Source organism: Flavobacterium cyanobacteriorum (assembly GCF_002251835.1).
GTDB lineage: Bacteria > Bacteroidota > Bacteroidia > Flavobacteriales > Flavobacteriaceae > Flavobacterium > Flavobacterium cyanobacteriorum.
Window position 1 is genome coordinate 1 of sequence record NZ_NOXV01000301.1, and the last position, 114,094, is coordinate 114,094.

At 43.2% G+C, this 114,094-nt stretch carries 103 protein-coding genes; 61 read left to right on the forward strand and 42 right to left on the reverse strand.

The features are described 5' to 3' along the window. The first annotated feature begins 123 nt into the window (after positions 1-123). The 4 genes from CHU92_RS13200 to CHU92_RS13215 are packed head-to-tail and all read left to right on the forward strand — an operon-like array spanning position 124 to position 3,151. Complete coding sequence (locus CHU92_RS13200) at positions 124-519, forward strand: four helix bundle protein (protein ID WP_165764664.1); 396 nt, start codon at positions 124-126, stop codon at positions 517-519. Between the two features lie 31 nt (positions 520-550). Next, the gene (locus CHU92_RS13205; protein ID WP_094416341.1) at positions 551-1,312 is read left to right on the forward strand and encodes a C40 family peptidase; all 762 of its coding nucleotides are present in this window, start codon (positions 551-553) and stop codon (positions 1,310-1,312) included. Between the two features lie 19 nt (positions 1,313-1,331). Further along, positions 1,332-2,573 (forward strand): peptidase T, encoded by a 1,242-nt coding sequence (gene pepT, locus CHU92_RS13210; RefSeq protein ID WP_094416343.1) that lies wholly within the window; start codon positions 1,332-1,334, stop codon positions 2,571-2,573. Between the two features lie 2 nt (positions 2,574-2,575). Next, positions 2,576-3,151, forward strand: a complete 576-nt coding sequence (locus CHU92_RS13215; protein WP_094416345.1) for a YdeI/OmpD-associated family protein — start codon at positions 2,576-2,578, stop codon at positions 3,149-3,151. Between the two features lie 44 nt (positions 3,152-3,195). Here CHU92_RS13215 and CHU92_RS13220 read toward each other — a convergent pair whose 3' ends face one another. Further along, positions 3,196-3,900, reverse strand: coding sequence for a 16S rRNA (uracil(1498)-N(3))-methyltransferase (locus CHU92_RS13220; protein ID WP_094416347.1), 705 nt, complete (start codon positions 3,898-3,900; stop codon positions 3,196-3,198). A gap of 1 nt (position 3,901) precedes the next feature. Further along, complete coding sequence (gene tsaD, locus CHU92_RS13225) at positions 3,902-4,924, reverse strand: tRNA (adenosine(37)-N6)-threonylcarbamoyltransferase complex transferase subunit TsaD (RefSeq protein ID WP_094416349.1); 1,023 nt, start codon at positions 4,922-4,924, stop codon at positions 3,902-3,904. Between the two features lie 214 nt (positions 4,925-5,138). Here tsaD and CHU92_RS13230 point away from each other — a divergent pair, with 214 nt between their 5' ends. The 5 genes from CHU92_RS13230 (at position 5,139) to CHU92_RS13250 (ending at position 13,292) form a co-directional block, all read left to right on the forward strand. Beyond that, on the forward strand, positions 5,139-9,545 hold the full coding sequence (locus tag CHU92_RS13230; protein WP_243389604.1) for a translocation/assembly module TamB domain-containing protein: 4,407 nt from the start codon (positions 5,139-5,141) through the stop codon (positions 9,543-9,545). A 384-nt stretch (positions 9,546-9,929) separates the two neighbouring features. After that, the gene (gene pfkA / locus CHU92_RS13235; RefSeq protein WP_094416351.1) at positions 9,930-10,916 is read left to right on the forward strand and encodes a 6-phosphofructokinase; all 987 of its coding nucleotides are present in this window, start codon (positions 9,930-9,932) and stop codon (positions 10,914-10,916) included. A 27-nt stretch (positions 10,917-10,943) separates the two neighbouring features. Continuing rightward, a complete protein-coding gene (gene gap, locus CHU92_RS13240; protein WP_094416353.1) occupies positions 10,944-11,945 on the forward strand; it encodes a type I glyceraldehyde-3-phosphate dehydrogenase in 1,002 nt (333 codons plus the stop codon). A gap of 122 nt (positions 11,946-12,067) precedes the next feature. Then, positions 12,068-12,916: an N-acetylglucosamine kinase gene (locus tag CHU92_RS13245; RefSeq protein WP_094416355.1), complete on the forward strand. Its 849-nt coding sequence runs from the start codon at positions 12,068-12,070 to the stop codon at positions 12,914-12,916. A gap of 1 nt (position 12,917) precedes the next feature. After that, complete coding sequence (locus tag CHU92_RS13250; protein WP_094416357.1) at positions 12,918-13,292, forward strand: methylglyoxal synthase; 375 nt, start codon at positions 12,918-12,920, stop codon at positions 13,290-13,292. Here CHU92_RS13250 and CHU92_RS13255 read toward each other — a convergent pair. Together CHU92_RS13255 and CHU92_RS13260 are read right to left on the reverse strand one after the other, a co-directional pair. Beyond that, complete coding sequence (locus CHU92_RS13255) at positions 13,273-13,653, reverse strand: RidA family protein (protein ID WP_094416359.1); 381 nt, start codon at positions 13,651-13,653, stop codon at positions 13,273-13,275. The two genes, CHU92_RS13250 and CHU92_RS13255, sit on opposite strands and share 20 nt — an antisense overlap. A gap of 9 nt (positions 13,654-13,662) precedes the next feature. Next, a complete protein-coding gene (locus CHU92_RS13260) occupies positions 13,663-16,386 on the reverse strand; it encodes a putative LPS assembly protein LptD (RefSeq protein WP_207759853.1) in 2,724 nt (907 codons plus the stop codon). A 49-nt stretch (positions 16,387-16,435) separates the two neighbouring features. Between CHU92_RS13260 and CHU92_RS13265 the strand changes: the two genes are divergently transcribed. From CHU92_RS13265 to CHU92_RS13310, 10 genes are all read left to right on the forward strand, one after another. After that, a complete protein-coding gene (locus CHU92_RS13265; RefSeq protein ID WP_243389605.1) occupies positions 16,436-17,605 on the forward strand; it encodes an N-acetylmuramoyl-L-alanine amidase family protein in 1,170 nt (389 codons plus the stop codon). 56 nt (positions 17,606-17,661) lie between these two features. Further along, positions 17,662-18,615 carry an MlaD family protein gene (locus tag CHU92_RS13270; RefSeq protein WP_094416361.1) on the forward strand — a complete coding sequence of 318 codons (954 nt, stop codon included), beginning with the start codon at positions 17,662-17,664 and terminating at the stop codon, positions 18,613-18,615. A gap of 30 nt (positions 18,616-18,645) precedes the next feature. Further along, on the forward strand, positions 18,646-19,971 hold the full coding sequence (locus tag CHU92_RS13275) for a (Fe-S)-binding protein (RefSeq protein WP_094416363.1): 1,326 nt from the start codon (positions 18,646-18,648) through the stop codon (positions 19,969-19,971). 1 nt (position 19,972) lies between these two features. Beyond that, positions 19,973-20,422: an LNS2 domain-containing protein gene (locus CHU92_RS13280; RefSeq protein WP_094416365.1), complete on the forward strand. Its 450-nt coding sequence runs from the start codon at positions 19,973-19,975 to the stop codon at positions 20,420-20,422. A 2-nt stretch (positions 20,423-20,424) separates the two neighbouring features. Beyond that, entirely contained in the window at positions 20,425-21,213 is a 789-nt protein-coding gene (locus CHU92_RS13285; RefSeq protein ID WP_094416367.1) for a (Fe-S)-binding protein, read from the forward strand. 2 nt (positions 21,214-21,215) lie between these two features. Continuing rightward, positions 21,216-21,698 (forward strand): ABC transporter ATPase, encoded by a 483-nt coding sequence (locus CHU92_RS13290; RefSeq protein WP_094416369.1) that lies wholly within the window; start codon positions 21,216-21,218, stop codon positions 21,696-21,698. 80 nt (positions 21,699-21,778) lie between these two features. Continuing rightward, on the forward strand, positions 21,779-24,682 hold the full coding sequence (locus tag CHU92_RS13295) for a glycoside hydrolase family 3 N-terminal domain-containing protein (RefSeq protein ID WP_094416371.1): 2,904 nt from the start codon (positions 21,779-21,781) through the stop codon (positions 24,680-24,682). A 79-nt stretch (positions 24,683-24,761) separates the two neighbouring features. Further along, the gene (locus tag CHU92_RS13300; RefSeq protein ID WP_243389606.1) at positions 24,762-25,220 is read left to right on the forward strand and encodes a DUF1801 domain-containing protein; all 459 of its coding nucleotides are present in this window, start codon (positions 24,762-24,764) and stop codon (positions 25,218-25,220) included. An 81-nt stretch (positions 25,221-25,301) separates the two neighbouring features. Next, complete coding sequence (bshA, locus tag CHU92_RS13305; protein ID WP_094416373.1) at positions 25,302-26,438, forward strand: N-acetyl-alpha-D-glucosaminyl L-malate synthase BshA; 1,137 nt, start codon at positions 25,302-25,304, stop codon at positions 26,436-26,438. Next, entirely contained in the window at positions 26,435-26,899 is a 465-nt protein-coding gene (locus CHU92_RS13310) for a protease complex subunit PrcB family protein (RefSeq protein WP_094416375.1), read from the forward strand. The genes bshA and CHU92_RS13310 overlap by 4 nt, the downstream gene beginning before the upstream one ends. Before the next feature lie 268 nt (positions 26,900-27,167). On the opposite strand, the gene CHU92_RS13315 is transcribed toward CHU92_RS13310, so the two are convergent. From CHU92_RS13315 to CHU92_RS13350, 8 genes are all read right to left on the reverse strand, one after another. Continuing rightward, a complete protein-coding gene (locus CHU92_RS13315) occupies positions 27,168-27,509 on the reverse strand; it encodes a hypothetical protein (protein ID WP_243389607.1) in 342 nt (113 codons plus the stop codon). A gap of 107 nt (positions 27,510-27,616) precedes the next feature. Continuing rightward, positions 27,617-28,840: a GAF domain-containing sensor histidine kinase gene (locus tag CHU92_RS13320; RefSeq protein WP_094416379.1), complete on the reverse strand. Its 1,224-nt coding sequence runs from the start codon at positions 28,838-28,840 to the stop codon at positions 27,617-27,619. A gap of 250 nt (positions 28,841-29,090) precedes the next feature. Beyond that, positions 29,091-33,029, reverse strand: a complete 3,939-nt coding sequence (locus CHU92_RS13325) for a choice-of-anchor I family protein (protein ID WP_165764665.1) — start codon at positions 33,027-33,029, stop codon at positions 29,091-29,093. Positions 33,030-33,612: 583 nt separating this feature from the next. Continuing rightward, on the reverse strand, positions 33,613-34,374 hold the full coding sequence (gene tpiA / locus CHU92_RS13330) for a triose-phosphate isomerase (RefSeq protein ID WP_094416383.1): 762 nt from the start codon (positions 34,372-34,374) through the stop codon (positions 33,613-33,615). Beyond that, on the reverse strand, positions 34,374-34,874 hold the full coding sequence (locus tag CHU92_RS13335) for a TlpA family protein disulfide reductase (protein ID WP_094416385.1): 501 nt from the start codon (positions 34,872-34,874) through the stop codon (positions 34,374-34,376). The genes tpiA and CHU92_RS13335 overlap by 1 nt, the downstream gene beginning before the upstream one ends. 116 nt (positions 34,875-34,990) lie before the next feature. Then, positions 34,991-36,067: an ABC transporter permease gene (locus CHU92_RS13340; protein WP_094416387.1), complete on the reverse strand. Its 1,077-nt coding sequence runs from the start codon at positions 36,065-36,067 to the stop codon at positions 34,991-34,993. Positions 36,068-36,121: 54 nt separating this feature from the next. Next, the gene (locus tag CHU92_RS13345) at positions 36,122-37,222 is read right to left on the reverse strand and encodes a BT_3928 family protein (protein ID WP_094416389.1); all 1,101 of its coding nucleotides are present in this window, start codon (positions 37,220-37,222) and stop codon (positions 36,122-36,124) included. An 18-nt stretch (positions 37,223-37,240) separates the two neighbouring features. Beyond that, the gene (locus CHU92_RS13350) at positions 37,241-37,780 is read right to left on the reverse strand and encodes a DUF1599 domain-containing protein (protein ID WP_094416391.1); all 540 of its coding nucleotides are present in this window, start codon (positions 37,778-37,780) and stop codon (positions 37,241-37,243) included. 84 nt (positions 37,781-37,864) lie between these two features. Here CHU92_RS13350 and folP point away from each other — a divergent pair, with 84 nt between their 5' ends. After that, a complete protein-coding gene (gene folP / locus CHU92_RS13355) occupies positions 37,865-38,689 on the forward strand; it encodes a dihydropteroate synthase (protein WP_094416392.1) in 825 nt (274 codons plus the stop codon). 58 nt (positions 38,690-38,747) lie between these two features. On the opposite strand, the gene rlmH is transcribed toward folP, so the two are convergent. Further along, a complete protein-coding gene (gene rlmH / locus CHU92_RS13360) occupies positions 38,748-39,221 on the reverse strand; it encodes a 23S rRNA (pseudouridine(1915)-N(3))-methyltransferase RlmH (protein WP_094416394.1) in 474 nt (157 codons plus the stop codon). A 343-nt stretch (positions 39,222-39,564) separates the two neighbouring features. Here rlmH and nadC point away from each other — a divergent pair, with 343 nt between their 5' ends. The 3 genes from nadC to CHU92_RS13375 are packed head-to-tail and all read left to right on the forward strand — an operon-like array spanning position 39,565 to position 41,798. Beyond that, positions 39,565-40,422, forward strand: coding sequence for a carboxylating nicotinate-nucleotide diphosphorylase (gene nadC / locus CHU92_RS13365; RefSeq protein WP_094416396.1), 858 nt, complete (start codon positions 39,565-39,567; stop codon positions 40,420-40,422). After that, complete coding sequence (locus CHU92_RS13370) at positions 40,422-41,348, forward strand: YihY/virulence factor BrkB family protein (protein WP_094416398.1); 927 nt, start codon at positions 40,422-40,424, stop codon at positions 41,346-41,348. Before nadC ends, CHU92_RS13370 begins: the two co-directional genes overlap by 1 nt. Before the next feature lie 21 nt (positions 41,349-41,369). Next, positions 41,370-41,798, forward strand: coding sequence for a DUF2147 domain-containing protein (locus tag CHU92_RS13375; protein WP_094416400.1), 429 nt, complete (start codon positions 41,370-41,372; stop codon positions 41,796-41,798). Between the two features lie 342 nt (positions 41,799-42,140). Here CHU92_RS13375 and CHU92_RS13380 read toward each other — a convergent pair whose 3' ends face one another. The 5 genes from CHU92_RS13380 to CHU92_RS13405 all read right to left on the reverse strand — a co-directional run bounded on the left by CHU92_RS13380 (position 42,141) and on the right by CHU92_RS13405 (position 45,281). Next, positions 42,141-42,899: a hypothetical protein gene (locus tag CHU92_RS13380; protein ID WP_094416402.1), complete on the reverse strand. Its 759-nt coding sequence runs from the start codon at positions 42,897-42,899 to the stop codon at positions 42,141-42,143. Further along, positions 42,896-43,507, reverse strand: a complete 612-nt coding sequence (locus CHU92_RS13385; RefSeq protein WP_094416404.1) for a hypothetical protein — start codon at positions 43,505-43,507, stop codon at positions 42,896-42,898. Before CHU92_RS13385 ends, CHU92_RS13380 begins: the two co-directional genes overlap by 4 nt. Beyond that, positions 43,504-44,286 (reverse strand): SDR family NAD(P)-dependent oxidoreductase, encoded by a 783-nt coding sequence (locus tag CHU92_RS13390; protein WP_165764666.1) that lies wholly within the window; start codon positions 44,284-44,286, stop codon positions 43,504-43,506. Before CHU92_RS13390 ends, CHU92_RS13385 begins: the two co-directional genes overlap by 4 nt. Before the next feature lie 5 nt (positions 44,287-44,291). After that, on the reverse strand, positions 44,292-44,708 hold the full coding sequence (locus tag CHU92_RS13395; protein WP_094416408.1) for a DUF2147 domain-containing protein: 417 nt from the start codon (positions 44,706-44,708) through the stop codon (positions 44,292-44,294). A gap of 267 nt (positions 44,709-44,975) precedes the next feature. Then, the gene (locus CHU92_RS13405) at positions 44,976-45,281 is read right to left on the reverse strand and encodes a type IX secretion system plug protein (protein WP_243389608.1); all 306 of its coding nucleotides are present in this window, start codon (positions 45,279-45,281) and stop codon (positions 44,976-44,978) included. 211 nt (positions 45,282-45,492) lie between these two features. Here CHU92_RS13405 and CHU92_RS13410 point away from each other — a divergent pair, with 211 nt between their 5' ends. Beyond that, on the forward strand, positions 45,493-48,303 hold the full coding sequence (locus CHU92_RS13410) for a M16 family metallopeptidase (protein WP_094416412.1): 2,811 nt from the start codon (positions 45,493-45,495) through the stop codon (positions 48,301-48,303). Between the two features lie 51 nt (positions 48,304-48,354). Here CHU92_RS13410 and CHU92_RS13415 read toward each other — a convergent pair whose 3' ends face one another. Genes CHU92_RS13415 through CHU92_RS13445 form a run of 7 tightly spaced genes read right to left on the reverse strand, consistent with a single transcriptional unit; the run spans position 48,355 to position 55,527 of the window. Continuing rightward, positions 48,355-49,122 (reverse strand): class I SAM-dependent methyltransferase, encoded by a 768-nt coding sequence (locus CHU92_RS13415; protein ID WP_094416528.1) that lies wholly within the window; start codon positions 49,120-49,122, stop codon positions 48,355-48,357. A 51-nt stretch (positions 49,123-49,173) separates the two neighbouring features. Continuing rightward, positions 49,174-49,551: a GxxExxY protein gene (locus CHU92_RS13420; RefSeq protein WP_094416414.1), complete on the reverse strand. Its 378-nt coding sequence runs from the start codon at positions 49,549-49,551 to the stop codon at positions 49,174-49,176. A gap of 45 nt (positions 49,552-49,596) precedes the next feature. Continuing rightward, a complete protein-coding gene (gene map / locus CHU92_RS13425; RefSeq protein WP_094416416.1) occupies positions 49,597-50,406 on the reverse strand; it encodes a type I methionyl aminopeptidase in 810 nt (269 codons plus the stop codon). A 41-nt stretch (positions 50,407-50,447) separates the two neighbouring features. Continuing rightward, the gene (locus CHU92_RS13430) at positions 50,448-51,839 is read right to left on the reverse strand and encodes a TolC family protein (protein ID WP_094416418.1); all 1,392 of its coding nucleotides are present in this window, start codon (positions 51,837-51,839) and stop codon (positions 50,448-50,450) included. A gap of 3 nt (positions 51,840-51,842) precedes the next feature. Next, on the reverse strand, positions 51,843-53,201 hold the full coding sequence (locus CHU92_RS13435) for an HlyD family secretion protein (protein WP_094416420.1): 1,359 nt from the start codon (positions 53,199-53,201) through the stop codon (positions 51,843-51,845). Between the two features lie 4 nt (positions 53,202-53,205). Then, entirely contained in the window at positions 53,206-54,861 is a 1,656-nt protein-coding gene (locus CHU92_RS13440; protein ID WP_094416422.1) for a peptidase domain-containing ABC transporter, read from the reverse strand. A 3-nt stretch (positions 54,862-54,864) separates the two neighbouring features. Further along, on the reverse strand, positions 54,865-55,527 hold the full coding sequence (locus CHU92_RS13445) for a TetR/AcrR family transcriptional regulator (protein WP_094416424.1): 663 nt from the start codon (positions 55,525-55,527) through the stop codon (positions 54,865-54,867). Positions 55,528-55,675: 148 nt separating this feature from the next. On the opposite strand from CHU92_RS13445, the gene CHU92_RS13450 reads away from it, so the two are divergent. Beyond that, a complete protein-coding gene (locus CHU92_RS13450) occupies positions 55,676-56,953 on the forward strand; it encodes an acetyl-CoA hydrolase/transferase family protein (protein WP_094416426.1) in 1,278 nt (425 codons plus the stop codon). 11 nt (positions 56,954-56,964) lie between these two features. Here CHU92_RS13450 and gpmI read toward each other — a convergent pair whose 3' ends face one another. Beyond that, a complete protein-coding gene (gpmI, locus tag CHU92_RS13455) occupies positions 56,965-58,482 on the reverse strand; it encodes a 2,3-bisphosphoglycerate-independent phosphoglycerate mutase (RefSeq protein ID WP_094416428.1) in 1,518 nt (505 codons plus the stop codon). Positions 58,483-58,493: 11 nt separating this feature from the next. Beyond that, positions 58,494-60,884, reverse strand: a complete 2,391-nt coding sequence (locus CHU92_RS13460) for a DUF5916 domain-containing protein (protein WP_094416430.1) — start codon at positions 60,882-60,884, stop codon at positions 58,494-58,496. Positions 60,885-61,117: 233 nt separating this feature from the next. On the opposite strand from CHU92_RS13460, the gene CHU92_RS13465 reads away from it, so the two are divergent. After that, positions 61,118-61,825, forward strand: a complete 708-nt coding sequence (locus tag CHU92_RS13465) for a murein L,D-transpeptidase catalytic domain family protein (protein WP_094416432.1) — start codon at positions 61,118-61,120, stop codon at positions 61,823-61,825. On the opposite strand, the gene CHU92_RS13470 is transcribed toward CHU92_RS13465, so the two are convergent. Then, positions 61,820-62,257 (reverse strand): GNAT family N-acetyltransferase, encoded by a 438-nt coding sequence (locus tag CHU92_RS13470; RefSeq protein WP_094416434.1) that lies wholly within the window; start codon positions 62,255-62,257, stop codon positions 61,820-61,822. The genes CHU92_RS13465 and CHU92_RS13470 overlap by 6 nt on opposite strands. Before the next feature lie 360 nt (positions 62,258-62,617). Between CHU92_RS13470 and rpsF the strand changes: the two genes are divergently transcribed. The 7 genes from rpsF (at position 62,618) to CHU92_RS13505 (ending at position 67,199) form a co-directional block, all read left to right on the forward strand. After that, positions 62,618-62,959, forward strand: coding sequence for a 30S ribosomal protein S6 (gene rpsF, locus CHU92_RS13475; protein WP_094416436.1), 342 nt, complete (start codon positions 62,618-62,620; stop codon positions 62,957-62,959). 2 nt (positions 62,960-62,961) lie between these two features. Continuing rightward, positions 62,962-63,258, forward strand: a complete 297-nt coding sequence (rpsR, locus tag CHU92_RS13480) for a 30S ribosomal protein S18 (RefSeq protein WP_094416438.1) — start codon at positions 62,962-62,964, stop codon at positions 63,256-63,258. Between the two features lie 15 nt (positions 63,259-63,273). After that, positions 63,274-63,744 carry a 50S ribosomal protein L9 gene (rplI, locus tag CHU92_RS13485; protein WP_094416440.1) on the forward strand — a complete coding sequence of 157 codons (471 nt, stop codon included), beginning with the start codon at positions 63,274-63,276 and terminating at the stop codon, positions 63,742-63,744. Positions 63,745-63,895: 151 nt separating this feature from the next. Further along, positions 63,896-64,363, forward strand: coding sequence for a DUF6495 family protein (locus CHU92_RS13490; RefSeq protein ID WP_094416442.1), 468 nt, complete (start codon positions 63,896-63,898; stop codon positions 64,361-64,363). A gap of 120 nt (positions 64,364-64,483) precedes the next feature. After that, a complete protein-coding gene (ligA, locus tag CHU92_RS13495) occupies positions 64,484-66,481 on the forward strand; it encodes an NAD-dependent DNA ligase LigA (protein WP_094416443.1) in 1,998 nt (665 codons plus the stop codon). A gap of 71 nt (positions 66,482-66,552) precedes the next feature. Then, positions 66,553-66,792 carry a DUF6364 family protein gene (locus CHU92_RS13500; RefSeq protein ID WP_094416530.1) on the forward strand — a complete coding sequence of 80 codons (240 nt, stop codon included), beginning with the start codon at positions 66,553-66,555 and terminating at the stop codon, positions 66,790-66,792. Beyond that, on the forward strand, positions 66,792-67,199 hold the full coding sequence (locus tag CHU92_RS13505) for a type II toxin-antitoxin system VapC family toxin (RefSeq protein ID WP_094416445.1): 408 nt from the start codon (positions 66,792-66,794) through the stop codon (positions 67,197-67,199). The genes CHU92_RS13500 and CHU92_RS13505 overlap by 1 nt, the downstream gene beginning before the upstream one ends. A gap of 8 nt (positions 67,200-67,207) precedes the next feature. Here CHU92_RS13505 and CHU92_RS13510 read toward each other — a convergent pair whose 3' ends face one another. From CHU92_RS13510 to CHU92_RS13520, 3 genes are read right to left on the reverse strand one after another with little or no spacing between them, the layout of a single operon-like run. Further along, entirely contained in the window at positions 67,208-67,654 is a 447-nt protein-coding gene (locus tag CHU92_RS13510; RefSeq protein WP_129583093.1) for a hypothetical protein, read from the reverse strand. Beyond that, on the reverse strand, positions 67,621-68,532 hold the full coding sequence (locus CHU92_RS13515; protein ID WP_094416449.1) for a bifunctional metallophosphatase/5'-nucleotidase: 912 nt from the start codon (positions 68,530-68,532) through the stop codon (positions 67,621-67,623). The genes CHU92_RS13510 and CHU92_RS13515 overlap by 34 nt, the downstream gene beginning before the upstream one ends. A 1-nt stretch (position 68,533) precedes the next feature. After that, positions 68,534-69,328, reverse strand: coding sequence for a 5'-nucleotidase C-terminal domain-containing protein (locus CHU92_RS13520; RefSeq protein WP_243389609.1), 795 nt, complete (start codon positions 69,326-69,328; stop codon positions 68,534-68,536). Between the two features lie 39 nt (positions 69,329-69,367). Here CHU92_RS13520 and CHU92_RS13525 point away from each other — a divergent pair, with 39 nt between their 5' ends. From CHU92_RS13525 to CHU92_RS15915, 11 genes are all read left to right on the forward strand, one after another. Then, complete coding sequence (locus CHU92_RS13525; RefSeq protein WP_094416451.1) at positions 69,368-69,886, forward strand: DUF6913 domain-containing protein; 519 nt, start codon at positions 69,368-69,370, stop codon at positions 69,884-69,886. A 1-nt stretch (position 69,887) separates the two neighbouring features. Continuing rightward, on the forward strand, positions 69,888-70,772 hold the full coding sequence (gene dapA, locus CHU92_RS13530; RefSeq protein ID WP_094416453.1) for a 4-hydroxy-tetrahydrodipicolinate synthase: 885 nt from the start codon (positions 69,888-69,890) through the stop codon (positions 70,770-70,772). 27 nt (positions 70,773-70,799) lie between these two features. Beyond that, the gene (locus CHU92_RS13535; protein ID WP_094416455.1) at positions 70,800-71,312 is read left to right on the forward strand and encodes a ferritin; all 513 of its coding nucleotides are present in this window, start codon (positions 70,800-70,802) and stop codon (positions 71,310-71,312) included. Between the two features lie 155 nt (positions 71,313-71,467). Continuing rightward, positions 71,468-72,262, forward strand: a complete 795-nt coding sequence (locus tag CHU92_RS13540) for an outer membrane protein assembly factor BamD (protein WP_094416533.1) — start codon at positions 71,468-71,470, stop codon at positions 72,260-72,262. A 6-nt stretch (positions 72,263-72,268) separates the two neighbouring features. Beyond that, positions 72,269-72,586: a DNA-directed RNA polymerase subunit omega gene (locus CHU92_RS13545; RefSeq protein ID WP_094416457.1), complete on the forward strand. Its 318-nt coding sequence runs from the start codon at positions 72,269-72,271 to the stop codon at positions 72,584-72,586. Between the two features lie 9 nt (positions 72,587-72,595). After that, positions 72,596-73,807, forward strand: a complete 1,212-nt coding sequence (coaBC, locus tag CHU92_RS13550; RefSeq protein ID WP_094416459.1) for a bifunctional phosphopantothenoylcysteine decarboxylase/phosphopantothenate--cysteine ligase CoaBC — start codon at positions 72,596-72,598, stop codon at positions 73,805-73,807. Beyond that, positions 73,800-74,690 carry a type IX secretion system protein PorD gene (gene porD, locus CHU92_RS13555; protein ID WP_094416461.1) on the forward strand — a complete coding sequence of 297 codons (891 nt, stop codon included), beginning with the start codon at positions 73,800-73,802 and terminating at the stop codon, positions 74,688-74,690. Before coaBC ends, porD begins: the two co-directional genes overlap by 8 nt. A 26-nt stretch (positions 74,691-74,716) precedes the next feature. Next, on the forward strand, positions 74,717-76,369 hold the full coding sequence (gene recN / locus CHU92_RS13560) for a DNA repair protein RecN (protein WP_094416463.1): 1,653 nt from the start codon (positions 74,717-74,719) through the stop codon (positions 76,367-76,369). Positions 76,370-76,431: 62 nt separating this feature from the next. After that, positions 76,432-77,244, forward strand: a complete 813-nt coding sequence (locus CHU92_RS13565) for an enoyl-ACP reductase FabI (RefSeq protein ID WP_094416465.1) — start codon at positions 76,432-76,434, stop codon at positions 77,242-77,244. 249 nt (positions 77,245-77,493) lie between these two features. Next, positions 77,494-84,690, forward strand: coding sequence for an Ig-like domain-containing protein (locus CHU92_RS13570; RefSeq protein ID WP_094416467.1), 7,197 nt, complete (start codon positions 77,494-77,496; stop codon positions 84,688-84,690). Positions 84,691-84,762: 72 nt separating this feature from the next. Next, positions 84,763-84,912, forward strand: coding sequence for a hypothetical protein (locus CHU92_RS15915; RefSeq protein ID WP_165764667.1), 150 nt, complete (start codon positions 84,763-84,765; stop codon positions 84,910-84,912). A 94-nt stretch (positions 84,913-85,006) separates the two neighbouring features. Here the strand turns inward: CHU92_RS15915 and CHU92_RS13575 are convergent, their stop codons facing one another. Beyond that, positions 85,007-85,441: a response regulator gene (locus CHU92_RS13575; protein ID WP_094416469.1), complete on the reverse strand. Its 435-nt coding sequence runs from the start codon at positions 85,439-85,441 to the stop codon at positions 85,007-85,009. Between the two features lie 183 nt (positions 85,442-85,624). Between CHU92_RS13575 and CHU92_RS13580 the strand changes: the two genes are divergently transcribed. The 16 genes from CHU92_RS13580 (at position 85,625) to CHU92_RS13655 (ending at position 102,965) form a co-directional block, all read left to right on the forward strand. Then, positions 85,625-86,149, forward strand: coding sequence for a thioredoxin family protein (locus tag CHU92_RS13580; protein WP_094416471.1), 525 nt, complete (start codon positions 85,625-85,627; stop codon positions 86,147-86,149). Continuing rightward, complete coding sequence (locus tag CHU92_RS13585; protein WP_094416473.1) at positions 86,149-86,979, forward strand: GNAT family N-acetyltransferase; 831 nt, start codon at positions 86,149-86,151, stop codon at positions 86,977-86,979. The genes CHU92_RS13580 and CHU92_RS13585 overlap by 1 nt, the downstream gene beginning before the upstream one ends. A gap of 33 nt (positions 86,980-87,012) precedes the next feature. After that, the gene (locus CHU92_RS13590; RefSeq protein WP_094416475.1) at positions 87,013-87,387 is read left to right on the forward strand and encodes a rhodanese-like domain-containing protein; all 375 of its coding nucleotides are present in this window, start codon (positions 87,013-87,015) and stop codon (positions 87,385-87,387) included. Between the two features lie 4 nt (positions 87,388-87,391). Next, positions 87,392-88,138, forward strand: coding sequence for a histidine kinase (locus CHU92_RS13595; RefSeq protein WP_094416535.1), 747 nt, complete (start codon positions 87,392-87,394; stop codon positions 88,136-88,138). Continuing rightward, on the forward strand, positions 88,107-88,823 hold the full coding sequence (locus tag CHU92_RS13600; RefSeq protein ID WP_094416477.1) for a LytR/AlgR family response regulator transcription factor: 717 nt from the start codon (positions 88,107-88,109) through the stop codon (positions 88,821-88,823). Before CHU92_RS13595 ends, CHU92_RS13600 begins: the two co-directional genes overlap by 32 nt. Positions 88,824-88,938: 115 nt before the next feature. Then, the gene (locus CHU92_RS13605; protein WP_094416479.1) at positions 88,939-91,206 is read left to right on the forward strand and encodes a cation:proton antiporter; all 2,268 of its coding nucleotides are present in this window, start codon (positions 88,939-88,941) and stop codon (positions 91,204-91,206) included. Positions 91,207-91,294: 88 nt separating this feature from the next. Then, a complete protein-coding gene (locus CHU92_RS13610) occupies positions 91,295-92,344 on the forward strand; it encodes an NAD(P)-dependent alcohol dehydrogenase (RefSeq protein ID WP_094416481.1) in 1,050 nt (349 codons plus the stop codon). 250 nt (positions 92,345-92,594) lie between these two features. Further along, on the forward strand, positions 92,595-93,302 hold the full coding sequence (locus tag CHU92_RS13615; protein WP_094416483.1) for an SDR family oxidoreductase: 708 nt from the start codon (positions 92,595-92,597) through the stop codon (positions 93,300-93,302). A 31-nt stretch (positions 93,303-93,333) separates the two neighbouring features. Next, positions 93,334-94,446, forward strand: a complete 1,113-nt coding sequence (locus tag CHU92_RS13620) for an SDR family NAD(P)-dependent oxidoreductase (protein WP_094416485.1) — start codon at positions 93,334-93,336, stop codon at positions 94,444-94,446. A 9-nt stretch (positions 94,447-94,455) separates the two neighbouring features. Next, entirely contained in the window at positions 94,456-96,480 is a 2,025-nt protein-coding gene (locus CHU92_RS13625) for an SDR family NAD(P)-dependent oxidoreductase (RefSeq protein WP_094416487.1), read from the forward strand. After that, on the forward strand, positions 96,480-97,493 hold the full coding sequence (locus CHU92_RS13630; protein WP_094416489.1) for an MDR/zinc-dependent alcohol dehydrogenase-like family protein: 1,014 nt from the start codon (positions 96,480-96,482) through the stop codon (positions 97,491-97,493). The genes CHU92_RS13625 and CHU92_RS13630 overlap by 1 nt, the downstream gene beginning before the upstream one ends. Positions 97,494-97,498: 5 nt before the next feature. Beyond that, entirely contained in the window at positions 97,499-98,524 is a 1,026-nt protein-coding gene (locus CHU92_RS13635) for a Gfo/Idh/MocA family protein (RefSeq protein WP_094416491.1), read from the forward strand. Further along, a complete protein-coding gene (locus CHU92_RS13640) occupies positions 98,508-99,617 on the forward strand; it encodes a glycosyltransferase (RefSeq protein ID WP_094416493.1) in 1,110 nt (369 codons plus the stop codon). The genes CHU92_RS13635 and CHU92_RS13640 overlap by 17 nt, the downstream gene beginning before the upstream one ends. Further along, positions 99,614-100,747 carry a CgeB family protein gene (locus tag CHU92_RS13645; RefSeq protein WP_094416495.1) on the forward strand — a complete coding sequence of 378 codons (1,134 nt, stop codon included), beginning with the start codon at positions 99,614-99,616 and terminating at the stop codon, positions 100,745-100,747. Before CHU92_RS13640 ends, CHU92_RS13645 begins: the two co-directional genes overlap by 4 nt. Next, positions 100,744-101,868, forward strand: coding sequence for a CgeB family protein (locus CHU92_RS13650; protein ID WP_094416497.1), 1,125 nt, complete (start codon positions 100,744-100,746; stop codon positions 101,866-101,868). Before CHU92_RS13645 ends, CHU92_RS13650 begins: the two co-directional genes overlap by 4 nt. Then, positions 101,865-102,965: a CgeB family protein gene (locus CHU92_RS13655; RefSeq protein ID WP_094416499.1), complete on the forward strand. Its 1,101-nt coding sequence runs from the start codon at positions 101,865-101,867 to the stop codon at positions 102,963-102,965. The genes CHU92_RS13650 and CHU92_RS13655 overlap by 4 nt, the downstream gene beginning before the upstream one ends. A gap of 116 nt (positions 102,966-103,081) precedes the next feature. Here CHU92_RS13655 and CHU92_RS13660 read toward each other — a convergent pair whose 3' ends face one another. From CHU92_RS13660 to CHU92_RS13675, 4 genes are read right to left on the reverse strand one after another with little or no spacing between them, the layout of a single operon-like run. Further along, on the reverse strand, positions 103,082-103,735 hold the full coding sequence (locus tag CHU92_RS13660) for a response regulator (protein WP_094416501.1): 654 nt from the start codon (positions 103,733-103,735) through the stop codon (positions 103,082-103,084). Between the two features lie 3 nt (positions 103,736-103,738). Further along, positions 103,739-104,518, reverse strand: coding sequence for a sensor histidine kinase (locus CHU92_RS13665; RefSeq protein ID WP_165764668.1), 780 nt, complete (start codon positions 104,516-104,518; stop codon positions 103,739-103,741). Continuing rightward, positions 104,511-105,134 (reverse strand): hypothetical protein, encoded by a 624-nt coding sequence (locus CHU92_RS13670; RefSeq protein ID WP_094416505.1) that lies wholly within the window; start codon positions 105,132-105,134, stop codon positions 104,511-104,513. Before CHU92_RS13670 ends, CHU92_RS13665 begins: the two co-directional genes overlap by 8 nt. Positions 105,135-105,164: 30 nt before the next feature. After that, complete coding sequence (locus CHU92_RS13675; RefSeq protein ID WP_129583095.1) at positions 105,165-105,845, reverse strand: hypothetical protein; 681 nt, start codon at positions 105,843-105,845, stop codon at positions 105,165-105,167. A 207-nt stretch (positions 105,846-106,052) separates the two neighbouring features. Here CHU92_RS13675 and CHU92_RS13680 point away from each other — a divergent pair, with 207 nt between their 5' ends. Then, on the forward strand, positions 106,053-106,277 hold the full coding sequence (locus CHU92_RS13680; RefSeq protein ID WP_129583096.1) for a hypothetical protein: 225 nt from the start codon (positions 106,053-106,055) through the stop codon (positions 106,275-106,277). A 545-nt stretch (positions 106,278-106,822) separates the two neighbouring features. Here the strand turns inward: CHU92_RS13680 and CHU92_RS13685 are convergent. The 6 genes from CHU92_RS13685 to CHU92_RS13710 form a co-directional block, all read right to left on the reverse strand. Next, positions 106,823-107,137, reverse strand: a complete 315-nt coding sequence (locus tag CHU92_RS13685) for a rhodanese-like domain-containing protein (RefSeq protein WP_094416511.1) — start codon at positions 107,135-107,137, stop codon at positions 106,823-106,825. Positions 107,138-107,229: 92 nt separating this feature from the next. Beyond that, positions 107,230-107,433, reverse strand: a complete 204-nt coding sequence (locus CHU92_RS13690) for a YgaP family membrane protein (RefSeq protein WP_094416512.1) — start codon at positions 107,431-107,433, stop codon at positions 107,230-107,232. A gap of 10 nt (positions 107,434-107,443) precedes the next feature. Next, positions 107,444-110,650 carry an efflux RND transporter permease subunit gene (locus CHU92_RS13695; RefSeq protein WP_094416514.1) on the reverse strand — a complete coding sequence of 1,069 codons (3,207 nt, stop codon included), beginning with the start codon at positions 110,648-110,650 and terminating at the stop codon, positions 107,444-107,446. A 21-nt stretch (positions 110,651-110,671) separates the two neighbouring features. Beyond that, positions 110,672-111,754: an efflux RND transporter periplasmic adaptor subunit gene (locus tag CHU92_RS13700; RefSeq protein ID WP_094416516.1), complete on the reverse strand. Its 1,083-nt coding sequence runs from the start codon at positions 111,752-111,754 to the stop codon at positions 110,672-110,674. Between the two features lie 3 nt (positions 111,755-111,757). After that, complete coding sequence (locus tag CHU92_RS13705) at positions 111,758-113,068, reverse strand: TolC family protein (protein ID WP_094416518.1); 1,311 nt, start codon at positions 113,066-113,068, stop codon at positions 111,758-111,760. A 72-nt stretch (positions 113,069-113,140) separates the two neighbouring features. Beyond that, the gene (locus tag CHU92_RS13710) at positions 113,141-113,770 is read right to left on the reverse strand and encodes a Crp/Fnr family transcriptional regulator (RefSeq protein WP_243389610.1); all 630 of its coding nucleotides are present in this window, start codon (positions 113,768-113,770) and stop codon (positions 113,141-113,143) included. Positions 113,771-114,094: the final 324 nt, after the last annotated feature.

The following is a 114,094-nucleotide window of genomic DNA, read 5'->3' on the forward strand; positions in this document are numbered from 1 at the left end:
GTTAAGTTTGATAGTGTTAAATTTTATTTAGGACAGGATTGATTTTTTATTGAATATTTTATATTGGCTGATTTTTATTAGCAAATTATTGATTAATTTGTGCTGATAATAATCAGCCTTTTTTTGAAACAGCAGCTCCTACACCGTACAAAAAAAATTGCACACGATTGTGTAAAATTATCTTTGCAGCTACCTAACAATTATTTAAGTAACCACACCAAAGGGCAACTAATACGATGCAGTACCTCCGTAGCTGCAAATTACAGGGCAAGCTGCATTGCGCAAACCAAAAAAAGTTTTGTATCTAAACTTAGCATTGTTATTGAAGAAATTGATGAAGCTGCTTTCTGGCTCGAATTTCTGATAGATGAAAATATCCTGCCTCGGGAATTATGCTTGCCGTTTCATAAAGAAGCATCCGAATTAACCGCTATCTTTGTAAGCTCAAGAAAAACAGCTTCAAAAGCTTTAAACGCTGTTTCAGCAGAAAATAAAAATAAAAGTATCAATAACGAATAGTCAATAATCAATACAAAATAATAAATAATCAATGTTTGGTATTTGTAATCTTGCTATTGTACCCTTACGCCTGGAGCCGAATGACAGGAGCGAAATGACATCGCAGGTATTATTCGGGGAGCATTTTAAAATTCTGGAACAAACCGCAAAATGGTCGTGCATAGAACTGGCTTATGACGGTTACAACGGCTGGATTGACAACAAACAATTTGATTTTATTACTGAAGAGGCTTACAACAGGCTTTCCGGCAGTCCGCTGGTGCTTAACGGCGACCTTATAGAATATATTACCACACCACAAAACAGCCTGCTCCCTGTGCCGCTGGGTGCTTCTCTTTCCTTTCTTGACCATGCCGATATTAACACACAGCAGTTCCTTTTCGAGGGGCTTAAACTGAGTGGCAAAAACCCCAAACAAAGTGTGGTTGATACGGCTTTTATGTACCTCAACGCGCCCTACTTGTGGGGAGGGAAAACACCCTTTGGTATTGACTGCTCAGGCCTTACCCAGATGGTGTATAAGCTGAACGGCCATGCCATACTCCGCGATGCCTCGCAACAGGCCACACAGGGTGAAGCGTTAAGCTTTATTGAAGAAAGCGAACCCGGAGACCTGGCATTTTTTGATAATGAGGAAGGCCGCATCATCCACGTAGGTATCATTATGGAAGACAACTATATCATCCATGCGCATGGTAAAGTGCGTATTGACAGGCTGGACCATCTGGGTATTTACAACACTGACACCCAGCGCCACACGCATAAACTACGCGTTATTAAAAAAATAATCTAATTACCTAATATACTACAAAATGCAGCATATTATAGACCGCTTTATCAGCTATGTAACAGTTGATACCGAATCGGATCCGAACTCTGATACTACTCCAAGTACTGCAAAACAGTGGGACCTTGCCCATAAGCTTGTGGAGGAGCTGAAAGCCATAGGCATGGAAGATGTAACTATTGATGAGCATGCTTATATAATGGCAACACTCCCATCAAATGTTGACTATGAGGTGCCGGTGATAGGCTTCATCTCGCATTTTGACACTACGCCTGATTTTACCGGGGCAAATATTAAACCGCAAATCATTAAAGATTATGACGGTGGCGACATTGTGCTGAACAAAGAACAGGATATTATACTTTCTCCTTCATACTTTAAAGACCTGCTGCAATACAAAGGGCAGACAATCATTACTACCGATGGCACAACGCTGCTTGGCGCTGATGACAAGGCCGGTATTACCGAGATTATAACCGCTATGGAGTACCTAATCCAGCACCCTGAGATAAAGCATGGTAAAATTCGTGTGGGGTTTACACCTGATGAAGAGATAGGCCGTGGCGCGCATAAGTTTGACGTGGCTAAGTTTGGTGCAGAGTGGGCTTATACTATGGACGGCAGCCAGATTGGCGAACTGGAGTATGAAAATTTTAATGCCGCCGGAGCTAAGATAACTTTTAAAGGCAAGAGCGTGCATCCCGGCTATGCAAGGGGTAAGATGATCAACTCAATGCTGATTGCCAATAAATTTATTTCAAGGCTTCCGAAAGAAGAAGTGCCTGAAAAGACTACAGGTTACGAAGGTTTCTTCCATGTTACGGGCATCAGCGGAAGTATTGAGGAAACTACCGTGCAGCTTATCATCCGCGACCATGACAGTAAGAAGTTTGAGAAAAGGAAAAAGCTGGTAAAAAAAATAGCGGATGAACTGAACCGAAAATACCAAAAACAATATGGCGGTGATGTGGCTGTAGCAGAGGTAAAGGACCAGTACTTTAACATGAGGGAAAAAGTGGAGCCTGTAATGCATATTGTTGACATTGCCGAAAGGGCCATGAGAGATTTAGGCATTACACCTATCATTAAGCCGATACGCGGCGGTACTGATGGCTCGCAATTATCCTACATGGGGTTGCCATGCCCAAACATCTTTGCCGGGGGGCATAACTTTCACGGTAAATATGAGTATGTACCGGTAGAAAGCATGCAGAAGGCAGTTGAGGTAATTGTACGCATTGCAGAGCTTACTGCAGAAAAGAAATAAGCATGGAGAAAGAGAATAAATGGGACAGCAGCCATTTATGGGCGGAAGAGCTTGATACCCTGAAAGCTGTCATAAACAAGACACCTTTGGTAGAAACCATAAAGTGGGGCGCGCCTGTTTATACCTTTAATGGCAAAAATGTGTTAGGTTTGCTGGGCTTTAAAAATTTTTTCACACTTTGGTTTTACAAAGGCTTTTTCCTCAAAGATGAGGCCGGCGTATTGGTAAATGCCAATGAGGGTAACACCAAATCCCTTCGGCAGTGGCGTTTTACCTCTAAAGAAGAAATAAACGAAAAGTTAATCCTTCAATATATTACCGAAGCCATTGAGGTTGAAAAAGCAGGCTTAGAGATAAAGCCGGAGAAGAAAGTGGTTCCGGTTCCGCAAGCATTGCAGGCTGCACTGGATGCTGACCCTGCACTTGCCGAAGCTTTCGGCAAACTTACTCCCGGCAGGCAGAAAGATTATAATGAGTACATCGCTTCAGCAAAACAGGAAAAAACACAACTGGCCCGCCTTGAGAAAATAAAGCCCATGATATTGGAAGGAAAAGGGCTGAATGATAAGTATAAGTGATTATAAACTTGCATCAAGTTGAAATCAATAAATTTGAGTAATTACTATTCATTTATAAAAGCAATACTGTGTGCCGCTACAATTGCCGCTGTTTCGGTACGTAGCCTTGTATTGCCGAGTGATATGGGTACATAATCCTGTGCCAGGGCCATAGCTATCTCTTTTACAGAAAAGTCACCTTCAGGGCCTATCAGGACGGTTACCTTCTGTCCCGGCTTTATTGCTGCCTTTAGTAGTTTTTTCTCTGTTTCTTCGCAATGTGCAATAAACAGCTGGCCCTCACGTCCGGATTTTATAAAGTTACCGAAAGATACCGGCTCATTAAGTACAGGCATGTAATATTGCAGTGATTGCTTCATGGCGCTCTGCACTATCTTTTCAAAGCGTTCTGCTTTAAAAACAGTACGCTCACTGTGCTCACATATCAGGGGTGTAATTTCATGTATACCAATTTCTGTAGCTTTTTCTAAGAACCATTCATAGCGGTCATTCATTTTTGTAGGAGCTACGGCAAGGTGCAGGTAGTAGGGTGCCGGCCCGAAAAACTGGCTACTTGTTATTGCAACCTCACATTTTTTTTCGGAAGCCGTGATAATTTCAGATATAAAGAGCATACCCTTGCCATTGGTAATCTGTATAGTATCGCCTTCCTTTTTACGAAGTACTTTAATAATGTGCCGGCTTTCCTCTTTATCAAAATGAAAGAACGTATCACTGTTCTGTAGGGTAGGGTTATAAAATAACTGCATGTTAAAACGTTATCCTCGCTTTTGATGTTACGGTGGCATCAGTAAATTGTTCTTCAAGGTATTTCCTGTAACCTACAATGCCTATCATGGCGGCATTATCGGTGGTATATTCAAATTTAGGGATAAACGTTTTCCAGCCATATTTTTTTTCGGCCTGTTTCAGTGTTTCCCTTATCCCGCTATTGGCCGATACCCCGCCGCCAATAGCCACCTGTTTTATTCCTGTTTCTTTTACAGCTTCTTTAAGCTTATCCATAAGGATAGTAATGATTGTATACTGTATTGATGCACAAATGTCTGCAATATGCTGCTGTACAAATTCAGGATTTTCGGCAGTATTCTTCCGGATAAAGTATAAAATCTGTGTTTTCAGGCCGCTGAAGCTGAAATCAAGCCCCGGGACTTTCGGTTTGGTAAAAGCAAATGCTTTTGGGTTGCCTTCCCGGGCATATTTATCTACCAGCGGGCCTCCCGGATAAGGGAGCCCAAGTATCTTGGCTGTTTTATCAAACGCTTCACCCACGGCGTCATCGGTTGTTTCGCCTATCACCTGCATGTCAAAATAATCATTAACACGTACAATCTGGGTATGGCCGCCGCTTATCGTCATAGCCAGGAAAGGAAACTCCGGCTTGTCATAGCCTTCCTCATCAATAAAATGGGCCAGTATGTGTGCCTGCATGTGGTTTACGGCAATTAAGGGGATATTGAGCGCCAGGGCCAGTGATTTGGCGAAGGAACTGCCTACAAGAAGCGAGCCCATTAATCCCGGGCCCTGCGTAAAGGCCACCGCGGCAAGCTGTTCCCGGCTGATGCCTGCTTTCGTAAGGGCTACATCAACCACAGGTACAATATTTTTCTGGTGGGCACGTGAGGCAAGTTCTGGCACAACACCACCATATTCTTCATGTACCGACTGCCTGGCCACAACATTTGATACTACTTTGTCGTTTTTAAGTACGGCTGCGGCAGTATCATCACAGGAACTTTCGATGGCTAATATGTAAACAGGCTTTTCTGGCATTTTCGGCACACTATTTGAAATTATAAAAATCACTTAAAGCCAAAGGGGCAAACAGTAAAAAATTCCTACTTTTGTTTTGGTTTTAGCCCCAAAGTTGACGCCCACAAATTTAAACAATTACCGTATCAAAAAGTTTAAAAAAATAGTTGTACGCACACTGATAGGATTACTCCTGTTTTTGCTACTGCTGGGCATTACGCTCTCATTGCCATTTGTGCAAACAAAAATTGCCCGCTACGCCACTGAAACCCTTAATAAAGATTTTGGCACAAATATCAGTATAGAAAAGGTGGCTTTTTCCATATTTGGGGGAGTAAAACTCAAAGGTGTCCTGGTGCTTGACCATCATAAAGATACGCTTATATCAGCCACACGTATTCATACGAATGTGTATAATGTACTTCAGATTGCAGACAGTAAACTGAAATTTGGGACACTGCGTGCAGAGAAGTTATACCTGCACATGAAGACCTACAAAGGCGAAAACACATCAAACCTGGACCTGTTTATAAAAGCTTTTGATAATGGTAAGCCCGGCTCAGGGAAGTTCAGGATGCGGGTAAAAGACCTTCGCGTGGCCAGTGGGCGTTTCAGGCTCACTAACCAAAATGCGGCAACACCCCGTGTGCTCGATTTCAAGAAACTGAATGGCAGGCTGAAGGATTTTTTTATAAAAGGTAGCGACATCTCGGCAGGTATTCAGCAGCTTTCTTTGCTGGATCACCGTGGCCTTTTTGTTGAGAACCTTAAAGCGGCCTTCACTTATACCAAAAAGAACATTATACTTGATGCCCTTGAGCTTAAGACTAAAGAATCAGCGCTTGAAGGGGCCATTACACTTAGTTACACAAAAAAAGATTTTAAGGATTTTACAAACAAGGTGAAATTTGACTTCAGGGTTGACAGGGCCAGCATCTCATCAAATGAACTGAATTATTTTTTTAATGAATTTGGCAGCAACCAGAAGTTTTACCTTTCCACGCACCTGAAAGGGCCTTTAAACAATTTTACCCTTCATAACCTTAAACTGCTTGACGATGAGCAGTCGGAAATAATCGGTTCGGTAAATTTTCGCCGCCTTTTTGATAAAAAAGGCCCCGGTTTTTATATGAATGGTAATTTTGACCGCGTTACATCCCACTATAATGACCTTCGCGGGATAATGCCCCGTATCCTTGGGAAAAGCCTCCCGCCGGTACTTGAAAAATTTGGCCGTATTGACCTTGTAGGTGATGTAGTACTTACAAAACGCGACCTGCATGCGGATGTTTACCTGATGTCAGAACTTGGCGAGGCCGAAACAAACATCTCCATAAAAGATTATAACAAGCCTTCCGATGCCGCCTATACAGGTGCTGTAAACCTGGCCAACTTTAATCTCGGCGGTCTTTTGGATAATAAATCACTGCGTACCGTGTCACTTAACCTTGAAGTGGAAGGGCAGGGGTTCAACAGGCAATCGGTAAATACATCACTCAAAGGAGAAATTTCAGAACTTTATTTTAACAGGTATAATTATACCGGCATTACTGTGGACGGGAGGCTGAAGTGGCCCTATTTTAAAGGCAGGGTAAACAGTAACGACCCTAACCTGCTCATGAGCTTTGACGGCCTTGTGGACATGGGTAACAACAATAACAATTACGATTTCCATGCGCAGATAGATTATGCCGACCTGAAAGCGCTCCACATCGTTACCAAAGATACTATAGCAGTTTTCAAAGGCGATTTTGTACTGGATGCTTCTGGCAATAACCTCAATAACCTGGCTGGCAGGCTTGCCGTAACGCACCTTTCTTATCAGAAAAATCACAGGAATTATTACTTTGATGATTTTGAAGTAAACTCAGTATTTAATGCGGAAAAAGTCAGGGCCATAACCATCAACTCTAAGGATATTGTAGAAGGGCACGTAAGAGGTATTTTTGATATAAATGAATTGCCAAAACTTGTAGAAAATGCTTTGGGTAGCCTGTATACCAATTATTCAGCGCATAAAGTTAAAAAAGGACAGTTCCTGGATTTCGGCTTTGCAATTAATAATAAGATTGTTGAGGTGCTTATGCCCGAAATAAAAATAAGCGACAGCACCAGCCTTAAAGGGCGCATTAATGCGGATAAAGGAGAGTTTCAACTGGCGTTCGGTTCGCCCCATGTTGAGGCTTTTAAAAATTATTTTGACAATATCCGCATCGATGTCAACAACAGGAATCCACTGTACAATGCCTATGTGCAGATGGATAGCGCAAGGGTGAAGGACTACAGTATATCAGGCTTTAGCCTGATAAATGTAACGCAGAATGACACACTCTACCTGCGCTCGGAATTTAAAGGCGGAAAACAGGCCAAAGATTTTTTTAACCTGAATCTTTACCATACTATTGATAAGGACAATAAGTCAATAGTAGGGTTTAAGAAATCAGAGGTGAACTTTAAGAACTACCTTTGGTACCTCAATGAAGGCGATGCCCATGACAATAAAATAATTTTTAATAAAAAGCTGACCGATTTTACTATTGATGGTATCAGCCTGTCACACAATGGGCAGGAAGTAGAGTTAAGCGGCATCCTGAAAGGTAAGGATTATAAAGACCTCAAGCTCACCTTTGATGATGTTGACCTCTACAAAGTTACCCCCACGCTGGACAGCCTCAACTTTGGAGGCAGGGTTAACGGCGTTGTAAGCCTCAGGCAAAACAAGTCAGTTTTTCAACCCACTGCAAGCATTTCGGTAGACAGCCTGTCTCTTAACCAGTATGATATAGGAAATTTGGATGTGCAGATTGCCGGGGATGAGTCGCTGCGGCGCTTCAACGTGTATTCAACCATTTTCAGGAACAATAACGAAACGTTTTTTACTTACGGAAATATAGATATTATTAATAAACAGACGGTACTCAACCTTGACGCCGGGTTTACTAATTTTGATATAAGCCCGCTTACTATTTTCCTGAAAACCATTTTCCCGGACATGCGCGGACTTGCCTCTGGCCGTGCTACAGTTGCGGGCAATGCACGTGACCCTGAAGTTAACGGCAGGCTCTACCTGAAAAATGCAGGACTAAAAATAGGGTATCTTAATACCGATTATAACTTTGAACAGGATGCCGTTGTTGATTTTAACAAGGAAGAATTCTTTTTCAGGCGTATACATTTAACAGATACGAAGCTTGGCACCACGGGCGTACTCGACGGGAGCGTCAAACACAGGTTCTTTAAGGACTGGGTACTCGGCCTAAATTTAAAATCCGATAAGCTCCTCGTCTTTGATAAAGAAGATTCCGATGATGCACAGTTTTACGGTACCGCCATTATTAAGGGCGAGGCTAATATCTATGGCCCTACAACCGCACTCACCATCAACGCAAGTGCAAAATCCGTTAAAGGTACCGATATCAAGATACCAATGAACAATGCCGCGTCCGGCGGGGATACACCATACATCTACTTTCCGAGCCCGCAGGAAATTGCCAATAAAAAGAACGGCATTGTAAGTGAAGGGCGCACCTACAAAGGCCTTGAAATGAATTTTGACCTTGATATTACACCTGATGCCAATATTGAAATCATTATTGATAAAAATACCGGCCATGGGTTCAAAGCAAGGGGAGACGGTACCCTCCTGCTTGACATTAATACCCTCGGAAAGTTTAATATGACGGGAGACTTTTCAGTACGCGAAGGAATATATAACTTTAAATACGGCGGCATTTTTGACAAAGAGCTGGTCGTGAGGAGCGGGGGGTACATATCCTGGGAAGGCGACCCCAAAAGGGCAAGGTTAAATCTTGAAGCAGTTTACAAAACACAGGCTAATCCCGGAGTACTGCTCGAGTCTTCTTCATTTAACCGCAACATACCCGTTGAGGTTGTTATCGCCCTCAGTGGAAACCTTACCACACCCGAACATGAGTTCCAGATTAACTTTCCCGGGGCAAGTTCCGTGCTGAAATCAGACCTTGAATACAGGCTTAACGATTTTGATACCAGGCAGACTCAGGCACTTTCACTATTATATTCACGCACGTTCCTGAGTCCCACCAATGCCAGTAATGCCGTATATGCACCCATTTTTGAAAGGGCCAGCAGCCTTGTAGGCGACATTTTTTCAGATGAGGAAAGCAAGGTAAAAGTAAACCTTAATTACGTGCAGGCCGACAGGAACCCATTTGCAGAGACAGCTTCACAAATAGGAGTTACGCTCTCATCACAGATAAACGACAGGATCACGGTCAATGGCCAGCTGGGTGTCCCGGTCGGCGGCGTGGGCGTTAATGAATCGGCAATTGTAGGCAATGTCGAGGCTCAGTTGCGCCTTAATAAGGATAATACATTAAAAGCACGTGTTTTTAACCGGGAAAATGATATCAATTTTTTAGGGGAAGGTATTGGTTATACCCAGGGTGTCGGCCTAACTTATGAAGTAGACTTTGATATTTTTTCAGAACTTGTAGCCAAGATCTTCCGTAAAATACAAATACAGAATCAGGATGGCACTCCCACCGATGAAATACCCGATTCCGAACCGGCCCCCAATTATATTGAGTTTGACAACAATAACCGGCGTAAGAAAAACAACACAGAGGACAAGCAGCCCCAGCGCATACCCGAAGTAGATTAATTTCATACGTCATCTTCTCCGGTACAAGCCATTTACATATTGAGCAGCAAGCTAAGCGCTTTTTTTGCCACCTTGTCCCGTTGTCCGCTATATCTCCCCGCCGCCATAAGCGCGGCGCCGGGGAGGATGCCGCTTCCACCGGGGCTAGGCCTCAGCGCCTTTGCATCCCTGCCTGCCCAGGAATAATAAGCTCCCTCCGATAGATACCAGATGATACCCCCCCCCTTTTTCTACAGAACAATAAGTTATAAGCGTATCGCAATGTTGGATAATAAAAAACTTATTAACGAAAACGTTTGAAAAGTTGCTGATTTATTAATAGATTGTAAAATCAACTAAATATATTGTATAAAATTTTTAATTTTACAATTAATTATAAAAAAAATGTCAGGAAATATAAAAAAAATCGGTGTGCTTACTTCAGGAGGGGATTCCCCCGGTATGAACGCCGCAATCAGGGCTGTAGTTCGTACATGCGCTTTTCATAATATTGAGTGTACAGGCATTTACAGGGGCTACCAGGGCATGATTGAAGGCGATTTTAAAGAAATGGGGCCGCGCTCGGTGAACAACATCATTAATAAAGGGGGAACCATATTAAAATCGGCGCGTTCCAAAGAGTTTATGACTGCAGAAGGCCGAAAAAAAGCTCATGATAACCTTATTAAGCACAGTATTGATGCCTTTGTGGTTATCGGTGGCAACGGCAGTTTTACAGGAGGGCTCATTTTTAATAAAGAATTTGGTTTCCCCGTTATAGGCATACCCGGCACTATTGATAATGATATATATGGCACCAGCCATACCCTGGGATATGACACCGCGCTAAATACAGTTGTAGAAGTAATAGATAAAATCAGGGATACGGCCAGTTCGCACAACAGGCTGTTTTTTGTGGAAGTCATGGGGCGTGATGCCGGCCATATCGCCCTCAACGCAGGTATAGGGGCAGGTGCCGAGGAAATATTAATACCCGAAGAAGACATGGGGCTCGACAGGCTTCTTGACTCCCTGCGCAAAAGTAAAGCTTCAGGCAAATCATCAAGCATTGTAGTTATTGCCGAAGGGGATAAGATTGGCAAGAACGCTTTTGAGCTTAAAGATTATGTTGAAGAAAACATGCCGGAATATGATGTCCGCGTATCAATACTGGGACACATGCAGCGTGGCGGTTCGCCATCATGCTTTGACAGGGTGCTTGCCAGCCGCCTCGGTGTTAAGGCAGTCGAAACACTGCTGGAAGGCAAGTCCAATTATATGGTAGGCCTTATAAAAGATGAAATAGCGCTCACCCCGCTGGAACAGGCCGTAAAAGGAAAATCACAAATAGATCAGGAGCTTATCCGGGTATCGGATATTGTTTCTATATAATTAAAACAAAATAAACAACTTAAAAAAATGGCAAAAGTTAAATTAGGAATAAACGGTTTCGGCAGGATAGGGCGTATTGTGTTCCGCGAAACCCTTAACAGGGATAATGTTGAAGTAGTAGCTATAAATGACCTGCTTGAGGTTGACCACCTCGCATATCTGTTAAAATATGATTCGGTACATGGCAATTTTGCGGGTACTGTTGAGGTTAAGGATAACCAGCTGTATGTTAACGGCAGGCATATAAGGGTAACTGCTGAAAAAGACCCTTCAGTACTGAAATGGGATGAAGTAGGTGTTGATGTCGTAGCAGAGTGTACAGGTATATTTACTACACTTGATAAAGCACAGGCACACATTACCGGTGGGGCAAAAAAAGTTATAATTTCTGCGCCTTCGGCAGATGCCCCCATGTTTGTTATGGGTGTAAACCATGATAAAGCCACAGCAGCCGATACCATAGTATCTAACGCTTCATGTACAACAAACTGCCTTGCGCCGCTGGCAAAAGTGATACATGATAATTTTGGCATAGTGGAAGGCCTGATGACTACCATCCATGCCACAACCGCCACTCAGCTCACCGTGGACGGCCCTTCAAGAAAAGATTTTCGTGGTGGCCGTGCGGCATTATTAAATATAATTCCTGCCAGCACGGGTGCAGCCAAAGCGGTAGGCAAGGTTATACCTGAACTTAACGGCAAGCTTACCGGTATGAGTATGCGGGTGCCTGTAGCCGATGTTTCTGTAGTTGACCTAACCGTAAAGCTAAGCAGGGAAACTACTTATGAGGAGATAATGGCAGTACTTAAAAAAGAGTCAGAAGGTGCAATGAAAGGTATTCTGGGCTTTACTGAAGATGATGTGGTATCGCAGGATTTCATATCAGACTCCAGGACGAGTATTGTAGATGCCAAGGCAGGTATAGGGCTTAATGCTACCTTTTTCAAGATTGTTTCATGGTATGACAATGAGTACGGCTACTCCAGCAAACTTATAGATCTTTCAGTACATATTGCTTCATTATAATTATTTTATATATTGTCCCGCTTTTTGTAACCAAAAGGCGGGGCTTTGTATTATTTGAACAATCCCAAAACAAACTATGCGGCCTGCCGCCTGAAACTAACCAGACTAACGCAGATAACTTAATGAAATTACTAGTTGACAGTGGTGCGACCAAAGCTGACTGGATTGCCCTTGATGAGCAGGGCAACAGGCTGTTCACCACACAAACACTTGGCCTCAGCCCCGAAGTAATAGGCAGGGAAGAGGCTATTGAAAGGCTTGAGGCCCGTTTTGATATTTATAACAACCGTAATGATGTTACCAGCCTTTATTTTTATGGCGCAGGGTGCGGCACTGACCGTATGAAAGTGTTCATGAAAAACCTTTTCCAGGAGTTTTTCCCCAAGGCAGAAATAACGGTAAAAGAAGATACGTATGCCGCTGCTTACGCCACGAACCCTACAGAGGAAAAAGCCATAATATGTATTTTAGGCACAGGCTCCAACTGTAGCTATTTTGATGGTGAAGAACTGCACCAGAAAGTACAGTCGCTGGGTTACATAGCCATGGATGATTGTAGTGGCAACCGCTTTGGCAGGGATCTTCTCAGGGCCTATTACTTTAATAAGATGCCGCAGCACCTGGTCAGGGAATTTGCCCAGGAATATGACCTGGACCCGGACAGCATTAAGCATAATCTCTATAAAGAGCCTAACCCTAATGCCTACCTGGCTACTTTTGCTAAGTTTTTAATACAGCATAAAGATGAGCCATTTATAAAAGATCTTATTGTTGATGCCATGCAGACATTTGTTGATAATTACATCACGCAATATGATAACGCTCATGAGGTGCCGGTACATTTTGTCGGCTCTATAGCATTTTACCTTAAAGCCGAACTGGCAGAGGTTTTGGCAAAAAATAACCTGAAGCTGGGCAATGTACTAAGGCGTCCTATTGACGGCCTTATTGAATACCACAGAATAAACTGATATGGAAATTGCCGTAATTGCCCATGATGGCATGAAAGCCGAGATGGTACAGTTTTTAAACAAACACAAAGACATCCTGTTTAAGGAGGACGTAAAGCTGATTGCCACCGGCACAACCGGAAGCAAGGCCGAAAAGGCGGGTTTCAGAGTAAAGAAAATGCTCTCCGGGCCATTGGGTGGCGATGCACAGATAGCCGCAAGGGTTGCAGAAGGTAAAACAAAAATGGTGTTTTTCTTTAAAGATCCATTAGCAAGCCATGCGCACGAAGCCGATATAAACATGCTTATAAGGGTTTGTGACGTGCATAATGTGCCGCTGGCCACAAACCCTGCTTCGGCTGAATTACTGTTATTGGCTATTTCGCAGCAATCATAGATATTTCAACATTCACACTTTTAGGCAGTCTTGCCACCTGGACCGTTTCTCTTGCAGGAGCGGTTTTTTCATTAAAGTAACTGCCGTAAATGCTGTTTATCCTGGCAAAGTCGTCCATGTTACTGATGAAGATAGTAGCTTTTATAACATTTTCAAAATCCATTCCGGCAGCTTCAAGCACGGCCTTCATGTTTTCCATAACCTGCTTTGTTTCAGTTTCAATGTCCGTAGTAATAAGTACTCCGGTTTCAGGGTGGAGGGCAATCTGCCCTGACGTGTATAAAGTGTTGCCTGATAATACTGCCTGGCTGTAAGGCCCTATAGGGGCAGGCGCTTTGTCTGTAAAGATTATTTTTTTCATGTCTTATTTTTATCGTATTACCCTGTCCGGCACCTGGCGCTTATCCCACTTAATATCGCTAAGTACCGAAGATTTTATCCCAATAAAAAAGCCCCATGATTTTTGTGTTCCCAGGGGTATCCAGTTAAAATCCATCCTCCAGCTCAGCAGGTCGCGCTCAAAACGAAGCTGCGTAAAAGTAACACCCTGCTGCACAAAATCATATCCTGTAGAAAATCCCATTTTCCACCGTGGAGTTATATCTATATTGCCCGACACCATTATTGAATTACCGGTAATGGTGCGCTCACGGCGGGTGTTGTTATAAGTGAGCGAGTAAGCAAATCGTAAATCCCATGGTAATTTAGCATTATAGAATGTCCCACCACTTTTATCAGCAGCGCCTTTTTCCTCATCGTCCTTAAACATACTGTTTCGCTGGTCATTTAGGTCAACTGCTGTACCAAAAAGGTCATCCTCGCGTCCACCGTTCCGTGCCGTTTGGCTGTTTTCTTTCTTTTTTTCCCCCGAATCGCCCCTGCTGGAAACCGAGTAGTTTATATTAATATTGGCACTGGTCATCCTGAAAAGGCTTCCCCCGTTGTCAATATTGTAAGTATCGATTCTGTTACCCGAATTATCAACCGCATAGGGGTCGAGTGTAGCGGCAAAGTTTATATTCATCTTGTCTTTCAGCAGGTTGGTTCCTGCCGAAACCCGCAATGGCGCCCAGGCAAGCGAGTCGGCAGTAAGGTCGTACGATGTGGTAAAGTTAAGGTTGTTTAGCAGCATAATTTTTTTAGGTTCGGTTTTAGTCTCGTCTTTGTCCCTGACCTTTGCTTCAAAAGTATTGTTCACCGCTATGCCTAAATTGTTGCTGAAACCCCTGCTCGGCACTCCAAACAAGCCTCCCTCAAACCTGGTATATTCCCGTAATGCACCGGATGCGTCATATTGGTAAGTATCATAATACTGGTCAAAGCTTGGCGTATAGCTGTAAGAAACTGAGGGGCGGATTACGTGGCGTATGGCCTGTATTTTTTTATCATCGCCAAAGTTAAAAGTACCATAAATTGTGGTACCGATGCTGGAGGAGAAGTTATAGGTCCTGAACGAGTCAAACCCTTTCACATCCCTTTCAGTAACTTCATCCCGGCTGGCGTTATACTCTCTTTCTATTGTATTAAAAACCCACGTTTCCTGGTAGTTGGTACCCGCAGTAACACTAAAATAACGGAATATCTTGAAGTTGGTGCTTAGCGGGATGCTGTGCTGTAAACCGGTACGCATATCCCTGAACATTTCTGATGTAAAGAAAAGAGAGTCAGTCGTTTGTATCCTGTTTTCGCCCCTCAGGTTATACTGCAGGTTTAAATTTTTTATAAGCCCTTTTTTAGGTGCATCGGCAGCGGCAAAGGGAAATATCCGGTCTACACTTGCCTGGAGCGTTGGCAGTGTCATGTTGATGGACTCTGTATTGGTGTTTTGGGAGTGTGTTGCCGTAAGCGAAGCATTTATCTGTGGCACGGTATTGAATGTTTTAGAATACGATACCGATGAGTTTAGTGTATTGTTCAGGCTTGCGCCCACGTTGGCCAGGTTCAGCGACTGCCTGAAATACTGGCTGCTCCCCAGGTTCACATTGGCCGAAAAACGCGAATTGGGGTTTGCTTTAGCATCCTGGTTGTGCGACCACTGGATGTTATACTGCCGGGAACGGGCATAATCCGGAAAACCGCGTTCACTTTCAATAATATTTTCAAACCGGATATTGACATTGCCATTAAACTTATACCGTTGCGCGTAAGAAGATTCAAACCGCAGGCCGTAACTGCCGTTTGTAAAGTAATCCCCCGTGACCGATAGGTCGTAGTAGTCGCTAAGGGCAAAATAATAGCCACCGTTCTGTAAAAAATAGCCCCTTGTATTGTTTTCACCAAAAGTAGGGACGATAAAGCCTGACTCGGCTTTTTCAGACATTGGGAAAAAGGCAAAAGGCAACCCTATAGGGGTAGGTACATCGGCAATCCACATATTGGTTACGCCTGTTACTACTTTTTTTCCCGGAACAAGTTTTATCCTGTCGGTGTAAAAATAATATTCCGGGTCATTAATATTTTTAGAGGTAGTAAATCGTGCATTCTTGATAAATACTACCGAGTCATTCTCCCGTTTGCTTATCTCGCCTTTTACCCTGAATTCACCCTGGTCTGACCTGGAATTCCAAACCCTTGCTTTTTTTGTTTTATAATTAAAATGGATAGAATCCGCCTCCACCACATTGGTTCCCTGCTTAAAGTAGGGATATTGGGAGTATTTTCCCACCGAATCTTTTATTTTTCCCGCAAAAACTTCATCTTTTTCATAATTCATCACAATAATACCGGCTTTAAGTTCGATATCCTTGTAATAGAGCTCTGCTTTGTTGTAAAGTGTAAGTTCTTTTTTTACCTGGTCTATCTTTTCATAATCTTCAGCTGTCCGCTTCACAATAGCATCAAGCCCCGCCTTCTTTTTTTTAAGGGTGTCGCGGCGGATAGTGTCGGCCTCTGCAAGTTTCGCCGGATTTAAACGTACCGTATCTTTCTGGTTTGCAATAGGTATTGAAACAGGCCTGCGGGGTGTCTCCTGGGCAGAGGTTTTCAGGCAGCCTGTTGTTAGGAAAATTGCTGATAAAACGATATGAAATAAGTTTGGACGCAAAGGTTTTAATACTATTTTTGTAGAAATCAGGGTTATTTTTAGAAGTGTCAAACTTACAATAATTTTGGCAAAAGCAAATACTAAATATAACTAACTAAGAATGATGATTTATAACCATATCATAATGAAAGGTAACAGGAAAATTAAACTGGCATTGCTGTTTTTTATTGCATTTTCAGTATCAGGCTTTGCACAGATGGGCGGGAAATTTAAGGTTGTGCTCGATGCCGGGCATGGTGGCAAGGATTACGGCGCTATATACCACGGCTTCATTGAAAAAAATATAGCCCTCAATGTTGCCCTTAAAGTAGGGAAAATACTCGAAAAAGATCCGGGCGTGCAGGTAATTTATACCCGAAAAACGGATGTTTTCATTGAACTTATAGAACGGCCAAATATTGCTAACAAAGCAGACGCCCACGTGTTTGTTTCCATTCACTGTAACGGTGAAGCAAAGAAATCGGCCTTCGGTACAGAAACTTTCGTTATTGGTAATACAAAGAACGCATCGAACCTGGAAGTGGCAAAAAAGGAAAACTCAGTTATCATACTTGAAAAGGATTCAAAAACCAAATATGCGGGTTTTGACCCGAACTCCCCCGAAACGCTTATTGGCCTTGTGGCCCAGCAGGAAGCTTACATAAACCAGAGTATTGACCTGGCCAGCAAGGTGCAGGATAATTTTACCGAAGGGCTCAAAAGGAAAAGCAGGGGCGTTAAGCAGGCGCCATTTTGGGTGCTGCACAAAACGGCAATGCCAAGTATCCTTATAGAACTTGGTTTCCTGTCATATAAGCAGGAAGGAGAGTATCTTAACTCTGAAGAAGGGCAGGAAGAGATTGCCGAAGCCATAGCCAGGGCCATACTGGATTATAAAAAGGAATATCCGGCCAGCATCAATGTTGCAGATGATGAAACACCGCGACGGGATGATTTAGGACAGCCTGCGACTAATAAAACAAAGCCTGCCGAGACAAAATCTCCAGAACCGGATAAGGAGGATAAACCTCTAGCTAAAGGTACCGTGTTTAAAGTGCAAATATCAGCCAGCGGTAGGGACCTTGAGCTGAAACCATCAAATTTTAAAGGGCTTAACAATATAACCAAGGATGCGTCTACATCGGTCATAAAGTATTTCTATGGGGAAACCTCAAACTACAGTGAAGCCAAACAGTTGTTGGAAGAAGCAAAAGAAAAAGGGTTTACATCAGCATTTGTGGTAGCATTCAGGGATGGAAAAAAAGTCAGCGTTCAGGAGGCTTTAAAATAATATTCACATATTAATCAATTTATTTGTCCTACATTTGTTAAAAAAATAACTCTATTTTGAAAGTAACAAGAGAAGTTAAAACCGCAGTATTAGTAATATCAGCCATATTGTTATTTATATGGGGGTACAGTTTTTTAAAAGGCAGGGACCTGTTCAACTCCTACCGCACCTTTTATGTGGTATACAATGATGTTGAAGGCCTTTCGCCATCAGCTCCCGTAACACTTAACGGCCTCGTGGTAGGCAAGGTTACCGGCATAACCTTTACTGACCAGGTAGGAAGGCTTAAAATAGAAATGCAGGTTAAAACTGATTTCCCTATTTCAAAAACCAGCCATGCCACACTTTATGAGCCGGGGCTTTTGGGAGGCAAACAGATTGCTATTATTCCTGACCTTAAAAACCAGGTGCTTGCTGAAGACGGCGATGAGCTAAGGAGCGGGCTTAAGCCCGGCATGCTATCCGTAGTGGGCGAAAAACTATCCCCGCTACAGGCAAAAGTAGAAGCTACAGTAGTAACAGCCGACAGCCTGCTGCATAACCTTAATAATGTTTTTGACAGGCGCACACAGGAAAACCTCCGCGTTGCTGTTGCCGAGCTGAGCCAGACCATGCAGCAGTTCAATCAGGTATCGCATTCGCTTAACGGCATTATTGCAGGGAACAGGGCCAAGATTGACGGTGCCATGAGCAACCTTAATGTTACAACAGCAAACCTTGCCAGGATAACTGATTCTATAAATTCCGCCAACCTCGCACAAACTGTAAAAAAGCTGGAGAGCACACTGGCTAATGTAGATAACATTATGAGCGATGTGCAGGCCGGTAAAGGAACATTGGGCAAAATGCTTAAGGATGAGGCGGTATATAAAAACCTTGAAGGAGCCAGTAATGAGCTGAAAGAGCTTCTGGCTGATATTAAAAACAATCCCAAGCGTTACGTGCATTTTTCAGTTTTTGGAAGGAAAGCCACACCTTATGAGGAAACGGCTAACACTAATAAAAAATAGGACGGCTAATAAAGAGCCCGCTTACTATATATGAGTTACATTGATAATATTTTGTTTGTTTTACTGCTTGCCGCAGGCTTTGGCTATTTTGCTTTTAATGTAAAGAAGCTGGTACGCAACATAAAGCTCGGCAGGGATATTGACAGGAGCGATAATCCCGGTGAGCGCTGGGGTAATATGGCCCTGATTGCGCTCGGACAGTCAAAAATGGTAAAAAGGCCAATAGCGGGTATCCTGCACATTATTGTTTACCTCGGCTTTATCATAATCAATATTGAACTTCTGGAAATCATTATAGATGGTATTTTCGGCACCCACAGGCTGTTTGGCTTTATGGGTGGCTTTTATAATTTCCTTATAGGCTCTTTTGAAGTGCTTGCAGTACTTGTGCTTGTTTCGGTTATTGCGTTCCTTGTACGCAGGAATATTATAAAGCTGTGGCGTTTTGTACACAGCGACCTTAATGGCTGGCCAAAGAGCGATGCCAACTATATTCTTTATTTTGAAATAGTGCTGATGACGCTGTTCCTCATTATGAATGCTGCTGATAATTCCCTTCAACTGCGCGGGTATGAAGGATACCATACGGCAGGTGCCTATCCTGTATCAGGGCTTATATCGCCAATATTTGAAAATATGCCCGGCGCTACTGTTGTGGCTGTTGAAAGAATGGCATGGTGGCTCCACATTATAGGCATCCTCGTTTTTATGAACTACCTGTACTACTCAAAGCACCTGCATATTCTACTGGCATTTCCCAATACTTATTTCGCTTACCTGAAGCCGAAAGGAAAGTTCAGGAACAACGAAACCGTTACCAGGGAAGTGAAGCTGATGATGGATCCTAATGCCGACCCCTTTGCAGCACAGCCTGCGGATACTGGTGCTGCTCCCGAAAAGTTTGGCGCTAAAGACGTTCAGGACCTTCACTGGGTGCAGCTTATGAACGCCTACACCTGTACCGAATGCGGGCGATGTACATCTTCCTGTCCTGCTAATATCACAGGTAAAAAGCTTTCACCGCGAAAGATAATGATGGATACCCGCGACAGGCTTGAGGAAGTTGGCAAAAACATTGACAGGAACAAAGGTACATTTGTTGATGATGGCAAAACTTTACTTTTTGATTATATTACCCCTGAAGAAATATGGGCCTGTACCACGTGCAACGGCTGTGTAGAAGCCTGCCCCGTTAATATTGATCCGCTTTCTATAATAATGGACCTCAGGCAGTACCTTGTCATGGAACAGAGTGCGGCGCCTATGGAACTTAACAACATGATGGCAAATGTAGAAAATAACGGTGCGCCGTGGCAGTACAACCAGATGGACAGGCTAAACTGGAAAGACGAATAGCATGAGGGCAGAAGATATAGAGAAGAAATTGCAGCAGGTAACAGAAAATGGCGAACACATAAGCCCTGTATTGCCTGAAGGGATTAAAAATTACCTAATAGATATTGACGGCACTATTTGTGACGATATTCCCAACGAAGAACCTGAAAGGATGGTTACGGCAGCCGTATACCCTGATGCGCTTGAAACACTTAACCGCTGGTATGATGAGGGGCATATCATCTACTTCTTTACCTCACGCACGGAAGCCCATCGTGAAATAACAGAAGAGTGGCTTAACAGGCACGGATTTAAATATCACGGTATGCTTATGGGCAAGCCACGCGGGGGTAACTACCACTGGATTGACAACCACCTTGTGAAAGCCACGCGCTACAGGGGAAAATTTACGGATTTAATCGAAAAAGAAGTTACCATACAGGTTTTTGATGATGGTAAACACGACGAATAATTATGGAAAATAGTAAAGTTCCTACAATGGCCGAAATGATGATGCAGGGGCAGCAGCCGGAAGTGCTATTCTGGGTGGGCTGTTCAGGCAGTTTTGATGACAGGGCCAAAAGAATTACAAAGGCATTTGTCCGCCTGCTCAATCAGGCCAATGTTTCTTTTGCGGTACTAGGCACGGAAGAAAGCTGCACGGGCGACCCAGCAAAAAGGGCCGGCAATGAGTTCCTTTTCCAGATGCAGGCCATGGCCAATATCGAGGTGATGAATGCTTATGAAGTGAAGAAGATAGTAACGGCCTGCCCGCACTGCTTCAACACTATAAAAAATGAATACCCAGAGTTGGGAGGAAACTATGAGGTAGTCCACCACACCGAGTTTTTAAAGTCTTTGCTTGATGAAGGCCGGCTTACCATTGAAGGCGGACAGTTTAAGGGAAAGAAGATAACTTTCCATGACCCATGTTACCTTGGCCGTGCCAACAATATTTTTGAGGCGCCGCGTGATCTTATTGAGAAGCTTGATGCTGAACTGGTAGAGATGAAACGCAGCCGCAGAAACGGGCTTTGCTGCGGTGCCGGTGGTGCCCAGATGTTTAAAGAGCCTGAAAAAGGTAATAAAGATGTCAATGTGGAGAGGACAGAGGATGCCCTTGAAACCCAGCCTGAAATAATAGCAGCCGGATGCCCGTTTTGCAATACCATGCTGACCGACGGTGTAAAAGCAAAGAACAGGGAGCATGATGTTAAAGTGATGGATGTGGCGGAACTTATTGCTAATGCTAAGGATTTATAATTATGTATGTTCCTTTTGAAACACTGCCGGAAGATTCAAGGATATGGATTTATCAGGCCAACAGGAAATTCAGCGATACAGAAGTTGAAGAGATAAATAAATCTTTAAAAGATTTCGTGGACAGCTGGGCCGCACACGGCACGGGTCTTGAAGCCTCTTACCTTATCAAATATAACCGCTTTATTATTATCGCTGTTAATCAGGCAACTCAGGCGGCAACAGGGTGTTCTATTGATGCTTCGGTACATTTTATACAGGAACTTGAGAAAAAATATAACGTGGAGCTGCTTGATAAAATGAACGTTACCTTTAAACTGGGCGAACATATTGCCTATAAACCGCTTATTGAGTTCAAAAAAATGGCAAAAGAAAAAGCGGTATCAGCAAACACGGTGGTTTTTAATAATCTTGTCAACACAATAGGTGAGTGGCAGGATTATTGGGAAGTACCGGCAGGGGAAAGCTGGCACAGCCGTTTTTTTTAACGTTCGTTCCACATAATAATTTTTAAGGATCATCATTATTAAAAGTAATGGTGATTTTGCTTTAAATGCGATTAAGGTTAATGAAGTTAGCAGCAATTGTTTTTTTTATGTTCATACAGGCTGTCAGCGCACAGCAGGCAAGGCTGTTCCGGGATTACAAGTCGGAAGCAGAACACCGCTGGGTTGACAGTATTTATAATGGTTTTTCTTTTGATGAAAAAGTGGGGCAGCTATTTATGGTAGCGGCTTATTCTAATAAAGATTCCGCACATGTAAAAGGCATAGATAAGCTGATAACCGATTACAAGATTGGGGGCGTAATATTCTTTCAGGGAGGGCCTGTACGGCAGGCCAGGCTTACTAATCGTTACCAGTCGAAATCAAAAGTGCCTTTATTTGTGGGTATTGATGCCGAGTGGGGCCTGAGCATGCGCCTCGATTCAACATACCGCTATCCCTGGAATATGACCCTTGGTGCCGTTCAGGACATGAAGCTCATTGAGCAGATGGGCAGGCAGATGGCGCAACAGGCAAAGCGTATGGGCATCCACTTTAATTTTGCCCCCGTACTTGATATTAATACCAACGCCGCAAACCCTATTATAGGAAACCGCTCTTTCGGCGAAAATAAAGAGAACGTTACTAACCGGGCGCTGGCGCTGATGCGGGGCATACAGCGTGAGGGGGTTTATGCCACAGGAAAGCACTTCCCCGGGCACGGCGATACATCAACAGATTCGCACCATGCCCTGCCCTTTGTCAACTTCAGCAGGGGCAGGCTGGAAAATATTGAGTTCTATCCGTATAAGCGCCTTTTTGATAACGGCCTTGCCAGTATTATGGTGGCGCACCTTAATGTGCCCAGCGTAGAGCCAACAGAAAATTATCCTACTTCCTTATCTTATAATCTTGTTACAAATATAGTACAGGGAGAAATGGGGTTTGAAGGCTTGATCTTTACGGATGCCCTTAATATGAAGGGAGCAAGCAATTATATGCAGCCCGGTGATATAGACCTTGAAGCATTCCTTGCCGGCAATGATGTATTGCTATTTGCCGAAAATGTGCCTGTAGCCATCGAAAGGTTCCGGCAGGCTAAAGCTGTAGGCATACTGTCAGATGACAGGCTTGAGTATTCGGTAAAAAAGATATTGGCGCATAAATACAGGATTGGCCTTAACAGGTACAGGCCTGTAGACCTCACAAACCTGTATAATGACCTTAATGCCTCTGAATATGATGACCTTAATTACCAACTTTATGAAAATGCGGTAACGGTAATAAAAAATGAGCAGCAGCTGCTTCCGGTAGAACATCTTGAAAAAGAAAATATAGCTTATGTAAAGCTTGGCGATGATGATGGCTCTGTATATCTTAATACATTAAAGAAGTATGCCGAAGTTACCGAAATTCAGGAAGATACCCTGGCAAACCTCATGGAGCGGCTTAAAGGCTATTCTGTTGTGGTGGTTGGCTTTCATAAAGCAGACGGCGCCTGGAAAAAACACAATTTTACAGATAAAGAGCTCGTATGGCTTGACACTATTGCCAAAGCCAAACGTACAATACTTACGGTTTTTGCCAAACCTTATACACTTAATTCAATTAAAGATTTTAAGAATATTGAAAGTGTTGTCCTGGCATACCAAAATAATAACATTGCACAAACTGTTGCTTCTGAAATAGTTTTTGGGGCGCTTGGTGCCAGGGGGAAACTTCCCGTATCAATTGGTGCCGCATTCAGGGTGAATGACGGCCTGCAGACAAGGATGCTCAACAGGCTTGGCTTTACTACTCCTGCCAATGCAGGTATGGACCCTGTAAAGCTAAAACAAATAGATGCTATAGCACAACGGGCTATTGATGGTAAAATGACACCCGGCCTGCAAATAGTAGTAGCCCGGAAAGGTAAAGTTTTTTACCAAAAATCATTTGGCCACCATACATATAATAAAGATAGTAAGGTAAAAGATACGGATTTATATGATGTGGCCTCGCTCACCAAGATACTGGCAACCCTGCCGGGACTCATGCAGTTATACGATAAAGGAGAACTTAAACTGGATGACCCGCTGGGGAATCTTATACCGGCTTTTGCCCATACAGATAAAAAGGACATAACCGTCAGGGACATGCTCCTGCACCAGGCGCGTTTCCAGCCCTGGATGCCGTTCTACCAGGAAACCCTGGACAGTAGTAAACATCCGGATACACTTTATTACAGGAAGATGTACAGCCCCGAGTTTCCGCACCAGGTTGCTGAAAATCTTTTCCTCAGGGAAGATTATCCGGAAATTATAGTTAACAAAATAGCGGAAAGTAAACTTTTACCACGAAAAGAATATAAGTACAGCGACTTTTCGTTTATCCTTTTTAAGGAATATATTGAGCAGAAAACGGGTCGCTCGCTTGATAAGCTTAGTCATGATAACCTTTATAAGCCACTTGGGGCAGGCTTTACAACATATAACCCCCTGCGCAGGTTTGATATGGCGGCTATTCCGCCTACCGAAGTCGATAATTATTTCCGCTACCAGGTTATACAGGGGTATGTGCATGATATGGCTGCCGCCATGCAGGACGGCGTGGCGGGGCATGCGGGGCTTTTCAGTAACGCCATGGATGTAGCCAAAATTATGCAGATGTACCTGCAAAAAGGCAGCTATGGCAACAGGCAATACTTTTCGGCAGCTACATTTGACACCTTCAATACCTGTTATGCCTGCAAAGATGGTAACAGGCGTGGCCTCGGGTTTGATAAGCCACAGATAGAAAAGTCAGGGCCTACATGCGGATGTGTATCCAAATCCAGTTTTGGGCATACCGGCTTTACGGGAACCATGGCCTGGGCCGACCCTGAAACTGAAATAGTTTATGTATTTTTGTCCAACAGGACCTATCCTGAAGCAGGGGAGAACCGCCTTTCCAAAGAAAATATCCGCGAAGATATACAAAGGGTAATACAGGAAGCGATAGTAGAATAAAAACAAGGCATAAACATAAGCTAAAATCTTTCGTGATAGCAGCAAATAGTCAATGTTCAACATATAATTCCAAATACAGGTGCAATATTCAGACGCTAAAAACACACAGGAATATTTTGAGGCAATACCTGAAGAGCGCAGGGCTCCTATGGAAAAACTGCACGATGTTATTATAAAGAACCTGCCGGAAGGCTTCCAGGAAGGTATGGGTTACGGTATGCTGGGCTGGTCAGTGCCTCACAGCACCTATCCTGCAGGCTACCACTGCGACCCGAAGCAGCCGCTGCCTTTCCTGGGTATTGCATCGCAAAAAAATTTTATAGCATTATACCATATGGGCATTTATGCTGATAAAGAACTGCACGACTGGTTTGTAGCAGAATATCCTAAGTATGTAAAAACAAAGCTCGATATGGGCAAGAGCTGTATCCGCTTCAAGAAGCCTGAAACTATTCCGTATGAATTGATAGGCCGGCTGGTCCAAAAAATGACTCCGCAGCAGTGGATAGAGTTGTATGAGGCGGGATTGAAACGATAAGGTAATTATTACTCTAATTATATTGAAAACAGGTTTTGCCTGTTTTTTTTATGTAATTTCGTTACTTTATTTACCGCTATTATGAAAATCGCAATAGTATGTTATCCAACCTTCGGCGGTAGCGGCGTTGTAGCTACCGAACTTGGATTGGAACTGGCTCGCCGCGGGCACGAGATACACTTCATAACCTATAGCCAGCCGGTGCGCCTGGCACTTTTAAACCCTAACGTACATTTTCACGAAGTACACGTACCTGAATACCCCCTGTTCCATTACCAGCCCTATGAGCTTGCGCTGTCAAGTAAGCTGGTAGACATGGTGAAGCTGCATAATATAGAACTGCTGCACGTGCATTATGCCATACCCCATGCCTATGCAGGCTACATGGCAAAAAAGATGCTGAAAGAACAGGGCATACGCATCCCAATGGTCACCACACTTCACGGTACTGATATTACCCTTGTGGGCAACCACCCGTTTTATAAGCCGGCAGTAAGCTTCAGTATCAACCACTCTGATATGGTAACATCTGTTTCGCAGAACCTTAAAGAAGAGACCTACAGGCTTTTTGACATTAACAGGGATATTACCGTTATACCTAATTTTATCGAAGTCGAAAAAAATAAAAATGAAATTACCACACCATGCGAACGGTCAATGATGGCTACCGAAAGAGAGAAAATTATTACCCATATAAGTAATTTCAGGAAAGTAAAGCGAATCCCGGATGTGGTAAAAATATTCGATGAAATCCGGAAAACCGTACCCGCCAGGCTGATGATGGTAGGGGATGGCCCCGAGCGTGAACCTGCCGAAAAGTTGTGTCGGGACCTTGGGATAAGCGATAAGGTAATCTTTTTTGGCAACAGTAATGAAATCAACCAGATTTTATCCTATTCCGACCTTTTTCTCCTCCCTTCAGAAACGGAAAGCTTTGGGCTTGCGGCACTTGAGGCTATGGCATGCGGTGTGCCGGTTATTTCCACAAATTCAGGGGGGCTTCCTGAAGTAAATGAAGACGGTATATCAGGATATATGGGCAATGTAGGCGATGTGCAGGATATGGCCGCCAAAGCGGTTTCTATCCTCTCAGACGATGATGTCCTGTGCCGCTTCAAGCGGGACGCGCTTAGCGTAGCACAGAAATTTGACATACAGAATATCTTGCCTCTGTATGAAAACTTATACAGAAAAGCATTAAAACAGCAGCATGTATGAGAGTGCTACTGGTACTTACAGCAGTAGCTGCCTTAGCAGGATGCGCAGTTAAAACAAATGCCGAAGCCGGCAAAGGCGGCAGCCCGGGCACGCCTATACAAATGGAAAATAATTTTACCATACTTAAACAGGAAAGCTATGGAGGCATGGAAACACCACAAAATATCATTATAACCTCCCAAAGCGCGCTCGACTCAATGTACCAAAAACTAAATGCCGGGGAGGCACAAAAAACAGATTTTAACAAACACACCGTAGTGATACTCTTTATGGGCCAAAAAAGTACCGGGGGTTTCAGCATTGGTATAGAATCGGTACGGCAAAATGGCGATACAGCCGAAGTAGTTATAAAAGAAACCCGTCCCCGGGGCGCCGTCACCATGGCCCTTACACAGCCCTACTGCATCGCCCTGATCCCAAAAACACCAAAAGTTACATTCCTGCATCAGGACCAAAAGTAGTTCTGGCCCATTTATTTTTTTTAATCCGGAGCAGTGATCAGCCGCGCTCCTCTGGAGTTTTATTTCCCGCTCTCGTCTCTATCTCCCCGCCGCAAAAGCAGGCGGCGGGGAGGATGCCGCCTCCATCGGGGCTACCTCCAGCGCTGGTGATTACTTGCCATGTCCCTCAAGTAAAGCACCACGCAAAACCCTCAATCAATACGTATACCTGGCTCTGTAAAAAAACTTTTAGGGCGGGGGGGTGCAGTACGCTTTATTGGCCTCTGCATTATCGGTTATTCCGATGTACCAGTAGTTTATCAATAATAGCGCCTGACATCGGGTCAAGGTCGGCTTCATCACCGGTAACCAGTACACCTTTATGGCCTGATGCCGATAAAATGCCATAAACTGTCGCCTCGTCTCCGGGGTCGGTTTCCCCTTCATAAAAATATATATCCGTGATTACAAACTCTTCATGGCCAAACCGGCCCGAGTGGCATACAAGGTAATTATTATCAAGGTTAAAATCCTCATTATATCCCTTCTGCCTCAATTCTTCAATAGCTTTTGAAACGGTTGCGTAGTGGTATTGTATTTCCATGATGGTAACAATTACGTTATATTTCAAAAGTAAGCATTAAATCAAAATAAAAATCAATATTATATACTGCCATTAGAAATGATAATATTTTTTAACCCATATTACCGCAAAGAAAAACATAAAGTGGAAGCTTATTATGAATGCAGGCTGTTGATTTCTTCCTCTATCTCCTTTTTGTACTTGATGGGTAGTAAAATTATAAATGATGTTCCCTTCTCTTTGCCTTCACTTATCGCTTCTATAGTACCTTTATGGAGTTCAACCAGCGATTTAGTTATGGAAAGCCCCAGGCCATTTGATGTTTCTTTGCCGGTTGGTTTTGAACTTAGTTTGGCAAATTTTGTAAACAGCCTGCCCACGTCTTCCCGGTTAAGCCCCTGCCCTTCGTCTTTAACCTCAATCCTCATGTAATCCTCATGGTGCGTTGCCATAAGCTTTATGGTAGAACCATGGTAGGAATATTTTATGGCATTGCTTAGCAGGTTGTGCAGTATGTCTGAAAGTTTTGTACGGTCAGCTTCCACAGCAGGAAGATTATCTTCGCAGTGTACTTCTATGACCTGGTTTTTGCGGTAAGCCAGCAGGTCAAAACTGTTGAGCAGCCTTTTGAACATGTCGTTTATGTCAACCTCCTCAATAAGCATTACCATTTCCTTATCTTCCATTTCCGATTGTTTCAGCAGCTCGTCAAGTTTGTTCTGTATACGTATCACAGAAGATTTAATCATTTCAGTCATCCTGCCTGCCGCCGAAGGGTCCTTCTGGATGATTTCATTGGCCAGTTTTATCGAAGCCAGCGGGTTTTTTATTTCGTGGAGCGCGATGTTCATAAGGTTTACCTGTGCTTCAACGTTTTTGCGGTAGCGCAACTTATTTTCCAGCTTATCCACAATTATTTTGGCAATGATGCGCAGCATTTCAATCTGTGTTGCTGTTGCCGAGCCAGGCTCATCAGAACATACGCATACGGCGCCTACATTATATCCTTCGGGTGATTTAAGCGGTGCTCCTGCAAAAAAACGGACGCCTCCATCGAGGGCTACAAGAGGGCTATTCTTTAAAAAAGGTATTTCGTTGGTGTCGTTAATTACAGTAACTTCATCATCCAGTATGGCTATAGACGATATGCTCGCCCTGCGGTCCACTTCATTGTGGGGCAGCTGGCTTAGGTTTGATTTTATAAAAACCCTGTCTTCGTCAACAAATGTAATAAAAGCACTTTGCGCTTCAAAAACCTGTAGTGCCATGAGTGCCATTTTATCAAAGGTATCTTCAGTATGCGTATCAAGTATATTATACTCACGCAATTTTTCAAGCCGCCTTGCCTCGTTTTCTTTCAGTGCCTCACTGGTCGTCATGTATCAGGGTTGTTTAGTAGACTCCGAAATTAAGTATAATAATTAAGGATTATGCAATGGTTGTATAATGTTGTAACAAAATCAGTAGAATTGTATAAACAGCAGGTCTGTTTAAAAAAGGCAACAGTGCGCCTACAGGACTGGCTACACGTTATTCAGGGTTTCTGCTCTATTGCAATCCCATGTTTTTAAATGAAAACCCCGCCTTTTCAGGGGCGGGGCTTACAAAAAAATAAAAAACAAAATGAAACTACTCAACAATGAGTTTCTTCGTGATTCCTTCGGAAGTCTTTATAAAATAAATACCCGAAGCGAAAGATGATGTGTTTAAAGTAAGCGCGTTTTTGGCAGCATGTACCAGTTTGCCGCTTATATCATATACTTCAATGTCAGCAACACGGTTGAAGTAGGCTATGCCGCTAACCGACGGGTTAGGGAACACTACAAAAGTTTTCGGTTCTTCAGTAAAGTTGCCGGTTGAAAGGTTGGTAATATCAAGCTCAAAAACCGTTATGGTGCCGCTAATTTCGTTCGCGACTACTATATAAGGTTTGCCGTTGGCGCTTTCAGTACTGCTTATGTAGGTAATCCCTTCCGGGCCGTGGTCACCTGTATAGGCTGATACGCTCCTGCTGTTCTTATAATCTACAAACGAAACATCGTTAGGGTTGGTTACATCATAAACCATAACGCCACCAATCCTTTCAAGCGCTACAAAGGCAAATGTCCTGCCCTGTATCTGGGCTATGGCAACACCTTCAGGCTCCGGCCCTTTAGCACGGCTGCGGCCTTTAAAACTGTTGCTTTCGCTGTCAGAGTTAAATAAAGTGTTTATCGAAGGCGCTGATGCTGTGTACATTTCAAAATCGTCACCGCTGTCATACACCAGTTGTTTTGTATCAGCATTGAAAATGGAGAAAGAACGGGTACCTACGGCATATATCTGTTCAAACTGCGCGTCAGCATCGGTATTACCATTCAGGTTGGTAACCCTGAGGCGCCCTGCATTATAGCTTTTCTTAAGCATGGCACCCTGCGGATAGGCTACGGCATCAAGCGGATAGTTGTTGTTACCGATAGTAGTACGTTCAGAAAGGCCTGTAAGTTCTTTTTCATCACCTTCGTTGGCAGTAATGATATAGTTAGTGCCCCCTACATTGTACGTAGCTGCCGCATCGGGTATATAATAAGTTTTAATAGGCCAGTTGGCTATAAGTACCTGATTGTTGTTGTCCGATATATCGAAGCCGTTGCCTAATACGCTCATGTCTTTTGTGCCTAAAGCCCAAACGCTTGCAATAGTACCTGTAGCCAGGTTTATTTCTGCAATGGCGTTATTTTCCTGCAGGGTAACCCAGGCCTTTTGCGAATCAGCGCTCGTAGTGATATACTCCGGCTCAAAATCCTGGGACATGGTGCTGGTTAGTTTCAGCTTGCGGACGCCTGAATTTATAAGTGCGGCTTCAGTTGTAGTGTCGTTATAGGCAGTAAACAGGAGCGTGGTAACGTTAGCCTGTGTAAGCGACGGGATACCCCCCGAAATATCTATTATACTTATTGAGCCTTCAGGGTCAACCGTATAGCTTTCATTCGGCTGTCCTTCATTGGCAGTAAGTACTTTGGTACCATCCGGAGTGAAAGAGATGTTATCAGGCAGCGCGCCTACAGTAACCTGTTTCTGGAAAACACCGTCAGTGTTAAAGAACACTACCGATCCTTCAAGCTGCTCATTGGCATTTGGCGAAGCTACGGCCACAATACCGTTTTTAACGGCAACGCTGGTAACACCGCCATAAGGGTTCATGTTAATGCTGTTAACCACAGTAGGAGCCTCAGGGTTAGAAAAATTAATAATATCAAGGAAACCTGCCACAGCGCTTGTGGTGAAAAGCCTTTGGCTTCCGGCGTCATACACTACAATTTCGCAGGTGCTGCTGTTTGTTCCTGAAGGGTCGAAGCTGGTAACATATGTCAGTTCTAATGACTGGCTCGGCACTGGTGCCTGCCTGTCGTTATCCCTGATGTAAACTGTAGCCATGGTTTCACCTGTAATAGTAATTCCGTTAGCATTTTCAAGGCTTAGCACAAAGTATTCTGAGTGCTGCTCTTCCGTAGTATCGTCAATGATAGGTATGTTTATTGTTTGTGTAAGCGCACTTGTACCCGTAAAGCTGAGTGTTTGTGTAGTATAAGTAAAATCACCGGAATCAGCAGTGCTGAAAGGCGCAGCTTTAAGTACTACATCAACAGAGCCTGTTGCAGGGCTGGCAAGTGTAAGGTTAAATGTAAGTGTGCCCTGGTTTTCTTCTACCACAATGAAATCTGATGCCAGTGATACAGTTGGGTTGTAGCTGAAGTTAAATACATAGGCACAAGCCATTAGCAGCCCGTTTTCATCTTCAATATTGTTAATGGTAAGGGCATATGGCGTAGCAGTTGCAAAAGGCGTGCTGTAGGTAAGGGTAACCGTAGCCCCTGATACCGCAGCATTGGCAATACCTGCAATACCTGTATAATTTGCCGTATTTGATGCTGAAGCGGCATCAAGCTCATTATTAAATGTAAGCTGGATGGTGGTATTATTTATAACTACAGCATTTTGTACTGAAGGAGAGCTTGGGAAATTCCACGCTGGCCAGGTTTGCGGGGCCGTACTGCCTGCAACAGCAATCCAGTTAGCAGGATTAAGTATTGAGGCTTTAAGCGCTGCGGGGTCTCCTGTTTGTGTCCCGTTATAATAAGCGTTAACAGAGTTGCCTGATGTATTACCCGGCGCTGTGCTCAGGTTAACAGCGCTTACTCCGTCAGTAAGCGTAGCAGGTATCATGGAGCTGCTTCCGCTACAGCTTGTGGCAGCAGCTACCCATGCGTTTGATGAAAGTGCCGTAATATAGTTTGGCGCTGCAGCTGTACCTGCATAAACTATAACCTGGTCTCCGTTCGAGCTAAGCCCAAAACCGTTGCCTGTTACGGTACCCGTGCTGGCAACCAGCCCTTCGGTCTGTATAGTAATTACAGTACCGGCAGGTACGCATTGTGTAGCGGCCCACACAATTCCGTTAGGGCATTGCGGCTGCGCGTTGGTTGTATATTTTGCATCGGTAAGGTTTATAAAGGTGCCAGGGGCAATATCTATAAGGGTAAGCAGTGCTACGGTATCTTCTGTGCCTGTAGCATTCATCCTGTAAGTTACCGGAACCATATCGCCGGCCATAAATGCTGTTTGTACGGCAATTGTTGTAAATGTTGCCGAAGGTGTTCCTGCTACGGCATTGTTGCTCATGTCCTCCAGTGTCCCGGGGGCAATGGCTATATAATATTGCTGGTTATTTAGCAGTGCGGTGGCTGGTGTTACTGTAATAGTATTGCCTGCATAAACAGCAGTAAAAGGTACATCTGCGCCTGTTGCATTATTCAGCTTAAGCTGTACAATTGTGTTCAGTCCGCTATCAGTTACCGGGCTGTCGTCAGCCAGCCTCACAGCTTCATTAAATGAAATCTGTAGTGTTGAGGAAACAGCAACATTAGTTGCGTTATTAGCTGGTAGAAAAGTTACTGATGGGGGAGTTGTATCTGTTGTGCCGCCCATAGCGAAAGCCTGCAGGGTAAAGTTATCAAAACGGTTATTCCCGCCTGTGCCACCGGCTCCCTGTGCAAATTCAACTTTTAATTTAAAGTTGGGGTTATTGTCTGTGGCATCAATACCTGAAAAGTCAAGCGTGGTAAGTCCGGGGTCACTATTATTTGGGTTAATCGTTGTAAATAGCGTATAATTAGTGCCGTCTGTGGTGTAATACCACAGCTGGTTGCCGGCACCCTGTCCTGAGCGGCGGGTAGCAAATTTTATTACCGCATTTTCATATCCTGTAGTAGGCAGGCTGAATACCAGCGCCCCGCCTATAGGATTATTAAAGCGCAGGTGTGTGCCCGCAGCATCCCCATTTTGTGCATTAAGGTTCTGCACCTCAAAATTCTGGCCTGTGCCCTCGGAAAAAGCAATTACACTGGTGCCGCCAGCCAGGTGGGCTAGTGCAGCGCCTGGTACCAGTGACAATGATGGCGTGGTAATGGCAGCTTCCGAGCTACTGTCATTAAAATTCCAGTAGTGGAGTAATTGCTGCGCTCCTGCAAATTGTGCTATTGTGCAGAGCATCAATAACATAATAATTTTTTTGTAGTTGTTTAGCATGTGTTGATGTTGTTTACTAATAATAGCACAAAAGTCCGCCCCATCCATTAGCTAAACATTAAACCAACGATAACGATGTATTAACTTACAGAATGGTAATGTTTGGAAAATGTAAAGCGGGGCATTGCCGCTTAACATTGCATTAATAAAAAAATGGCTGTTAAGGAAATTTGACAACCAGCCTGTTATCAAAGTGCCTGGCATAAAATTGTATATATATTATAAGAAGAGTACAGCCACCCTCCGTAGCGGGCCGGTATATACTGGTGTGTAGTGTAGCCCCGATGAGAAAAAATCTATACATTTTGGGATTACTGGCCGGTATATACTGGTGTGTAGATGTAGCCCCGATAGAAGCGGCATCCTCCCGCTGCCGCGCTTATGGCAGCGGGAGATATAGCGGAGAGCGGGATGTGCGATTGCAAAAGTGCGCTTAGCCGGCTGCTCCATAAAAAATTCAATGATTAAATAAATAGATAGATGAAAATCAAAGGATTAAATCTTTTCTGTAGTTTTTATTAATGTACGGGGCAAAAAAAAGAAAGCGGCTAAAAGCCGCTTCCATTGTTGATAATGCTTGTAGTTACAGGTTTTCCATTGCATTTACAATGGCAAGAAAATCATCTGCTTTTAAGGATGCACCGCCTATAAGGCCACCGTCAACATCCGGCTTTCCGAAGATCTCGCGGGCATTGTCAGCCTTAACACTTCCGCCATAAAGGATAGAAGTTTGCCCGGCAATAGTTTCACCAACATTGTTGCGTAGCAGGGCCCTTACGAACGCGTGCATTTCCTGTGCCTGCTCCGGTGTAGCAGTTTCGCCTGTGCCTATAGCCCATACGGGTTCGTAAGCCAGTACAATATTGCTCCAGTCACTTTCACTCAAATGGAAAAGGGCTTCCCTTAGCTGCGTTTCCACCACATCAAAATGTTTTGCCGACTGCCTTTCGGCTAATTCTTCTCCAAAGCAGAAAATCACGGTTAGGTTATGTTTAAGCGCGGTATTTACTTTTTCGGCCAGTATGCTGTTGGTTTCGCCAAAATACTGCCTCCTTTCAGAGTGCCCTAATATTACTGTGTTAACATTAATGCCCTTAAGCATCCCTACTGATACTTCGCCGGTAAAAGCACCGCTCTCGGCCTGGTGCATGTTTTGTGCCGCTACGATAATACCGGTGTCACGGGTTTGTTCCACAGCGGCCTGCAGGTTCACAAAACCAGGCGCAATAACAATTTTGGTAGCGGTGGTTTCCGGCTTTTTGGAAAGTATGCCCTCTATCAGCGCTTTCGACTGCACAATATCGTTGTTCATCTTCCAGTTGCCGGCTACAATCTTTTTTCTCATTATTTAAGGTTTTTTAGTATCGCTATAAGTTTTTCATCATCGGCTTCAATTGCCCTCCATAAAGCTATTTTACCATTCTTATCCACCACCATGTAACGCGGAATCCAGTCAAGCTTTATGCCTTCACTAAAAGCGCCTTTTTTCATATTGGTACCCACGTGGTAGTTTTCACCTTTCACCTTATTCTTTTCGATGCCTTTCTTCCATGCTTCATCTGTTTTATCATACGAAAGGAAAAGGTACACCACGTTAGGGAACTGCTTTTGCAGCGCGTGTACTTTAGGCATACCCTTAACGCAGTCAGGGCACCATGACGCCCATACATCAATTACTACTGTTTTGCCTTTGTACCTCGCAAGAATGTCTTTAAAAGCTATTTCTTTGCCGTCAAGGGTTGTCATAGTGGAGTTTAGCGTTTCAGTGGTAAAAGCTGTTTCCTGGGCCTGTGTACAGGATATTATAGCCAGCATAAGCACTGGCAGCAAAAGTATTTTTTTCATTGTAGTTATTATTTAAAGAGTAACAAATTTATGGATAACTCATTAACATATACCCATTAAAAATAAAATATTTAAGGCTAAAGAAGATGGAATTATGATTATAACGTTTTCGTGATTTACTCCAGCCTTATCCTAGGGTCAAGGTACGCATATATAATATCTACAATAATGTTGATGATAACAAATGTAGTAGCAATAACCAGTACTGAACCCATAATTACGGGCAGGTCGAGAGTATTAAGGGCTTCTACAACCTCCTTACCCAGGCCGTTCCACCCGAAGATGTATTCCACAAAAACGGCGCCTGCCAGCATAGAGGCAAACCAACCTGAAATGGCAGTAACAACCGGGTTGAGCGCATTCTTCAGTGCGTGCCTGCGGATGATGCGTGCCTCACTGAGCCCCTTGGCACGTGCAGTGCGTATGTAATCCTGCCCCATAACTTCCAGCAGCGAATTGCGCATAAGCTGTATCACCACGCCAAGGGGGCGTATACCAAGCACTATTGATGGTAATATGATATTCTTCCACCTGATGTAGGAACCTTCGCCAAAATCATCTACCTCATATAGGCTGCCCGTCATGTCAAGGCCTGTATAGCGGTGGAGCAGGAACCCAAATACCCAGGCAAATAATATGGCAGCAAAAAAGGAGGGAAGGCTCATGCCCAGCGTACTCACAAGCGCAATTACCCTGTCAATCCAGGTGTCTTTATACAAAGCAGAAACAATACCCAGGAATATACCGATAACGATAGCGATAATAATGGCAAAGAATGCCAAAACAATAGTATTGGGCAGCGTATCAACGATGACCTGCGTTACTTTTTTTCCGCTTTTCTGGAAACTTTCGCGCAGGTAAGGTGCTTTAACTACTGTTGTGGTTGAGCCGATGGTGAAAAGCTTTATTGCCGAATATTTCCCTTCGGCCAGATAGGTATAATCACCGGCAACGGTACTGTGGAAAGACAGCGGGGATAAGTCGTTGAGGTAATAAAGGTACTGCGTGCCAACAGGCTGGTCGAACCCGTACTTTTTTTTAATGATAGCAAGCTGCTCGCTGTTCTCGTTCTGGTCCAGCATCATCCGCGCAGGGTCGCCCGGCAGCACGGTAAATAAAAAGAATATTACCGTTACCACCCCAAAGAGTGTTAACAGTGCATATCCTGTTTTATATAAGAGGTACCTGAGCAACTGGTTTTTGATTATTTTGTGATTACTGCGACTGTAACTGATCAGTGATTAGAACTATTTCAGCTCTACATGTTCAATGTCATTCCAGTGTGCCTTTTGCTTTATAGTGCCTTTTTCCAGTATCACTATACTCGGGTTGGCTCTCTCAATAGTTTTTAGTGTAGTGGCATCGCAAAAATAGTAGTTGAATGACAGCCCGTGCTGCTTTTTCTTTTGCGCTATAATATCAGCAGGCGAAGCTGTAGCCCCAATCACTTTATAACCTTTAAGCTGTGCTTCGCGGGCAAAGGCTTCAAGCTTTCCAAGTCCCTTATCACTGGCTTTCTCCAGGTCATATGAAATGAACATTACAAGTTTAGGTTCATTCAGCAGTTCTTCAGTGTAATTGGCACCATCCAGTTCCAGCGTAAAATCATGTATAGGCGGCACATATCCTTCTTTTACCAGCTTATCTTTACGGTCCACATATTCAGCGTCGGCCGGGATTTTATCTAATTCTTTATCTGTAAATTCTTTTTCTGCACCATTTACCTTGTAGATAAAAACAATTTCATAAACTGATTTGGGCGCACCGGGCGGCACTTCCATCCCTTTCCGGATGTTTGTACCTATCTTGTAAGCACGGAAATCTATAATTGGCAGGTGCATCAGTACATAATAGGCCAAAAGCCCGCACAAGGCAAGCCCTGAATAAACTGTTAACCCTGCTGCGAATTTGCTGAAAACGCGTTTCACATACTTTTGGTTGAAGAATATTACCAAAATAAGTACCAGTAATACAACATCTTTGGTAAATGATTCCCAGGGAGTCAGCTTAAGCGCATCACCAAAACAGCCACAGTCAGTCACTTTATTGAAGTACGCTGAATAGAAAGTAAGGAACGTGAAGAACACGATCATGAGTAGCAGGCTCCACAGCGTAAATTTCTTTTTATACCCCACCAGCAGCATTATGCCCAGTACTACCTCAAAAATTACTACAAAAACAGCAAACGCCAGTGCATAGGGTATAAGGAACTCCAGGTTTAGTACCTCGGCGTTGAAGTACTCCTGCAGTTTAAAGGAGAAACCTACAGGGTCGTTGAGCTTTATAAGGCCTGATATAATGAACAGGACCCCCACAAGAACCCTGCAAATATTAGTAATTATCTTCATAGTTTATGTTGTAGATGGTTATATTTTTTTCATGAGTATCAATGCAAAAACCGCATAGTTTATCATATCCTGGTAATTGGCATCAATACCTTCACTTACAAGGGTTTTGCCTTTATTATCTTCTATCTGCTTTACCCGGAGCAGCTTCTGCAAAATCAGGTCAGTGAGCGAACTCACCCTCATATCGCGCCACGCCTCGCCATAGTCGTGGTTCTTGGCTTCCATGAGGGTTTTGGTAAGGGCTACTTTTTCATCATATAGTGCGATGGCTTCGTCAACATTTAAGTCCGGCTGGTCGGCAACACCTTTGTCCAGCTGTATCAGCGCCATGATGGAGTAGTTGATGATACCAATAAATTCGCCTGTTTCATCTTCATCAACCTTGCGTACCTCATTTTCCTGGAGGCTGCGTATACGCTGGGCTTTTATAAAAATCTGGTCAGTCAGTGACGGCAGCCTTAAAATGCGCCAGGCACTGCCGTAATCTTTCATTTTATTGATATATAGCTGCCTGCATACAGCAATTACACTGTCATATTCGGCGGAAGTATTGCTCATTAAATAGTATCTTTGTGTGAAATTTTCCCAAATGTACTAAAACGCGCCATAAAAAACTAAGGGGTCAATTTAAAAACTACCAACATGCTTATCAACTGCAAAGGCCGGCTAATTGATTTGTCTCAGCCCAAAGTAATGGGTATACTGAATTGCACACCCGACTCTTTTTATGATGGGGGTAAATATAAAAATGAACATGAGTTACTTAGCCAGGCCGAACGAATGCTGGCAGAAGGAGCTGATTTTATTGATATAGGTGCCTATTCATCTAAACCCAACGCAGAATATGTAAGCGGGGAAGAGGAGCTTCGGCGCATTGTTCCTGTAGTGGAGCTGGTACTTAAAAATTTTCCTGGTACATTGGTTTCAGTTGATACTTTTCGTGCAAATGTGGCAAAAGAAACAATACTGGCCGGGGCTGCAATAGTAAATGATATTTCAGCGGGGCTGCTGGATGAGGCTATGCTCGAAACTGTAGGCAAACTAAATGTTCCGTACATTATGATGCACATGCGCGGCACACCACAAACCATGGTTAAACTGACGGATTATGAGGACATTGTAAAAGAAATACTATTTTACTTTTCGCAGCGGATAGCAGCCGCAAGGAAGGCGGGCATTAATGATATTGTAATAGACCCAGGGTTTGGATTTGCCAAAACGCTGGAACAGAATTATGAAGTGCTTCGAAAACTGGAGCTTTTTCATATAACAGAGCTGCCGGTTTTGGCAGGTGTTTCGCGCAAATCAATGATATATAGGTTACTGGGTATAACGCCCCAAGAATCACTAAACGGCACCACCGTGCTAAACACCCTTGCACTGGCTAAAGGTGCCCATATCCTTAGGGTTCATGATGTGAAGGAAGCGGTGGAAACGATTAAAATTATGATGAATTTTAAATTATAAATTTTGAATTTATCTGGTTTGAAGACATTTAAAATTCAGAATTTAAAATTTAAAATAATTATTGATGATGATACGGTTCCCCTTTTAAAATGGTAAAAGCGCGGTACAGCTGCTCGATAAAGAACAGGCGTACCATCTGGTGCGAGAACGTCATAGCCGATAGCGACACCCTGCCCTGTGCCTTGCCGTAAACCGCATCAGAGAATCCATAAGGGCCGCCGATTACGAAAACAAGGGTTTTTATGCCTGAATTCATTTTCTTCTGTAGCTCGGCGGAAAAAGCAACGCTGCTGAAGCTTTTGCCGTTCTCGTCAAGCAGGATAAGCTTGTCGGTGGGGGAAAGCTTGGCCAGGATCATTTCGCCTTCCTTTTCTTTCTGCTGCGCCTCGCTCAGGTTCTTCACGTTCTTGATGTCCGGTATTACTTCCAGCTCAAACTTAATGTAGAACGAGAGCCGTTTCATGTAATCGTCCATGAGCTGCTGCAGGTTTTTGTTGTCGGTCTTGCCTATGGCGAGGAGCTTTATGTTCATGTTTCAGTTGAAAGTTGAAGGTTGCAAAGTTAGCAAGTTCTTCCATTTCGACGGCAGGAGAATTCTCAATTATGGAACGCGGATGACGCGGATTGGGCTGATGACCGCTGATTTAATGCAAGAGTGGAGCTCCCCTCTTGTGAGGGGTTAGGGGTGTGTTAAATAAACATATAAATTCTAAATTATTCAATTCTAAATATTTTGATATGGATAATTTTTACAAATTTAAACAGACAATCAAATAATCGGACTATAAAAAAAATCAACAGGTTTGACCAATACATGAATATCATTAAATTTCTACAATAATTTTTTTCCCTATTTTAGCCCAAATAATCCGTACATGATTTCAAAGGAACAATTTCAGAAAGAACTCGATATCATAATAGCCAACGCCATACGTGAAGACGTAGGCCCCGGCGACCATTCCTCACTGGCCTGTATACCCGCCACCGCCACCGGCCGCGCCAAGCTCCAGGTAAAAGATACCGGCATATTGGCAGGGGTTGATTTTGCACAGCAGGTTTTTAAGTACGTAGATCCTAACCTTACTGTTGAATTATTCCTGCACGACGGTACGCCCGTGCAGCATGGCGATGTGGCTTTCCATGTTTCGGGCAGTTCGCAAAGTATATTAAAGGCCGAAAGGCTGGTGCTCAATGCCATGCAGCGCATGAGCGCCATTGCCACGAAGACAAAGAAGTATGTGGACCTGCTGGAAGGTACGGGTACTAAAATACTTGATACCCGCAAGACTACCCCGGGCATCCGCGCGCTGGAAAAATGGGCCGTAACCATAGGCGGCGGCGAAAACCACCGCTTTGCCCTTTACGACATGATAATGCTGAAGGACAACCACATAGATTTTGCCGGCGGCATTACCCAGGCCATCACCAAAACACATGGCTACCTAAAGGCTAATAATTTAGACCTGAAAATTATAGTTGAGGCACGAAATTTGGATGAGGTACGTGAGATTATTGCCAACCCGGGCGTGTACCGCATCCTGCTCGATAATTTTGACTATGCCCAAACGCGTGAAGCCGTTGCCCTGATAGGCAGCTATTGCCAGACGGAATCTTCAGGTGGCATCAATGAGCAGACGATGCGCCACTATGCCGAGTGCGGTGTAAATTATATATCTTCGGGGGCGCTTACACATTCAATTTATAATTTAGACCTAAGCTTAAAAGCCTTTTAATGTCGGCGGAACTGGAACATAAACTTGAACGCATACCGGTAATAAAATACCTGGTGCATTTCAGCAAAAGCATAAAGCTGCCCTATTCAGAAGGGCTTACGCTCTACCACCTGCTGGAACTCTATATTACGGGCGTGGTTAAGGGCGATGTGTCTTACCGTGCCGGTTCCATAGCGTTCAGTTTCTTCATGTCGCTGTTCCCGTTCCTGCTTTTTTTGCTCAACCTCATACCTTACATACCCATTAAAGGTTTCCGTGAAGATTTCCTCATGTTCGTGGCTGACAATGTCCCGCCCAATACGTATGACGCTATAGAAAAGATACTGAAAGACATCATGAATACCAGTTATGGCAGCCTTCTTTCCATAGGTATCCTACTGGCAGTTTTGCTCATGAGCAATGGCATGAATGCGCTTCTGAGCGGTTTCCAGAGCAGCATGCATATCACTATAAAGCGCACTTTTTTCCGCCAGTATGCCCTGGCTATAGGGATATCGTTGGTGTTTGTGTTCCTGCTTATCATCACGGTTGTAGCCATACTGGTACTGGAGGTTATCATACACAGCCTTAAGGACAGCGGCTTTCTTACAGATGATATTTACCTCCTGGAAACAGGCAGGTACATTTTTCTTGTCCTGATGATACTTACCGGGACTTCCGTGCTGTTTAAATATGCCGCAAAAGAAACGAGCCAGGCCGCTTTTTTTAGTTATGGTTCAGTGCTGAGTACTTTGCTTTTTGTAGTAACGTCTTACCTTTTCGGTATTTATGTGGTGCGGTTCAGTAAATATAATGAGTTGTATGGGTCTATAGGTACTTTGCTGGTACTAATGCTCTATATATGGATAAACTGCTTTATCCTCTTGCTTGGTTTCGAATTAAATGCACTTATTCATAAATTAAAAAGAAAAAATTTATACATTTAACAAAATTAAAAAGTAATCATCATGAAAAACTATTTATTAGCAATGCTCTTTATGGCTGTAGCGGGGACTTTTTCAGCACAGGCACAGGTTACCGGCAGATGGAAAACCATTGACGATGAAACCGGACAGCCAAAGTCTATAGTTGAAATTTACGAGCAAAACGGAAAAATTTACGGCAAGGTGGTAGAAATACTGAATCCTGACCGTAAAAATGCAAAATGCGACAAATGCAAAGGCGCGGACAAAGGCAAGCCGGTGCTTGGGCTTATTATTATAAAAGGCCTTACTAAAGATGGTGATGAATGGACTGATGGTGATATCCTGGATCCTGTAAAAGGAAAAACCTATAGCTGCACTATAACACTTGATAACAAAGACAAGCTTAATGTGCGCGGCTATATGGGTATATCACTTTTGGGCCGCAGCCAGACATGGTACAGGGTGAAATAAGCAGGTAGCGAGCTGTCAGTAATTATTTGACTTTTGGCAGCCTTATTAGCTGAAATGCGTAATACAAAAAAGCGCTCCCATAAAGGGAGTGTTTTTTTATTTTGATGCGTTGTACCCTGCCTGTAGGGGGGTAATTATCCGTTTAGCCGCGAGGGTTGCGCCGGCGTTTTGGCCTAGCCCCGATGGAGGCGGCATCCTCCCTGCCGCCTGCTTTTGCGGCAGGGAGATAGAGGCGACAGCGGGACCTGCATGGGCGGATATGCCTATGGACGGCTGCTCCCATAAGGTATATGTATGATACGGGTTGTATCAGGTTTATTAATCCTATGGAGAAGGCCGGGGTTAGAAAAGCGGCTTTCCTGAAAGAGCCCTCAGGAATGTAGCCGTTACAATTATTAAATAAGCAAAGGCTATGGTTACTACGTCACGTTTTGTACGGGCAAGGGCGGCACTTGCCAGGGGTACTATTTGTATGGCGTGGATGCCGAGGAAGTGGGCTATCCGCAAGTCGCCGTTATGGCTGCTCCAGTTCACTATGGGTAGTCCTTTCCCTCCGTCCGGTGCGCCAACAGTATGCTTTAGCATGGCACCCATCGCAAATCCTTCAAAAGCAAAAATTATCAGGATAATGAGGGAGAGCTTGAAGGCAAACAGTACCAGTGGCTGACCCGTAGTGGAGGGGATCATAAAAAAACGTATGGCAATATAGCTGGTATGTACCATAAAAAGGGTTATGGCCAGCGCCATGAGGTTAAAAATGAGCTTATCTGCCGGGGTACTTATGTTAAAATGAGATGCTTTGCCACGCGCCGCCTGGAATACAATCAGCAGGAGTTCAAAACTTAGAAGCACTATCATGCTCCATGAATATAGGCTTCCCTGTTTTTTATCAGGAAGGAATTGTAAAAAATATCCTGCTGTTAATGATAAAAGGGCTACGGAAGTAAAAAACTTAAACGGTTTGAGCCAGGCATTGACGCCGGCTACCACTACGCTTGTAGTATTTATAAGGGCTACGCATAAAAGTGCGCCACCCAAGCACAGCATACTGAACCAGAATAATTCCGGATGTTTAGCTTTTATGAAAGATAGTGTTTTCATCTTTTTTTTAAATCTAAAATTCCACCTACGAGTAACTGTAGGTGAAATGAGTTATACCCTCCATTGAAATCTGCTTCCTGCCGGGTTATTTTATCTTTCCAGTCACTGCGGCAAAAGCCAAACTTGTATCCTGCCTTTATGCCGATAAACATATTGTTTTGCTGTTTTAGAATGAGGCGTATTGCGTGATTTAACTGTAGCTGCGCGTTTTGTAGATTGTAACTGTCATTTGTGCTGCTATAAATAGTTTGTATCTGTTGCCATGCAAGCCCAACTGATGGAATAACTTTCAGCCGTTTACCGTTATGTAATAAATAGCCTCCGAAAATTGTATTGGAAAATGCTATTACCTGCCTGTTTGTGGCTTCTGCGTAGGTATCACCATTGGCATAGCTAAATTCGAGCCCTAATAGTTTATTGCCTAATTGATAAGAACTTGACGCACCTATTGAAAATAAATTTGCGGGATTGAATCCGGGAAGATTATGTGGGGTATTTAATTGATAGCTTTCGATCCCCAGCTGCGCATTGAAGAAGGCGTATTTTTCCTGTGCCTCCACAGGAGAGTAAAGAAGAACTGCGATTATGATTAATACAAAATTTTTCATACAAGATTTGGTTTTGCTAAATTTTTTTTGATTTTCATCATAATAAAATCAGGGGTTATGCGTGGCAGGTTTGAAATAAACCAGTTATTAAAGCCTACAATTTTTTTTCCTTTGCCTTTACGCAGCAGATTTACTCCGGCCTGTGCAACTTTTTGTGGATCAGCAGGTTTATTGATGCTGTAGGCTTTGGTAGCCAGCATTTCCGGGGATGAGAAATTAGTATCCACCGGCCCCGGACACAGCGATAATACAGCTACTCCGGTACCTTTAAGTTCTGCGGCAAGAGTTTCTGAAAATGAAAGTACAAAAGTTTTCGTTGCGGAGTAAACCGAGTAGTAAGGGAACGGCAGGAACGAAAGGAGGGAAGCCAGGTTGAGTATTTTTCCTTCTTTACGTTCTTTCATATCTTTAATAAAAAGTTTTGTGAGGACAAGTACGGCATTGATATTTAGCGAAACCATCCTGATTTCGTCTTCCAGGGGCGTATCTGCAAATTCTCCATAGAGGCCAAAGCCCGCATTATTGATCAGTACATTTACTATATATCCGCATTTGTTACATTCATCATAAACACTAAGAGTTTCTTCATATACGGAAAGGTCTTTTGTGATTATTTTTACTTCGATGTTATGCCCGGGCTCAAGTTCTGACTTTAACTGTTCCAGTTTGTCCCTGCTCCGGGCTACCAGTATCAGGTTGTTTCCTTCTGCCGCTAAAATTTTTGCCATTTCAAGACCGATTCCTGAGGATGCGCCTGTAATCAGGGTGTACTTTTTCATACATGTTATTTTATGCGGGTCCATGTTTCTGTTCTTCCAAATAAAGAGATACCGACATATCCTCTAATCTTTAATCTATCAGCAGATTCAAGGTTCATTTTGCAGGAATAGGTTTTTCCTTCCCTGGGATCATAAATAGTACCGTTACTCCATGTGTTGCTGCTGCTGTACTCAAAATCATTTAATATGATGAGCCCTATAAGATCCCTGTTGCGCAGTTTTGGATTTGGGTTATGGATATCTTTCTGCTCATTTCCGGAGCCCCAAACAATTTTGCCATAAAACCGGGTGTTTTTCTTATAAATTAATATGTGCGCGTCTTTTTCAGGGGACATCCATTCGCCTAAAATGGCTTCCGCTGTTTTATCAGTAGTAACTAAGCTATTTGATAGCAACAATAAACAAATCATGAATGTTTTCATAATACTTAAATTTAAAATTATACACTGTTTAATTATTGAACATTGTTCATATTTGTAATAAAAAATTCTAAGTACACGACAAAAATTGTATTAAATTAATTTCCAGCTTATTGAATTTTGATAATAGGCAATTTGACAAATAATCTAATCCGAGTTTAAAAACAGATACTGCTCTTCGACCATGATTTTTTATCTTGATCGGCTTTATCTGACTATCCATATAATCCCCAATTTTATAGCACCAAAGAAATGCAATCATTACNCACTTCAACGTGAATATATCTGTAAGGTATTGAAAGAATTATCATACGTCTGAATACGCTGGTTGTCAAAACCTTCAACATAGTCATTCCTTGTAAGCAGCTGCGAAGGCGTCCAGTCATAATTACAATGAATTATTGTATAGTAATAATTAGCTTCATTGCCATACAAATCATCAAATGCAAAGGTAAAAGGGTCACCCAGCCTTATAAAAGGGTAAATGTTTTCATTATTCTGCAAAAACGATACAGTTTTGATATTATAGGGCGGCGCTATTTCCTGCTGCACCTGGGCAGCAATATATAGGGGCATAAAAAACAATAAAATTTTTAATGTAGTCAGATGCATGGTTAATAATGTAATTCCTTCAACGTAAAGATACTATTTAATATTATAATTCGAAATTTAAGGAATTACTTTCCCTTAAGAAAATGATTTACAATTACATAAATGTGTTAAAAATAATACAATATTTTATAAATTTTGTAGTTTTCCATTTTCAACCTAATTCAAATCAAGCAGCATGAAACAATTCAAACTATGGTTAATGCTCCTGGCGCTGCCGCTCACGGTAGTTGCCCAAGGCCTTAAAGGAGATAATCTCATTCCCTTTGATCCCAATGTAAAAACCGGAAAGCTGAAGAACGGCCTAACGTATTACATACGGAAAAATGCTAAACCTGAAAACAAGGTAGACCTGAGGCTGGTTGTCAATGCGGGCTCTATCCTTGAGGAAGACGACCAGCGCGGGCTTGCGCACTTTATGGAGCACATGTGCTTTAACGGCACCAAGCGTTTCCCGAAAAACCAGCTGGTAGATTACCTGCAGAGTATCGGTGTAAAATTTGGCCAGCACCTCAACGCCTATACAAGCTTTGACGAAACGGTTTATTTCCTCCCTATACCTTCTGACGACCCCGCCAAACTTGAAAAAGGATTCCAGATTTTGGAAGACTGGGCGTTTAATACGGTACTTACGCCCGAGGAAATTGACAAAGAAAGAGGTGTGGTACTGGAAGAATACCGCCTGGGCCTTGGCGCGGAGAACAGGATGATGAAGCGCTTCATGCCAAAAATGATGTACAAGTCGCACTACGCCGACCGATTGCCTATTGGGCAAAAGGAAATACTTGAAAATTTTAAGTATGATAAACTTGTGAAATTTTATAAAGACTGGTACAGGCCTAACCTCATGGCAGTAATTGTAGTAGGCGATATTGATGTGGCTGCCATGGAAAAGAAGATACAGGAACACTTTTCGGGCTACCAAAACCCAAAGAACGAACGGCCAAGGAAAATATATGACGTACCCAACCATAAGGAAACATTTGTAGCCGTTGAAAGCGACAAAGAAGCGTCATTTACACAAGTAAGGCTGATTTATAAAGATTATGATCAACCTAAAAAAGTTGTAACCATAAGTGATATGAACCGCGAACTTACCGAAATGCTTTTCACGTCAATGCTCAATAACAGGCTGCAGGAACTTACCAATTCCCCTACTCCTCCATTCACGTTTGGCTACTCTTACCATGGCGGCACATGGGCACGCACTAAAGAAGCCTACCAAAGCTTTGCCATGACCCAGGAAGGCAAACAGCTTGATGCACTTAAAGTCCTGGTTGAGGAGAACCAGAGGGTTAAAAAGTACGGCTTCAGCCAGAGTGAGCTTGACCGGGCTAAAACGGAAGTACTGGCCATGATAGAGTCGCAGTACAATGACAGAGACAAAACCGAATCGGAAAACTTTGTAAGTGAATACCAGATGCACTTCCTTGAAAATGAAGCTGTACCGGGAATAGAATGGACATACAGTACAGTTAAGCAGGTACTGCCAAAAATTTCACTCTCAGAAATAAATATCCTCATAAATAAGTACATAAAGGATGATAACCGTGTTGTAATATTTACAGGGCCGGAGAAAGACAACCTTAAAAAGCCTACCGAACAGGAAGTAATAAATGTACTTAACATGAATGCCGAAAACATTAAGCCTTATGAAGACGGAACAGTAGTTACTAGCCTGCTGCGAAAAGAAATAAAGCCGGGTAAAGTGGTTAAAAAAGAAACCAATGCAAAATTGGGCACTACTACTCTGATATTATCAAACGGCGCTAAAATAACCTATAAAAAAACCGACTTTAAGAATGACGAGGTATTAATGGAAGCGGTAAGCTTTGGTGGGTCTAACTTATTCTCAAACGATGATGCCAAGAAAACCCTTTTTGCTGCAGGCGCTCTCACCGAAGCCGGCTTTTCGGGGCTTAAAAAGAACGATATAAACAAGTTTATGACAGGTAAAATTGCAAATGTTGATCCCTACATTTCGAGCATTACAGAGGGGCTTAGCGGAAGCGCCACTCCAAAAGACCTTGAATATTTGTTCCAGATGACCTATGCCTACTTCACTGACCTGAACATGGATAAAGAGGCTTATGAAGGTTATAAGCAAAAACAGTCTGCTTTTTATGATAACATGGCCTCACAGCCCAGCTTCTACTTCCAGCAAGAATTTTATACCTATCTTTCAAAAGATAACCCGAGGTTTAACGGATTGATCCCAAATGAAAAAACATGGGCTGAGACAGATTATGAACTTACATATAATAAATACAAAGAGCGTTTTGCCAATGCCGGTGATTTTGAATTTTACTTCGTAGGTAATGTGGATGACAAAATAATGGAAGATTATGCAGCTAAATATATAGCTTCACTTCCGTCAACAGGAACTAAAGAAAAAGCTATTGACCTGGGATACCGCCTATTAAAAGGAGAACACAAAAAAGTTGTAAATAAAGGTACTGAGCCTAAAAGCAATGTAACGATTATGTACTATGGCGACACGTCTTATTCACCAAAAGAAGCCCTCGCCATGGAAGCCCTGGGCGAAATACTTACTATAAAGCTGGTTGAGCAGCTTCGTGAAAATGAAAGCGGTGTGTATGGCGTTAATGCCCGCGGAAGCATGAGCAAAGTGCCATACGGATCTTATAATTTTAGTATTTCTTTCCCCTGCGGGCCTGATAATGCTGAAAAACTTACAGCGTCTGCCCTTAAAGAACTTCAGAAAATAATAGACAACGGGCCTGAAGAAAAAGACCTTGCCAAATACAAAGAAGGCGAACTGCTTGAACACAAAAAAGAGGTAAAAGAAAACAGGTACTGGGTACGAATGCTAAGAAATGCCTATACCAATGGTACGAGCCCCGAGGAAATGCTTGCCAAAGAACAGAAAATAACTGCCCTTACCGCCAAAGAAGTGCAGGAAGTAGCTAAAAAATATCTTACAAAGGATAAGGTAATTGGTATACTTATGCCGGAAAAAACAAATTAATATTTCTTTGTCAAACTTTACAAGCCTGATGAAATTCATCAGGTTTTTTTATCAGTCTTTGTAACACACTGGTATAATTTCCCCTTCAGCAAGGCAATAACGCGCCACATCCTTCGGAGCTATTTTTTTTGTGTAATCCTCCTCCACTACACGGAAGCCTACAGAACGCAACTTATAAAAATAATCCCTGCCATATACACGCACGTGGTCGTACTGCCCAAAAATGGCCGCACGCTCTTTTGGGTCGGTAATAGTATCATCCTCAAATGTTACTTCACGGCTGAGATCCTGCGGTATCTGGAATATTCCCATGCCGCCTGGCTTTAACACACGGTATAGCTCCTGCATGGCTTTAGTATCATCCGGTATATGCTCCAGTACATGGTTGCAGAGTATCAGGTCGTATAAATTATCTTCAAAAGGCAGGTTGCATATATCGGCCTTTACATCAGCCAGCGGCGAGTAAAGGTCAGTTGTCGTATAATCCAGGTTTTGCATCTTCCTGAAGCGTTTATAGAAAGCCTGCTCGGGGGCAAAATGTAATACTTTTTTCGGGGCAGTAAAGAAATCCGTTTCATTCTTCAGGTACAGCCAAAGCAGCCTGTGCCTTTCCAGCGACAGTGTACTGGGCGACAACACATTATTGCGCTGTTTGCCATAGCCATAGGGCAAAAAGCTCCTGAAACTCCTGCCGTCTATTGGGTCAGTATAAGTATTCCCTTTCAGCGCCGCAGCCAGCAAAGGCCTGGCCACATAACTTAGCCGTATAAGAAGCGGCCGCGGAATGGTGTTGAGGATGAATTTGAAAATCTTCTTCATTACAATCGTTACACGGAGGCTCACAGAGAAGCACTGAGATTCACAGAAAAACTAATTTGCAAATCTTTTTACTCCGTCCTTTAAGAGTTTAGTATGAAAATTAATTAATAAACCTACTGGATAATTACCCTGTTTTAAATAAGTTAAAATCTGAGCAAAATGTACATCTGTAAAAGATTCCACTGTTTTTAATTCAAGTACAAGGGTCTTCTCCACCAAAAGATCAATCCTGTAACCGTGGTCGAGTTTGATTTCTTTATATAATACCGGAAGAGGCTTTTGATGTTCAACAAAAAGTCGCGCCCTTCTTAGTTCATATAAAAGACATTCACTGTAGGCCGATTCAAGCAAACCAGGACACAGTTCTTTATGAACCTCCATAGCTAAACCTATAACTTTACCTGTAAGTTCGTTTATATCTCTGTGCATCTTTAGGTTTCTCAGCGGATCTCAGCGAAATAAACCCTATAAAAACTAAGGTGTACTCCTGAACTCATCCTCCTCATCACTTTCAATTCCCAGGGCCTTATATATATACGCAAAAGTCGAAAGCAGTTCGGGCTTACCGTTAACCAGGGCAACATTATGCTCAAAATGCGCGCTTGGTTTCTTATCGGCGGTTACTATGGTCCACCCGTCCTTTAACTGCTTTACGTTTTTGGTTCCCATATTTATCATGGGTTCAATAGCCACCACCATACCTTCTACAAACAGCTTTCCACGGCCGCGTTTGCCGTAATTAGGCATTTCCGGTGCTTCGTGCATTTTGCGGCCAAGCCCGTGCCCCACAAGTTCGCGCACCACACCATAACCGTGTGCTTCCGTATATTTTTGTATGGCACTGCCTACATCCTCAACTCTGTTGCCGGCCCTGAACTCGCGGATACCAACATAAAGCGATTCCTTTGTTACCCTAAGCAGTTTTCGGGTTTCTTCAGGCACTTCACCAATTTCAAATGTGTAGGCATGGTCGCCGTAAAACTCATTTTTAAGTGCGCCGCAGTCAACAGATACTATATCGCCTTCTTCAATGGGCCGGTTGGTGGGCAGGCCGTGTACCACCTGTTCGTTAACGCTGGTAAGCAGTGTTGAGGGGCATCCGTATAACCCCAAAAATCCCGGCACAGCACCGTGATCCCTTATAAATTCTTCCGCCATCTTATCAAGTTGCAGCGTTGTCACTCCCGGCTTTATTTCGGCAGCAATCATGCCCAGGGTTTTAGATACTATCAGGGCGCTTTCACGCATTAACACTATTTCTTCGGCTGTTTTTGGTATAATCATCTGCGTAATTTTCAGCAGCAAAAGTAACCAAATTAAATAACTTAATCAGGATTGGCCAATATTTTGAAAAGTTCGGCATTTGACATGAAGTAGCGGTTCTCTATCATGATTTGCTGCAAGCGAGAACTTACCACATTATTTTCCCTTGTATTAATCAGGAATATTGAACTTTCGCCAAATGAAAACAGCCTTTCTTCGGAAGTTAACATAGTGTTATAATCCTTTACCAGGGCATCAATAATGGCTTTTTGCTTTTGAAGTGATTCAATTTCTGTCTGCTGCGCGTTTATTTTGTTCTGAAGCATTAGCCGCTCCTGCCCCAGTTCAAGCTGCATATCCTGTATCTTAAGCTTTGCCAGCCTGAGGCCTCCCCTTTCTTTCCGAAGAAATATGGGAAAACTGAAGTTCAAACCAAATTTATAGTCTTGAAACCTGTAGTTATCAAAAGCAGATGGTTCTGAAATATAGTGGTAACCCACATCAATACGCGGCAGGAGCATATTTGCTTTGAGCCGGCGTTCTACCTCAAGCATATCGAGTTTATTTTGCAGCGATTGCAGTTTTGGGTGTCCGTCAAGCGATATGCTGCCAGGGATAGTATTGAGCCTAAGCGTTTCCTGCACGGTTACTAAGAGGTTCTCTTCGGGTACCATATCTTCCCTGAGCTCCACCGGGACATCTTCAATCCACAGGAAGTTGGACAGTTCAAGCCTGGCTTTGGCCAGTTTCAGTTTTGCGTCTTCCAGGCTCAGCTCACGGTTACGAACGGTTATCCCTGTTTCGATACTATCGATAGCAGGCTTATCTCCCTGTTCAATAAGCTTAAGGACACCGTTATACCTCACCCTTGCAAATTCAAGGTAATTGCTGTAAAGCTGTACCTCGTTATAACTCCTTTTCCAGTTAAAATAAGCTGCCGCCGCATCATATAATACCAGCGATGCCCTAAGCCGGCGTTCGGCCTGGCTTTGCTGTAGCTGTAATTTGGCAGCACGAAGGTCGGCCATACGCTGGTTGATAAAAAGGCCCTGACCCAGCGGCACAGTTATACCTAATGATGTGAGGCCCTGGTTTGGCATTGTATTTTGAGGATTGAGGTAAACCCCTTCACTATTGTCAAAGCCGGCTTTTACCTCAATTCCATACCATGTTGGGATTTTAAAGCTGCTGTTTAGTATGGAATAATATTCGCTGCCTTTAAACTGCTTTTGGTCAAAATCCACTTCAATTTTTGGGTCAAAACCGCCTCTTGCGGCCATAAGAGACGCCTGTGCCTTATTGATTTCAAGATTGGCCTGTTTTACTAGCGGATGGTATTTTTTGATATAGCCCAGGTATTCATTAAAGGTAAATTCTCCCTGCGCTAATTCCTGTGCCCCCAGCAGCTGCAAACTGAAAATTGTAAGTAATAAACAAATGATATACCTCTGCATGGATTACTTTTTTTCAGTTGTAGCGGCCTTACTGTCTCCTGAATCTTTCGGCTGGTAATAATTTGGCGGGAAGCCGTTTAGTGTCCTCCATATTTCATACCATACCGGCACATTATCCAGCAATGCGATAGTCTGCGCACCGGCACCAATGCTTAACTGCTCCGGCCATTTGCCTTCTTTCTTATCTGGAGCAATTAAAATCCTGTATTTACCATTGGGGCTTATAAAGTTTTCAACGGCTACAATCCGCCCCCCAAAAGTACCGTACGACATGCCCGGCCAGCCTGAGAATACTATGCTTGGCCAGCCATCAAACCATACCCTTACCCTTTCACCCTTTTTAATAAGCGGAAGGTCAACAGGGTCAACATATGTTTCCACTGCTATATCATACCCTGCCGGCATAATGCTAACAATAGGCGTACCTTCTTTTATAGTTTCGCCAATACCGGCCAGCAAAGCCCGGTTTACATAGCCGCTTTGAGGCGCTTTGATATAATACATGCCATTCCTGATGCTGTAGTTGACATATTGGTTCTGCAGTTTATTTACCTGGGCTTCTGTATCATACTGGCTGCTCAGGGCTGTAAATTTATCACTGTTGGCTTTAGATATCTTTTCGGAATATTCTGCAATCAGCCGGTTTATTTCAACTCGGGCATTGATCAGTTCATTTTTTGATGTAAGTAATTTGTTTTCCTGCGTTATAATTTTAGCCTCTGCTTCCTGTAGTTTCAGCCTTTTTTCTTCCACATCAGTCAGGGCTTTCAGTCCATCTTTATTTAGCTGCACAGCTCGGTTAAACTGGGTTTGGGCAATCCTGAGCTGTGTCTTTACGGCTTCAAGGTCAGTGCTGTCACTCTTGACTTTAAGCCTCGACTGCCTTATTTTATTTTGTGCCTGCTCCAGTTTCAGCACTTGTTCCCGTTGCAGCGATGCCACCTGGGCCTCAAGTGACGTTACTTTGCCACCATAGGATTCAAGAGCCATTTTTTTGGCATCAACCTGTTGTTTGGTGTTCTGTACGAGGTTAGGATCAAAATAATCATCTTTTGTTTCGGAAATAAACAGGATTGTATCACCTTTCTGCACAAAATCACCTTCTTTTACATACCATTTTTCTATACGTCCGGCAATGGCTGTATGTACAGTTTGCGGCCTTTGGTCTGGCTTAAGGGTTGTTACAAAACCCGTACCTGAAATATTTTGTGTCCATGGCAGGAAAAGAGCAATTATCGTGATAACAGATATAAAACCTATTATCTTGTTCAGCACCCTGTAGTGTGGCCTTTCGGTAAGGTTCCTTACCGTTTTGTACTTCCCGTCTATTCTTATCTGGTTGTTTTCTGAAATGTTTAGCATGGTTCTACAATAATGTGTCTTCTGTGATTTTACCTTTATCCATAACGATATGCCTGCTGCATTTGCCTTTCCAGTAGAGGTTTACTGAAGAGACAATTACCGTCCAGCTGTTGTCTTTACTGAACAGGAAATTAATAATTTCGGATGCTGTTGTTTCATCCATTTTATCGGTAGGATCTTCAAGGAAAAGTATGTTTGGCCTATTTACTATACTGCGGGCGAGGAGAATTTTCTGTGAATTGGATGCCGAAAGCTGCATCCCGTCCGGGTGCAGGTACGTATCAAGCCCGTCGGGCAACCTCTTAATATGTGACGCCAGGCCAACAGCTTCAAGCGCCCATTTGACATCATCAGCCGTAATTTCAGGATTATTCATAGTGATATTTTCCAGGATTGTGCCTTCAAAAGGTGTCTCACCCTGCATTACCACCCCTGTCTGCGCGCGGTAAAGATCCATATTTATCTTGCTGTAGCTGCCATCGTTTATATAAAGCCCTCCGCCGGCGGGCTGCAATAGGCCGGCCAGTACGCGCACAAGCGTGGTTTTGCCAGAGCCGTTACGGCCGCTCACAAATATTTTTTCACCCTGATGTATTTTCAGGGTGATGTTCTCCAGTACATCTTTATCTGAGTCGGGAAAACGATAACTTACATTATCCGCTTCAAGGGTAACCTGGTCAAATTTCCCAATATCTGACGCTGAGGCCTGTTCCAGCGCCATATCAGTCACTTCGCCAATTTTTTCAATGGAAGTAAGCACGTCATATAACGTTTCGAGGCCTAATATAATTTTTTCAACAGAATTGATAACTAAAAGTATGATAATCTCAGCTGCCACAAACTGCCCTATGTTCATTTTCTGGCTAAGTACCAGGTAGCCGCCTATGGAAAGCAGTCCGGCTGTAATAATTACCTTAAAAGCTATAAGCTGAATAAACTGCCTCTTGATAATGGCAAAGTGTTTTTCCCGGTAGCAGATATAATCGCTTACAAGGGTGTCGTTTTTTTTAAGCGCGTAATCAAAACTCAATAACTTACGGAAGCTGGTATGGTTGCGTGCGATTTCCTGCAGCCAGAAAGCGGCTTTATACTTATATTTTGATTCATTCATACTGGTACTGAGGCCCGGGGTATAAGAATATTTAAAAATATAATACAGCAGGAATACGAGCAAAACGCCAAATATTATGAAAAACGGGTGGTACAGCGAAAGCAGTATTACGCCAAAACCTATTTGCAAAAGTGCAGAAGAGAAATCAATCAGCAGTTTTGAGGTGCCTTTTTGTATGGAAATGGTATCAAAAAAGCGGTTGGCAAGTTCCGGCGGGTACCTGTTATACAGGGCACTGAACTTTATTTTAGGCAACCTGTAGGCAAATTCAAAAGAAGAGCGCACAAATATTTTCTGCTGGAGGTTCTCCGTAATCCTTAGCTGCATCAGCGAAAGCACACCTACAAATGCCACCCCGAGCGTCACAACAATAACCAGGATAATCCAGGATACGCTCACCTGCCCACTTTGTATAAAATTGATGATGGCCTGTATGCCCAGCGGAAGTGACAGGCTTATCAGCCCCGAAAAGGCCGCATAAAAAATGATTTGGTATACATCTTTTTTATCCAGCCTCAAAAGGTTTAAAAATCGTTTTAAAGGTGTCATCGGTTATTGTTTTACAATTTTAATAAGGTCAAGGTAAAATTCTGTCGGCGAAGTACTTTCATTGCAATTAGTAATGGTTTTAAAATGATCTTTTAAAAAGTGTTGGTGTAGCGCACCTTCCACAATTGCACTTACCAGGCTCTCAGGATATTTATAAGCCGGGTTTACCTCTTTGACAATTTCGGCAATTATATAAATTAATTTTTTATACACCAGGAAAAACCCTTTTTTATTTTCATCATCAACCCCTTTGGTATAAAAGGTCTTCGTAAATTCTTCAATGATTATCCTGTTTAGCACAGCTTCATTAATATGTTCGGTAGCGCTGTCATCCTCCACCTTTTCGGTTATGACTTTTACAGCGCGCTGAAGCTTCTCATAGGGGTCAGTAATATTAGCCGTAGCAAAAGCAAGGCGGTACTCCATCCAACTCCAGTACCATGAGGACAGGTACACCAGCAGGTTGTGCTTGTTTTCAAAATACCTGTACAACGAACTTTCATTAGAACCTATGCGCTCGCCAAGTTTTTTAAAAGTAAAATTTTCAAAGCCCACTTCATCAATAAGCAAGATGCTTTCCCGAATTATCCGCTTACCTAAAACAGATGTTTCCGGATCTTTAAAATATAGCGTGTTATTAACCTGAATTTTTACTGGCATATTCATGATAACAAATATACGTGCAAATTTAATAGTGTTACTATTGATAATAAAAGTTTAACTTTTGTTTAATGTTCTTAAATTTTTAATAATATGCGTTTGGTCATATACGGGCCCGGATAGCGGAGTTAAATTTGCAGCAGAAAATTAAATTATGAACAGATACGTTACAGCAGAGGAAGCTGTGAAAATAATATGTAGCGGCGACAGGGTGTACGTGCAGGCAGCTGCCGCAACACCTACTGTTTTAACCGCAGCCCTCGCCAAAAGGGCACTGGAACTGAGGCATGTGGAAATATGCCATTTGCACACAGAAGGGGAAGCTCCCTACGCACAACCGGAACTGAAAGAGAGCTTTCATGTAAACTCTTTTTTTATAGGTAAAAATGTAAGGCATACATTAAACAGTGGTAACGGTTCCTATACACCTGTTTTTCTTAGTGAACTTCCACACCTGTTCCGGAAAAACGTATTGCCTCTTGATGCCGCCCTGATACATGTATCGCCACCCGATAGCCACGGCTACTGTTCGCTCGGGGTTTCGATAGAAGCCACACTGGCCGCTGTGCAAAATGCCAAAACCGTTATTGCGCAGGTAAACCCTAATATGCCCCGTACTTTTGGCGACGGGCTCATACACATTTCAGGCATTGATTACCTTGTTGAAACCCGCCAGCCGCTTTACGGGCATGAACCGGAACCTGTAAATGAACAGGAAGAAAAAATAGGTGCACATATTGCATCGCTTATTGATGATGAAAGCACCCTGCAGATGGGCATAGGCTCCATACCCAATGCGGCACTGGCTAAACTCGGCAACCATAAGGACCTGGGGCTGCATACCGAAATGTTTTCTGACGGGGTTATAGACCTTATTGAAAAAGGGGTTATCAACTGCCGCTACAAAGGCGTGGTTAAGGGCAGGGCGCTGGCTACATTTTTAATAGGCTCTAAACGCCTGTATGATTTTGTAAATGACAACCCTTTTATCGAAATGAGGGAATCATCTTTTGTTAATGATACAGCCATTATAAGGCGCAACCCTAAAATGGTAGCCATAAACTCAGCCATAGAGGTTGATGTTACAGGGCAGGTTTGCGCCGATTCCATAGGCAGCAGGATGTATTCGGGTGTTGGAGGGCAAATGGATTTTATACGTGGCGCAGCATTAAGCGAAGGCGGGAAGGCAATTATAGCGCTACCCGCTACTACTAAAAAAGGTGAAAATAAAATAGTACCTTTCCTTAAGCAGGGAGCCGGTGTTGTTACAACAAGGTCGCATGTACAGTATATTGTTACTGAATTCGGCATAGCCGACCTTTACGGCAAAACGCTTAAACAACGTGCCAGGGCCATGCTGGAAATTGCCCACCCAGAACACCGGGAAGCTATTGACAGGGCTTATTTTGATATGTTCAGCACCGGCATATAACAGTTTAAGTGCTAAAGCAAGGAATTACGTGTCATGACTTCAGGTTTTTCTATTCCCATAAGGTTGAGGATAGTTGGCGCTATATCACCCAGTATACCATCACTGATATGCTTAAGTTCCTTATCTACCAATATAACCGGCACCGGATTGGTAGTGTGTGCCGTATTGGGAGTGCCATCGGGGTTTATCATGGTCTCACAGTTCCCGTGGTCGGCAATAAGAAGCGTGGTGTAGCCATTATTTAGCGCTGTCTCTATTACAGCCTGCACGCAGGCATCAACAGCCTCACAGGCTTTTATGGCCGCCTCCATGACACCGGTATGGCCCACCATGTCGCCGTTGGCAAAATTCAGGCATACAAAGTCGGCTTCGCCTTTTCGCAGTTCCGGCAGCAGCGCATCTTTAAGGTCATAGGCGCTCATTTCAGGTTTCAGGTCGTAGGTAGCCACTTTGGGCGATGGGCACAGTATACGCGTCTCCCCCTCAAAAGGCTCTTCACGCCCGCCGGAAAAGAAAAACGTTACATGCGGGTATTTTTCTGTTTCAGCGATGCGTATCTGCTTTTTGCCATGTCTCTCAAGCACCTCGCCCAGTGTTTCAGTCAGGTTATCTTTATCATATATCACATGGATGCCCTGGTAGCTGTCATCATAATTGGTGAGCGTAACAAAATAAAGATTCATTTTATGCATGTTCTGCTCGTGCCTGTCAGCCTGTGTAAGTACCTCCGTAAGCTGCCGGCCCCTGTCGGTACGGAAATTAAAGAAGATAACCACATCTCCATTCTCAATGGTTGCCACGGGGTTAGTCCCGTCGGTTGTCATCACTATAGGCTCAATGAATTCATCGGTAACACCCTCTTTATAGCTCTCCTGTATGCTGTCAACGGCATTAGTTGAAGGTATGCCAAGCCCGTTAACCAGCAGGTCATACGCCAGTTTTACACGCTCCCAGCGCTTATCGCGGTCCATAGCATAGTAGCGGCCCACTACAGAGGCCAGTTTTGCATGGGTATTTTTGATATGGTTTTCAAGTTCTGAAACAAAAAACACCCCCGATTTCGGGTCAACGTCGCGGCCATCAGTAAAGGCATGTATAAACACCTCCTGCAGCCCAAAGGCCTCTGCCGCATCTACAAGCCCTTTCAGGTGGTCAATATGCGAATGTACCCCGCCGTTTGAGACAAGGCCGAGGAAATGTACCTTACGGTTATTATTGCGCGCATAGGTAAAAGCGTCAACCAGCGGCTTTTCCTGTGCCAGGGTCTTGTTCTGTACGGCCAGGTTTATTTTAGCCAGGTCCTGGTAGACTATCCTTCCTGCGCCAAGGTTCATGTGGCCTACTTCACTGTTGCCCATCTGCCCATCGGGCAGCCCCACATTTAAGCCATCTGTACGCAGCAGCGCATTCGGATATTTTTGGTAAAGGCTGTCAATAAATGGTGTCTTGGCATTATCTATGGCCGATACTTTGGGATCAGGCGATTTGCCCCAGCCATCAAGTATCATTAATATGACTTTCTTATTCATAATTAATGGTTTTATATCCAGTTTTTTGCGGTATTATAATCTATAAAATACCTTATGCTTATTGAAAATATACTATTTAGGTTGTTTTTAAAAAGATTCTCAAAGTTATAGCTATAGTTCCTGTTTACAAAATTATAGCTAGTTGAAGCGTTATTGCGGTACAGCACCGACAACTGGCTGCCCGGGGCGAACCACCATGTGTAAGACAGGTCAAAATTCCAGGTGTTGAACGTAAAATCCCTGTTCTCGTTAAAGGTAGTATTTTCGGCCAGGGTACCATCCTGCATAAGCGATAAAAAATCAAGGTTTTCGCCGTAGGTCCAGTAATGCCTGGCGGTCAGGTTAAAGGTCATGCGGGGGTTGACAGCCAGCCTGCCCGTGAGTGTGTTGGTCACTGTAGTCCTGTCCCTGCGGGTTATGATAATATCATCACCCTCAAAGCCCACCCACCCCTGGTTGTTGGTATCAAGCCCGTAGTTAAAGCTGTAAACCACAAGCATCCTGTTACTGAAACGATACCTCGGGCTTATCAGTAAACCGTAGTAATTGCGGTTATAATCGCTGCTAATCCATAGCTCCGGCTGCACATCAAGCGCAAACCTCCGGTTGTAATTTGATGAAAAATAGACAAAGCTGTAAACGCTTTTCGGGTTTCGTAAAAACCGGCCGTCAACCCTTGGCTCATAAAAATCATAGGTATGAAAAGGATTGACTTCAACCCCGTAGCCCAGATAATCATTTTTGCGGGTATTTGAGTTTACACGCGCCTCAAACCTGCCTACCTGCATTTTGCCGGTATCATTTTGAAATTCGGAATAAAAACCGGTATTGAGCTGAAAGGTATTATAATTTTTTGTTGGGTTAAGTATCCTGTAGCTGCCCCTAGCATAAATATTGTAATAATTTGTCTGGAATAGGATGCCCAGGTCATTAATATCAAAATCTTTGGACACATAAAAACTGGAAAGGGAATAGCGGTATTTCCCACTGGTTTTCCCAATGCTTACCGAAGAGCTGTAACCGTTCCGGTCGGCCAGGTCATTAATATGGCTGAACTTGAAATTACCCGACAGGTTAAACGTATTGGCCCTGGTATTAAGGTCATAAACAAGCGCCGATACATTAGCATCCCTAAAGCTGCCGTCGCGGGTCACATTAGTATTTACAAATGCTACCGAAGAGTTTTGCCTGAAGCGCTGGTCAAGCACGGTTACATTATAATTAACCAGTGGTTCGGCCACTGCCTGCCGGGTTTGACCTGTGACGGTATTGCGTAAGGTGGCATATGTTTTCTCGGTTATGGCATTCATAATCCCGATACCAAGCCCGGAAGCCGTTCGCCCTGATAGCTTGACTGCATTAATGAGGTTTACGGCCTGTGGCACTTCCACAATTTCCTCATCTTCGCCTGTTGCTATGCTTCCTGTGGGCCTGCCGCCAATCCTGCGGGTATAAAGCAGGCCGCCTTTGTTAAATATATCCGTCCCTTCCGTAAAAAAAGGCCTGTTCTCATTGAACTGCTGCTCAAAAGGCCCTAAATTCAGCACGACGTTATCAAAAGCTGTTTGCCCAAAATCGGGTACCAGTATAGCATCAAGGGTGAAGGAGTCGGTAAGGCCATACTTAACATCAAGCCCCCCCTTTAGTTGGGTGTCTGTACCTTTATTAGCAGTTTCAGAATAGTAATAAGAGGAATACGGAATAAGGAATAGCCTTACCGGGGGCTTTATATTGGTGATCCCTGTAAGCAACCCCGTCTGCACTATTGTGGCGCCAATGTTTCGGTCAATAGGGTTCCAGGTATATTTCTGGCGGTCGCGGCGCAGCTCACGGTAAAAGTTAATTCCCCAAAATTGCTCCGCATCTTCAGAAAACCGTACAGCCGCATAAGGTATTTTTATTTCTACTATCCAGCCGTTGTCAACCATCCGCACCTCACTGTGCCAAATCGCGTCCCAGGAGTAATCCTCGCCCCCGGCTGTTGCCAGGCAGTCCATCTGCGTGCCGGCCGCACTCACAAAAAAACGGAAATCCTGCTGGCCGTCATTATACCCGTTTATAAAAACCCCAAAGTGGTCCGCGCTGGCAAAATCATCACGAAGGGCCATTTCTTTCATAATCAGCCCGGGGCTGTCATACAGCATGGCACCAAAATATACTGCTTCGTCATCATACAGTACGCGTACTTCGGTTTTACGGTCCTCTGAAGCGGGCCTGCCGTTATCAGGCTCAAACATTACAAATCCTGAAGCGGTATCAGCCGATGCCCACTCAGGCTCATCAAGGCGGCCGTCAATGCTTATTTTACCTGTAATCCTCATAGCGGCAACACCCCGCTTTTGTGCAAGTAAAAAAAAAGGTAAGAGCAGTATAAACAGCAACTTAAGTTGGCTAAAACGCATTTTATGGCACTATTCTTGTGAATGCAAAGCTACACAATTAACTTTTTCTTATTAAGGCACAATAAAATAATTTAATTGCGTTTTAGGGATTATACGCATCAGGATAGAAGCGGCAGCCAGCCAAACGTAAAAGAAAATGTTAAATTTTTGGTTTTAAAAGGGTTGGGCTTTTATTTTTAAAATTGTATAATTACTTTGCGCCCCTGTTTAATACACACAACTACTACATTATAATGATAAACAGCTTTTTTACGTCCGTATTCTTTCTGCTGTTCTCTTTCACGGCACCAACAACAAAAACAGAGTCTACCAAAGCAACAGCGATGGCTTCGCCCACTACTGCCGGGGCAAAACTAGCAGAAATGTACGGCAGTATAAACTCTAACGAGCTGCCTTTGCCCAGCTTTGAATCCTTTTCCAAAGCCGTGCAGGGTTTTGAAATGCTGAAGTCTCAGGGAAAAATTACTAAAAACCTGCTGACCATCATTGACTTTAGCAAATCATCAAATACCAGGAGGTTGTGGATTATTAATATGGATACTAAAACCCTGCTATACAATACGCTTGTGGCCCATGGCAGGAACAGTGGGGAGGAATATGCCTCACGCTTTTCTAACCTCAGCAGCTCTAACCAGAGCAGCTTAGGGTTTTATGCGACCGGTGAAATATATACAGGCAAGCACGGCGAGTCCCTAAAACTTGACGGGCTTGAGCCGGGTATAAACAGCAATGCACGAAGCCGTGCCGTAGTAATCCACGCGGCTGATTATGTAAGCGAAAGTTTTATAAAACAGCACCAAAGGCTCGGCAGGAGCCAGGGATGCCCCGCCCTGCCCAACCACCTTAACAAAGAAATCATCAGCCTGATAAAAGACAAATCCTGCCTTTTTATCTACCATCCTTCACGGGATTATGCCAAGGCTACACGGCTTATATCATAGAATTTTATACATTACATAATGCGGGCCAATGTCCTGTATAACGAACCGGGCGCCTGTCTTTTTATAGCCCATTTTCTCATAAAAGCCCACAGCCGCTTCCCGCGCATTGAACCATATCAGCCCCGTGCCGCCGGAAATAGCATACGCTTCGGCTGCCTGTACAAGCTTTTCGCCAAAGCCTTTATTGCGGTAAGCAGGAAGCACCGCCATACCCCTTAGCTGCAACTGTCTTTCTTCTTTGAAAGCCGGGTTTACAGCCTTAAATAATGATGCCACACCGCCCAGATTATCATCATCATATAAGCCAAAATGTATGGTATCAGGCAGGTTATCACCATCAAAAACGCAGGCTTCTAAAGGTTTCCCCGGCCGGAGTACCGGATGCCTCACCGCAAAAGTTTCCTCCGGGGCAATTTGCTTAATCAAAATCATAGTCTGCAAGTTTACAAAAATATTGCATCAGGGCAGTATCATCATGCTTTTAATCAGGAGCAGCCCACACCGCCTATTATCAGGAATCATTCGGTCCCGTCGTCCGCTCTATCTCCCCGCCGCAAAAGCAGGCGGCGGGGAGGATGCCGCTTCCACCGGGGCTGGGAGCAGGCACAGCTGCTTCTTTGGCTGGCCTACTGCTTATGGCAATATCGTAAACGCAGGTCGACGCATACTCATNCAAATATAATAAATTTTTTAAGCTAAAAAATACTCTTACAAACTATGGCGTACAACTTGCAGGTTTAATAAAATTTACTACATTTGCACCCACTTTATAACAAATAAATATTTATTAGTATGAACCACTATGAAACTGTTTTCATCTTGAATCCCGTTTTATCTGAAACACAGGTAAAGGAAACAGTAAGCAAATTTGAAGATTTTCTTACTTCAAGAGGGGCTAAGATGGTAGCCAAAGAGGATTGGGGCCTGAAAAAACTGGCTTATGAGATCCAGCACAAGAAGAGCGGCTTTTACACGCTGTTCCAGTTTGAAGCCCTGGGAGAGATCCTTGCTGCTTTTGAAACCGAATTCCGCAGGGATGAGCGCGTTATGCGTTTCCTTATCGTAAGCCTTGACAAGCATGCTGTGGCATGGGCTGAGAGAAGAAGAGAGAAACTTAAAACCAAAGCGAACTAATTATGTCAACTATAGAGCAGTCAGCTAAAGGAAAAAAAGACGGGGATATCAGATATCTTACGCCTTTGAACATAGAAACGAACAAGCAGAAAAAATACTGCCGTTTCAAAAAAGCAGGTATCAAATATGTTGATTATAAAGATCCTGACTTCCTTTTGAAGTTTGTAAACGAGCAGGGCAAGATCCTTCCCCGTCGCCTTACCGGTACTTCACTGAAATTCCAGAGAAAAGTATCTGTAGCCGTAAAAAGGGCGCGTCATTTAGCATTAATGCCATATGTGGCTGATTTATTAAAATAAAAAGGAGGCAGAATCATGGAAGTTATTCTTAAACAAGACGTACAGAATTTAGGGTTTAAAGATGATATCGTTACAGTTAAGCCGGGTTATGGCCGTAACTATCTTATCCCGCAGGGATTTGCCCAGATAGCAACTCCTACAGCCAAAAAAATACTGGCTGAGAACTTAAAACAACGTGCTTTTAAAGAGCAGAAGCTGGTAGATGATGCCAAAAAAACGGCTGAAGCCCTTAAAGCGCTTGAAATAAAAATTACGGCTAAGGCAGGCGGCGAAAAGCTATTTGGTTCAGTTACCAATGCTGACATCGCTGAGGCTCTGGAAAAAGCAGGCCAGCCGATAGAGAAAAAATACATCTCTTCAGGTATCGTTAAGCGTACAGGAAAGTACAATGCAAGCATCAGGCTACACCGTGATGTTATTGTTGAGCTTCCTTATGAGATTGTTGCTGAGCAGGCTGCTACAGCTGCTGCACCATCTGCAGAGTAATTTTTTACAGAAACATACAGGCCCCGATTTTCGGGGCTTTTTTTATTAGAAGAAGATGCTTAGTTGCTTAGCTACTCAGCTTTTAAGTTTTATTTGTTTACCTTTAAACTAAGCAGCTCAGCGACTCAGTAGCTCAGCAGCTCAAAAAGAAATGAAATACACAAGACTTACCAAGGAACAATTGGAAGAGCTGCATCCCGAATTTATCCGTTTCCTTGCATCGCAGCAGATAGATAAGAACGAGTGGGACAGGATAAAAGCCGAAAAGCCCGAAGTAGCCGAACAGGAGCTGGACGTTTTCAGTGACCTGGTGTGGGATGGCGTGCTTGATAAAGCCGAATGGCTGGAACATTATTCTAAAAACCATATCTTCCTGTTTAAAATGGACAGGGAAGCGATGGAAAGCATCATCATTCATGCGCACGGTGCCCCTGCTGATTTCCTTACCGAAGAAGGCCTTATGTGGCTTAATGAAAACATCTTTTCTAATCAAGTGCAGGTGACACGGGGCCGGAAACCTTTTGGAGAAGACCGCAATGCCGAAATTTTCAGCCTTGTACGGCAGGGTGCTACATTAAGCGACGGCACACTTTATAAGCAGATGGAAGATATGTTTTAGAGTGTGCAAACTACTTTGCGGCTTAGCTGCTGAGCTACCGGGAGTTTAAATTGCCGGGTAGCCCAGCAGCTTTTTTTATCAATAAACTTTGGCTAACTTAGCGCTGCAAACAATACCTACATGGACATCCTTCAAAAGATAAACGCACTCCGCGAAGAGCTTAACCAGCATAACTATAATTACTACGTATTAGACGCGCCAACCATATCTGACCTTGAGTTTGACATGAAGCTGAAGGAGCTTCAGGAACTTGAGGCAAAGCACCCTGAATATTTTGATGAAGATTCGCCAACACAGCGCGTGGGTGGCGCCATTACCAAAAATTTTAATACAGTGCAGCACGAATACCGCATGTACTCGCTGGATAATTCCTATTCCAAAGAAGAACTCCTGGAGTGGGAAAAGCGCCTGCACCGCGGATTAGGCACCGATAAGATAGAATATACCTGCGAATTAAAGTATGATGGTGCCTCTATAAGTATTACCTATGAGAACGGAAGGCTGCTGCGTGCGGTAACCCGTGGCGACGGCTTTCAGGGCGATGAGGTGACTACAAATATTAAAACAATTAAAACTGTTCCTATAAAACTTAAAGGTGATTATCCTGAAAAATTTGAGATACGGGGAGAGATTATCCTCCCGCTGGAAGGTTTTGCACGCATGAACCAGGAACTGATTGAGGCGGGGGAAACGCCTTACGCTAATCCGCGCAATACAGCCTCAGGAAGCCTGAAGCTGCAGGACAGTTCGCTGGTAGCCAAGCGTCCGCTGGACTGCCTGTTGTATTCACTCGTGGGTAGCAGCCTGCCGGTTAAAACACAGTTCGAGGGATTGGAAAAAGCAAGGCAATGGGGCTTTAAAGTGCCTAAGGAGGCCAGGCTTGCAAAATCAATGGATGAGATACTGGCTTTTATTGAATACTGGGACACCCACCGCCACGACCTGCCTTATGAAACTGATGGCGTGGTTATTAAAGTAAACGACCTTCACCAGCAGGAGGAGCTTGGTTATACGGCTAAAGCGCCACGCTGGGCTATTGCTTATAAATTTAAAGCCGAACGGGTAAGCACCCGCCTTCATAAAATAACCTACCAGGTAGGCCGTACGGGGGCCATAACACCGGTTGCCAACCTGGAGCCGGTACAGCTTGGTGGTACTGTGGTAAAACGTGCTTCGCTGCACAATGCTGACCAAATTGAAAAGCTTGATGTGCGCGAAGGCGATGAGGTTTTTGTAGAAAAAGGAGGGGAGATCATCCCTAAAATTATTGCAGTAGATTTTACTAAGCGTGACCCCGAGAGCATGCCTACGGTGTATGTAACCCACTGCCCGGAATGCTTTACCGAACTGGAGCGAAAGGAAGGTGAGGCGCAACATTACTGCCCTAATTATTACGGATGCCCGCCGCAGGTTATTGGGCGCATACAGCATTATATTTCGCGTAAGGCTATGGATATTGAAGGCTTGGGTGGCGAAACTGTGACACTGCTGTATAATTCAGGGCTCATAAAAAATTATGCCGACCTGTACGAACTTAAAAAGGAACAGGTGGTGCCGCTGGAGCGTATGGCAGATAAATCAGCAGAAAACCTTATTAATGGTATAGAAGCTTCAAAGCAAATACCTTTTGAGCGCGTGCTCTATGCTTTAGGAATACGTTATGTGGGTGAAACGGTCGCCAAAAAACTTGCCAAGCATTATAAAAGTATTAATAACCTTGCCAACGCCACGCTGATGGAGCTTATTATGGTGGATGAGATTGGCGAGCGCATTGCGCAAAGTGTTGTTGATTTTTTTGCCGATGCAGAGAACCGTACATTAATTGAACGTTTAAAAGCTTATGGCGTGCAGATGGAAATTAAACAGGATGCCAATACAAGCGTAAGTGATAAGCTTGCCGGGCAAACGTTTGTGGTGTCGGGCGTGTTTGAGAAATTCTCCCGAGATGAGCTTAAAAAAGCCATTGAAGATAATGGTGGTAAAGTGGGCAGTTCCATATCCTCTAAAACGCATTATGTAGTAGCCGGAGATAATATGGGCCCGGCCAAACTTGAAAAAGCGCAGCAGCTGGGTGTGAAGATTATCAGTGAGGATGAGTTTGTAGAAATGATAGGTTAGTGATAAAAATAACCTCAATGTTTTTTGTTACGTGTAAATTTTTTATATTTGTACGTGTAATTTTAATTGTCATGAATACCAAACTCACTCTTAACGTTGATAAAGATATAATTGAAGAAGCAAAAGCTTATGCAAAGATGCACAAGGTAAGCTTGTCAGCTTTAATTGAAAATTATCTCGCATCACTTTCCAAAAAAGCAGTAGATAGTGAAGTGAGTCCTTTGGTACAAAGCCTTACAGGTGTTATGGAGCCCATTAATGAAGATTATAAGAAAGAGTATGGGGATTATTTATCGAAAAAATATTCTTAGTGGATAAATTACTCGTAGATACTAACATAGTACTTGACCTGCTTACAAGGCGTGAGGAATTTTATAAAGAAGCTCAGGATTTATTTACACTGTCTGATAAAGGGCAGGTGGAACTTTACATATCCTCTTTAACTTTAGCTAATACATATTACCTTATTTCAAGGCAGTTTAAGGCTTCTGAAGCAAGAAAAATACTGATTAGATTTAAAGTGCTTGTAAAGGTGCTTGCTATGGATGATAAAATCATGGAACTTGCACTGGCTTCTGATTTTAATGATTTTGAAGATGCCATACAATATTATACTGCAATTGAAAACAACCTGAATATAATCATAACCCGTAACAAGAAGGATTTTAAACTGGCTTCTATTCCTGTATTTTCAGCAAAAGAATACCTTGCAAAATAATAACGATATTACAATTTAGTTTTTAAACTTTTTAATACATCAAAATCTTTTTTGTCAATTTTTTTTAAAAGTTGATGTTCTGTAGTTTCACCGTCTTGGTTAGTATATGCAAGAATAACTGCTTTATCTGTTTTTCTGATGTTTATCAAGTTACCAAAAGGAATGGTTATCACTGCTGTTCTTTTGCCTGAAATATATTTTACACCTAAAAGTACACTAACTATTACAAGTAGCAGATAGCTGTGCAACCAGATGCATATACCAAGAGCAAGAAAGTAAATATAATAAAACAACAGCTTGCTTTGGTGTAAGATATTCTTTCCATTGAAATCTGCCCTGCTTAATTTTTTACTATGGGTAATATAAATGGTTTCGGCATTAACTGTAACGTACCCATCCTTATATCTGAAAAAATGCTTCATCACACCACCATTGTCCTGCCCTTGCTGAACCACCCGCCTTTTTCAAAGTAAAAGTCAATGCGGCCCAGGTTAAGGCCGTAGCAGCCTACCTGGTTTACCATTACTTCCCTGCCTTCAAGGTTTTTGGCAATGTATGGCTTTGTAAGGAAGGTATGTGTGTGCCCACCAATAATCAGGTCAATGTTTTTGGTAGTGCGTGCCACTACAAGGTCTGATATCTTTTCCTTTTCGTTATCATAAATAAAGCCCAGGTGCGAAAGGCAGATTACCAGGTCGCATTTTTCATTCTGCTTTAAAATTCGGCTCATGTCCTGCGCAATTTCTATCGGGTTGCGGTACACCGTTTCTTTGTAAAGCTTTTTATCCACAAGCCCCTGAAGCTCAATACCCAGGCCGAATATGCCAATTTTTATTCCGTCAAGTACAAATATCTTATATGGCTTAACAATACCGTCAAGTACAGTATTCCTGAAATCATAGTTGGCCGACACAAAGTCAAATTTAGCATGGGGCAGCTGCGCATAAAAACCGTCAATACCATTGTCAAAATCATGGTTGCCCATAGTGGCAAGGTCATACTTCATCATGCTCATGATCTTAAACTCAAGTTCACCGCCGTAATAGTTAAAGTACGGTGTACCCTGAAAGATGTCGCCCGCATCCAGCAGCAGCGTGTTCGGGTTCTCTTTACGTATGCTGTCCACTAACGATGCCCTGCGCGCCGCGCCGCCCAGGTTGGCATATTTAGGGTCATCGGCAGGGAAAGGGTCAATATGGCTGTGCACATCGTTAGTGTGCAGTATGGTTATTTTTTTAGTTTCAGGGGTCGCATCAAAGCTGCTGAGCGATAAACCACCCAGTACCAGTGCCGAACCTGCCGCTGTTTTTTCTATAAATTCTCTTCTTTTCATACTATTCTTCGCTTACCCTTATTGTTTTGCTGGCGGTAATGGTGTCAACATCCTTAAAATAATCAATCAGCAGGTTGCGCAACTTATAATTCATGTCATAGCTGGCTACGCCTTTCTTAAAAAAGGCCATGTTATCGCCGCCGTTGCTCAGGTAGTCTGATGTGGCCACATAATACACCTGTTCATTAACCACAGGCGCCCCATTTACACTAATACTCTTAACTGAGCCATCCTTACCTAAAATAATGCGCATTCCTGACAGCGGGTGCGGTTTCTTTTCTTTGGCAAAATACTGCGCTATTTCATTTAGCTGCTCGCCTTTCAGGGCAATAATTATCAGGCTGTTCTCAAAAGGCATTATTTCATAAGCGGTGCGTGCGGTAACATTGCCCTGGGGCATTATGGCACGTATGCCGCCGTGGTTCAGCAGGCAAGCATCCACATGCTTTTTTTCACGGGCAAAAAACACTTTATCAGCATATTGAAAAGTAACATCAGCCATCCAGTTGCCTATACCGGTTTGCCACTTTTCAATTGATTTGCTTTTGTCAAGTGTCTCTGGGTTAAAGGCAAGCACTATATCCAGGTCATTATCAATATAGGTGCGGTATGGCGCTACAAAATTTTCAATATCCTGCCTTGCGGGCTGATCAGCCGTAACCGGTATTTTGTTTCCTTCTATCTTGTTGTTCCTTAGCCCGGTAGAGCAGGAAAGGGCGGTAAATAAAGTTACGGATAAAACAAAGCGGTATAGTAATGCGTTGTACTTTTTTGAATATATGATTTGTGAAGCCACTTATTTGGTTTAATTTTGTAATGAAACAGTAAAAGTACTATGTTTTTAAAGTTTATTAAAGATTTCGGCCTGAAAAAAAACATTAAGAAAACATTATCCCAGTACAAGCCGGTATCTTCCCCGGACATTATAATTACAGTAGGTATATTGATTGACAAAAGCTATTTTACCGATAAAGAGGCACTAATAAATGACCTGGCACAAAATGGCATAAAAGCCCAAAATATACAAACCCTCAGTTTTAAAGAGCGGATAAAGAAAAAAGAAATTATCAGTTATAACCACTATACCCGCAAGGAAATATCAGGTGAGGGCAAATTTATAAAAGAGGACGTTGCGGCATTTATTAACACTCCTTTTGATATGCTTATCAGCTATTATGATGTAGAGAAGCCGCCACTGGTTTGGGCAACGCTGAAATCAAAAGCTAAATTTAAGGTAGGTTTTGCCACAGTTGATAAAAGGCTTAACCATTTTATGATAAGTACGGTAGCTGAAAAGCACGCCGAGTTTATAACGGAACTTTTCAAATATTTAAAAATCCTAAACAAAATATAACATGCAGGCACTTACAGGCACCGGCGTAGCCCTTGTAACACCGTTTAAAAAAGATTTTTCGGTTGATACAGAGGCATTAAAGAAAATTGTGAATTACCAGATTGACGGCGGTATTGAATATCTTGTGGTGCTGGGCACAACAGCCGAGTCGGCCACGCTTACCAAAGAAGAAAAAGAACTGGTAATAACTACTGTTATTGAGGCTAACAACGGCCGCCTGCCCCTGGTTTTGGGCGTGGGAGGCAACAATACAGCCGGGGTAGTAGCCGAACTTAAAAGCCGCGACCTATCAAAATTTACGGCTGTACTATCGGTGTCGCCTTATTACAATAAGCCAACCCAGGAAGGTATCTACCAGCATTTTAAAATGGTTGCTGAGGCTTCGCCTGTCCCTGTTATTCTTTACAACGTCCCTGGCAGGACAGCAAGCAATATGCTTCCGGCCACGGTGACAAGGCTGGCGAACGACTTTAAAAATATCATAGGTATAAAAGAAGCAGCGGGCGATATTGTACAGGCCATGAAGCTGATACAGCACAAGCCTGAAGGTTTCCTGGTAATATCGGGCGATGATATGATAACACTGCCTATGGTGCTGGCCGGCGGTGCAGGCGTAATCTCGGTAATAGGCGAGGGGTTCCCAAGGCAGTTTAGCGATATGGTTCGCCTTGGGCTTGAAAGGAAAGTAGACGAAGCCTACAGGCTGCACTACCTTTTAGCGGATGCTATTGACATGATTTTTGAGCAGGGTAACCCCGCAGGTATTAAGTGTGTATTTGCAGCACTTGGCCTTAGCGAAGAAACCGTGAGGCTTCCGCTGGTAAACGTTAACGAAGATTTAGCAGCCCGAATTAAGGCTTTTGTAAATAAAATACGTAATTTGTAGGCCCATATCACTTTAATAATTACTGTTATGTTGTCAGAAATAATGCAGTCTGCGCTCAATGAGCAGATAAAAGTAGAGGCAGAGTCATCACAAATATACCTGGCCATGGCCTCCTGGGCAGAAGTGAAGGGTTTTGAGGGCATTGCCACCTTTATGTTCAAGCAAAGTGATGAGGAGCGGCAGCACATGCTGAAGCTGGTAAAGTATGTAAACCAGCGCGGTGGGCATGCCGTTATTTCAGCGCTTGAAGAGCCAAGGCTTGATTATACCTCATTCAAAACACTTTTCACGCAGCTGTACAGGCATGAAGTCAGGGTTTCGGAATGTATCAATATACTGGTTGATATATCACTGTCTGAAAAAGATTATGCGACGCACAATTTCCTGCAGTGGTATGTGAGTGAGCAGATAGAGGAAGAAGCTACTGCCCGTGTAATACTTGATAAGATAGACCTTATTGGCGATGATAAAGGTGGTTTGTACCTGTTTGATAATGACATGAAGAATTTTTCGGCAACAGGCCACAATATCGTACAATAATTTTAAGAAAAATAAGTTTAATAAAAGATGCTTCAAGGCATCTTTTTTTGTGGTTTTATGCCGCCTAAAAAAGATTTTGTTTTCTCTGATAATTAACTAAATTTGCAGTTGCTTTAAAAGAAAGCCCTGCCTCAAGGCAAAACTTTATGACACACATGGCAAAATACATTTATATATTTATCATTGCAGTACTTATCTCTTCCTGCAGCCCTTTCCAGAAGGCCCTTAAATCGGAAGACGTGAAGTTCAAGAACGAGGTGGCGGCTGATCTGTATAACAAAGGGAAGTATGAAAAAGCCATAAGGCTGTTTGAACAAATTGCCCCTTCCTACAAGGGTAAACCGCAGGCCGAACGGCTTTTTTATATGTTTGCACAATCGTATTATAAAACAAAGCAGTACTACCTTGCCGGTTACCAGTTTGAAAGTTTTGCCGCTGGTTATCCCAGAAGCGAAAAAATGGAAGAAGCATCTTTCCTGGGGGCAAAGAGTTACTATTTTTTGTCGCCGGAATATTCCCTGGACCAGGTGGATACCAACAAGGCCATAGACAAGCTGCAGAACTTTATAGATAATTACCCCAATTCGCAATACCTTCCCGAAGCTAACCAGCTGGTTAAGGAACTGAGGGAGAAACTGGAGAAAAAAGCCTATGAAATAGCTAAGCAGTACAACACCATAATGGATTATAAAGCCGCGGTCAAAGCGCTTGATAATTTTATAATAGATTATCCGGGCACTCCATACAAAGAAGATGCCATGTACTACAAGCTTAATTCGGCTTACCAGCTGGCTATAAACAGCGTACCGGACAAAATGCTGGAAAGGCTCCAGCAGGCCAAAGCAAGCTATGCTGCCCTGGTAAAATTCAGGAGTGACACTAAATACAAAAAGCAGGCAGACGAAATGCTGTCAAGGATTGATAGTGAATTACAAAAATTTTCTAAATAACAAGTCATGGATTTAAAAAAAACAACAGCTCCGGTAAATACGGTTACCTATAACAGAAGTAAGATTGAAGAGCCAACAGGTAACATTTACGAAGCTATAACCATTATGGCAAGAAGGGCAAACCAGATCAACGGTGAAATAAAAAAAGAACTGATTGAAAAACTGGAAGAGTTTGCTACTTATAATGACAGCCTTGAGGAAATTTTTGAGAACAAAGAGCAAATTGAAGTTTCAAAATTCTATGAAAAGCTTCCTAAGCCACATGCCCTTGCCGTGCAGGAGTGGCTTGAGGGGAAAATATCATACAGGGAAGCTAATAAATAATATACTGCTATGTCTGTTTTGCGCGGTAAAAAGATACTGCTTGGTATATCCGGCGGCATTGCCGCATATAAAACAGCTTCATTGGTAAGGCTATTCATAAAGGCAGGCGCTCAGGTACAGGTTATCATGACGCCTGCCTCTAAAGATTTTATAACGCCCCTCACACTTTCCACGCTGTCTAAAAATCCGGTGCATTCTTCGTTTTATAATGAAGAAGATGAAAACGCCGTGTGGAACAACCATGTAGAGCTAGGCCTGTGGGCCGATATTTTTGTGATTGCCCCCGCTACAGCCAATACCATGGCTAAAATGGTATCAGGCAATGCTGACAATCTACTGGTAGCAACTTATCTTTCGGCAAAATGCCCGGTTTACTATGCCCCGGCCATGGACCTGGATATGTATAAGCACCCATCAACACTTGACAGTTTTAATAAGCTGTCTTCTTACGGTAACATAATGATACCGGCCGAAAGCGGAGAGCTGGCCAGCGGCCTTTCAGGTGAGGGCAGGATGGCTGAACCCGAAAATATTCTGGCTTTTATTGAAAAAGACGTTGAAGGCAAAATGCCACTGCGCGGAAAAAAAATACTGATTACCGCAGGCCCCACATACGAAGCCATAGACCCCGTACGTTTTATAGGAAACCATTCAACCGGCAAAATGGGATATGATATAGCCCATACTGCCGCAAATGAAGGAGCTCAGGTAGTGCTGGTAAGCGGCCCTACGTACCTGTCGGGGTCACACAGCAATATCCGGGTCATTAGGGTAGAATCGGCACAGCAAATGTATGAAGCCTGCCGGGAGCATTTTAAAGATGCTGATGTAGCAATAGCTGCTGCCGCTGTGGCTGATTACAGGCCAAAGTACCCTGAAGGGCAGAAGATAAAAAAGAACGAGCCAATCATGATGCTGGAACTTGAAAAAACAGTAGATATACTGGCTTCAATGGGTGCAGTTAAAAAAAATCAGTTCCTTATCGGCTTTGCATTGGAAACAGAAAATGAAATTGAGCATGCCAAAGCCAAGATCAGGAAAAAAAACTTAGATTTGATAGTGCTTAATTCGCTTAATGATGAGGGTGCGGGTTTTGGTAAAGCGACTAATAAAGTTACCTTTATTGACAGTGATTTAAACATTCAGCCACAGGAACTGAAGAGCAAGGAAGAGGTGGCAAAAGATATAATCAATACAATAAAAAAACATTTCAATGTATAAATGGATAGCAATACTGCTTGTATTCTTTTCAGTTGCAGCCAAAGCTCAGGAGCTTAACTGTGAGGTAAAAATCAACTATGAAAGGATTACAGATGCCAATCCCCAGATATTCAGGACACTTGAGCGTGCCCTGGCTGATTTTATAAATAATACGAGGTGGACCAACCGTAACTTTGCCCGTAATGAAAAAATAGAATGCTCCATGTTTTTCAACATATCCGCTTTTGACAACAACAGTTCTTTTACCGCAACCCTTCAGGTGCAGTCATCAAGGCCTATATACAATTCTACATATTTATCTCCGATTTTTAATTATAATGACAAAGACGTTACCTTCAATTATACGGAAGGGCAGGTACTTTTTTATAATCCGAACAGCTATGACGGCAACCTCATGGCCATTATTGCTTTTTATGCTAACATGATTATAGGCTTTGATGCCGATTCTTTCCAGCTTAACGGCGGTACCGAATATTATACAGCGGCTCAGAACATGGTAATCCTTGCCCAGCAAAGTGGCACCAAAGGCTGGAACCAGGGCGAAGGGGGCAACCAGAACCGTTTCTTTATGGTGAATGATATCCTGTCGAATACTTTTACGCCATACAGGGAGGCGCTTTATGAATACCATCTGCAGTCGCTAGACCTGATGAGTGAAGATGCCAAAAAGGCCAAAGAAAATGCTGCCAAATCACTAAAAACCCTTATAAAAGTACACAGCGTGCGGCCAAATGCTTTTCTGACCAGATTGTTTTTTGATGCCAAGTCTGATGAAATTGTGGGCTTATTTTCTGGAGGGCCATCTATTACCCTTACAGAGGTTATTGATAACCTTAACAGGCTTTCACCTCTTAATTCGGGCAAATGGAGTAATATAAAATAGTATATTTGTGTTTTAACCGGAGCACAATGCTACAATCGCTATATATTAAAAATTTTGCTCTTATTGAGCATCTTGCTATTGATTTTTCGGATAAATTCTCTATCATAACCGGTGAAACAGGTGCGGGTAAATCAATACTCCTCGGGGCGCTTGGCCTTGTGCTTGGCCGCCGTGCCGACCTTACCTCCCTTAAAGATAAAGAGCAGAAATGTGTTGTTGAAGGGCATTTCAGGGTAGCCGATTATAACCTGCAGGATTTTTTTACAGCCAATGACCTTGATTATGAAGAGGTAACCATCATCAGGAGGGAGATACTTCCTTCGGGTAAATCGCGTGCTTTTATAAACGACAGCCCGGTCAATCTTCCTGAGCTGCAGGAACTGGGCGATTTCCTCATTGACGTCCATTCACAGCACCAGACAAGGGAACTTAGTGATGAACAGTACCAGATACAAATTCTTGATGCTGTGGCTCAAAATCACGAGTTTATTGCAGCATATAAACAACAGCTTTCACACTACAGGCATATACAGGCAGAGCTGAAAGAGCTGCGGCTGCAAAAAGAAACACTGGCTAAAGAGCAGGACTATAATACTTTCCTGCTGAATGAACTGTTGTCAGCCAACCTTAAAGAAGGCGAGCAGGAAGAAATGGAACAGGAGCTGGAAAAACTTTCTAATATTGAAGCCATAAAAGAAGCGCTGGCTAAATCACTTTCTATTGCCAATGATGAACAGGCGGGCGTGCTGCAAAACCTGAAAGAAATAAAGCTTTCGCTGCAAAAAATAAGTACTATTTCTATAGTGTACGGACAGCTGTATGAAAGGGTTTCGAGCCTGCTTATTGAGTTTGATGACATCAATAGCGAACTTGAGGCAGGTTTAGAGTCGCTTACCGATGACCCGGAACGCCTTGAGTTTATCAACCAGAAGCTACAGCTTATATACACCCTGCAAAAAAAGCACCAGGTAGCTACTGTTGAAGAATTACTTGCCATACAAAATATGCTTGACAACAAAGTGATGATGGCTGATGAACTTGACGCTGAAATAAACAGGCTGGCAGCCGAAGCTGAAAAAGCCAAAGCAACTGCTGATGGAACGGCACTTACTATAAACAACCGGCGGAAAAAAGCCATACCCCTTCTGGCAAATAAGATAACAGATATACTTGCCCTGTTGGGTATGCCCGATGCAAGGTTTAAATTTGAAATACACCTTACGGATAACTATTATCCTGCCGGTAAAGATGCTGTACAGCTATTCTTTTCAGCCAATAAGGGTACTGACTTTGGCTTGCTGAAAAAAGTAGCTTCCGGAGGTGAAATGTCCCGTATAATGCTGGCCGTAAAAGCAGTACTTTCTGCTTACTCAAAACTTCCTACCATTATCTTTGATGAGATTGATACGGGCGTGTCTGGAGAGATAGCCAGCAAGATGGGTGATATCATGAAAGCCATGAGCGATACAATGCAGGTATTCGCCATAACTCACCTGCCGCAGATAGCCTCTAAAGGTGACCAGCATTATAAAGTTTATAAAAGCACTAAAGGAGATACTACGGTTTCTGAACTGAGGCTGCTTGCAAAAGAAGAAAGAATAAGGGAAATAGCCGAAATGTTATCTGGCCGTGATATTAGTGACTCCGCCTTAAATCACGCCCGGACGTTGCTGAACTGAAAAAAAAATATATATTTGTCCGGCTAACCATAACACAGCAAATAAAAATAAACCCAATCAATATGTATAATCTATTAAAAGGTAAACGCGGTATTATAACCGGTGCGCTCGACCAAAATTCCATCGCATGGAAAGTAGCTGAAAAAGCGCATGAAGAAGGTGCGACATTTGTATTGACCAATGCCCCTATAGCAATGAGGATGGGCGAAATTAAGGCCCTTGCCGAAAAAACAGGCTCACAAATAATACCTGCCGATGCCACCAGTGTGGAAGATATTGAAAAACTATACGTGGAAGCCCAGGAAATACTTGGCGGCAAAATTGACTTTTTGCTACACTCTATCGGCATGAGCGTAAACATCAGGAAGAACATACCTTATGCCGAGTCAAACTATGATTATTTTATGAAAGGTATTGATGTTTCTGCTATGTCACTGCACAAAATGCTGAGTGTTGCCAAAAAACTTGACGCCATAAATGAAGGCGGAAGTGTTGTGGCCCTTACTTATATGGCAGCACAGCGCACCTATCCATTTTATACCGATATGGCCGACATCAAAGCCATGCTCGAATCTATAGCCCGTAGTTTTGGCTATCACTATGGCAAAGAGAAAAAAGTACGCATCAATACTGTTTCGCAATCACCAACAAAAACAACTGCCGGTACAGGTATTAAAGGGTTTGGCGATTTTTATGATTTTGCCGATGCCATAGCGCCACTTGGCAATGCTGATGCAGAGTCATGTGCCGATTACTGCATCACACTATTTAGCGACCTTACGAGGATGGTGACCATGCAGAACCTGTTTCATGACGGCGGGTACTCCTCTACAGGGGTAAGTTCAGAAGTTATGGAACGCCTTGCAGGAGAATAAGTATCTGGCTTATTTACTATACATGCCCCGGATTATGGGGCTTTTTTTTTGGAAAGTATGTTAGCCTTTTTTGCTGTATTTTAATTTATTTATAATATTAATTTAAATACAGCCAATAATGTTGTGGTTAATTGTTTGTTATCTAATAAATTTTATGTTAAAAGATATTTTATTCGTAAAAATATTTTTTTAAAACACTTCAATTCACAAATTTTATAATTTTATTAACTTATAATTAATAATACTTTTATGATAGATTTTTACCAAAACAAGTATGGGAGTACCCCGTCTGCTAAATCGCAGTTGATTAAGCTTTGCCGGTTTACGCGCAGGTTTATGATGCTGGCTGTATTGATTGCCTGCTTTGCGGGAAATGCACAGACCTTACTCATTAACCCTGCTGCCGAAGGAGGGTTTAATAATGGCCCTACCTTTCCCGCTAACGGCTGGACAGTGTCAAACTCTGCCAATAACCCCTGGGTAATTGGCACAGTAGTTTCTAACGGAGCAATTACAGGAAATTCGGCGTATGTTTCCAATACATCAGGAACTACGCACGCCTATGATATAACAGTTCCCACATCAAATTATTTTTACCGGGACATAACAGTGCCTGCGGGTGAAACCAAGATTATCCTGAGTTTTAACTGGTTAGGCCAGGGGGAAAGCACCTGGGATATGTGGCAGGTTTTTGTAGCTCCCACAACTATAATACCTGTTGGAAGTACGGCCTATCCCGGCAATGGGCTTACTTTAGTTCCTGCTGACATAGCCGGGTCTACTTTTGTAGGTAGCGGAAATCAGCAGGGAACCCTGCAGACTGCTACACTTTTTCTTCCAGCATCGCTTGCTGGTACTACTTTCAGGCTTATTTTTTACTGGAAGAGTGATACTTCCGGTGGTACACAGCCGCCTGCCGTTATTGATAACATATCTTTAACTTCAGGACTACCGGGTACTTTTATTTCAGTAGCATCGGGCAATTACGGCACCCCTTCCACCTGGGACGCGAACGCTGTTCCTACATTGGGGGATTTTGTAACTATCTCAGCAGGGCATACTGTAACTATTGATGCTGATAATCAAGGTGCCCGATTTTTAACAGTAAATGGTACTTTAGCGTATGCTACATTACCAACAGGATTTAGCATAAGTGAAAATTTGAATATTGCTAATGGAGGTTTAGTAAATGTCTTTAATGGGACAACCGGCAAAACACTTACAGTAGGGGGCAATATTACTAATAATGGCTCAATAAATTTATCTGTAGGTACAACAACAAATGGATCATTAGTCCTTAATGGGCCTGTTGTTCAGACTATTGGTGGTACAGGTACATTTGTTGATAACCGCATACGAAATCTAATCTTTGCAAATACAAATACTGCGACACCTAATATCAACTGGCTTGTAAATAATATAAGTATAGAGAATAACCTGAATATTTCTAATGCCAGGATAAACTTAGGCACAAATACTCTGATTTTTGGAATTAGTAACGCCTCTACCGGCGGTACATTTACATTTACTAACGGTGGTTTCTTACCCGGCGGCAGGTTTTCCAGGTGGTGGAACGGTACACAAACAGGTTACACCACTGCTTCCCCAACATCTATACCTACCGGTGGAGCCGGAAGGTATCCTTTCTTTACCCCTGAAGGTCAACAAAGGATTTTTTATCTTGGAAGAACTTCACCTACTGTAGGGGGGCGTTATACTGTTACTTACAATCATGCTAATGGTCTCTCCGGAGTAAATGTTACTGATGGGACTTATGTAATCTCAGATCGTTGGGATGGGAATTTTCAAGTGAGCCTTGACGGAACTTCGCCTGTGGCGGCGTCATTTTGGGTAACTATTTTTGCACCAAACGCATTTACAGCATTTAATAACAATACGCGCGTTATGCTTTCTAACAGTGCTATAAGTGGCACTCATAATCCCGGAACCCCTATACCTTCGGGACAAAGATCCGGAGTTTCGGCTGCTGATCTTTTATCAACCACAGGATTATTTCTGGGTATAAATAATAATGACATACCCTTCACCCCTATTGCCAGTGGAAACTGGAATGATCCCTCGATATGGAATAAAGGGACTGTACCCCAATGTGGCGATGCAGTATCTGTCGCATCAGGTTTTACGGTAACCGCTAATACTGAGGGTGTCCAGGCAGCTTTAGTAACCATTAATCCGGGAGGCACCCTGGTAGTATCTGCGGGAGATTTTACAATAGGATGCAGCAATAATAACAATCCTCTAATCAATAATGGAACCCTGACAGTTACCGGAGGCGTCTTGAACATAAATGGTAATATGGTTCATAATGCACTTTCGGTATTCAACCATTCCGGTGGTGAGATAAACATAGATGGGAATAGCGGTTCGGCAGCTACTTCTGTGGCGAGTGGTACCGCGATTGTGCAAATAAATACACACCTTATCAACTGGACTGGCGGTGTACTTACAATTGTTGATCCTCATGCAAACTCTACGGCTTCAAATACCTTTGCATTCAATAATAGTGTGGCATCAGTAAATGTTACCTCAGGCCATACTTTGCGTTTCGGAGATGGAACTTCATCAGATGCCGGGGGTAATGCAGCTAACGGTTTCAGGATAGCAACATTCGTTGGGTCTGGCAGGTTCTCCTTTAATAATATTATAATAAATGGCCCGGCAACTGGAAACCGCCATGTTTCCACAACTTCAAGCTTTGGGATTAACGGTAACCTGACAATTAACGCAAGTGGCGAATTCAGGGATAACGGGACTATCGTATACCTTAATGGCAATCTTGTGAATAATGGCTCATACATTAGCACAGGTACATTAACATTCGGTAGCTTTTTAAATGGTACTGCGGCGGCCAGTACCAATGCCCAGCAGCTTTCAGGAACCGGTACTTTTGCCAACTCTGCAACCACGCCAACTGCTAATATTAATTCACTTACGGTTAATAATGCCAATGCTTCAGGGGTTACGCTAAATGTTCCATTATCCGTAAGCAATACGCTTACATTGACATCGGGCAAAGTAAATACTTCAGATGCCAACCTGCTGACGCTTGGTACTGCAACACTTGCCGGTACACTAAACGGAGGCAGTACAATTGCCTATATAGCAGGCCCTTTTACAAGGACTATAGCTAATAATAATACAAACACCAACTTTTTACTTTTCCCTGTGGGTAAGGCGGCTTATGCCCCGCTATCGCTGGCGCCGGCTACTACTTCGGTTGCCAGTATAAAGGCTGAAGCTTTTGACAGTAACTCTGGTACCGCAAATGCCTCTATAACCAACCTTGCCACAGGCAGGAGATGGGAAGCGCCTATAGTATCAGGTACAATAACAAATATTAATGTAAGGATTGGCGATGCGAACCTTGTTGCGGCTAATATTCCTGTTATAGCACCAACGGCGTCTGGTGAATACACATCAGCATTAGGAAGCGTGGCAACCTTTGCAGCTAATACCGCCCCTGCTGTTAATACAGTAACAGCCAATGCCGCTATACCGGTGGCTAACTATACCGGGTTTATTTCTTATGCAGAATCTAATGCCTGCAGCGGTACTCCTGCTCCCGGCAACACTATAGTTTCAGCCAATAACATTTGTGCGGGTACTGAAGTAACATTTAGTGTTCAAAGCGGCACTACCGGAAGCGGCGTTACCTATCAATGGCAAAGTTCTGTTAACGGGACAGACTATACTGATATCAGTACTGCTACGTCAACAACATTTACAACAGTGCCTACAGCACCATTATTTTACAGGCTGCGGGTAACATGTGCAGCTGGACCTGATTCGGCTACATCAGTTCCTGTACAGATTGTGTTTTCAAATACAGTGGCTTCTGTAACTTCAGCTTCAAGATGTGGTACCGGAACGGTAACGTTACAGGCTACTCCTGGCGCCGGGGCTGATATTGTATGGTTTGATGCTGCAACAGCAGGTAACCAGGTAGGTACAGGCAATACTTTTGTGACGCCTTCTATAAACACTACTACCAGCTATTTTGCTGCGGCGCGTTCTACAACGGCAGGCCTTGCTACTATAGGCACTGGTACAACACTCACAGGTTCAACTGAGCAGCCTACTGCATTCTGCAACCGTTGGCCAAACTACTGGAGCCAGACAATTTACACAGCTTCGGAACTTAGGGCTGCTGGCCTTACTGCGGGTAACATCACCTCAATGGCTTATAATATTGCTACTTTGGGAGATGGTGAAACAAATGCTAACTTTACGGTAAGAATTGCTACAACAGGTTTAACTGCATTTACTGGTACAACTTTCCTTACATCAGGATTTACAACGGTTTATGCCCCTCAAACCTATACACATACAGCATCAGGATGGCAAACCATTGATTTTACCACTCCTTACAACTGGGATGGTATATCAAACATTGTTGTAGAAGTAAGAATGGATGGAGCAGACCTTCTTAATAACTCACAAACATTTTTTACTGCCACTTCAGGAAATACGGTCTTATGGGCTACCAGTTTTACAGGTACTACCACAACAGGGACATTATCCCCGAGAAGGCTGAATGTAAGGTTTGGAGGCCAGCTGGGCTGTTTGTCTGCCAGGGTACCTGTAACAGCCACTGTTACCCCGGCCCCTGCATTTACATTAAGTGGTAACGCTGCTACAATATGCAATGGCGACACATCACCTGCAATAACCATTACCGCAGGTGCTTCAGATTACGACACTTACGTATGGGCTCCGGCTACAGGAGTGTCGGGCAATGCTACAAGCGGCTGGGCGTTTAATCCTTCAGCGTCTACCGTATATACGCTTACAGCATCGCAAACGGGAGGCGCGTTGTGCAGCAGTACTGCAACAGTAAATATTACGGTTAATCCAAGGCCTTCGGCTCTGGCTATATCACCGGTTACAAATCCTGTATGCAACAATACGGTTGTTACTCTTTCAGCAACAGGAGGTTTAACAAATGGTACTGTTACAATAGGTACAGCTACAACAAGAACCACTGATACAGAAGAGTTAACGGCATTTAACAACAGGAGGATCAGTTATAAGAGCCAGACTATCTACACCGCTGCTGAACTGACAGCCGCAGGATTAAAAGCTGGCCCAATTACAGCTATTACCTATAATATAGCTACTGTAGGCAGTGCTTCAAGTACATCAGCTTATACAGTAAGGGTTGGTACTACTGCCAATGCTGTATTCCCTAATACAACCTACTTAAACGAAGCCGGCTTTGCAACTGTATTCGGCCCGGTTACTTATAACCACGCTGTAGGCCTAAATACAATTACATTTACTACTCCATATATTTGGGACGGTACATCAAATATTGTAATAAGTGTGAGCCATACAGGTATCGACTCTACCAATAATGCCCAGACGTTTTTCACAGACTCGGGCGCTAATACAACATTGTTCAACTTTAATAACCTGACAGCAACAACAGGTACTTTATCTACCAGAAGGTTTAACCTAATCTTTGCAGGACAGGTTGAAACACCAGTTACATGGACACCTGCTACAGATCTTTATACTGATGCGGCAGCGACATTGCCTTATGTAGCCGGAACCGGCGCAAGGACGGTATATGTGAAACCTTCCGTTACTGCCAACACGGTTTACACAGCTACAGCTACACTTGGCAGTTGTACATCAGTCCAAACCGTTACTGTGAACAGTACGGACTGCTCAATAGGCTGGGGCAACCTGCAGTTCCCTCCAAACGGTACTATCAACACATGCGGAAACCATACCATATACGGACAAGTATGGAAAGACGGTATCACCAATGGCCCGGGGCAGGCTGCCGGAATGCAGGCCTGGGTTGCCGTTTCAACAACCAACAGTGATCCTGCAACATGGCCTCAATCTGCATGGCAACCGGCTGCATTTAATGTTCAGGTGGGTAATAATGATGAGTTTATTTATAATATTACCGGCCTTTCAGCAGGCACCTATTATTATGCATTCCGTTACCAATACTTAACAGGCCCTTACCTCTATGGTGCTACAAACGGCCCCTGGAACGGTACATCAAATGTAAACGGTGTACTTACGGTTAATGCTATTAATGCACCAACTGCCAACGCTGCACAGAGTTTCTGTTCAGGCGCTACAGTTGCAAGCCTTGCTGCTACGGGAACGGCTGTTAAATGGTATGCCGCTGCAACAGGCGGTACTGCACTTGACGGTACTACAGCGTTAGTTAACGGTGAAAACTATTTTGCATCACAAACAATAGACGGATGCGAAAGTACAGCAAGGACTGAAGTTGTAGTGGCCATAAACAACATTACCGTTACGGCTCCTGCCGATGTTACGGCTTGCGGAAGCTACACGCTTCCCGCCCTTACAACAGGTAACTACTACACGGCTCCTAACGGGGGAGGCACTTTGCTTGCCGCCGGTACTGCGATTACTTCAACGCAGACTATTTATGTGTATGCCCAAAGCGGCACTACACCAAACTGTACTGCTGAAGACGACTTTGTAGTAACTATAGTTAATGCACCTGTTGCTGTTGCGCCTGATGATGCTTCGGCTTGCGAAAGCTATGCGCTTCCTGCCCTTACAGTAGGAAATTATTACACGCAACCTAATGCCGGCGGATCCATGCTTTTGGCAGGTGACCTGATTACTTCAACGCAGACAATTTATGTATACGCACAAACAGGTACAACGCCTAACTGTACTTCTGAAGACAGTTTTGTAGTAACAATATTTAATGCCCCTGTAGTTGTTGCCCCTAATGATGTAACAGCTTGTGGAAGCTACATACTCCCTGCCCTTACAACAGGTAACTACTATACTGCCCCTAACGGAGGAGGTACAGTGCTTGCCGCCGGTACAGTGATTACTTCAACGCAGACTATTTATGTATATGCCCAAAGCGGTACTACACCAAATTGTACGGACCAGGACAACTTTGTGGTAACTATAGTCAATGTAAATGCTCCAACAGGCGATACACAGCAGGCCATAACCGCTGCTACACCTGAGGAAGCCACAATTGAAGATATTGTAGTAAATGAAACGGGTGTAATATGGTATCCGACACAGGCTGACGCTATTGCAGGTACATCAGCATATGCTCCGGGCACACAGGTATTTGCCGGTAATACTTACTGGGGTACCATTACGGTTGGCGGCTGCACAAGCGCCCCGCTGGCAGTACTTATTACAGAAGTATTAAGTAACAGGGGATTTGATGCCGCGTCATTCTCGTACTATCCTAACCCTGTAAAAGACAGGCTAAACCTGGTTTACGCTACAGAAATTACATCTGTTGAAGTATATAATATGCTTGGTCAGCCGGTTGTTAAGCAACAGCTTAACGCTGCTTCGGCTACAGTTGACATGTCAGCACTAGCAGATGGCACTTATATAGTTAATGTTACTGCTGGCGATACTGTTACAACTATAAAAGTAGTTAAAAAACAGTAAATTTTAATATTTATAAAAAAGGGCTGCTTCAGGAATGGGGCAGCCTTTTTTTTTTAAAGAAAAACTAGATTTATGATGAGTAATTCTACCTATAGTTTGGTAAGGAAGTATTTAGTGCAGCATGATAAAGCCGGCCGGGAAGTATTGGTGTATAGGTACAGCCCCGATAGAAGCGGCATCCTCCGTGCCGCCGCACTTATGGCGGCACGGAGATATAGCTGATAGCGGGAGGAGACGACAGCAAAAGTACACTTAGCCGGCTGCTCCCTAAAAAAAAAATATCTTAAGAACTGATAATATAGGCAAAACTGTAAGGCTAAGAAGTTTTCTTTGACTTGAAAGTATTAATGTTTTCCCTCCAGTAATCAACCAGGTTCTTTATTTTTTCCTTGTATCTGGCGTAATCATCGCCTTTTTGGATAAAGCCCTGAATGTGCAGCTTGTTGGCCTCTTTAATGGATTTTTCATCCTGCGCATTTGAAATGAATATATACGGGATGTCTTTGTCCATAAGTATTTCTTCATTAAGTATTGTATCGCGCAGTTCAAACCCGCCAAGTTTAGGCATGTTGATATCTGAAATAATAATAAATGGGTGAATGTCCGGCCTTCTGAGGTATTCTACTACCTGCGTACTATCAGAAAAAAACACAAGGTTGTTTTTGTATCCTAAATCCCTGAATATCTCTTTTAAAATCTCCCTGTCATCTTCATCATCTTCAATAATAAGTATATCCCTGTGCATCTTCATAGTAATCCTTCCTGCTTGCTTTTTGATTTAAAGCTGCAAAGTATATATTTTTAGGCAAATGCTACTAATAATTAATCTTAAAAAAAAGCATTTCCTCGTTAAAAAAAGGTTATTGGTATAATATCTTACAAAAAGAAGCCTAAATTTTATAACTTGCTGCGTCAACTAAAAATTTAATTAATTATGAAGGTAAAAAGAATCCTGCTGGCAGCCATATTCCTGACCATTTACCTGAAAGGGGGAGCGCAGCCGCAATTGACTGCTTCTGCAGTTATGGAAAAAGCTTTTGCTACGGCGCGGAAAGAAAATAAAAAGGTTTTTCTTATTTTTCAGGCCTCTTGGTGCAGCTGGTGCAGGAAGATGGACAGCCAGATGGCCCTTCCGCAACTGAAGCCATTGTTTGACCGGTACTATGTGATTACGCACCTTGATGTACAGGAGCCTCCAAAGAAGAAGGATCTCGAAAATCCGGGTGCGGAAGGGTTGCTCGCGCAATATAACGGCAGTGACTCCGGCGTCCCATTTTTTGTAATATTGGATACGCAGGGCAAGGTACTGGAAGATTCGCTGGACAGCAATAAAGAGAATATAGGCTGCCCTGCCACTAAAGAAGAAACAGAAGAATTTATAAGAATACTTAAAAATACTTCAAAACTCACTAATAAGGAACTGGCACTAATAGCAGGTACATTTATAATAAAGAAATAATGGAGATAGGGACATTAGCGGGAGTGCCTTTAGCTGCTATCGCAGAAGTTTTTAATGAAGCATTTTCTGACTATAAAATTAAATTTAATGTTAATGAGCATTTTCTTCTTACAAAATTTGCTGCCGAAAATATTAAACCAGAAGCTTCTGCAGGCGCATTTGTCGGCGGCAGGCTGGTGGGCTTCCTACTTCATGGCCTAGACCAGACAGGCGGAATAAAATATGTTTTTAATGCCGGTACGGGCGTTGTCCCTCCATACAGGGGGCAGCAGATAGCCCAGAAGATGTATACTTACATCCTGCCACTGCTAAAAGAGCAGGGGTACAGGCACCACCAGCTCGAAGTCCTTAATGATAACCTGCCCGCCATACATATCTATAAAAATATGGGTTTTACTGCTGTCCGTGAGATAGCTTCTTTTAAAGGGATTCCGCAGGTGGCAGGAATACATAATGTGGCTGTAAAGGAGGTGGGTGGTACTGACTGGGATTTTGTTGCCACATGCGCTACCGTACAGCCTACCTGGCAAAACAACTGGCAGTGCATAGAACGGGCAAAGGGCAGGCACCGTTTTTTTGAGGCTTATGCAGGCGATGAGCGGACAGGTTTTGCTATTTACGATACTTTTAACGGAAGGACCAAGCAATTTGGTGTAAAGCCGGAATGGCGGCGCAAAGGTGTGGGCAGTGCTATCTTTGGCCATCTGGCTACGCTTGGGGAAATAAATTTTGTAAACTATGACCTTTCGGATAAGGGCGGCGTTAATTTCTTCAGGAAAATTGGTCTGGAAGAATATTTCGGCCAGTACGAAATGAAAATGTACTACTAGGCGCATTTTATTATCTTTACAAAAAAATACACAATGAAAACTATACTTCCTGCTATTATAATGTTGCTGGGGTTATTAACCTGCCAGGCTCAGCATAAATTATTACCCCCGGTTAAGTTTGCCCGGGAAATGGCTGCCAGCAAAGGCCAGGTTATTGATGTGCGTACCCCTAAGGAATACAAAGCAGGGCGTATTGCTTATGCCGTAAACCTGCATGTTTATGACAAAGATTTTGAACAGCGGATAAATAAGCTTGATAAAAATAAGCCTGTTTACGTGTATTGTAAAGTAGGAGGGCGGAGTGCCGAAGCCGTAGCCATCATGAAGGCAAACAATTTTAAAAATATTGTAGAGCTGGAAGGCGGAATGGATGCCTGGACGGAAGCCGGACAGCCGGTACAAAAATAAAACCATGCCAGCCCTCACCATTATACTACTAACTTTCCTTGCTGTAGCAATTACGGTGATTATTTCATTATCCGTAAAACTAAAACAATCTCAAAAGGTAAAGGAAGAGTTACAGGACCGTTTCCTTGATATGGAAAACAAACTCAATACGCTTCAGTTGCAAACCCTTGAAGGGCGGCTCAATCCGCACTTGTTTAAAAATATCCTCAATTCTATACAGTCCCACGCGTACCAGACCTACTTCGCTATGGATAAATTGTCCAATGTGCTGGATTATATATTATATGAAAGCCAAAACCGCTTTGTAAGCCCACGCGAGGAAATAGATTTTGCGCTTAACCTCATTGAAATTAATAAAATAAAGATAAGCCCTTTATTTTCAATGAGCATAAAAAAGAAAATTGATGAACAGGACCAGCTCTATGACCAAAAGATACTGGCGCCGCTTATTTCAATTGACCTTATTGAAAACGCGTTTAAACATGCCGACCTGCAAAGCCCGGATGCTTTTATATCGGTCGTAATTGAATTCAGGGATAATAATTTTATGCTTACAGTGTCCAATAAAATATCTGGTAAATCTACTTTCCTCAAAGAGCATAGCGGCATTGGATCAACAACGCTTGAGCAGCGGCTCAGGATTATTTATAAGTCCTGTTTCCGGCTGGAGCGTTATATTGAAGAAGACGTATACGTAGCACAATTAAAAATCAACCTGCTTGAACACAAAAATCAGATGCTTACTGCTTGATGATGAGCTCCCGGGGCTTGCCTACCTGAAGATGCTTTGTGAGCAGATACCGGAGCTTGAGGTTATAAAGGCTTTCAACAGCCCCGAAATATTCCTGAGAGAACAAAATACGCTCGAGTATGACCTCCTGATATCGGATATAGAGATGCCCGGGCTCAACGGCCTGCAGGTGGCAGACGCAGTCAGAGGCAAGGCGGTGGTTTTTACTACAGCTTATAAAAATTTTGCCGTAGATGCCTTTGACAGGGATGCGGTTGACTATGTAGTAAAGCCTGTAAAGCCCGAACGCCTGATGCAGGCTGTAAAAAAAGTAATGGCACTCATGGAAAAGCCCGTCCAGGTAAAGCAGGTGCAGCTGAATACCGACAGGGGCAAAGCCCTGATTACAACTGACAGGATTTTTTGCATCATGACATCAGATATTGACAGCAGGGATAAGGTAATACTGCTTAATGATAATTCCCGTATACTTGCCAAAAACCTTTCTTTTGAAAAGCTGCTGGAATTGCTTCCGCAGAATGATTTTGTACGGATTAATAAAAGGGCCGCTATTGCCCTTAAACATGTTCAGTATTATTCGCATGACGAAATTACTGCCGATATCAACATGCCTGATGGCAGGGCCTACACTTTTCCCCTTAGCGAAATTTACCGCGCAGAATTTGCCAGGCTTGTAAGGCAATAGTGTATTTTATTACATATTTTAGCCTACTCGTTACAAATCCTGTTACAAGACAGGGCAATGCCATGCCTGCATGGTTTTTTTCTCAGTAATATTGCGCCATAATTAAGCCACAATCATGAAAAGATTTAAGAACAGCCTTTTTTACATCGCGGTTATAGTTATTTTCTCTGCAATTATATTCTGGGCATTAAAGAACGGCAAAAAGCTTGAAGCGGGCCGCCAAATAGTTGATAAAACTACCGGCAAGGGCCAGTGGCAGGATTTTCTTGACTCATTACATGTTAATCTTACACACCCGCTTGCATTGCTGCTGGTGCAGATTATAGCTATTTTGTTTGTGGCACGCCTGTTCGGCTGGATATGCAAGCGCATAGGCCAGCCTACTGTAATTGGCGAAATGATTGCCGGTATTGTGTTGGGGCCATCGCTCATGGGCATGTTCTTCCCGGAATATTCAGCCCTGCTTTTTCCAAAAGAATCATTGGGCAACCTCCAGTTCCTGAGCCAGATAGGGCTTATACTATTCATGTATGTCGTGGGTATGGAGCTGGACCTGAGCGTACTGCGGAATAAAGCGAAAGATGCCGTGATAATAAGCCATGCCAGCATCATCATCCCATTTACACTTGGTACGGTTCTGGCTTATTTCATCTATGACCAGTTTGCACCGCAGGGTATTGCTTTTTCCTCGTTCTGCCTTTTTTTGGGTATAGCCATGAGTATTACCGCTTTTCCGGTTCTGGCCAGGATAGTGCAGGAAAGGGGGCTGCACCGCACCCGTATTGGAGCACTTGTAATTACCTGTGCTGCCGCAGATGACGTCACCGCCTGGTGCATACTTGCGGCTGTAATTGCTATTGTAAAAGCAGGCTCTTTCGTAAGTTCACTTTACATATTAGGGCTTTCGGTGCTATATGTACTCCTGATGCTTTATGTTGTCCGGCCATTCCTGAAAAGGATTGGCGACCTCTATGGCAATAAAGAAAATGTTTCAAAACCCGTTGTGGCTATATTCTTCCTCACACTTCTGATTTCAGCCTACACTACCGAAATTATAGGGATACACGCCCTTTTTGGAGCTTTTATGGCCGGTGCTATTATGCCGGAGAGCATGCGCTTCAGGAACCTTTTCATTGAAAAAGTGGAGGATGTTTCGCAAATCATGTTATTGCCTCTTTTTTTTGTATTTACCGGCCTCCGGACACAGATTGGCCTTCTTGATGACCCTTACATGTGGGAAGTGTGTGGCTTTATCATTCTTGTGGCTGTAGTAGGCAAATTCCTTGGAAGCGCCATCACTGCCAGGTTTGTGGGGCAGAACTGGCGTGACAGCTTTACTATAGGTGCCCTCATGAATACCCGCGGGCTCATGGAACTTATTGTTCTAAACATTGGTTTTGACCTTGGTGTACTTTCTAAAGAGGTCTTTTCCATGATGGTTATCATGGCATTGGCTACTACTTTTATGACAGGGCCGGCGCTGGACCTTATAGGCTTTATATTCAATAGGAAAAAGAACTACATACCAGCCGAAATCAGGCAGGTAAGCCAGTTCAAAGTACTCGTATCATTTGACAGTCCTGAAGGTGGAAAAACACTGTTACGCCTGGCCAACAGCTTTGTACGCAAGCTTAGTGGCAATGCCATGGTTACGGCTATGCATGTTTCGCCCAGTAACGAAATCCATACATTCAACATTGACGAGTATGAGAAGGAAAGCTTTAAGCCTATTATAGCTGAAGCAGAAACGCTCAAACAGAAGGTAACCACCCTTTTCCGGGCCACTACCGATATGGATGCGGATATAGCAACCGTGGCAAATAAAGGCGAGTTTGACCTGGTGTTAATTGATATTGGGCAATCCATTTTTGAAGGTACGCTGCTGGGCAAGATACTAGGCTTTACTACACGGATTATAAATCCTGAAAGCCTGCTCAACACTTTTACAGGTAAGGAAAAACTCTTTGAAAATTCGCCTTTCGATGAAAAGACACAACAAATATTAAACAAAACAGAATCACCTGTGGGGGTATTTGTTGATAAAGAATTTAAAGGCACCGAAAAAGTTTTTGTGGCCATTTTTGATACGGCAGATGCCTTTCTTATTGATTATGCCCGCAAACTTATAAGCAATGCCGGATCACAGGTTACAGTGCTTAATGCAAGCCATATCAAGGATAACCCGCATATCAAGGAAACGATACAAAGTATTGAGCATACCGCACCTAACCATATAAAACTGCTAAACCAGAGGAAGCTCGAAAAAGAATTCCTGCAGGGCCAGGACCTGATGATAATAAGTGTTGAGAGCTGGCGTAAACTTATTGAATCGCGCAGTATATGGCTTAACCATACCCCCTCGCTGTTAATTATAAAGCCATAAATGCCATATTTGCAGGTAGTGAATTAACATACCCGTAAAACACACATGCTTATATTATTGTAAATTTATAGCACTAAAACATAAATATATGATACAGGTAAATGCATATGCGGCGTATGACGCCAAAACTCCCCTTAAGCCTTTTAGTTTTGAAAGGAAAGAACTCGCCCCAAACCAGATACAGATTGATATTTTATACAGTGGTGTGTGCCACAGTGATATACATTCGGCCCGTAGTGAATGGGGCCCGGCTAAATATCCGCTGGTACCCGGCCATGAAATTACGGGCCGTGTCATAAATGTTGGCAGCAGCGTTACCAAGTTTAAAATTGGCGACCTGGCTGGTGTAGGCTGCTTTGTGGACTCCTGCCGTACCTGCCCAAGCTGCCGCGAAGGGGAAGAGCAGTATTGTGAGGAGGGAATGACAGGTACCTACAACAGCTTTGAGCGCGGGACAACCATTCCAACCTACGGAGGCTATTCCACGAGTATCAGTGTAGATGAAAATTATGCGTTGCATATCTCGGAAAAATTACCGCTTGAAGGAGTTGCCCCTTTGTTATGTGCCGGTATTACCACCTATTCGCCGCTGAGGTACCTGAAAGTGGGTAAAGGCCATAAAGTAGCAGTACTGGGACTTGGCGGCCTCGGGCATATGGCAGTGAAATTTGCCGCTTCGTTTGGTGCGGAAGTTACCATGCTTAGTGCCTCCCCGTCTAAGGAAGCTGATGCTAAAAAGCTGGGCGCACATAATTTTGCACTCACGTCTGATAAAAATACGATGAGTTCACTCGTAAATACATTCGATGTAATTATCAACACGGTGTCCGCACAGCATAATTACAGCGATTATACCGGCCTGCTCAGGAAGAACGGTACTATGGTAATACTCGGAATCCCGCCTGTGCCTTCACAGGTTCCCGCATTCAGCCTTATCGGCAAAAGAAGGAGCATTATGGGGAGTTTAATAGGCGGCATAGCCGAAACACAGGAAATGCTGGATTATTGTGCCGAACATAATATAGTGTCAGATGTAGAGGTCATTAATATGGACTATATAAACGAAGCTTATGAACGTATGATAAAAAGCGATGTAAAATACAGGTTTGTGATTGACATGGCTTCGCTCAAAAATTAAATTAATAAGTCGTTTTTCACTAAGGGCTGTTCCTCAAAAAGGAGCAGCCCTTATTTTTTAACTTTTATTCAGTAAGAAATGTTTGCGGTTTGCACAATTATGCAACGGATGTGAAAAATTATGTAAGGACATGGCAGGTATGTGGAGGTAAATTTGTGATATGAGGCAGCAGGAATTATCTCACAAAATTTAACAAATCCTTAAGTTTTGTAGCTGAAATCCCGCTGTAAGAGTTAAAACCGGGTAAAATATGGCATCTTCTTCTTCCCATCTTGCTTTGGTAACCGGCGGTTCAGGTGGTATAGGAAATGCAATAGCCAGAAAATTTGCCTTAGAAGATTATAAGGTCGTCATAGCCGATATTGTTCCGCCTGCTGTAAGCCGGCACAATATTGAATATTTTGGTTGTGATGTGAGAGACGCGGATGCGGTTAACGGCCTTTTTGCAGGTGTTTTAAAAAGCTACGGAAGGCTGCCCGACACACTGGTGCTATCCGCAGGAAGGGGAATACACGAGCGGCTAACAGAAGGCGATCCTGAAAAGTGGCATGAAGTTATTGACCTTAATGTTATGGGCGTGTTGCGGTGCATCAGGGCATTTGTGCCACCAATGGAGGAGCAAGGAGAGGGAGAAGTAGTAATTATATCATCAGTTGCCGCAACGAAGGCTTACGCATACGGAGGTATTTATGGTGCTTCAAAAGCAGCAGTGGAAATGATAGCCGAAACTTTACGGCTTGAAACGCTGCCGGGGGTTAGGGTAACCATAGTGGCGCCCGGAGTTGTAGACACGGAATTTTTTAAAAATGAAGTGTCGGGCAATAAAAGTGTTAAAGATATAGGCGTAGGAAGCCTTTCGGCAGAAGATATAGCCGAAGATGTTTTTTATGCCATCAGCAAAAAAAAGGGGACAGGAATAAATAAGATAATTACAAGGCCTGCGGCGCAGGATTTTTAAAAGAACCAACTACTAAATTAACAAAAGGACTATGAAAAAAAGAGTTTTAATTACAGGGGGCGCCGGATTTATTGGTTCGCACCTTGCTGATGAGCTGATTGAAAAAGGGTATGAAGTGCGTGCGCTTGATAATTTAAGCGAGCAGGTACACGGGCCCGGTGCCGGAAGGCCGCAATACCTTAACCCGGAGGTAGAACTGATAGTGGGAGATGTAAGGGATAAAGATACAGTAGCTGATGCATTGCAGGGTGTTGATGCGGTTTTCCATTTTGCGGCTATGGTAGGTGTAGGCCAGAGCATGTACCAGATAAAAGAGTATACCGATGTAAACAATGTGGGTACAGCCGTGCTTCTCGAGGCGCTGATTGAAAATCCGGTTAAAAAGCTGGTTGTAGCCTCAAGCATGAGCATATATGGCGAAGGCTTATATAAAGATTCGCAAGGCGGCCTTGTACAGGAAGGCGAAAGAAGTATTGACGACCTCAGGAAACAGCAATGGAACCTGTATGATGAAGCGGCTGATTTTTCTCCACTGCCAACACCGGAAACTAAAAAACCATCGCTTTCATCGGTTTACGCGCTTTCAAAATACGACCAGGAGCGCCTTTGCCTTATAACCGGTAAGGCGTATAATATACCAACTACAGCGCTTCGCTTTTTTAATGTATATGGTACGCGCCAGGCATTATCAAACCCATACACAGGAGTACTGGCAATCTTTGCATCGCGCCTGCTTAATGATAACTCACCACTGATATTTGAGGACGGCCTGCAAAAAAGGGATTTTGTACACGTAAAAGATGTAGCACGCGCCTGCCGCCTTGCACTGGAAACTCCTGAAGCTGAGGGGGAAGTGTTTAACGTGGGCAGCGGCAACCAATATACAATTGTTGAAATTGCCGAAAAGCTTGCTAAGGTTATGGGCAAGGATATCCCTGCACAGATTACTGCAAAATACAGGGTTGGCGATATACGCCACTGCTTCTCTGACCTTACCAAAGCAAAACGCGTACTTGGCTATGAGCCACAGGTAGATTTTGAAGAAGGCCTGGCCGAACTGGCCGAATGGCTTGAAGGGCAAATAGCTGTAGACAGCGTAAGCAAAGCAACCGAAGAACTTGCCTCAAGAGGTTTAACCGTTTAATTTTTAAGTATGAAAAAAGTAACAGTTAAGCCGGATACGTCAAAAATTGGTATGGTGGAGTGGTTCCGCCCCGGGCAATACGAAAAAGTAAAACAGGCTATAAAAGATTTAAAAAAACTGGGAATAACAAAACTACGTACAGGTGTTTCATGGGCCGAATGGCATGTGGAAGGCAGTCCTGAATGGTACGACTGGCTTTTTCCTGAACTAAGCAGGCATGTGGAGATACTGCCTTGTTTTTTATATACACCGCCATCAATGGGAGAGGCAGACAGGGTATCGGCACCGCCAAAGTACCTAAAAGCCTATGCTGATTTTATTGATGTAATGATAACCCGCTACGGTGATTATTTTAACTGGATAGAGCTTTGGAATGAGCCAAACAATATAGTTGAGTACGACTTTACACTCGATACATCCTGGAACAAGTTTGCCGAAATGATAGGCAACGCGGCCTACTGGGCACAGCACAGGGGAAAAAAAACGCTGCTTGGCGGCATGAGCCCTATAGATCCTAACTGGCTGCAAACCATGACTGAAAGGGGGGTGCTTCAATATATTGACGCTGTAGGTGTACATGGTTTTCCTGAAACATTTGACCAGGTGTGGGACGGATGGGAAGAGAACCTTCGTGCCGTGCGTGAAGTACTGGAAAGTAATGGCCTGAATACTCAAATCTGGATTAGCGAAGCAGGTTTCTCTACCTGGCAGGGTGATGAGGTGAAGCAGTGGGAGCAGTTTAAAGAAGTAATCAATTCTACAGCTGACAGGATTTACTGGTACGGATTAAGCGACCTCGATCCGCAATATGCAACGGTTGCAGGCTTTCACCTGGATGACAGGGAGTATTACTTCGGCATGAAAAGACATGATGGGACAGAGAAGCTTTTGTATAAATTATTAGCCAAAGAAGGTATGGAAAATATAAACAGGCATAACTACATCAGCAAGCAATATGCTATTAATGAAAAAGAAAAATATACATTGATTACAGGGGGCGCGGGCTTTATTGGGACTAACCTTGCCAGCCGCCTACTTAGTGAAGGCAAAAAAGTAATGATTTATGATAACCTTTCGCGTGCCGGTGTAGAGCAAAACCTGCAATGGCTGCAAAAAGAGTATGGCGATAAGCTAATAGTGCAGGTGGCCGACATCAGGGAAAAAAGAATACTCGAGGAATGCGTAAAAGGTGCAGAGCAGGTATTCCACTTTTCGGCACAGGTGGCGGTAACGTCATCATTAATCAACCCTACGCATGATTTTGAAGTGAATATTGCAGGCACATTCAACATTCTGGAAGCTATCCGTAAATCGCCAAACAAGCCGCCACTGGTATTTACTTCTACCAACAAAGTCTACGGTGACCTGCTGGACCTTGGCCTTAAAACGGATAATACCCGCTATTATCCTGAAGATAAATACTTCAGGGAAAATGGTATTGACGAAAGCAGGTCTTTGGATTTCCACAGCCCTTACGGTTGCTCTAAAGGCGCTGCCGACCAGTATGTGCTTGATTATTCAAGGTCTTATGGTTTAAAGACTGCTGTATTCAGGATGAGCTGTATTTACGGACCTCACCAGTTTGGTAATGAAGACCAGGGCTGGGTGGCACACTTCCTTATACAGGCGCTTCAGGACAATCCTGTCACGATTTATGGTAACGGAAAACAGGTACGCGATATCCTTTATGTAGAAGACCTGGTAGATGCGTTTGTTTTGGCTCAGAAAAACATTGATAAAATTGCAGGACAGGCATTCAACATTGGTGGAGGAGCCGAAAATACGGTTAGCCTTGTTGAGATACTTGACATTATTAAAGATAAAACCGGCAAGGTGATGGACATAACTTTTGAGGAATGGCGTACGGGAGATCAGCAGTATTATGTATCTGATACGAAAAAATTCAGGAAAGCTACAGGATGGAAGCCAAAATATTCAGTAAATGACGGTGTAGAAGGATTACTGTCATGGCTATGCGAAACAAGAGGGATAGAATTGCCTGAAAGAAGTATATCTAAAGCTATTGCAATATAATGGAAACAGGAACAGTAACCACTGTAGAAACCACTACAACTGCACGCACAGCTACTATGCAGGCAGTAGTGCTTACTACACCGGGAAAAGCTGAATTACGGAATGTGCCGATGCCGGAGCCGCGAGAAGGAGAAGTAAGGATAAAGCTGGAAGGTTCAGGCGTATGCGCCTCCAACATCCCGGTATGGGAAGGGCGTCACTGGTTCAGCTATCCCATACCCGCGGGTAACCCGGGGCATGAAGGCTGGGGTGTAGTAGATAAACTAGGTAAAGGCGTAGAGGGCATTGAAGAAGGCGAACGTGTGGCCTGCCTGTCATACAACGCCTATGCACAATATGATATTGCTAAAGCGGATGAAGTTGTAAAGTTACCTGCTTCTCTGGATGGGAAGCCTTTCCCGGGGGAACCGTTGGGTTGCGCCATGAATATTTTCAAACGTAGCGACATCCAAAAAGGGCAGAAGGTAGCCATAGTGGGTGCAGGCTTTTTAGGGGCATTACTGGTGCAGCTTTGCAAATCGGCCGGGGCAGAGGTAATAGCTGTTTCAAAACGTGAATTTTCACTGGAAACTGCCACCAATGCAGGAGCAGATTATCTTGTGCCGATGGACGACCACTATAAAATCATCAAAAGAGTAACAGAAATAACAGACAATAAACTTTGCGAACGTGTAATTGAGGTTACAGGCAAAGAATGGCCGCTGAACCTGTCAATAGAACTGACTGCTGAAAGAGGGAAATTGATTGTGGCAGGTTTCCACCAGGACGGTATGAGGCAGGTAAACGTGCAGATGCTGAACTGGAGGGGCATTGATATGATTAGCGCCCATGAGCGCGACCCACAGCAGTATCTACAGGGTATGCGTGATGCCATTACAGCTATTGAAAATGGGCAGATGGACCCGTTCCCACTGTTTACACATTCTTTTCTGTTGGAGAAAGCACAGGAGGCATTCAGCCACCTTACCGGCAGGCCCGATGGCTTTATTAAAGCACTTATCATTAATGAGTAATTACCATGGCACTAACAGAAGAACAACAGGATAAAAAAACACTTTCACTGGGATTTATTGGCGTAGGCTGGATTGGCCGCAACCGCATGGAAGTATTGCTTAACGCGGGAAAAGCCGAAGCAGCCATCATCTCAGAACCGTATGAACAAAATGCCACCGAGGCATTGAAATCAGCGCCCAATGCACTGGTAACGGATACACCTGAAAGTATTTATAGTAACCCAGGCCTTGATGGTATTGTTATAGCTACGCCCAGCGCTATGCATGCGGCACAATCGGTTGAAGCGCTGAATGCAGGCAAGGCTGTTTTCTGCCAGAAGCCGCTTGGCCGTACTGCTGATGAGGTAAGGCAGGTAGTGCAGGCCTCAAAGCAGGCTGATAAGCTGCTGGCAGTTGATTTATCCTATCGCTATACAAAGGCTTTTAAAGCGGTGTATGATGTTATTACAAGTGGACAAATAGGTAAAGTGTATGCTGTTGACTTGACGTTCCACAACGCTTATGGGCCGGATAAGGAGTGGTTTTATGATATAAAGCGTTCCGGTGGGGGTTGTGTTATGGATTTAGGCATTCACCTTGTTGACCTTGCCTTATGGTCGCTCGGTTTCCCTGAAATTACTGAAATAAGCAGCCAATTATTTTGTAAAGGGGAAAAACTTGAGCCAAAGGAAGAAAAAGTAGAAGATTTCGCCCGGGTTTTAATGATGACCGATGCAGATACCGCTATAAGCCTGGAGTGTTCATGGCATGTTTCTGCGGGGCAGGATGCTGTAATAGAAGCTAAATTTTACGGTACCGAAGGCGGGGCGGCATTTAAAAACATAAACGGGTCTTTCTATGATTTCACCGCAGAAAAATATAAGGGTACTCATAAGGAAATATTGGTGTCGCCACCCGATGATTGGAGCGGGCGTGCAGGAATTGCCTGGGCTGACGAAGTATTAAAAGGTACAGGATATGATTCCAAAACGGCTGAAGAATTTATAAAAACGGCTGAAATAATAGACCGTATTTATGAAAGGCAGGCTTAAAATATTAATGACGGCTGATACCATAGGCGGAGTGTGGACTTACAGCATGGACCTTTGTAAGGCGCTGCAGGACTATGATGTAGAGGTACACCTGGTGACGATGGGCGGGCTACTCAATGAGGAGCAGAATACGCAGGTAGAGCAACTAGGCAATGTTCACCTGTACGAAAGCAGTTATAAGCTGGAGTGGATGCAGAATCCGTGGGAAGATGTAGAAAAAGCCAGGCAATGGGTACAGTCAGTACATGATAGGGTAATGCCCAATCTTATCCACTTCAACAACTACGGGCAGATTAATGGCAGGTGGAACTGTCCGGTTATAACTGTCTTTCATTCCTGTGTGCAGACATGGTGGCAGGCCATAAAAAGTGAGGAAGCCCCTCCGGAATGGGAACGTTATAAAGAGCTTGTTGAGAAAGCACTAAGGCTCTCAGATGTTGTAGTAGCCCCTACCGTAGCCATGCTGCAACAGGCGGAATCAATATATGGCGGGTTTGCTTCTGCAGAAGCAATTTATAACGGCAGGAACCTGAAAGTTTGCGGGTCATTACGAAAAGAGCCTTACATATTAAGCGCAGGCAGGGTTTGGGATGAGGCTAAAAATATTAAGCTTTTATCAAATATTGCTTCTGAACTTGAGTGGCCTGTATATATAGCCGGGCAAAATGAAAGTCCGGACGGAGAAACTTATACACCTGCAAAAGTCAGGTTTTTGGGACACATGCCACAAGATGATTTGCAGCACTGTATGGAAAGGGCATCAATATTTGTAATGCCCGCTAAATATGAGCCTTTCGGTTTAGCAGTATTAGAAGCTGCCAACGCTGGCTGTGCCTTAGCGCTAAGCAATATTGATACACTCAGGGAAATTTGGGGTGATGCTGCGGTATATTTTAATCCGTTTGATGAAATATCTGCAAAAGCAATTATCCAAAACCTGATTGCAGATGAGGAGCTAAGGCATAAAATGACGGCAAAAGCAGTAATAAGGGCCAAAGATTTTACTGCCGCAGCAATGGCTGACAAATACATGCAGCTGTATCAGAAACTGGTGCATGAAGATTATAAAGAACTAACAAACCAGAACGTATGAATATAGTATTATTTTATCATTCCCTTGCTTCCGACTGGAACCACGGCAACGCGCATTTCCTTAGGGGAACCGTAAAAGAACTCCTTAAGCGGGGCCATAATCTGAAGGTATATGAGCCGGAAGGGAACTGGAGCCTTGCCAATCTTGTTAAAGACCACGGCAAAGAGAAGGCGCAGGAGTTTACCAAATATTACCCAATGCTGAAGGCACGTTTTTACAATCCTGTAAAACCGGATTATGATGCTATGCTTAAAGGTGCTGACCTGGTTATAGTGCATGAATGGAATGAACCGGAACTCGTGGCAACTGTAGGGGAGTTAAAAGATAAATATGGCTACAAACTGCTTTTTCATGATACGCATCATAGGGCAGTATCGGAAGTGGAGAGCATGGGCAAGTACGACTTTGCCAATTATGACGGATGCCTTGCTTTTGGCGAAGTGATAAGCAATATTTACAGGAATAATAAGTGGATTGAAAAAGTATGGACATGGCATGAAGCTGCCGATGCTGGGTTGTTTAAGCCACAGCCTTCTGCAGAAAAGGAAGGCGACCTTGTCTGGATTGGCAACTGGGGCGATAATGAGCGCACTGAGGAGCTGATGGAGTTCCTTATAAAGCCAGTAAAAGAACTGAAGCTGAAGGCAAAGGTTTATGGCGTACGCTACCCGGATGAGGCCTTAAGAGCCCTTAAAGATGCCGGTATTGAATATGGCGGTTGGCTCCCCAATTACAAAGCGCCTGAAGTATTTGCCAAATATAAAGTTACTGTGCATGTACCGCGTGGGCCGTATGTAAAATGGCTGCCGGGCATACCAACCATACGCCCGTTTGAGGCATTGTCCTGCGGCATTACGTTGGTATCTTCTCCATGGGATGATGCGGAGAACTTATTTACACCCGGCGAAGATTTCCATATGGCCAAAAATAGTGAGGAGATGAAAGCACAGCTTCAAAGAGTGCTTTTTGATGAGGGACTGGCACAAAAACTGGCTGAACGCGGACGTAAAACTATCCTGGCAAGGCATACCTGCGCGCACAGGGTTAATGAACTGGAAGATATTATGAAACAATTAGGGTTTAATGAGGCGCTCATCTACCCGATGCAGACAAAAACATTAGAAGCATGAACACCAGCCAACTAAATATAGCATTTTTCGGGTCGAGTATCGTATCGGCCTACTGGAACGGAGCCGCCACATACTATCGGGGTATTGTAAAGGCTTTAAATACTATGGGGCATAATGTTACTTTTTATGAGCCCGATATTTACGACCGCCAGAAGAACAGGGATATTGAAGACCCTGATTATTGTAAGGTAGTGGTATATCAGGCAAATCAGGAGGAAATAAGCAGGCTGATAGAACAGGCAGCAACAGCCGATGTGGTTATCAAAGCCAGCGGCGTTGGCGCTTATGACGAACTGCTGGATCGTGAAGTAGCAAACCTGAAGAAAGAAAATAATCTCGTTATTTTTTGGGATGTGGATGCACCGGCAACGCTCGACAGGATTGAAAATGATCCCTCAGACCAGTTCAACCGGCTGATACCGCAATATGATTTCATACTTACCTACGGAGGTGGCCAGCCTGTTATTGATGCTTACGATAGGAACGGCGCGCAAAAGTGCATCCCTATTTACAATGCCTTAGATACCGATACGCATCATCCTGTACCGCCTGAAGAACGTTTTGAAGGTACGCTTGCTTTCCTTGGCAACCGCCTGCCCGACAGGGAAGCCCGTGTAGAGGAGTTTTTCCTGAAACCTGCGGCTGAACTGCCACAGCATACATTTTTGCTGGGTGGGAGCGGATGGGAGGATAAACACATGCCACAGAATATTAAGTACATTGGTCACGTCTTCACTGCCGACCATAATGCATTGAACTGCACGCCAATGGCTGTATTGAACATAAGCCGTGACAGTATGGCTAAGTATGGTTTCTCACCTGCAACCCGGGTATTTGAAGCCGCAGGGGCAGGGGCGTGTATCATTACAGATTACTGGGAAGGTATTGATTTTTTCTTTGAGCCGGGAATAGAGATACTGGTAGCTAAAAGCGGTGATGAGGTTACGGAAATTCTCCGCACCCTTACTCAGGAAAGGGCCCGTGAAATAGGCGAGGCAGGTTATAGAAAAGTGCTTGCTGCACATACCTACAACCACAGGGCCGAGCTGCTGCAATCTATCATTAATAAATCATTGTCTGCCGCGCACGTGCAGGCACAATTTAATGACCTTACACTATGAAATTTGTAATAATAGGATTATCGGTTACATCATCATGGGGCAACGGCCATGCTACCACTTACAGGGCTTTGCTTAAGGAACTTGCCAAACTGGGCCATGACATACTGTTCCTTGAAAAAGATGTGCCGTGGTACGCGCCACACCGCGACCTGCCAAACCCCGGCTTTTGTAAAATGGCGCTATACGAAACCAATGAGGAGCTATGGAATAGCTATGCTGATGAAGTGGCCAATGCCGACGTGGTTATTGTAGGCTCTTATGTACAGCAGGGTGTTGAGGTAGGCGAGTGGGTTATAAAAACAGCTAAAGGCATAAAAGCCTTTTATGATATAGATACGCCTGTAACGCTGGCTAAGCTGCAGAGGCAGGATTATGAATATATTACCCCGGAGCTTATCAGTAAATACGACATCTATCTGTCATTTACCGGAGGCTCCATACTGCAACATTTAGAACAGCATTATGGCTCACCTGCGGCAAGGGCATTATATTGTTCGGTTGACCCGGAACAGTATTACCCTGAAAATAAAACGGCTAAGTGGGAACTGGGCTATCTTGGTACCTATAGCGATGACCGCCAGCCTACTGTTAACCTGCTTTTAAATAATGCAGCTACAGCTTATCCTGAAGGTACATTTGTAGTGGCTGGGCCGCAATATCCTGAATCCATAAACTGGCCCGAAAACGTGGAACGCATAGAGCACCTGCCGCCCGCACTGCACAGGGACTTTTACAATACGCAGAAGTACACGCTAAATGTAACACGCCAAGACATGATAAAGGCAGGTTATTCACCAAGCGTGCGCCTGTTTGAAGCCGCTGCCTGCGGTGTGCCAATCATCTCTGATTACTGGGACGGGCTTACGTCTTTGTTTGAAGAGGGTTCAGAAATACTTATTGCCCGTAATACCCAAGATGTACTAAACTATCTGAATACTATAAGCGATGAAGAGCGCAGGCGGATAGGGGAGAACGCAAGGAAAAAAGTATTAAAGGGCCATACAGCCGAAGCTCGTGCCAAAGAGCTGGAGGAATACATACGGGAAGCAATAAAAGCAAAGAAATTCAAGGCACTGCCTGCTGTAGGAAAAGTATGAGACCGCTTCACTGCAGAATAATATCAGTAAAGAAAGCTTTACCTGTAGCGTATTAAAAAGGCCTTGGCTCATTCTGAGGGGAGCCATACATATTCTGTCCGGGACCTGCCCTCCCGTTATAAAAAAGGTTCGGTAAGACGGTATTTGTGGGAAAACAAGACCAGTCCCACTTTTGACTTTATGCCAAATTTGTCAAACAGGGCAGTACGGTAGGATTCTATGGACTTAACCGATAACTTCATGATGTCGGCCATTTGTTCATAGGTATATTCTTTTTCGTCACAGACCAGTTTCAGGAATTCGAGTTCCCTGCCGGTAAGTACCACCTCCGGTTTTTTTACTGCTTCAGGATCATAATTCCTTATTCTTTTCAGAATATCTACAACATTTGTGTACCCAATTTTTATAATATTATCTATGGCGGTTTTCAATTCCTGTGCCGTACAGTTCTTATGCAGGAAGCCCCGGGCGCCATGATGGTATGCCGCATTGATTATGTCTTCATCAAAATGCTGTGTAAGGAGCAGCACCTTGTAGTCCACTACATTGTCTCCCAGCGCTTTCAGCACTTCGATGCCGTTTGTGCCAGGCATGGAATAATCGAGTATGAGCAAGTCGGGCATCGGGGTTAGGGGTAATGCTTCCAAAAAACCTGCGCCACTATCAAACTCATGCACAACCTTGTAGTTATTGAGTTTGTGCAGCAGTTCCATGAGTCCGTGCCTAACAATTTTGTGGTCATCAATGATGCCTATGGTAATTTTCTCCATGGTTCAGTTCTTTTTCTCCGAAAGGGTAATAGTAGTGCCCTTCCCTGTTACGGATTGTATCGTTACCTCATAATTTATCAGGGCAGCACGGCTGATTATATTAGGAAGCCCCAACCCATCACTGCCTCGCAGAGCTTCTCCCGTGACATCGAATCCCACGCCATCATCAGCTATCACCATTACAAATAGCGGTACTATGCTAAGCTTAATCATAACTTTTCCGGCTTTGGCATGTTTGATGATGTTGTTGGTAACTTCCTGGAAAATCCTGTAGATCACAATTTTTTCATCCGTGGCAAACTGTTTTTTCCTGTCACCCTTAAATGCATAAGTCACCTCCATCTTGCCGTGTTTTTGCAGGCGTTCCACTTCTGCTTCGAGAACTTTTAGGAAGTCCTGCTGCATAAGCATCTGGTTATTGAGCGAATGGCTCAGGCTCCTTATGGAATCAGAAATGCTACTGATTTGCATTGATAGGGGCTGCAACACGTCATTCAACTCAGGCGAATCGAGTTTCAGGTTTTCGAGCATAAAATTTACGTAAGTAAGCTGCTGCCCGGCATCATCATGGAGGTCCTGCGAAATATTGTTGAGCACCTGCTCCTGCGTTTCAAGGATTGTAGTGTTGAGCGTCTTTTGGAATTCAATGTCTTTTTGGTAAATAAGTTTGGTATAGCTCTTAATTTTGTGGATGTACAGTTTAATTAACAGGAAACAGAACAAGACAAGCATGCTCACAAAGAGCAATATGATGACGATGCCAAGCGCTACCTTATCAATCATCTGTAGATTGTTTTTGCTTATAAATATAAACATTTATAAGAGAGTAATAAATAAGGTTTACGATGGGAGTAACGAAGTAGTGGAGTTCTATACCCAGTACTTCTTTGTACAGCAATGACTTTAGGTCAAAAGCAAACGTAAAGCTCAACCCAAAAAAGAAAATTACGGGTGAGAACCTCAACAGGTAATCATTCGAAAAAAAGAACAGGAAATTTTCTCTGCGCAATTGGTAAAAACTCCCGTAAATAAAAATGATAAGGTATAAAAAGGCACCAGCAACAAAAGTATAATTGTTCATTTCATGCAGCCCCTTAATACACAACAGGTTAATGATGCCAAAAACAACAAAACTCGTGAGCAATAATATAACGGCTGTTTTTTTCATAATATCCCTCGCCAGTAAATACAGCCACAGTCCGTTGTGAAGGATAAAGCTAACAGAATAGATAAGGTCTTTACCTGCCAGCAACGCAGATAAAATTTCAGTACTGACAGATACCCCCAGTATCATCAATAATATCTTATTGTCCTGCTTGCCCCTGTCAAGGCAGATGATTGCCGCAATGAAGCTAATGAGGATATAGGCGGGCATTATGTAGTTGATGGTTTCCTTCATGGCGCAATTAGCTTTTCGCACTATTTGTAATTAAAGAGCTCTCGGTATTCGGGTATAATCATAATAATAATAATAATTTGTCCCGGCGATGGAAAATAAAATACCGGGGCTGCCCTTTATCTCCGCCTTCTTGATTGTTATTTCCGTAACCGTTGGATGCTTTTCAAGCAAACCTTTCAGGAGTGGCATCGAAAAACAGTTGCCATCAATCTCAAAATCGTCCGTTACTTTATAAATAAGATCATACTGAGTACCATTTGGCTGGAAATCAAAGCTAAAATACTTGGAATAATCATCTTTAAAATCTGCCCCTGCTGCTTTTTTTAATTTTTCAACAGATACTGTCTCCTTAGCAATGATGGTACCTACTTCAGAGGCATCAATGAGATGGGCTTTAATAATTTCAGGCCTGGATTTAGGAAAATTTATATAAGCATCGTTTAGTTCCAGCCAATCTGCTTCATCATCTTTTAAATTGGTTACGTCAATGTGAATATCGTTCCCATTAATTTTGTAAATCATATTCATGCATTGATGGCTTTGGATCCAACATGTAGGACATGGTAATTTTGTTTTATCAATAATTAAATGAGTTTCCGACGGGGCGTTATTACACACCATTCCTTTATCCAAAAATTTTACGCTAACAAACGTGATAGTAGTTGCTGCTAACGCTACAAGAGGCAGTTTAAATCTTTTTAGGTTCATCATTTTAGTATTTAATATTATCATACAAATATCTGACAATAAGCACTTAAAAAAGTAGGTAAAACCCTATTTTTTTAATAGGCATTTAATAGTTTTAGGATCCAGCCCTATACCATAATATCCCCTCCTGGCCGATAGGCTTTTTCCCGTTTCATGCCTCCTCCCCGGGCGGTACCTTTGGTTTAGAAATTAATGTTTAACCCTAAATCAATGAATAGGGAAATAAGTAACCGGAGAGATATTCTGGCAATGGTACTGATAGGCTTTTCGTTTCTGGCTATCATAGTTATTTCTGTGCTTTATTTTAAGGAACCTGAGAATTCCGAACACGTAAAAAACCTCTTTAATGCCCTATTGCCTTTAATGAGCACCTGGATTGGCACTGTCCTGGCATTTTATTTTGGAAGGGAGGCTCAGTTGGGGTGTAAGTTCTAATGAAGAAGTCAAGGCTCAATAAATAATAAATTGTTATATGGCCGGCACCTGTAATTCAGTTACGAGGTGTTGCCAATATGAAATCTATTGCCATGAATTCCTTGCGTAGGGATTTGTATCAATGAGGTGGGCCGCACATATCCTGTTCAGCGCCATTTTTGTCTTGTTGGCGCTCACTGCCCTGCTGCTGATCCGGACACCGTCAGTAATTATACTCACCTAATTATTCACAAAAATTTTGATATAAACGCCGTTTTCATATAGGGTATGAAAAAAAAAGCCGCAAATACTGGGTATTTGCGGGCTAACTGAAGCCAAGGAAAGGCTCTACAGTCGGGGTGGCAGTATGACTCCAAACCACCACAACTACTTTTTACATCAAATAAATTATATATGTTTCTTGAAATGTACTCACCGTTTTACCCTCAAAAGGTTTGAACAATAATATTTATAAATTTAATGAATATGGAGGCAAACATATTAAGGGGATATAAACTACTAAATGATTAAAGTCACCTATTGTGTATGGTGATACATCTATTTGATTACGATATCAACTTTTTGATATCTACCCACGTACCTCCATTAATGACATTGGTAAAACCATTGCTTTCTAAAATTGATTTTGCCTGGCTGCTGCGGGCACCGCTCCGGCAAAAAACTATGATTTTATCCTTTCCTTTAAATTTTGCAAGTTGTGCCTGCAACTGGCCAAGTGGTATATTGACCGAGCCTTTTACATGCCCTTCTGAAAATTCGGCAGGAGTCCTTACGTCTACCAGAAAGGCGCCGTTGTTTATAAGCTCCGTAAAAGCCATAGTATCAGGTTTCCCAAACATATTTTTAATTAATCCGAACATAGTATTTAAATTTTAGTTTTATCAATGCCATACAAATATAAAATGATGCCACTTTTTGTACAGTAACAAAAGTAACATTCATTTACGTTAATTTACTGATTGCAACATTTATTATCCTGTACACCTAATTTCCTGAGGATATCTTCCATCAGGCACCACCTGGTAATAGAGGATTGCAATAGGTTTGCCCCTACAAATGCGGTAAACCACAGCCAGTTTTGGTCGACATAAACGGCCAGCAAAAGGCTTATAAGTATAAAACTGCCGGCTATTGCCCGTATAATTCTGTTTATCATTTTATTTATTTTAGATGTTATTATCTCTTTTTGGTTCTTTTTTTCTTTCTGTTATATAATAGATTACCGGTACTACAAGCAAAGTGAGTATGGTAGAAACAATGGCTCCCGCAACCAGAGAGATAGCCAATCCCTGAAAAATAGGGTCGAAGAGTATTATAGATGCCCCAATAACAACTGCTCCCGTAGTTAGCAGGATGGGGGTGGTTCTTACGGCTCCAGCTTCAATAATAGCGTCTTTAAGCAATACCTTTTCTTTTAGCCGTATTTCAATGAAATCTATAAGTAATACCGAATTCCTTACCATTACCCCAGCAAGCGCAATCATCCCTATAAAAGAAGTTGCGGTAAAGAAAGCGCCCAATGCCCAATGGCCCAGTATAATACCTATTAAAGAAAGCGGTATGGCAACCATCATAACAAGCGGTGTCCTGAAGTTTTGGAACCAGCCCACGATGAGCATGTAAATAATGATAATAACCACCATAAATGCTACCCCCAAATCACGGAATACCTCGAGGGTGATTTGCCACTCGCCATCCCATTTCACGGTAAAATCACTTTCATCTGAAGGCTGCTCCATGTACAGTTCGTTTATTTTATAGCCTGTGGGCAACTTTATTTTTTGGAGCTTTTCTTCCATGCCCAGTATGGCATAAACAGGGCTTTCAAGGGTTCCCGCCATATCTGCCGTTACATATACCACACGCTTTTGGTCTTTTCTGTAAATGGTTTTTTTGAGAGTATCCTGCTTAATAGAAACAATGTCGCCTACCGGAACCATATTCCCTTTACTGCTTTTTATCTTTAATTGCTGTATATCCTGCAAGCCACTTTTGTCTTTATCATCAAGTGATAGTACAATGCCTACATTGTCACTCGCATTCTCATCATGCAGGCTGGAGAATGGATGCTCTTTTAAAAGATAAGTAAGATTTGCTACCACCTGTTGCGGCGCAACCCCGTTAAGCATAGCTTTTTCCCTGTCAATTTCTATCCTGTATTCTGTCTGGTTGTCTTCTGCCATCCAGTCAACATCTACAATATCAGGTGTCTTTTCCAGAATATCTTTTACCTGTTTTGCTACCTTTATTTGTTCTTTATAGTCGGGGCCATATATTTCAGCAACAAGTGTAGATAAAACAGGTGGCCCGGGCGGCACTTCTATAATCTTCACATTGGCACCATATTTCTTCGCTATCTTCTGTACTTCAGGGCGGACATCTTTAGCTATAGTATGGCTTTGGCCCTCACGGTCTTCCTTATGCAGCAGGTTTACCTGTATATCAGCCATATTGCTGCCGCCGCGCATATCATAGTGGCGAACCAGCCCGTTAAATGTTATAGGCGCCGATGTACCTACATAGTTCTGATAGCTTACTACTTCGGGCTTAGTGGCAAGGTATTGCGCAATTTCTTTTGTAACTGCCGCTGTACGCTCCAGTGTGGTGCCCTCAGGCATGTCTATTACTACCTGGAACTCGTTTTTATTATCAAACGGAAGCATCTTTACCGCCACTGTTTTTGTAAAGAACATGCCTACCGAGCCGATTAGCAATACTACTGTAAGCCCTAGGAGTAGCCTTCTTTTTGTACTGTTATTGAGCAATGGCCTTTCCAGGCGGTTATATATTTTGTATATTAAACTTGTTTCTAAACCTTTGGCTTTTTTCTTATCCTGATGGTCTTTTTCCCTCAGCAAATGATACCCCAGGTAAGGTGTAACAGTTAGCGCCACAAACAAGGAAAGAATCATGGCTATAGAGGCCCCTATAGGCATAGGGCTCATGTACGGCCCCATCATGCCGGATACAAAAGCCATTGGCAATATGGCTGCAATAACCGTAAATGTGGCCAATATGGTTGGGTTACCTACTTCGTTTATAGCATATATAGCGGCTTTCATAAAGGGCAGCCGCTTCATTTTAAAGTGGCGGTGCATGTTCTCGGCAATAATAATGCTGTCATCAACCACGATACCCACCACAAACACCAGCGCAAAAAGTGTTATCCGGTTAAGGGTATAGCCAAACAGGTAGTAGCTGAATAAGGTGAGCGCAAAAGTAAGCGGTACCGACAGGAACACTACAAGTCCGCCGCGCCAGCCCATAGCAAGCATAACCAAAACAGTCACCGCTACTATAGCAATGCCAAGATGTAATAATAATTCGCCTACTTTATCAGAAGCTGTTTCGCCATAGTTGCGTGTAACTTCAACATGTACATCATCGGTTATCAGGTTTTGTTTGAGATGCTCTACCTTGTCTAGTATTTTTTCAGATATCTTCATGGCATCAGCCCCTTTAACCTTGCCTATAGATATGGTTACTGCAGGGTATTCTGACTTTGCAACTTTGTATTTTTCATTGGCTTGGCCGTACCCAAAGGATACGTAGCTTTTAGGTGAAGAAGGGCCGTCTTTTACTATGGCTACCTGTTTTAAATATACAGGTATATTATCATGTATGCCTACTACAAGGTTTTCCACATCCTCAGTATCAGATAGGAAAGAGCCTGTAGTGATGAGGTACTCTTTATCTGCATTTACAATACCACCCGACTGCGTACTGCTGTTATTGGCCTGGACGGCTTGCATAATTTCAAGGGCGTCAATACCCAGGCCGGCCATTTTATCTTTATCAGGTACAATGCGGAGTTCTCTCGTGCTGCCGCCTATCTCTTTGGTAATGGCTACATCTTTAATTTTTTCAATTTCAGAGGTAACTTCTTCTGCAAGCTGACGCAATTCAAAATCATTAAGCCTGTCGCTCCAAAAGGTTAGCCCCAGCATAGGCACATCATCAATAGACCTTGTCTTTACAACAGGTTTATAAACTCCCCGCGGGAACATGCCATCGTGTTTAGCCAGTTCGTCATAAAGCTTTACATAAGAGCGCTCTACATCCTGCCCCACATAAAACTGCACAATAAGCATTGCCTGCCCGTTCATGGCCATGCTATGTACGTGTTCAATACCTTTAATGTTAAGCAGTATTTTTTCCAACGGCTTTACAACCTTGCTTTCCACTTCTGCGGGGCTTGCCCCGGGGTATCCTACCATTATATCGGCCATAGGCACATTTATCTGGGGCTCTTCTTCCCTTGGTATAAGGAAGGAACTGTAAACGCCTATTATCATAAGCCCGGCCATCAGCAAGACGGTAAGCTTAGAGTTTATGAACAACCGGGCGATCCTGCCCGAAATACCTTCTTTCATATTATGTATTTGTTTACATCATTATTTAATAGTTACAGGAGTTCCGTTGTACAACCTGCCCTCTGCCGATACAATGTACTTTTCATCAGGCGAAAGCCCTGATAAAATTTCAATACTATTTCCGTATTGCCGACCCGTTTTCAGCCATCGCAGAATTGCTTTATCGCCGTTACCTATTGTATAAATCCCGGTAAGCTGCCCCTGGTTTATCAGCGCTGTTACAGGCACCAAAAGTTTTCCGGGCTCTTTAGCTACAGCTTCACTTTTTACAGGAAATTTCACATTCACATACATGCCTGCCCGTAGTGACGGATCTGCTTTTTCCAAAGTAATTTTTACAGCATACTGGCCTCCCGTATTCTTAGCAGAGGTGCTTACCTCGGTTACTTTTCCGGATTGTTCTTTTTCAATAGACTTTATAAATATCTGTACCTGCATACCGGGTTGTATCGCATTAATATCTTTTTCCGAAACTATTGTGCTTACCTGTAGCCTTGAAGCTCCTTCGATACTTAAAAGCGGCATCCCGGGGTTTGCCATGTCGCCCTCTTTATTAAATGTATTGGTGATGGTGCCGCTAAAAGGGGCTTTAATATTGGAATAAGAGAACTGGGCAAGCACTTCATTACGCATTTGCTTTGCACCTTCCAGCGCTGCTTTTACCATTTCAAAGCGCGATGTCATATCATCCAGCTCTTTTTGCGACGCACTTTGCTGCTCAAAAAGCTTTACAAAACGGTCATAATCTTTTTTAGCATTATTGTAAGCCGCGCTTGCCTGCAAAACATTCGCCTCTGCCTGTGCTTTTTTTGCCAGCAGATCGCTATTGCTTATGCTTACCAGTAATTGCCCTGCTTTTACCTGTTGCCCTACGGTAACATGCATTGCAGTAATGTAACCCATTATACGGGTGCTTATATTAGCACTGTTCTCTGCCTCTGTCATTCCGCTTGCAGTAATAAAGCTGTCGCTGTTCTGCCTGTTGTCCTGATTTATAGTAACTGCGATGGGCGCTGCTTTTTCAATCGGTTTTTTAGTGTCCCCACCACAGGAATAAACTATGGATATGCCTGCAAATACTAAGGCTAAAGTTGTGTTTTTCATTTGTTATCGGGTTAAGAATTCTAAATATTGTTGCGTAAAATTGTATTCGTATATTGCCAGGAGCATTTCAAGTTCTTTTTGCAGCATCAGGCTTTCGCCGGTAAGCAGGTCTGCGGCTTTTTCCAGCCCCTGCGCAAAACGATTGCTCCTTATGCGATAGGCTTCTTTAGATTGCTCCAATGCCAGCACAGAGAGGTTTACCTTGTTTTCAGTATCTTTTAAAAGGCACTTTACTTTATCAATTTCAAGAAGGCTTTTTGCGGTATATTGCTGCTTTTCCACCTCAGCTTTTTCCATCTCAGCTTTTGCTTTCTCCATTTTTCCTAATAACTTGTAGCCATCAAACACATTCCACGACAGCTGCAACCCAACAGTGTAGCCATTGGCATCGGCCTGAAAAAGTTTATCATCATAAAGCTCATAATTTACAAAAGCGTTCAATCGGGGCATTACGCCCATTCTTGATGATTGCCACATCCTTTTATAAGCTTCCCCAGATTTTGACATAGCCAGGATGTCTTTACGATTATCTATAGTAATGACACGATCATAGGCCGGAACTATCGTAGTGCCTGCTTCTTCAGCAGGTTTAAAAACTTTGCCATTGATGTCCTCGTTCATTAAAAAAGCAAGGTGCCCCGAAGCATTAAGCAAATTGCTTTTTGCGTACTGCAGTTGGTTTTTTATTTCATATTCCCTTACCATGGCCGCGAGAAGGTCGGTTTTTTGCAACAGCCCCTGATTATAGTAATTTTCAATAAGTGCCAGGTTGGATTGCGCTGTTACTAAGGCTTTTTCAAGTACGCTTACGGCTTTGTATGCCAATTGAAGTTCCATGTAAGCTTTGCCGGATTCTAATTCAAGATATTCCTGAGTACGGGTTGTTTGTAACTCATAAGCTTCCATTTTAGACTTTGCTGCTTTCCGTGCAAACAGGCCGTCCATATTTAGCAGGGGTTGTAAAATTTCTACCTTAACAGCAAAATTCTGGGTGTTATCAGGATTATTAAGCCGGCGGGGGTCAAAGTCTGATGCTGTCAGGATCTCCTGGTTCAGCTTTGAGCCGAAAGCCATTAGGGGATTTGTAGTTGAAATTGCAGTGTAAGAGGCCGATATACCTGGAAGGAATACAGCATTGCTTTGCCTGTAATCAGACCGGGCCAATCTGTATTCCAATCCCGCGATTTTTATCTCGAGGTTCTTTGCAGAAGCTTTTTCAGCAACCTCTTTTTTAAAAATTACTATTGTGTCCTGCCCGAAATTCTTAAAGGTGAGCAGTAGGGTTGTAAACAATATGCTATATCTATGTCTCATAAAATTTATTTTATGAGACAAAATTATATTGCTCTCAGAGGCCAGTCAGTAACAAAAGTTACATAAAGCTTCTTATTTTAAAAGCTCAATAGTATTGCGGTTCAGTTTAACAATACCGTCGTTTTCTAAGGCTTTCAATAACCTTGAGACTACCACACGGGAAGTATTGAGCTCATAGGCAATTTCCTGGTGCGTATTGGAAATAACATATGATCCGGTCACTTTCGACTTTTCATGCAGGTAATTTAAAAGGCGCTCGTCCATCTTCATGAAAGCCAGGTTGTCTATGGCTATAAGCATTTCGCTCATCCTCTTATTGTAGCTGGAAAAAACAAAGTTTCTCCAGCTTTTGTACCTGCCCAGCCATTCCTCCATTTTCCCAATAGGTATCATGGCAACACTGCCGCTTGTTTCGGCCACGGCGCGTATCTCACTTTGCGTATCGCCCAGGCAGCATGCCAAGGTCATGGCACAGGTGTCGCCTTTTTCAAGAAAGTAAAGCAGCAGTTCTCCTTCTACCTTGTCTTCACGCGATATTTTTATTGCGCCGTTGATTAGCAAAGGCATCTGCCGGATGTATTGGCCAATTTCTATAAGGCAATCCCCTTCCGCAAAATCCATAAAGACTGCGACAGCTGCTATATCGTTGATCAACTGTGATTCGAAAACAGATCCATAAGCTTTTATAAGACCTTTTTTCACCAAGAATGTGATTTTACTGTAAATATACTTATTTTCGGGCGTCTCGCTTATCGCATTATTAAAAAACCTGAGTAATGATCTTGCACCCGGTATCTGATTTTATATTAATTGGAAGATTCACGCTATGAACGCCAATGCTCCATTGCAAAGATAATATTAAAATTCATGGAGTATATTTATTAATATAAACGCCGTTTTCATATAGGGTATGAAAAACGAAAAAGCCCGCAAACACTGGGTATTTGCGGGCTAACTGAAGCCAGGGAAAGGCCCTACAGTCGGGGTGGCAGGATTCGAACCTGCGACCTCCTGGTCCCAAACCAG

Coding starts and splice junctions, on each gene's coding strand:
- CHU92_RS13515 (WP_094416449.1), bottom strand. CDS start 68,532: ATGAAAAGAAGAGAATTTATAGAAAAAACAGCGGCAGGTTCGGCACTG.
- CHU92_RS13435 (WP_094416420.1), bottom strand. CDS start 53,201: ATGCTAAACATTTCAGAAAACAACCAGATAAGAATAGACGGGAAGTAC.
- CHU92_RS13625 (WP_094416487.1), top strand. CDS start 94,456: ATGAAAAAAGTAACAGTTAAGCCGGATACGTCAAAAATTGGTATGGTG.
- CHU92_RS13580 (WP_094416471.1), top strand. CDS start 85,625: ATGAAGGTAAAAAGAATCCTGCTGGCAGCCATATTCCTGACCATTTAC.
- CHU92_RS13525 (WP_094416451.1), top strand. CDS start 69,368: ATGTTTTTAAAGTTTATTAAAGATTTCGGCCTGAAAAAAAACATTAAG.
- CHU92_RS13570 (WP_094416467.1), top strand. CDS start 77,494: ATGATAGATTTTTACCAAAACAAGTATGGGAGTACCCCGTCTGCTAAA.
- pfkA (WP_094416351.1), top strand. CDS start 9,930: ATGTCAGGAAATATAAAAAAAATCGGTGTGCTTACTTCAGGAGGGGAT.
- CHU92_RS13575 (WP_094416469.1), bottom strand. CDS start 85,441: ATGAAGATGCACAGGGATATACTTATTATTGAAGATGATGAAGATGAC.
- bshA (WP_094416373.1), top strand. CDS start 25,302: ATGAAAATCGCAATAGTATGTTATCCAACCTTCGGCGGTAGCGGCGTT.
- ligA (WP_094416443.1), top strand. CDS start 64,484: ATGGACATCCTTCAAAAGATAAACGCACTCCGCGAAGAGCTTAACCAG.
- gap (WP_094416353.1), top strand. CDS start 10,944: ATGGCAAAAGTTAAATTAGGAATAAACGGTTTCGGCAGGATAGGGCGT.
- CHU92_RS13205 (WP_094416341.1), top strand. CDS start 551: ATGTTTGGTATTTGTAATCTTGCTATTGTACCCTTACGCCTGGAGCCG.
- CHU92_RS13690 (WP_094416512.1), bottom strand. CDS start 107,433: ATGATAAACAGAATTATACGGGCAATAGCCGGCAGTTTTATACTTATA.
- CHU92_RS13640 (WP_094416493.1), top strand. CDS start 98,508: ATGAAAGGCAGGCTTAAAATATTAATGACGGCTGATACCATAGGCGGA.
- CHU92_RS13385 (WP_094416404.1), bottom strand. CDS start 43,507: ATGAAAAATTTTGTATTAATCATAATCGCAGTTCTTCTTTACTCTCCT.
- CHU92_RS13265 (WP_243389605.1), top strand. CDS start 16,436: ATGATGATTTATAACCATATCATAATGAAAGGTAACAGGAAAATTAAA.
- CHU92_RS13440 (WP_094416422.1), bottom strand. CDS start 54,861: ATGACACCTTTAAAACGATTTTTAAACCTTTTGAGGCTGGATAAAAAA.
- CHU92_RS13420 (WP_094416414.1), bottom strand. CDS start 49,551: ATGCACAGAGATATAAACGAACTTACAGGTAAAGTTATAGGTTTAGCT.
- pepT (WP_094416343.1), top strand. CDS start 1,332: ATGCAGCATATTATAGACCGCTTTATCAGCTATGTAACAGTTGATACC.
- CHU92_RS13665 (WP_165764668.1), bottom strand. CDS start 104,518: ATGATTGATAAGGTAGCGCTTGGCATCGTCATCATATTGCTCTTTGTG.
- CHU92_RS13465 (WP_094416432.1), top strand. CDS start 61,118: ATGATAAACAGCTTTTTTACGTCCGTATTCTTTCTGCTGTTCTCTTTC.
- rlmH (WP_094416394.1), bottom strand. CDS start 39,221: ATGAACATAAAGCTCCTCGCCATAGGCAAGACCGACAACAAAAACCTG.
- CHU92_RS13540 (WP_094416533.1), top strand. CDS start 71,468: ATGGCAAAATACATTTATATATTTATCATTGCAGTACTTATCTCTTCC.
- CHU92_RS13590 (WP_094416475.1), top strand. CDS start 87,013: ATGAAAACTATACTTCCTGCTATTATAATGTTGCTGGGGTTATTAACC.
- CHU92_RS13545 (WP_094416457.1), top strand. CDS start 72,269: ATGGATTTAAAAAAAACAACAGCTCCGGTAAATACGGTTACCTATAAC.
- CHU92_RS13650 (WP_094416497.1), top strand. CDS start 100,744: ATGAACACCAGCCAACTAAATATAGCATTTTTCGGGTCGAGTATCGTA.
- CHU92_RS13635 (WP_094416491.1), top strand. CDS start 97,499: ATGGCACTAACAGAAGAACAACAGGATAAAAAAACACTTTCACTGGGA.
- tsaD (WP_094416349.1), bottom strand. CDS start 4,924: ATGCCAGAAAAGCCTGTTTACATATTAGCCATCGAAAGTTCCTGTGAT.
- CHU92_RS13250 (WP_094416357.1), top strand. CDS start 12,918: ATGGAAATTGCCGTAATTGCCCATGATGGCATGAAAGCCGAGATGGTA.
- CHU92_RS13290 (WP_094416369.1), top strand. CDS start 21,216: ATGTATGTTCCTTTTGAAACACTGCCGGAAGATTCAAGGATATGGATT.
- porD (WP_094416461.1), top strand. CDS start 73,800: ATGTATAAATGGATAGCAATACTGCTTGTATTCTTTTCAGTTGCAGCC.
- CHU92_RS13350 (WP_094416391.1), bottom strand. CDS start 37,780: ATGAGCAATACTTCCGCCGAATATGACAGTGTAATTGCTGTATGCAGG.
- gpmI (WP_094416428.1), bottom strand. CDS start 58,482: ATGAATAAGAAAGTCATATTAATGATACTTGATGGCTGGGGCAAATCG.
- CHU92_RS13415 (WP_094416528.1), bottom strand. CDS start 49,122: ATGAAGAAGATTTTCAAATTCATCCTCAACACCATTCCGCGGCCGCTT.
- CHU92_RS13285 (WP_094416367.1), top strand. CDS start 20,425: ATGGAAAATAGTAAAGTTCCTACAATGGCCGAAATGATGATGCAGGGG.
- CHU92_RS13215 (WP_094416345.1), top strand. CDS start 2,576: ATGGAGAAAGAGAATAAATGGGACAGCAGCCATTTATGGGCGGAAGAG.
- CHU92_RS13345 (WP_094416389.1), bottom strand. CDS start 37,222: ATGAAGATAATTACTAATATTTGCAGGGTTCTTGTGGGGGTCCTGTTC.
- recN (WP_094416463.1), top strand. CDS start 74,717: ATGCTACAATCGCTATATATTAAAAATTTTGCTCTTATTGAGCATCTT.
- CHU92_RS13500 (WP_094416530.1), top strand. CDS start 66,553: ATGAATACCAAACTCACTCTTAACGTTGATAAAGATATAATTGAAGAA.
- CHU92_RS13410 (WP_094416412.1), top strand. CDS start 45,493: ATGAAACAATTCAAACTATGGTTAATGCTCCTGGCGCTGCCGCTCACG.
- CHU92_RS13700 (WP_094416516.1), bottom strand. CDS start 111,754: ATGAAAAACACAACTTTAGCCTTAGTATTTGCAGGCATATCCATAGTT.
- CHU92_RS13630 (WP_094416489.1), top strand. CDS start 96,480: ATGGAAACAGGAACAGTAACCACTGTAGAAACCACTACAACTGCACGC.
- CHU92_RS13370 (WP_094416398.1), top strand. CDS start 40,422: ATGTCGGCGGAACTGGAACATAAACTTGAACGCATACCGGTAATAAAA.
- CHU92_RS13680 (WP_129583096.1), top strand. CDS start 106,053: ATGAATAGGGAAATAAGTAACCGGAGAGATATTCTGGCAATGGTACTG.
- CHU92_RS13675 (WP_129583095.1), bottom strand. CDS start 105,845: ATGATGAACCTAAAAAGATTTAAACTGCCTCTTGTAGCGTTAGCAGCA.
- CHU92_RS13490 (WP_094416442.1), top strand. CDS start 63,896: ATGAAATACACAAGACTTACCAAGGAACAATTGGAAGAGCTGCATCCC.
- CHU92_RS13320 (WP_094416379.1), bottom strand. CDS start 28,840: ATGACGACCAGTGAGGCACTGAAAGAAAACGAGGCAAGGCGGCTTGAA.
- CHU92_RS13220 (WP_094416347.1), bottom strand. CDS start 3,900: ATGCAGTTATTTTATAACCCTACCCTACAGAACAGTGATACGTTCTTT.
- CHU92_RS13535 (WP_094416455.1), top strand. CDS start 70,800: ATGTTGTCAGAAATAATGCAGTCTGCGCTCAATGAGCAGATAAAAGTA.
- CHU92_RS13430 (WP_094416418.1), bottom strand. CDS start 51,839: ATGCAGAGGTATATCATTTGTTTATTACTTACAATTTTCAGTTTGCAG.
- CHU92_RS13335 (WP_094416385.1), bottom strand. CDS start 34,874: ATGAAAAAAATACTTTTGCTGCCAGTGCTTATGCTGGCTATAATATCC.
- rplI (WP_094416440.1), top strand. CDS start 63,274: ATGGAAGTTATTCTTAAACAAGACGTACAGAATTTAGGGTTTAAAGAT.
- CHU92_RS13620 (WP_094416485.1), top strand. CDS start 93,334: ATGAAAAAAAGAGTTTTAATTACAGGGGGCGCCGGATTTATTGGTTCG.
- CHU92_RS13375 (WP_094416400.1), top strand. CDS start 41,370: ATGAAAAACTATTTATTAGCAATGCTCTTTATGGCTGTAGCGGGGACT.
- rpsR (WP_094416438.1), top strand. CDS start 62,962: ATGTCAACTATAGAGCAGTCAGCTAAAGGAAAAAAAGACGGGGATATC.
- CHU92_RS13390 (WP_165764666.1), bottom strand. CDS start 44,286: ATGAAAAAGTACACCCTGATTACAGGCGCATCCTCAGGAATCGGTCTT.
- dapA (WP_094416453.1), top strand. CDS start 69,888: ATGCAGGCACTTACAGGCACCGGCGTAGCCCTTGTAACACCGTTTAAA.
- CHU92_RS13395 (WP_094416408.1), bottom strand. CDS start 44,708: ATGAAAACATTCATGATTTGTTTATTGTTGCTATCAAATAGCTTAGTT.
- CHU92_RS13280 (WP_094416365.1), top strand. CDS start 19,973: ATGAGGGCAGAAGATATAGAGAAGAAATTGCAGCAGGTAACAGAAAAT.
- CHU92_RS13445 (WP_094416424.1), bottom strand. CDS start 55,527: ATGAATATGCCAGTAAAAATTCAGGTTAATAACACGCTATATTTTAAA.
- CHU92_RS13295 (WP_094416371.1), top strand. CDS start 21,779: ATGAAGTTAGCAGCAATTGTTTTTTTTATGTTCATACAGGCTGTCAGC.
- CHU92_RS13605 (WP_094416479.1), top strand. CDS start 88,939: ATGAAAAGATTTAAGAACAGCCTTTTTTACATCGCGGTTATAGTTATT.
- CHU92_RS13380 (WP_094416402.1), bottom strand. CDS start 42,899: ATGAAAACACTATCTTTCATAAAAGCTAAACATCCGGAATTATTCTGG.
- CHU92_RS13460 (WP_094416430.1), bottom strand. CDS start 60,884: ATGCGTTTTAGCCAACTTAAGTTGCTGTTTATACTGCTCTTACCTTTT.
- tpiA (WP_094416383.1), bottom strand. CDS start 34,374: ATGAGAAAAAAGATTGTAGCCGGCAACTGGAAGATGAACAACGATATT.
- CHU92_RS13685 (WP_094416511.1), bottom strand. CDS start 107,137: ATGTTCGGATTAATTAAAAATATGTTTGGGAAACCTGATACTATGGCT.
- CHU92_RS13705 (WP_094416518.1), bottom strand. CDS start 113,068: ATGAGACATAGATATAGCATATTGTTTACAACCCTACTGCTCACCTTT.
- coaBC (WP_094416459.1), top strand. CDS start 72,596: ATGTCTGTTTTGCGCGGTAAAAAGATACTGCTTGGTATATCCGGCGGC.
- CHU92_RS13310 (WP_094416375.1), top strand. CDS start 26,435: ATGAGAGTGCTACTGGTACTTACAGCAGTAGCTGCCTTAGCAGGATGC.
- CHU92_RS13645 (WP_094416495.1), top strand. CDS start 99,614: ATGAATATAGTATTATTTTATCATTCCCTTGCTTCCGACTGGAACCAC.
- CHU92_RS13695 (WP_094416514.1), bottom strand. CDS start 110,650: ATGAAAGAAGGTATTTCGGGCAGGATCGCCCGGTTGTTCATAAACTCT.
- CHU92_RS13245 (WP_094416355.1), top strand. CDS start 12,068: ATGAAATTACTAGTTGACAGTGGTGCGACCAAAGCTGACTGGATTGCC.
- CHU92_RS13405 (WP_243389608.1), bottom strand. CDS start 45,281: ATGCCCCTATATATTGCTGCCCAGGTGCAGCAGGAAATAGCGCCGCCC.
- CHU92_RS13255 (WP_094416359.1), bottom strand. CDS start 13,653: ATGAAAAAAATAATCTTTACAGACAAAGCGCCTGCCCCTATAGGGCCT.
- CHU92_RS13275 (WP_094416363.1), top strand. CDS start 18,646: ATGAGTTACATTGATAATATTTTGTTTGTTTTACTGCTTGCCGCAGGC.
- CHU92_RS13670 (WP_094416505.1), bottom strand. CDS start 105,134: ATGAAGGAAACCATCAACTACATAATGCCCGCCTATATCCTCATTAGC.
- CHU92_RS13565 (WP_094416465.1), top strand. CDS start 76,432: ATGTATAATCTATTAAAAGGTAAACGCGGTATTATAACCGGTGCGCTC.
- CHU92_RS13470 (WP_094416434.1), bottom strand. CDS start 62,257: ATGATTTTGATTAAGCAAATTGCCCCGGAGGAAACTTTTGCGGTGAGG.
- CHU92_RS13325 (WP_165764665.1), bottom strand. CDS start 33,029: ATGCTAAACAACTACAAAAAAATTATTATGTTATTGATGCTCTGCACA.
- folP (WP_094416392.1), top strand. CDS start 37,865: ATGCTTATCAACTGCAAAGGCCGGCTAATTGATTTGTCTCAGCCCAAA.
- CHU92_RS13450 (WP_094416426.1), top strand. CDS start 55,676: ATGAACAGATACGTTACAGCAGAGGAAGCTGTGAAAATAATATGTAGC.
- CHU92_RS13655 (WP_094416499.1), top strand. CDS start 101,865: ATGAAATTTGTAATAATAGGATTATCGGTTACATCATCATGGGGCAAC.
- CHU92_RS13595 (WP_094416535.1), top strand. CDS start 87,392: ATGCCAGCCCTCACCATTATACTACTAACTTTCCTTGCTGTAGCAATT.
- CHU92_RS15915 (WP_165764667.1), top strand. CDS start 84,763: ATGATGAGTAATTCTACCTATAGTTTGGTAAGGAAGTATTTAGTGCAG.
- CHU92_RS13610 (WP_094416481.1), top strand. CDS start 91,295: ATGATACAGGTAAATGCATATGCGGCGTATGACGCCAAAACTCCCCTT.
- nadC (WP_094416396.1), top strand. CDS start 39,565: ATGATTTCAAAGGAACAATTTCAGAAAGAACTCGATATCATAATAGCC.
- CHU92_RS13660 (WP_094416501.1), bottom strand. CDS start 103,735: ATGGAGAAAATTACCATAGGCATCATTGATGACCACAAAATTGTTAGG.
- CHU92_RS13615 (WP_094416483.1), top strand. CDS start 92,595: ATGGCATCTTCTTCTTCCCATCTTGCTTTGGTAACCGGCGGTTCAGGT.
- rpsF (WP_094416436.1), top strand. CDS start 62,618: ATGAACCACTATGAAACTGTTTTCATCTTGAATCCCGTTTTATCTGAA.
- CHU92_RS13585 (WP_094416473.1), top strand. CDS start 86,149: ATGGAGATAGGGACATTAGCGGGAGTGCCTTTAGCTGCTATCGCAGAA.
- map (WP_094416416.1), bottom strand. CDS start 50,406: ATGATTATACCAAAAACAGCCGAAGAAATAGTGTTAATGCGTGAAAGC.